Source organism: Methylobacterium sp. E-016, from assembly GCF_022829745.1.
GTDB lineage: Bacteria > Pseudomonadota > Alphaproteobacteria > Rhizobiales > Beijerinckiaceae > Methylobacterium.
Map to the genome: position 1 here is coordinate 56,109 of NZ_JAKSYF010000156.1, position 109,021 is coordinate 165,129.

The following is a 109,021-nucleotide window of genomic DNA, read 5'->3' on the forward strand; positions in this document are numbered from 1 at the left end:
TTCACGCTAAGCTGGAGACGTCTCGGACATGGCACGCAGCAAGATCGCGCTCATCGGCGCCGGCCAGATCGGCGGAACGCTGGCGCACCTCGCCGGTCTGAAGGAACTCGGCGACGTCGTGCTGTTCGACATCGTCGACGGCGTGCCGCAGGGCAAGGCGCTCGACATCGCCGAATCGGCCCCGGTCGACGGCTTCGACGCGAAGTATTCGGGTGCGAGCGACTATTCGGCGATCAAGGGCGCCGACGTGGTGATCGTCACCGCCGGCGTGCCGCGCAAGCCCGGCATGAGCCGCGACGACCTGATCGGGATCAACCTGAAGGTCATGGAGGCCGTCGGCACCGGCATCAAGGAGAACGCGCCGGACGCGTTCGTGATCTGCATCACCAACCCGCTCGACGCCATGGTCTGGGCGCTGCAGAAGTTCTCGGGCCTGCCGACGAACAAGGTCGTCGGCATGGCCGGCGTGCTCGACTCGGCCCGCTTCCGCCACTTCCTGGCCGAGGAGTTCAAGGTTTCGGTCGAGGACGTCACCGCCTTCGTGCTCGGCGGCCACGGCGACGACATGGTGCCGCTCACCCGCTACTCGACGGTCGCCGGCGTGCCGCTGACCGACCTGGTCAAGCTCGGCTGGACCACCCAGGAGAAGCTCGACGCCATGGTCGAGCGGACCCGCAAGGGCGGCGGCGAGATCGTCAACCTGCTCAAGACCGGCTCGGCCTTCTACGCGCCGGCGGCCTCCGCCATCGCGATGGCCGAGAGCTACCTCAAGGACAAGAAGCGGGTCCTGCCCTGCGCCGCCTACCTCGACGGCCAGTACGGCATCTCCGGCATGTATGTCGGCGTGCCCGTGGTGATCGGCGAGAACGGCGTCGAGCGCGTGCTCGAGGTGACCTTCGACGCGGCCGAGAAGGCGATGTTCGAGAAGTCGGTCGGCGCGGTGAACACGCTGATCGAGGCCTGCAAGGGTGTGAACCCGGCGCTCGCCTAAAAACATTGGGCGAATAGCGAATAGGGGCTAGCGAAGACAGAGCCACGTGCTCTCTGCTGCCCCGGCTCGCTATTCGCCATTCGCCACTCCCTATTCGCCTGCGGAGCGCACATGAACATCCATGAATACCAAGCCAAGGCGGTGCTGAAGGAGTTCGGCCTGCCCGTCTCCAAGGGCGTCGCGATCTTCAGGCCCGAGGAGGCGGAAGCCGCCGCGCGCAAGCTCGGCGGCCCGGTCTGGGTGGTGAAGTCGCAGATCCACGCGGGCGGGCGCGGCAAGGGCACCTTCAAGGGCGCGCCGGCCGGGGCCAAGGGCGGCGTGCGCGTCACCAAGTCGATCGACGAGGTGAAGCAGTTCGCCGGCGAGATGCTCGGCCAGACGCTGGTCACGATCCAGACCGGCGAGGCCGGCAAGCAGGTCAACCGGCTCTACATCGAGGAAGGCGCGCAGATCGCCGCCGAGTTCTACCTGTCGATGCTGGTCGACCGCGAGACCGGGCAGGTCGCCTTCGTCGTCTCGACCGAGGGCGGCATGGACATCGAGACGGTGGCCCACGACACCCCCGAGAAGATCGTCACCTTCTCGGTCGACCCGGCCACCGGCATCATGCCTCATCATGGCCGCGCAGTCGCCAAGGCGCTGGGGCTCGCCGGCCCGCAGGCGAAGGAAGCGGGCGAGCTCACCGCCAAGCTCTATGCGGCCTTCACGGCCAAGGACATGAGCATGCTCGAGATCAACCCGCTGGTGCTGACCGGCGACGGCCATCTCAAGTGCCTCGACGCCAAGATCTCGTTCGACTCGAACGCGCTCTATCGCCACCCCGACATCGTCGCGCTCCGCGACGAGACCGAGGAGGACGCCAAGGAGATCGAGGCCTCGAAGTACGACCTCGCCTACATCGCGCTCGACGGCACGATCGGCTGCATGGTCAACGGCGCCGGCCTCGCCATGGCGACGCTCGACATCATCAAGCTCTACGGCGAGGAGCCGGCGAACTTCCTCGACGTCGGCGGCGGCGCGACCGAGGAGAAGGTCACCGCCGCCTTCAAGATCATCACCGCCGACCCGCAGGTGAAGGGCATCCTCGTCAACATCTTCGGCGGGATCATGAAGTGCGACGTCATCGCCCGCGGCGTGATCGCGGCGGTGAAGACGGTGGGCCTGGAGGTGCCGCTCGTCGTGCGGCTCGAGGGCACCAACGTCGAGGAAGGCAAGGCGATCATCAGCGGCTCGGGGCTCAACGTGATCCCGGCCGACGATCTCGACGACGCCGCGCAGAAGATCGTCGCCGCCGTGAAGAAGGGCTGAAGCGTTATGTCCATCCTCATCGACGCGAACATCAAGGTCATCTGCCAGGGCTTCACCGGCAAGAACGGGACCTTCCATTCCGAGCAGGCGCTGGCCTACGGCACCAAGATGGTCGGCGGCACCTCGCCCGGCAAAGGCGGCTCCAAGCACCTCAACCTGCCGGTCTTCGACACGGTCGGCGAGGCCCGCGAGGCCACCGGCGCGACCGCGTCCGTGGTCTACGTGCCGCCGCCGGGCGCGGCCGACGCGATCTGCGAGGCGATCGCGGCCGAGATGCCGCTGATCGTCTGCATCACGGAAGGCATCCCGGTGCTCGACATGGTGCGGGTCAAGCGTGCGCTGATCGGCTCGAAGTCGCGCCTCATCGGGCCGAACTGCCCCGGCGTCGTCACCGCCGGCGAATCGAAGATCGGCATCATGCCGGCCAACATCTTCAAGCCGGGCTCGGTCGGCATCGTCTCGCGCTCCGGCACGCTGACCTACGAGGCGGTGTTCCAGACCTCGACCGCCGGCCTCGGCCAGACCACCGCGGTCGGCATCGGCGGCGACCCGGTAAAGGGCAGCGAGTTCATCGACATGCTCGAGATGTTCCTCGCCGACGAGAAGACGACGTCGATCGTGATGATCGGCGAGATCGGCGGCTCGGCCGAGGAGGAGGCGGCGCAGTTCCTGGCCGACGAGGCCAAGCGCGGCCGCAAGAAGCCGATGGTCGGCTTCATCGCCGGCCGCACCGCGCCTCCGGGCCGCCGCATGGGCCATGCCGGCGCGATCATCTCCGGCGGCAAGGGCGGCGCCGAGGACAAGATCGCGGCGATGGAGGCCGCGGGCATCCGCGTCTCGCCGTCGCCGGCGCGCCTCGGCTCGACGCTGGTCGAGGTCCTGAAGGGCTGAAACCGAGTGACAGCCGCGCGCGTATGACCCGCGCGCGGCTGTGTTGCAGCGCACGCAAGCCGGTGACGCCCATATGATGGGCGACGGAGCGCCCGCTTCGTGCGCCCACAGGAATCGCAGCGCGGCCCGCGCCTTCCGCTCGCGGAGGCGCCTCCCGCGCGATGACGCGGCTCATCCGCACCGGCGGAGGGCCCGAAGGACAGGATGACCCGCCGATGGCACGCCAGGACGTGAACGAAGCGCTGCTGGAAACCTCGTTCCTCTACGGCGGCAACGCCGCCTACATCGAGGAATTGCAGGCGGCCTACGCCCGCAACCCGGCTTCGGTCGACCCCGAGTGGCAGAGCTTCTTCAAGGGGCTCGGCGAGGACGAGACCCTGGTCGAGAAGAACGCGGCCGGCGCCTCGTGGACCAAGCCGAACTGGCCGGTGCCGGCCAACGGCGAGATCGTCTCGGCGCTCGACGGCAACTGGGCGACCCTGGAGAAGGCGGTCGGCGAGAGGATCCTCGCCAAGGGCGCGGAGAAGGGCGAGCAGAGGCCCGGCAAGCCCGCCGACGGCCTCGCCGTCACCGGCAAGACCGGCGTCTCGGTCGAGCAGGCGACCAAGGATTCGGTTCGCGCGATCATGCTGATCCGCTCGTACCGCATGCGCGGCCACCTGCACGCCAAGCTCGACCCGCTCGGGCTGGCCCCCCGCGGCGACCACGAGGAGCTGCATCCGCAGCATTACGGCTTCCTCGAATCCGACTGGGACCGGCCGATCTTCCTCGACAACGTGCTCGGGCTGGAATTCGCCACGATCCGCGAGATCGTCGCGATCCTGGAGCGGACCTACTGCCAGACCCTCGGCGTCGAGTTCATGCACATCTCCGATCCCGAGGAGAAGGCGTGGCTGCAGGAGCGCATCGAGGGCAAGGACAAGGAGATCTCGTTCACCCCCGAAGGGCGCCGCGCGATCCTCAACAAGCTGATCGAGGCCGAGGGCTTCGAGAAGTTCCTCGACCTCAAGTACACCGGCACCAAGCGCTTCGGCCTCGACGGCTCGGAGGCGATGATCCCGGCGCTCGAGCAGATCATCAAGCGCGGCGGCGCGCTCGGCGTGCGCGAGATCGTGCTCGGCATGGCCCACCGTGGGCGCCTCAACGTGCTCACCAACGTGATGGCAAAGCCGTTCCGTGCGGTGTTCAACGAGTTCAAGGGCGGCTCGGCCTCGCCGGCCGAGGTCGAGGGCTCGGGCGACGTGAAGTACCATCTCGGTGCCTCGTCCGACCGCGCCTTCGACGGCAACAACGTCCACCTGTCGCTCACCGCCAACCCGTCGCACCTCGAGATCGTCGATCCCGTGGTGCTCGGAAAGGTCCGCGCCAAGCAGGACCAGCGCGCCAAGCCGAACGTCGTGCGCGCCAGCGTGATGCCGCTCCTGATCCACGGCGACGCGGCCTTCGCCGGCCAGGGCGTGGTCGCCGAGTGCCTCGGGCTGTCGGGCCTGAAGGGCCACCGCACCGGCGGCTCGATCCACTTCATCATCAACAACCAGATCGGCTTCACCACCGATCCGCGCTTCTCGCGCTCCTCGCCGTACCCGTCCGACGTGGCGAAGATGGTCGAGGCGCCGATCTTCCACTGCAACGGCGACGACCCGGAGGCGGTGACCTTCGCCACCAAGGTCGCGGTCGAGTACCGCCAGAAGTTCGGCAAGCCGGTCGTGATCGACATGCTGTGCTACCGCCGCTTCGGCCACAACGAGGGCGACGAGCCGGCCTTCACCCAGCCGAAGATGTACCAGCGCATCCGCAAGCACACCTCGGTGCTGGAGAGCTACGCGCGCAAGCTGATCGAGAACGGCACCCTGAGCCAGGAGGCCTACGACGCCCGAAAGGCCGAGTTCCGGGCGATGCTCGACGCCGAGCTCGAGGTCGCCGGCACCTACAAGGCCAACAAGGCCGACTGGCTCGACGGGCGCTGGTCCGGCTTCAAGGCCGTGCACGAGGACGTGGACGACCCGCGCCGCGGCCGCACCGGCGTGCCGGTCGAGACCCTGCGCGAGATCGCGCAGAAGATCACCCAGGCGCCCCCCGGCTTCCACCTGCACCGCACGATCCAGCGCTTCATGGACAACCGCGCCAAGGCGGTGGAGACCGGCGTCGGCATCGACTGGGCGACCGCCGAGGCCCTGGCCTTCGGCGCGACCATGCTCGACGGCAACCGCGTCCGGCTCTCGGGCCAGGACGTCGAGCGCGGCACCTTCTCGCAGCGCCACGCCGTGGTGATCGACCAGGAGAACGAGCAGCGCTTCACGCCCCTCAACGCCATCCGCGAGGGCCAGGCGCCGCTGGAGGTGATCAACTCGATGCTGTCCGAGGAGGCGGTGCTCGGCTTCGAGTACGGCTACTCGGCGGCCGAGCCGAACGCGCTCGTGCTGTGGGAGGCGCAGTTCGGCGACTTCGCCAACGGCGCGCAGGTGGTGATCGACCAGTTCATCGCGTCCGGCGAGCGCAAGTGGCTGCGCATGTCCGGCCTCGTGATGCTGCTGCCCCACGGCTACGAGGGGCAGGGGCCGGAGCACTCCTCCGCCCGCCTGGAGCGCTACCTCCAGAGCTGCGCCGAGGACAACATGCAGGTCGCCAACTGCTCGACGCCGGCGAACTACTTCCACATCCTGCGCCGGCAGCTGAAGCGCGACTTCCGCAAGCCGCTGATCCTGATGACGCCGAAGTCGCTGCTGCGCCACAAGCGGGCGGTGTCGACGATCGAGATGATCGCCGAGGGTTCGAGCTTCCACCGCATCCTGTGGGACGACGCCGAGCACGACGAGAGCGGGGTCAAGCTCGTCCGCGACGACAAGGTCCGCCGCGTCGTGCTGTGCTCGGGCAAGGTCTATTACGACCTGTTCGAGGAGCGCGAGAAGCGCGGCGTCAACGACGTCTACCTGCTGCGCGTCGAGCAGCTCTACCCGTTCCCGCTCAAGGCGCTGGCCAACGAGATGGGCCGCTTCCGCAATGCCGAGGTGGTGTGGTGCCAGGAGGAGCCCAAGAACATGGGCGCCTGGGCCTTCGTCGAGCCCTACCTCGAATGGGTGCTCGGCCAGGCCGGCTCCGCGGTGAAGCGCGCCCGCTACGTCGGCCGCCCGGCCTCGGCCTCGACCGCCGTGGGGCAGATGTCGAAGCACCAGGCCCAGCTGCAGGCCTTCCTCAACGAGGCCCTCGCGGTCTGAATGTCCTCACCTATGGCGGCGGCTCTCCGGGGCCGCCGCTCACCCTTCCCGGCCGTCCGGTACGGCCCAACCGATCCGGCATGAGCTGACACAATGGCAACCGACATCCTCGTCCCGACGCTCGGCGAATCCGTCAGCGAGGCCACCATCGGCCGCTGGTTCAAGAAGCCGGGCGACACGGTCGCGGCCGACGAGCCCCTGGTCGAGCTCGAGACCGACAAGGTGACCCTCGAGGTCAACGCCCCCGCCGCCGGCGAGCTCGGCGAGATCCTGGTCAAGGACGGCGAGACGGTGGAGCCGGGCGCGCTGCTCGGCTCGATCGTCGAGGCGAGCGGCGGCGGCGCCAAGCCCGCGCCCAAGGAGGCCGCGCCGAAGAAGGAGGCCGAGGCCAAGTCCGAGAGCCGCAGCGAGGCGCCGAAGGCGTCCGCCCCCGACGCCAAGGCGGTCGAGGAGGCCCCGGCCAAGGAATCGGCCGCCGGCTACGGCAACCACGGCGACGCGGCGCCCCCGGCCGCCCGCCCCTCCGACGACAACGGCCCGGCGGTCGGCAAACTGTCGCGGGAATCGGGCATCGACCCGTCGAGCGTCAACGGCAGCGGCAAGGACGGCCGCGTGACCAAGGGCGACATGCTCGGCGCGATCGCGAAGGGGCCCGCGCAGGCGGCTCCCGCCCCGGCCAAGGAGGCGCGCCCGACGCCGCCGCGCCCGGCCTCGAAGCCGGACGACGCCGCCCGCGAGGAGCGGGTGCGGATGACCAAGCTGCGCCAGACCATCGCCCGCCGCCTCAAGGACGCGCAGGACACCGCCGCGATGCTCACCACGTTCAACGACGTGGACATGGGCGCGGTGATGGCGCTGCGCGCGCAGTACAAGGACATCTTCGAGAAGAAGCACGGCACGAAGCTCGGCTTCATGGGCTTCTTCACCAAAGCGGTGATCGGGGCGCTCAAGGACGTGCCGGCGGTCAACGCCGAGATCGACGGGCAGGATCTCGTCTACAAGAACTACTATCACATCGGCATCGCCGTCGGGACCGACAAGGGTCTCGTCGTGCCGGTGGTGCGCAACGCCGACGACCTCTCGATCGCCGGCATCGAGAAGACGATCTCGGGCTTCGGCCGCAAGGCCCGGGACGGCAAGCTCTCGATCGACGAGATGCAGGGCGGCACCTTCACCATCACCAACGGCGGCATCTACGGCTCGCTGATGTCGACCCCGATCCTCAACGCGCCGCAATCGGGCATCCTCGGGATGCACCGCATCGAGGAGCGCCCGGTGGTCCGCAACGGCAAGATCGAGGCGCGGCCGATGATGTATCTCGCCCTCTCCTACGATCATCGCATCGTCGACGGGAAGGAGGCCGTGACCTTCCTGGTGCGGGTGAAGGAGGCGCTGGAGGATCCGGCGCGGCTCGTCCTGGATCTGTAAGGCCGGCGCGATGCTCACCCCCGATGCCGTTGCGGTCGTCACCGGCGGCGGCCGCGGCATCGGCCGTGCGGTATCCCTGCTCGCGGCGCGGCGCGGCTATCGCGTCTGCCTGAGCTACGTCTCCGACGCGGCCGCGGCCACGACGGTGGTCGCGGCGATCGAAGCCGAGGGCGGCCAGGCCGTCGCGGTGCGCTGCGACGTGGCGGAGGAGGCCGACGTGATCGCCCTGTTCGCGGCGGCCGACCGTCTCGGCACCGTCACGGCGCTGGTCAACAATGCCGGGGTGGTCGATCTCTCCGCGCCCGTGTCCGAGATGAGCGCCGCCCGGCTCCACCGGATGATGGCGACTAACGTCGTCGGCAGCTTCCTCTGCGCCCGCGAGGCGGTGCGGCGGATGTCGACGAAGCAGGGCGGCCGGGGCGGGGCCGTCGTCAACGTCTCGTCGATCGCGGCGCGCCTCGGCGGGGCCGGGCAGTTCGTCGACTACGCCGCCTCGAAGGGAGCGATCGACAGCTTCACGATCGGCCTCGCCCGCGAGGTGGCCGATGCCGGCATCCGGGTGAACGCCGTGGCGCCCGGCATCATCGACACCGAGATCCATGCCAGCGGCGGCACGCCCGACAAGGTGGCGGCGATGGGACCGGGCGTGCCGATGAGGCGCGCCGGCACCGCCGACGAAGTCGCCGCCCCGGTGCTCTGGCTGCTCTCCGACGAGGCGGCCTACACCACCGGCGCCATCCTCGACGTCTCGGGCGGTCGGTGATCCCCGGCAACGAATGAATCCGGCGGCGACCCGCCACGGCGGTCGCCGCACGCGCATGCAGGAACGAACAGAACCATGAGCACCTACGATCTCGTCGTCATCGGCACCGGCCCCGGCGGCTATGTCTGCGCCATCCGCGCCGCGCAGCTGGGCCTGCGCACCGCCGTCGTCGAGAAGCGCGCGACCCATGGCGGCACCTGCCTGAACGTCGGCTGCATCCCGTCGAAGGCGCTGCTGCACGCCTCCGAGGCGTTCGAGGAGGCGACCAAGCACTTCCCCGATCTCGGCATCGAGGTCGGCACGCCGAAGCTCGACCTCGCCAAGATGCAGGGGTTCAAGCAGAGCGGCGTCGACGGCAACACCAAGGGCGTCGAGTTCCTGCTGAAGAAGAACAAGGTCGACACCATCCGCGGCACCGGCAGGATCGCCGGCGCCGGCCGCGTCGAGGTCACGTCGGAGGACGGCGGAAACCAGATGCTGGAGACCAAGAACATCGTCATCGCCACCGGCTCGGACGTGACGCGCCTGCCCGGCGTCGAGATCGACGAGAAGACCGTGGTCTCCTCTACCGGCGCGCTCGAGCTCGCGGCGGTGCCGAAGAAGCTCCTGGTGATCGGCGCGGGCGTGATCGGCCTCGAGCTCGGCTCGGTCTGGCGCCGGCTCGGGGCCGAGGTCACCGTGGTCGAGTATCTCGACCGGGTGCTGCCGGGGATGGACGGCGAGGTCGGCAAGCAGTTCCAGCGGATCATGTCCAAGCAGGGCATCGCCCTCAAGCTCTCGACCAAGGTCACCGGCGTGGCGACCGGCGCGGGCGGCGCGACCGTCACCGTCGAGCCGGCGGCGGGCGGCGAATCCGAGACGCTTCAGGCCGACGTGGTGCTCGTAGCGATCGGGCGGGTGCCCTACACCGAGGGGCTCGGCCTCGAGGGCGTCGGCGTCGGGCTCGACAACAAGGGCCGGATCCAGACCGACAGCCACTACGCCACCAACGTCACCGGCATCTACGCGATCGGCGACGTGATCGCCGGGCCGATGCTCGCGCACAAGGCCGAGGACGAGGGCGTCGCGGTGGCCGAGATCCTGGCCGGCCAGTCCGGCCACGTGAACTACGCGGTGATCCCGAACGTGGTCTACACCTATCCAGAGGTCGCCTCGGTGGGGAAGACCGAGGAGGAGCTGAAGAAGGACGGCATCGCCTACAACGCGGGCAAGTTCCCCTTCACCGCCAACGGCCGGGCCAAGGCCAACGGCACCACCGAGGGCTTCGTGAAGGTGCTGGCCGACGCCGCGAGCGACCGGGTGCTCGGCGTCCACATCGTCGGCGCCGATGCCGGCAACCTCATCGCCGAGGTGGCGGTGGCGATGGAGTTCGGGGCGTCGGCCGAGGACATCGCCCGCACCTGCCACGCCCACCCGACCCTGACGGAAGCGGTGAAGGAAGCCGCGCTCGCGGTCGGGAAGCGCGCGATCCACGTCTGAGGACGCGGCCGCGCCCGTCGCTCAGGCCGAGCGGCGGGCCGGGGCGAGGGCGGCGATGCGCAGGAGGGCGGTCGGGGCCGGCGGCGCGGTGATCGCGTTCAGCAGGTACGGCCGCCGCAGACCGAGCGCGTGGTGGAGCGTGAGGTCGATGTCGCGGGCGTGGAACGGCATCTTCAGGACGAAGGTGGCGCCGAAGTAGCGGGCGGCCTGGGCGATCGGCTCGGGATCGCCGCTGGTCAGCATCGTGAGGCGCGTCGTCAGGTTCAGGGTCTGAACCTGGCAGGCGAGCTCGAGGCCGTCGGTCCCGTTGAGCTTCACGTCGACGAAGGCGAGCGGGTAGGCGTCGGTCTTCAGAAGCTTCAGGGCGTGCCGGCCGCAATCCGTCTCGTCGATCTCGAGGGCGAAGCCGCTGCGCGCCAGCACCCGCCCGATCGCCGCGCGCGCCGCGTCCGACGAGGAGGCGAGCAGGATGCGCGTCGGCTGCCGGCGCCGGGTGTCGGCGTGCAGCAGGCTCTCGATGTGGGCGGTGTCGAGGGGCACCTTCAGCACCTCGTAGGCGCCGAGCGAGACCGCGAGTTCCTGCCACTGGGCGAAGACGCGGGCGGCGATCAGCACGAGGCAGGGCAGGGTGGCGCCGCGCTTGCGCGCCACCGCCACCGCCTCCGGGCCGCTCACGCCTTCGAGCTGGAGGCCGACGAAGGCCAGGGCCGGCTTGTGCGCGAGGGCGAGATCGATCAGCGCCTCGCCCGAGGCCGTTTGCACGATCACGGCCCTGGGATCGAAGTGCGATACCACCGTGGCGAGTTCGGCCCGGCGTCCCGCGTCGCGATCGGCGATGAGGACGGTGCCGGCTTGCGGGGGCCGGACCGCGCTTCCGATATCGGCGTGTTCGCCCGCCATGGTTCCTGTCCAGTCCGATCCTACGACAAGAGAAATAGCGCTCAAATCTCTCGGCAAGCTTAATGGCTGGCCGAACCGGCTATTTGCTCTGTCTAGTGTGTCAACGTGTCATCTCAATGCACGTCGCGTGTCACGCCCCCGTCGGCACGGCACGGCCGGCGCGCGGATGGGTGGCGTCGAAGGCGCTCATCAGGCGGGCCGCGTCGACCTTGGTGTAGAGCTGCGTCGTCGAGAGCGAGGCGTGGCCGAGCAGCTCCTGGATCGCGCGCAGCTCGCCCTGCCGCGCCAGGAGATGCGTCGCGAAGGAGTGCCGCAGGGCGTGCGGCGTGGCGCTGTCGGGCAGCCCGAGGGCGCCGCGGGCGCGGGCGACGACGTACTGGATGATCCGCGGCGAGAGCGGGCCGCCGCGGGCGCCGACGAAGAGCGGGCCCTCCGGCGGCAGCGGGTGCGGGCAGGCGGCGAGGTAGGCGGCGACCGCCTCGGCCACCACCGGCAGCACCGGGACCATCCGCTGCTTCGCGCCCTTGCCCAGCACCGTCACCGCGTCGATGCCGGGCACCGGGGCATCGCGCCGCGCCAGCCCCAGCGCCTCCGAGATGCGCAGGCCCGCGCCGTACAGCAGCGCGAGCACCGCCGCGTCGCGCAGCAGGATCCAAGGGTCGCGGTCCTCGTCGGCGCGCAGCGACACGTCGGTGAGGGCGCGGGCGGCCGCCACCGGCAGCGGACGCGGCAGGCGCCGCTCCATTTTGGGCGAGCGCACGGCGCCGAGCGCCGCCACGGTGCCGTGACCCTCGCGCTCGAGGTGCTTGGCGAAGGAGCGCAGGCCGGCCAGGGCCCGCATCAGCGAGCGGCCGCCGACCTCGTCGGCCCGCCGCGCGGCCATGAAGGCGCGGACGTCGCGCGGCTTCAACGCGACGATCGCGGGGATCGTCGGCGTGCCGGTGCGGGCGTCGAGATGGGCGAGGAACTGGCGCAGGTCGCGCTCGTAGGCCTCCACCGTGTTGGCGGACATCCGCCGCTCGGCCGCGAGGCTGAGGCCCCAGGCGCGGGCGGCGGCAAGGAGGGCGGCATCGCCCGGCATCGCAGGAAGGACGGAGCCCGGCGCGGGAGCGGAAGTCGGCATCGGGTCTTCCTCGCGGAGCACGCCCGCGTCGAGCGCGCGAGCCGGTCACTGGACGCCCGCGCGGTTGCCCGGCGGTTAACGGGTCTTCTCGATCCCCATCGCCTTGATGCGCGAGGCCAACGTCGTCGGGCGCAGCCCCATGAGCTCGGCGGCGCCGCCGGGGCCGAACACCTTGCCGCCGGTGAGCGAAAGGGCGGCGGCGATCTCGGCGCGGTCGCGGGCGCGGCGGTCGGCCTCCGTCGGCGGCCGGTCGGCGGGAAGCGCCGGCGGCGTCGCGTCGACGGGGCCCGCGGGATCGGGCCGTTCGGCTTCGAACCGTTCGGATTCGGGCAGGTCGAAGCGCAGGCGGCCGCGGACGGCGAGGATGGCGGCGCGCTCGATCACGTTCTCCAGCTCGCGCACGTTGCCGGGCCAGGCGTAGCGGGCGAGCCGGCGCACGTCGCCCTCGGTCAGCCGCGGCTCGGGGATGTTCAGGCGGCGTGCGGCCCCTGTCAGGACGTGCTGGGCGATCGGCGCGATGTCCTCGGGGCGCTCGCGGAGCGGGCTCGCGGCCAGCGGGAAGACGTTGAGGCGGAAGTACAGGTCCTCGCGGAACCGGCCGCGGCGCACCTCCTCCCGCAGGTCGCGATTGGTGGCGGCGACGAGGCGGATGTCGACGGCGCGCGTGCGCTCCTCGCCGACGCGCTCGAACGAGCGTTCCTGCAGCACCCGCAGCAGCTTGCCCTGGAGATCGAGCGGGATCTCGCCGACCTCGTCGAGGAACAGCGTGCCGCCGTCGGCGAGCTCGAAGCGCCCGACGCGATCGCGCAGCGCACCGGTGAACGCGCCGCGGGCATGGCCGAAGAACTCGCTCTCGAACAGCTCGCGCGGCACCGCGGCGCAGTTCACGCGGATCATCGGCCGGTCGCGCCGCCGGCTGGCCTCGTGGATCGCGCGGGCGATCAGCTCCTTGCCGGTGCCGGACTCGCCGGTGATCAGCACGGTGGCGTCGGTGCCGGCCACGAGGTCGATCTGGCGCAACGTCGCTGCGATGGCGGGGGAACGGCCGATGATGCCCTGGTGGTGGCGCTCCAGCCGGATTTCCTCCTTCAGGTAGGCGTTCTCCAGCTCCAGCCGCTCGCGCAGGGAATCGACCTCGGCGAGCGCGCTGCGCAGCCGTTCCTCGGCCTCGCGCCGCTGGCTGATGTCGCGGAACACGATGACGGCGCCGAGCAGACGCCCGCGATCCCGGATCGGCGTCGAGGTGTACGCGACCGGGAACGCGGTGCCGTCGCGCCGCCAGAACACCTCGTCGTCGACCTGGCGCACCGCGCCGTCGCGGAAGGCCGCGTAGATCGGGCAGTCGCGGTGCGGGTAATGCGCGCCGTCGGAGCGGGTGTGGTGCACGGTGGCGTGCATGTCCTTGCCGACGAGGTCGGCGGCCCGCCAGCCGAGCATGCGCTCGGCGGCCGGGTTGACGAAGGTGGTCGCCCCATCGGCGTTGACGCCGTAGATGCCCTCGCCGGCGGCCCGCAGGATCAGCTGGTTCCCGCGCTCGATGTCGCGGAAGATGCGCTCCATCCGCTGCCACTCGGCGATGCCGGCGCGCATGTGGTCGTCGGCCTGCCCGTCGACCGCCCGCCGACGGCGCGCCTCGAGATCGGAGAGCGTCAGGAGAAGCCGCGGCGGGTCGCCCGCGAGCGGGCTCGCGGCGTATTCGAGGCGCAGCCCGCGGCCGTCCGCGTGGCGCGGCTCCAGCGTCCGCGACCACCATTGCCCCTTGGCGAAGGCGCCCTGCGTGAACACCACCAGCGCGGGCCGCTGGCCCGGATGCAGCGCGCTCGCCGTGATCCTGCGGAGCGCCGCGCGGTCGTAGCCGAGCAGGCGCGCCGCGGCCGGGTTGGCGTCGACGATCCGGTCGGCCTCGGGCTCCAGCACCAGCATCGCCTCCCGGTGCTGCTCGAAGACCGGCCCGAAATCCTCGATCATGTCGGCCCCGACGCACCCGTCTCGCTACGAGACTTCGTGGTCATACCACGAGATCTCGTCGGGCACGAGATCTCGTAGCTGATGATCCTCAGGCCAAGTCGCTGTTCCCGCGGCGGTTCTTCGCAACGACCCAGCTGGCACATCGCTTGCGCAGGCCTCGCTCGAGCGCGCCCCGCCGGCAGACCACGCGGCGGGGCGCGACCGATCTCACAACCTGCCGGAGTGCCGACCATGAAGCGCGAAGACCTCACCGAGAAGCTCCTCGACATCAAGCGCGACAAGGGCTGGACCTGGAAGTACATCCAGGACGAGATCGGCGGGCTCTCGCCGATCCTGATCACCGCCGCCTGCATGGGCCAGATGAAGCTGCCGAAGGCGCAGGCCGCCAAGGCCGCCGCGCTGTTCGGGCTCACCGAATCCGAGGAGCGGATGCTCAACGAGGCGCCCTATCGCGGCTCGATCCCGTCGATGCCGCCGACCGATCCGCTGATCTACCGCTTCTACGAGCTGGTGATGGTCTACGGCACCACCTTCAAGGAACTGATCCAAGAGGAGTTCGGCGACGGCATCATGTCGGCGATCGACTTCAACATGACCATGGAGCGCGAGGCCAACAACAAGGGCGACCGCGTGAAGCTCGGCATGTCCGGCAAGTTCCTGCCGTACAAGTATTACGGCAGCGAGGACGGCGTGCCGGAATACGGCTTCAAGGAGGGCTGAGCCGGGCCGGGCGAGGCGGCGACCGCCGCCCCTTGCCGCTTCGGCCGGTTTCCACCGAAGCTGCGGCGGCTCGGGCGACGGCGGACGGCTCGCTCATGGGGGGCGGAACGGGGCAGCGAGGGGGGACGACGTGGCGACGGACGAGGGGACGGCGCACCCGCGCAACCCGGTGCTCGACGAGCTGGCGGCGGCGCTCGGCATTCCGACGGCGGCGTTCTTCGCCACGCTCGACGAAGGGGATCGGATCGCCGAGAGCCTCACCCTGCTGCGCCTGTGGGCCACCCTCGATCAGCCCGGGCAGCGTCGGGAGCTTCTGGACCACCTCCGCCGGATGATCGACGGGCCGCCGCCCGGCTGAGCCGGGCGGGCGCGCCTTTGCGCTCCGGGAGGATCAGTCGGTGTGATGCTCGGCGATGTAGCGCCCGAGCGCCCCGGCCGCGTTGAGCATGTGTGCCCGCATGCGCCGTGCCGCCGCCTCGCCGTCGCCCTCGGCGATCGCGGCCAGGATCGCGCCGTGCTCGGCGTGGGAGCGGCGGATGCGGTCGCCCTGGCGCAGCTGCGTGCGGCGGAAGGCCGAGAGCCGGGTGCGGATCGCCAGCGCCTGCTCGGCCAGGAACCCGTTGTGGGTGGCCGCGTAGAGCCCCTCGTGGAACTGGCGGTTCAGGCCGTCGTAGGCGTCGAGGTCGCCGCCCTCGACCGCCGCGCCCGAGCGCCGGTGCAGCTCCATCAGGGCGCTGAGCTCGAGCGGGCGCATGCGGTGGGTGGCGAGCCGCACGCACAAAGCCTCGATCTCGGCGGTGGCCTCGAACATGTCCATGATCCGCTCGGGCGTCATCCGGGCGACGACCATGCCGCGGCGCGGGCGCTGCTCCACGAGGCCGCCGAAGGCGAGCTGGCGCAGGGCCTCCCGCACGGGGGTGCGCGAGGCGCCGAAGCGGTCGGCCAGCGTCTGCTCGTCCAGGGTCGTGCCGGCGGCGAGCTCGCCCGCCGCGATCGCATCCGTGAGCGCGTCGCGGATGCGATCGGAGATCAGCGCCCGCTCCTCGGTCTCGTGGCCCGCGTCCATGGCTCTCCCGCCCCGCGAAGCCGGGCTCAGCCGACGATCGCCCGCACCGTCAGGAACAGCACCGACGGGCCGACGAGGCAGCCGATGCCGGTGTGGAAGGTCGCGGTCAGCGCGCCGTAGGGCACGAGCTTGGGATCGGTGGCGGCCAGGCCGCCGGCCACCCCGCTGACCGTGCCCATCAGCCCGCCATAGGCCATGGCCGAGCGCGGGTTGTCGAGGCCGATCAGCTTGGCGACGAGGGGCGTGCCGACCATCACGCCCACCGCCTTGGTCACGCCGGTGGCGATTGAGAGCGCCATCACCGTCGAGTCGGCGCCGAGCGCCGCGCCGGTGACCGGGCCGACGATGTAGGTGATCGCGCCCGCGCCGATCGTCGTGATCGAGACCGCGTCGTGGTAGCCGAAGGCGACCGCGGTCAGCGTGCCGACGAGGAAGGGCAGCAGCGTGCCGAGCGCCAGCGCCAGCACGCCGACGAGGCCGGCCCGGCGCGCCTCGATCACGTCGACCTCGAATGCGGTGGCGACGATGGCGAAATCGCGCAGCATGGCCCCGCCCATCAGCCCGATCCCGGCCAGCGCCGGGATGTCGGCCAGGCCCTTCTTGCCGCCGGTGAGCACGCCGCCGAAATAGGCGAGCACCAGGCCGAGCACGATGGCGATGGCCGAGCCGTGCACCCGCCCGTTGGTGAGCCGCCGCGCGGCGACGTTCGAGACCAGGATCAGCGCCCCGACGACGGCGAAGGCCGCAACCAGGCTCTGCTCGACGAAGACGTGCTCAAGGCCGTGCCACAGGCCGCTCATCGCGTCCGCCCCGCCGGGATCGCCGCGGCGTCGGCCCGCGCTGCCTCGGGTTCGCCGCCGATGACGGCGCCGCCGTGCTCGACCTCCGGACCGCCCGGGTCGCGGCCGCCGATGCGGCTGAGCAGCGCCACCGCGGCGAAGCAGATCGCCAGGGAGCCGAAGGCGGCGATGATCACGATCGGGCCGCCGCTCACCGCGGCGACGACGTTCTGCTGGGCGGCCATCGCGACGACGATGGGAATGTACATGCCGCCCCAGAACTCGACGCCGAACTTGACGTTCTTGCTCAGGCGGCCGTGGCGCATCAGCCAGACGCGGGCGGCGATCAGCAGGATCATGGCGATGCCGACCCCGCCGACATTGGCCTTCACGCCGAGCGCGATCCCGAGGAGATCGCCAAGATACACGCCGATCAGCGTGCAGGCGGCGAGCAGCGCGACGCCGGTGATGATCATGGCCGCAGCCTCCCGTGCGGGGCACTCCCGATCGGGCCGGGCGATGGTCGAGGAGGCGCGATGGCACGGGGCATACGGCGTATCCGTCCCGATTTCATGATTCGTCTTCGTTGCCACTGAGTATGCAAAATATTGACAGATCGGCAAGCTGGTATACGATCATGTGATCGAACAGCTCATTCGCATACGAATTGCTGTGTCTGACCCGCGATCGCATGCCGACAGCGTGCGGGCGGATCGACGGTTTGGGGATCGGGATGACGGACTGGCGCAGGCAGAGGACGGCGCGGGATGCGCGGATCGCGGCCGGCCGCGCCCACGCCGACGGCAAGGTCGTCGCGGCCGCCGACGTGGTCGACCTGCTCGAGGCCGTCCTGCGCCCGGGCGACCGGGTCTGCCTCGAAGGCGACAACCAGAAGCAGGCCGACTGCCTGGCGCGCGGGCTGAGCGCCTGCGACCCGGACAAGGTGCACGGCCTGCACATGGTCCAGTCCGGCATCGTGCTGCCGGAGCATCTTGACGTGTTCGAGACCGGCATCGCCAAGCGCCTCGACTACTCGTATTCCGGCCCGCAGGGCGCCCGCATCGCCAAGATGCTCTACGGCGGGCAGATCGAGCTCGGGGCGGTGCACACCTACCTCGAGCTGTTCGCGCGCTACTTCATCGACCTCACGCCGAACGTCGCGCTGATCGCCGGCGTCTCGGCCGACCGGGCCGGCAACCTCTATACCGGCCCCAACACCGAGGACACGCCGACGGTGGTCGAGGCCACCGCGTTCAAGAACGGCGTGGTGATCGCGCAGGTGAACCAGATCGTCGAGACGGTGCCGCGGGTCGACATCCCCGGCGACCGGATCGACTTCGTGGTCGAGGCCGACACGCCGTTCTACGTCGAGCCGCTGTTCACCCGCGACCCGGCCGCCGTCACCGAGACGCAGATCCTGATGGCGATGATGGCCATCAAGGGGATCTACGCCGAGTACGGCATCCGCCGGCTCAACCACGGCATCGGCTTCGGCACCGCGGCGATCGAGCTGCTGCTGCCGACCTATGGCGAGCGGCTCGGGCTGAAGGGCCGGATCGCCACCAACTGGGCCCTGAACCCGCACCCGACGCTGATCCCGGCGATCGAGGCGGGCTGGGTCGAGCAGGTGCACTGCTTCGGCTCGGAAGTCGGCATGGACCGCTACATCGCCGCGCGGCCGGACATCTTCTTCACCGGCGCCGACGGCTCGCTGCGCTCGAACCGCGCCTTCTGCCAGACGGCGGGGCTCTACGCCTGCGACCTTTTCATCGGCTCGACCCTGCAGATCGACCTCATGGGCCACTCCTCGACCGTGACGACGAACCGCGTCGCGGGCTTCGGCGGCGCGCCGAACATGGGCTCGGACCCGCACGGCCGCCGCCACCCGTCCGACACCTGGATGAAGGCCGGGCGCGAGGCGCAGCAGACCGGCGACCCGGCGCTGATGCGCGGGCGCAAGCTCGTGGTGCAGCTCGTCGAGACCTTCGGCGACGGGCTCGTGCCCGCCTTCGTCGAGCACCTCGACGCCCTCGAGCTCGCCCGGACGATCGGCCTCGAGCTCGCGCCGGTGATGGTCTACGCCGACGACGTCACCCACATCGTCACCGAGGAGGGCATTGCCAACCTCCTGCTCTGCCGCAACGCGGACGAGCGCGAGCAGGCGATCCGCGGCGTGGCCGGCTACACCGAGGTCGGGCGCGGCCGCGACAAGGCCAAGGTCGAGCACCTGCGCGCCCGGGGCATCGTCCGCCGCCCGGAGGATCTCGGGATCGAGCCGCTCGACGCCGACCGCAGCCTGCTCGCGGCGAAGTCGATCAAGGACCTCGTGCACTGGTCGGGCGGCCTGTACGAGCCGCCGGCCCGGTTCCGGAACTGGTGAGATGATCGGGCTGACGGAGCAGGCGCGGGACGCGGTACGCGGCCCCCTCTCGCGTTCGGGAGAGGGGACCCGCGATCCCGCCGGATGGCATTGGGCGCAGGAGGACGATGTCACATGGAAACGATGACCTTCCGCCACACCACGAAAGGACCGCTCGCCGGCACCAAGCCGCAGGCGATCACCGGCGTCGTCGCGTCCGGCAACCTCGAGGTGCTGCTGGAGCGCGTGCTGCCGCCGGACCAATGCACCATCGAGATCGCGACGCCGGTCGTCGGCTACGGCGACGTCTGGGAGGCGGTGGCGGCCGACTTCGTGGCGCGGGCCCAGCCCGGCGGCCTGCGCATCGCGATCAACGACGGGGGCGCCCGGCCCGACACCGTGTCGCTGCGCCTGCTCCAGGGCGCGCGCCTGATGGAGACCGGCCGATGAGCTTGAGCTGGTACGAGGCCAGCGCCCGGCAGCGCGTCGCCGCGCTCGTCGACGCCGAGAGCTTCGAAGAGTTCGTCGGCCCGGAGCAGCGGGCGATGAGCCCCCACCTGCCGCTGTTCGACCTGCCCCGCGCCTTCGACGACGGCATCGTCGTCGGCCGGGGCAGGCTCGACGGCCGCACGGTCTACCTCGCCGCCCAGGAGGGCCGCTTCATGGGCGGCGCCTTCGGCGAGGTGCACGGCGCCAAGCTCGTCGGGCTTTTACGCGCCGCGGTCACCGAGACGCCGGAGGCCGTGCTGATCCTGTTCGACACCGGCGGCGTCCGCCTGCAGGAGGCCAATGCGGGCGAGACCGCCATCGCCGAGACCATGCGCGCCATCGCCGATCTGCGCCGCGCCGGCATCCCGGTGGTCGGGCTCGTCGGCGGCCGCGCCGGCTGCTTCGGCGGCGGCGGCCTGATCGCCGGAACCTGCTCGCGCCTCGCGGTCTCGGAGGGCGGGCGCATCTCGGTCTCCGGCCCGGAGGTGATCGAGACCAACAAGGGCGCCGAGGAATTCGACTCGAAGGACCGCGCCCTGGTCTGGCGCACCATGGGCGGCAAGCACCGGCGCCTCGCCGGCGGCGCCGACCGGTTCTGCGACGACACCGTGGAGGCGTTTCGCGCCGCCGCCCTCGACCTAATCGGCCGGGCGCCGGCCTTCGACCTCGCGACGCTCGAAGCGGAGCAGGCGCGGCTCGAAGACCGCATCGCGCGCTTCGGCGATTGCCGCGACGCCACCGAGATCTGGGCGCGCCTCGGCGTCAACGACCCGGCCGGCGTGCCGGCCCTGTCGGCGGCCGACTTCGACGGCCTCGTCGCCGGGCTCGAGGGGACGACACATGACGCTCGCTGAGATCCTGGCCTCGCTCTTCCCCGACGGCCACGCGGTCGCCGTCGCCGACGGTCTGATCACCGGCCGCGGGCCGCTGGACGGCCGCGACCTCGCGGTGGTCGGCGTCGACGGCGACACGCCGCTTGGGATCGAGGGCGCGCTGGCCCTTTCGGCCGCCGTGCTGGCGACGGTGCGGGCCGGCGGCGCCACGCCGATCCTCGTGCTGGTCGATTCCGACAGCCAGCGCATGAGCCGGCGCGACGAGCTTCTGGGGCTGAACGAGTGCCTGGCCCACCTCGCCAAGGCGCTGCTGCTGGCGGATGCGCAGGGCCACCCGACGATCGGCCTGATCTACGGCCACTCGGCCGCCGGCGCCTTCATCGCCACCGCCCTCGCGACGCGGGTGCTGGTCGCGCTGCCCGGGGCCAACCCGAGCGTGATGGACCTGCCCTCCGTCGCCCGCGTCACCAAGCTGCCGCTGGAGAAGCTCGAGGCGATGGCGAAATCCACCCCCGTCTTCGCGCCCGGCCTCGACAACATGGTCCAGGCCGGCGCGGTGGAGGCGGTGCTCGATCCCGCCAAGCCCCTCGGGCCGCAGATCGCGGCCCTGATCGGCGAGCCGCCCTCGCACGACGCTCGCGACGCCCTCGGCAAGGAACGCGGCGGTCGTCCCGTCGCCCACGACATCGCCGCGCGGGTGGTCGACGCGGCGCGCGCGTGACGACGCTTCGCCGCCACGACCTGTTCGTGGTGGCGCCCGAGGCCTGGGACCGGCTGCTCGCCGGGCGCTCCGACCTCGACGGCGTGCCGCATGTCGCGGCCTGGGCCGCCAACGGCTGGCCGGTGATCGTGCGGCGCCGTCATCCGGACGAGGGCGACCATCTGCCCGCCGGGCTGCCCCTGCCGCCGGCCGCCGGCAAGCGCCGCATCGGCCTCGCGGTGCCGTGGGCCGACGCCACGCCGTCCCCTCCGGTGACCCTCGCCGCCGCGCGCCCATCCGCGCCGCCGGCCTGGCACCTCGCCATCGACGCGGTGCTGGCGCTGGCCGCCGAATACGGCGTCGTCCCGCAGGTGTTCGGCGGCCTGCTGTGGGAAAGCCTGACCGGCCTCGCCTACCTCTCCACGACCTCGGACCTCGACCTGCTCTGGCCGGCCACCGTGACGCACAGCCTCCTCGACGGCCTCGCCGCGATCGAGGCGGGCGCCCCGATGCGCCTCGACGGCGAAGTCGTCCTGCCGGACGGCGCCGGGGTGAACTGGCGCGAACTCCGCGACGCCCCGCCCGGCGGATCGGTGCTGGCCAAGGGGCTCGATCGGGTGGCGCTGGTTCCTGCGAGCTTGGACCGGTGAGGCCGAAGGATCGAGCCTTCAGCCGATCCCGTCCACCATCCTCATCCTGAGGTGCCACAGCGAAGCGGAGGCCTCGAAGGAGGCTTCCAGCTTGCGCGCGATTCCCGAAGGGCTTTGTCGAGGCCCGCTGGCGCGGGCGCCTCAGGATGAGGGAGTGGGATGGAGGAGCCCCGCATGCCCTATGGCATCGAGCCTCAGCCGGCCAGCTCGCCCGCCCGCCGTTTGGCCGCCGCGACGGCCTCCCGCATCAGGGGGCCAAGCGCGTCGTCGCGCATCAGCACGTCGAGAGCGGCGGCGGTGGTGCCGCCCGGCGAGGTGACGTTGCGACGCAATTCCGATGCGGGCAGGTCGCTCGCGTCGAGGAGGGCGCCGGCGCCGGAGATCGTGGCCCGGGCAAGCCGCGCGGCGACCTGCGGATCGAGCCCGGCGGCGATCCCGGCCTCGGTCATCGCCTCGACCATCAGGAAGACGTAGGCCGGACCCGAGCCCGACAGGGCGGTGACCGCATCGATCTCGGTTTCCGAGCCGACCCATTCGACGAGCCCGTTGGCGCCGAGCAGAGCCGCGACGGCGGCACGCTGGCCCGCGGTCACCGCCGCGTTCGCGACGGCGCCGGTGGCCCCGCGGCCGATGCTGGCGGGCAGGTTCGGCATTGCGCGCACGATCGCCCGGGCGCTCGGCAGGCGGCCTTCGATGTCGGCCAGGGTCTTGCCGGCCAGGATCGACAGGACGACGGTGCCCGGGCCGATCATCCGGTCGAGGCCGGGCGCGGCGTCAGCGAACCCTTGCGGCTTGATCGCGAGGACGAGGACGGCGGCGGGCGCGACCGTGGCCGGGTTGAGGGCGAGCCCGCGGGCGCTGCAGAGCGCGCGCAGCGCATCGGACGGATCGGCCTCGACGATCGTCGTGCGCTTCGGGTCGAGGCCGGCCGCGAGCCAGCCTTCGAGCATCGCCCCGCCCATCTTGCCCGCCCCGACGAGGGTGAGGGAGGCGGGCAGGGCGCCCGCCGCGGGAGGAGCGGCCATGGCGGGCCTCAGGCCTCGCCCTCGGTCTCGAACAGGACCGCGTCCAGCGCCTCGCGGGCGGACTTGCCGGCCCAGAGCACGAACTGGAAGGCCTGGTAGTAGCGCTCGCACGCCTCCACCGCCGACTTCAGCAGCATCGCGCATTGCGGATGCGTCGGCACCGAGCCGCCGGCGAGCAGGAGCGAATGGCGGAACATCACCACGTCGTCGCTCGACCACAGGTCGAAATGCCCGATCCAGAGCTGCTCGTTGATCAGCGCGATCAGGCGCTGCACCTCGGTGCGGCGGCGATCCGGCACTTTGAGGTCGAAGGCGCAGGCGACGTGCAGGGCCTCGACGTCCTCGATCCAGGTGAACGCGACCTGGTATTCGGTCCAGCGCCCGGCCACCACGACGGACATCTCGTCCGTCTCGGCGCGATCGAAGATCCAGTCGCGGAGCGCGGCAAGACGCTCCACGACATCGAGCGGGTGCTCGATCCGATCGTAGCCTTCGATGTCGACGTGAAGCTGTGGCATGACGATCCGAGATGACGCCGCCGTATTCCGGCGCCGCGGCATGGTGAACGATAAATAACCAAAGTTCGGAACCATGTCACGACACGAAATCACTTGTCCCGATGGGACGGAATATCGCGCGATGACGACTTGGCGGCTCCCGGTCTTCGGCGGGCTAAGGCGAATCAGTACGTCACCGACTATAAACCGGCGCGGACTCGCGACACAAAGCGCTTCGCCCGGCCGGTGAACAGGAAATGGATCGTTCGCGCGCGCTTCCTGTGTACAAGCCCGCCGCCCCGCCGAGACCGATTCGCGCCGGTCGCCCGCGCGTCGGATCAGATCGCCTCGCTCGCTCCGGCGGTGGACGCAGCGGCCGCGGCCGGCGCCGCATCGGCCTCGAGCGCCGCGACCCGCGCGGTCAGCGCCTCGTTTTGCGCGCGCAGGGTGGCGACCATGTCGCGCAGCACGTCGAGCTCTTCGCGGGAGGCGATATCCATGTCGCGGATCAGCCGCTCGGCCTGGGCGCGGATCACGGTCTCGGCCTCGCGGCGCACCCCCTGCGCGGCGCCCGCGGCATCCGTCATCAGGCGGGCGAAGTCGTCGAACAGGCGGTTGGAGGGGGGCATGTGGTCTCCGAAAGCTCGCAGCCGCAACCCGGCCTGCGCCTCGACATAGGAATCCGCGGAGTCCGGGGCAATCCGCCGGCGCGCAGCGGCGCGGGCGGCCACAAAAGAAAACGGGGCCCCGAAGGACCCCGTCGCCGACCGATCAGGGTCGGTCAGATCACATGCGGCGCATCATGTGGCGGCGCATCATGCGGTGCTCCATGTGACGGCGCATCATGCGACGCTCCATCCGGCGATGCATCATGCGACGCTCCATGCGGTGCATCTGGACATGCTCGATCGCGTCGGGGGCGGTCACGCCCATCGGGGCGCCCGGGGCGGCGGAGGCGGGGGCGGTGATGGCGGCGGCGCCGAGCGAGGCTAGAACGGCAACGGCGAAGGTCAGTTTCCTCACGGAGATAATCCTGTTTCTTGTCGTCGGGCCGCGGCACCCATGTCATCTCCCGGGTCCGGGAGATGAGAGAAGGACGTCGCGCCGGTGAAGCGCGGCGGGTCTCCGCTTCGACCCGCCGCTGGTAACTCGCAACTTACAGATTCGTTTCCTCGAAAGCCTTCACCCACTCCGCGCAAATTCCGGAGCGGACGATGTCGTCGCGGGTGAACTCGACCACGGGGATCGGCATCATCCGGCTCTTGATCAGGTGGATGACGGTGCGCAGCCCCGAGGTCTCGCGCAGGTCGGTCTGCGAGACGTCGCCGTTGATGATCACCTGGCAGGCGTCGCCGATGCGGGTGAGGAACATCTTGATCTCGGCGGTGGTCGTGTTCTGCGCCTCGTCGAGGATCACGAGGCAGTCCTTGAAGGTGCGCCCGCGCATCACCTCGAACGGCACGATCTCGATGTCGCCGGCCTTCAGGGCGATCTCGAAGGCGGCGGCGCCCATCCGTTCCTTCATCGCCTCGGTGAGGGGAGCGACCCAGGGCGCGATCTTCTCCTCCAGCGTGCCGGGAAAGAAGCCGAGCGAACGGCCGCCGGGAACGTTCGGGCGGGTGATGATCACCTTGGCGATCCGGCGCTGGCGCAGCAGGTCGGCGGCGCGTGTGCCGGCGATGTAGGTCTTGCCGGTGCCGGCCGGGCCGAGCACGATGACCTGCGGGTTCAGGGCGAGCGCGTCGAGGTATTCCGCCTGCCGGTCGGTCAGCGGCTGGATCGGGCCTAGGTTTCGTTCCTCGTCGAAGCGGGTCCTGTGCAGCCGGACCGTGCGGTCTTCCACCAGCTCGAGTCGTGCGCGCCGTCTTTTCATCGATCAACACTCCGCGTGGGATTTGCCAACCAAAAGGACTTGCTAACCAGAAACCGCTCTTCGCTCTAACCTTCGTATCGTGGGCTTATCTCTCCTCTCGGAAGCAATGACGCTGCCTCGAGCCGGTTCCGGCCCTCGACACGAAGCTTGTGGACAAGATGAGCCGCTGCGCGGCCCGCCTGGTCGTTGCCGGAGCATGCAACGCGCGCACCATAGAGTCGGGCGATGCGACGGCCGCATGACGGGGCCCGGCAGGTGTTGCTGAAATGGCTCGGACGACGGCGGATGGTGCGCCGGGACGGTCGGGGGATGGGGCCGTGTCCGGTCCGCCCAAGGTCGTGTCCTGCGCCCGACGTCACGTCCTTCCGCGAGCGGCCTCAGGCCGGCTGCAGGAAGCTGTCGAGCACCATCTTGCGACCGGCCTTGTCGAAGTCAACGGTGAGCTTGTTGCCGTCGACGGCGGCCACGTCGCCGGGGCCGAACTTGGTGTGCAGAACCCGCATCCCGGCCTCGAAGGCCGAGGGCGTGCCGGTGGATTTGGCGATCAGCTCGCCCTCGATCTGGCGCGGGCCGCCGCGCCCGCCGCCGGGCGAGGCGCCGAAGCCGCGGGCGGTGGTGTGCGCCGCGCCCTTGCCGAAGTTGTTCTGCTGCCCGGTATTGGCCTGCGCCCGCTGCCAGCCCGGCGTGCCGTAGCTCGAGCCGAAGGGCTGCGGGTTGCGGTCGAAGCGCGAGGCGCCGGCGGAGAAGTGGGCCGGCGCCTCGATCACGTCGACCGCCGATTCCGGCAGCTCGTCGATGAAGCGCGACGGGATGGTCGAGGACCACAGGCCGTGGATGCGGCGGTTGACGGCAAAGGACAGCTTCGCGCGCTTGCGGGCCCGCGTCAGCCCGACATGGGCGAGGCGACGCTCCTCCTCGAGGCCCGCGCGGCCGCTCTCGTCGAGGGCGCGCTGGTTCGGGAAGAGGCCGTCCTCCCAGCCGGGCAGGAACACCGTGTCGAATTCCAGGCCCTTGGCCGCGTGCAGGGTCATCAGCGAGACGCGCTCGGCGCCCTCGGCCTCCGAGGCCTCCATCACCAGCGAGACGTGCTCGAGGAAGGCGCCCATGTCGGGGAACTCCTCCATCGAGCGGACGAACTCCTTGAGGTTCTCCAGCCGCCCGGCGGCGTCGGCCGACTTCTCCTTCTGCCACATCTCGGTGTAGCCGGATTCCTCGAGGATGGTCTGCGCCACCTCGGAATGCGGGTTGCTCTCGACGAGCCTGGCCCACCGCGAGAAGCCCTCGGTGAGCGCGCGCAGCGTCGAGCGCACGCGGGGCTTGAGCTCGTCGGTCTCGCAGAGCTTTCGCGCGGCATGGAGCAGCGGGACCTGCTCGGCGCGGGCGTAGAGGTGGAGCTGCTGCAGCGTCGCGTCGCCCAGGCCGCGCTTGGGGGTGTTCACGATCCGCTCGAAGGCGAGGTCGTCGGACGGGTTGTTGGTCGCGCGCAGGTAGGCCAGCGCGTCGCGGATCTCGGCGCGCTCGTAGAAGCGCGGGCCGCCGATCACCCGGTAGGGCAGGCCGAGCTGGACGAAGCGGTCCTCGATCTCGCGCATCTGCGCCGAGATCCGCACCAGCACCGCGATCTCGGAGAGCGGGTGCTGCTTGGCCTGGAGCGCCTCGATCGATTCCGCCAGGAGCCGCGCCTCTTCTTCCGAATCCCACGCGCCCGACACGGTGACGGGCTCGCCGAGCTCGTCCTCCGTGCGCAGAGTCTTGCCGAGCCGGCCCTGGTTCTTGGCGATCAGGCCCGAGGCGGCGGCCAGGATGTGGCCCGTCGAGCGGTAGTTGCGCTCCAGGCGGACCACCACGGCACCGGGAAAATCGTGCTCGAAGCGCAGGATGTTGTCGACCTCGGCCCCGCGCCAGCCGTAGATCGACTGGTCGTCGTCGCCGACGCAGGCGATGTTCTTGCGCACCTGCCCGAGCAGCCTGAGCCAGAGGTACTGGGCGACGTTGGTGTCCTGGTACTCGTCGACGAGGATGTAGCGGAACCGGTCCTGGTAGTTGGCCAGCACGTCCGGATTCTCGCGCCACAGCTTGAGGCAGAGCAGCAGCAGGTCGCCGAAATCGACCGCGTTGAGCGTGACGAGCCGGGCCTGGTAGGCGGTGTAGAGGTCGCCGCCCTTGCCGAAGGCGAAGGCCTGCGCCTCGCCGGCCGGGATCTGGTCCGGGCCGAGGCCGCGGTTCTTCCAGCCGTCGATGACGTGACCGAGCGCGCGTGCCGGCCAGCGCTTCTCGTCGATGTTCTGGTCCTTCAGCACCTGCTTCATCAGGCGCAGCTGGTCGTCGGTGCCGAGGATCGTGAAGTCGGATTTCAAGCCCACCAACTCGGCGTGGCGGCGCAGGATCTTGGTGCCGATGGCGTGGAAGGTGCCGAGCCAGGGCATGCCCTCGCCGGCCGGCCCGATCAGCGTGCCGATGCGGTGCTTCATCTCCCGCGCGGCCTTGTTGGTGAAGGTCACCGACAGGATGTCGAACGGCCGCGCCCGGCCGGTCGTGATCAGGTGGGCGATGCGGGTCGTCAGCACCCGCGTCTTGCCGGTGCCGGCGCCGGCCAGCACGAGGACGGGGCCCTCCGTCGCCTCGACGGCGCGGCGCTGCTCGTCGTTCAGGCCGTCGAGATAGGAGGACGCGCTCGGGCGCAAGGCCCCCATGGCGCGGGCGGCGATGGAGCTGGAGCCACGCTCCGCGTCGGAAGGCGGCGTCGCATGCGAAGAGTTCGGCATGGGCAATCCCTGGACCAAAACGCGAACGGCGTCGAGACCCGGACGCCGAGGCCTCGACGCTGAGGCGCGATCGCCGAGGCCCGGAGCCCGAGGCCCGGACGCAATGTCGCCGCCCCGCGCGGCCGCCGGGCGGGAACTTGAAGCAGGCCGGCCGCTTGCTCACATCATCGACAGACATCCCCCACACAGGAGCGCCCGATGCGCATCGTGCCGATCGCCATCATCGCCGCCCTCGCCGCCACGCCCGCCCTCGCGCAGGTCCGGCAGGGCAACCCCGACGCCGCCAACGAGTCCTTCGCCCGCCAGGGCGAGTCCCGGGCGCTGCAGCAGAACCTCACCTCGCAGAACAACACCACGCGCATGGAGATCCAGCGCAGCCAGCAGATGCAGGCACCCCAACCCACCCCGGGCGTGATCGTCGCCCCCCGGCGCTGAGCCGAGCCCGCGGGCGTTGAACCGAGGCCGCGGGCGCCCTGGCGCCTGCGGTCCCGCGCCGTGCTATGCCCGCCGTGAACCCGCCGGGTGGCGCGGGGTGCATGCGGAACGATCACGGTGCGTGACCTCCTGACCGCGCTCGCGGGCGCCGTCATCCTGATCCTCGTCGCGGCGCTCGCGGTGCCGCCCTTCATCGACTGGCCGACCCATCGCGCCTTCGTCGACGCGACCGTGAGCCGGTCCCTCGGCCTGCCGGTGCGCAGCGAGGGCCGCATCGACGTGCGGCTTCTGCCCTCGCCGCGCCTGCGCCTCGACCGCCTTCATCTCGGCGACGAGCCGGGACGGGCCGCCCTCGATCTGCGCTTCGTCAAGGCCGAGCTCGGCCTGAGCCCGCTGCTGGCGAGCGCGTTCCGCTTCACCGAGACCCGGATCGGCCGCGCCGAGGTCAAGCTGCCGGTGACCGAGGGCGACGCCCTCGTGGTGCCGGCCGGCCTCGGCGAGGCCCTGCGCGGCCGCGACCTCGCGATCGAAGACCTCCACGTCCAGCAGCTGCTGCTGACCACGGTGGTGCCCGCGACCGGGCGCACCGACCAGTTCTACGCGGAAGCCGTGCAGATCCAGGCGCCGGCCCTCGTCGGCCCCTGGCGGGTCGCGGGCATCAGCGGCGGCCTGCCGTTCACCCTGGTCAGCGGCGAGCCGGCGGCGGACGGCGCCGTCGCCCTGAAGCTCTCGGGCGGCGGCGACGCCCATCCGCGCTTCGAGGCCGATGCCCGCGTCGCCTTCGTGCCGGCGGATCCGCGCGGCGGCGCCCGCAGCACCGAGCCGCGCCCGCTCGTCGCCGAGGCCGAGGGCAGCGCCCGCCTCGTCGTCGGCCCGCCGGCCCAGGCCGCCGGCGCCTACCTGCCGTTCGCGCTGGGCGGCAAGTTCAAGGCCCGCGGCGCCCTCGTCCGGTTCGAGGGCGTCAACGCCGAGATCGATCCGGGCGGGCAAGCCTTGCGGCTTTCCGGCAGCGGCCAGATCGACCTGCGCCGCTGGCGCGCGGGGCTGACCCTGGAGGCGCGCCGCCTCGACCTCGACGCCTTCCTGCTCTCGCCGGGCGGGCAGGCCTTCGTGGCGCGCGGGCTGCCCAAGGTGGGCGCGAAATCGGGTGGCGGCCTGCCGGTGATGCTCGACCTCGACCTCTCGGTCGAGGCGGCCGTGCTCGGCTTCGAGGAATGGTCCAACCTCAAGGCCACGGGCACCCTCGACCGCACCGGCGGCCTGCTGCTGCGACGCTTCTCGGCCGTGGCGCCGGGTGCGGCGACCGTCACGGCCAGCGGCGAGATCGACACCGATCCGAGCCCGCGCTTCACCGGCCCGGTCGCGCTCGCGGCCCCGGCCTCCGACGGGCTCGGGCGCTACCTGCGCCGGCTCGGCCTCGACGGGCCGCCGACGGCGCTGCTCGACGGGCGGCCGGTCGAGGTCTCGGCCGAGGTCTCGGCGGCCGGCACCGCGTTCTCCCTGCGCAACCTCCGGCTCGCGCTGGGCGAGGCGCAGGTCACCGGAAATGCCCGCTACACCCCGGCCGAGGGCCGGACCCGCGGCCGGTTCGACGCGCAGATCCGCGCCCGCGGCCTCGACGTCGCCGGCCTGCCGCCCCTCGGCAACGCGCTCGCGGGGCTGCACGGCCACGACCTCGGCCTGACCATCGAGGCGCGCGACCTGCGCTACGGCGCGACCGGCACCGGGAACGGCACGCTCTCGGCCAGCATCCAGTCGGACGGCGCCGCCCTCGTCGTCGACAGCCTCGACGTGACGGACCTGGCCGGCGCCAACGCCAAGCTGTCCGGGCGGATCGGCGCCGACGGCACGGGGCGCGTCGCCGGCCGGCTCTCGGCCCCGGTGGCGGCGCCGCTGCTCGCCCTGGTCGACCGGGTCTGGATCGCGGAGACGCGCCTGATCCCGGCCTTCCTGCGCGCCGGCGCGCTCGACCTCGCCGTCACGCTGGAGCGCGACGCGGGCGACGCCGACGCGCTGCGGCTCGCCGCCACGGGCCAGGCCGCGGGCGGCAGCCTCGACCTGTCGCTGGTCAGCCGCGCCGGCGCGGTCGAGGGGGCGAGGATCCGCCTCGCGACGCCGCGGGCCGGCACCTGGCTCGGCCGCACCGACATCGCCGGCCTGCAGCAGCCGGCCGACCTGAGCCTGGTGGCGGCCCGCGCGGCCGACGGCGACCTGACGCTCCAGGCGACCGGCACGATCGCCGGCGCCACGCTGTCGACCGCGACGCCGCTGCGGCTTCCCACCGAGGGCGGCCCGCCCCGATCCGGCGCGCTGCGGATCGAGACCGCCGACCTCGCGCCGTTCCTGACGCTGGCGGGCGCCGCCGCCCTCGCGCCGGGGCCGTGGCCGGCCGACCTTTCCGTCGCGCTGACCCGGCAGGGAGACGACGCGCGTGCCGCGCTCGCCGGCCGGATCGCGGGGGCGGCCCTCGATGCGACCCTCGTCCGCGCGCCGGACGGGGCGCTGTCGGGAACGGCGCGCCTCGCCCGCCTGTCCCTGCCGCACCTCGCGGCCGCCCTGGCGAAGCCGGCGGGCGCCGCCGGCCGGTTCGGCCCGGTGCCACCGCCGGGACCGCCGGTCTCCCTCGACCTCAGGGTCGACCAGCTCGAGCTCGGGCGCGGGCTCACCGCCTCGGGCGCCGCCATGGCGTTGGGGTTCGAGGAGGGGACCCTGACGCTGCGCGACCTCTCGGCCAGGCTCGCCGAGGGCCGGATCGCCGGCTCGGCGACCCTGTCGCGTCGCGGCGGCCTCGCCTCGATCGCGGGCGAGGGTACCGTCGCCGAGCTGTCGATCCCGGCGCTCGCGGGGGGCGGCCCGCTCGGCGGGCGCCTGTCGGCGGCGCTGCGCTTCGGCACCTCCGGCGAGACGCCCGCCGCGCTGGCGGCCAACCTCTCGGGCACCGGCAGCCTGACGCTCGCCGCCCTCAACCTGCCCGAGACCGATCCCGCCGCCGTCGGGCGCGCCCTCGTCCGCGCCCTGCAGATCGAGGACCCCTTGCGCGACGGCCGGCTCCAGGCCCTCGTCGCCGAGGAGCTGTCGAAGGCCGCCGCCGGCACGACGCAGCCGGCCTCGGCGCCGGTCACCATCATCGGAGGGGTCGTGCGCGCCGGGCCGCTCGACCTCGATTTCGGCGCGGCGCGCTGGAACGGGACGCTCGGCTACGATCTTCGAACGAGCCGGCTCGACGCCCGCGGCACGCTCGGCGGCGGTGCGGCGCCGAAGGGCTGGAGCGGCGGGCCGCCCGCGATCCAGCTCGGCTTCGCCGGCCCGCTCGCCGCGCCCGAGCGCAGCCTCGACGTCGGCCCGCTCACCACCGGGCTCGCCGCCCTGGTGCTGCAGCGCGAGCTCGAGACCATCGAGCTGATCGAGGCCGACCAGATCGAGCGCCAGCGCCGCCGCGCCCGGATCGAGATGGACAAGGCCCGCGCCGCCGCCCTCAAGGCCGCCACCGAGAAGGCCGCTGCGGAAAAGGCGGCTGCGGAGAAGGCGGCCGCCGACAGGGCCGCGGCCGAGGAGGCCGCCCGCCAGGCCCGGCTCAAGGCGCAGGCCGCCGAGGAGGCTGCCCGCCGCGCCCGCGCGGAGACCGCCGAACCGCCGCCGGCCGAGCGCCCGCTCGACATCCGCCCGCCGCCCGCCCAGCCGTGATGCGCGTCCTCCCTCCCCCGCAGTGGGGGGAGGGCGGGTTCCTATCTCGGCGGCGCCACCCCGCGTCCCCTCAAGCCTTCCCCACCGCCGCCAGCGCGAAGCCGTAGATCAGCGCCACCTCTTCGAGCCGGTCGAACCGGCCGGCGGCGCCGCCGTGGCCGGCCTCCATGTTGGTGCGCAGCAGGACCGGGCCGCCGCCGGTCATGGTCGCGCGCAGGCGCGCCACCCATTTCGCCGGCTCCCAGTAGGTCACGCGCGGATCGGTGAGGCCGCCGAGCGCCAGGATCGCCGGATAGGCCTTGGCCGCGACGTTGTCGTAGGGCGAGTACGACAGGATCGTCCGGAACGCCGCCTCGCTCTCGGCGGGGTTTCCCCATTCCGGCCATTCCGGAGGGGTCAGCGGCAGCTCGGCGTCGAGCATGGTGTTGAGCACGTCGACGAAGGGCACGTCGGCGACGATGCCGGCGAACAGCTCGGGGGCGAGGTTGGCCACCGCCCCCATCAGCATGCCGCCGGCGCTGCCGCCATGCGCGACGATCCGCTTCTCCGACGTGTAGTTCGCGGCGATCAGCGCCCGGGCGCAGGCGACGAAGTCTGAGAAGGTGTTGGGCTTCTTCTCGCGCTTGCCGTCGAGGTACCAGCGCCAGCCCTTCTCGGTGCCGCCGCGGATGTGGGCGATGGCGTAGACGAAGCCGCGGTCGACCAGGCTCAGCAGGTTGGTGCGGAACGCCGCCGGCATCAGCGTGCCGTAGGCGCCGTAGCCGTAGAGCAGCAGCGGCGCCGACCCGTCGAGGACGAGGTCGCGCCGGTGCAGCAGCGAGATCGGGACCTGCTCGCCGTCGGCGGCGGTCGCGAACAGGCGCCGGGTGACGTAATCCTCCGGCGCGTGCCCGCTCGGGATGGTCTGGCGCTTGCGCAGGAGCCGGGCGCGGGTGGCGCAATCGTAGTCCCAGGTCTCCGTCGGCGTCGTCATGGACGAGTAGGCGAACCGGATCGTCGCCGTCTCGAACGCGTAGCCGGGCTGGAGGCCGAGCGAGTAGGCCTCCTCGGCGAACGCCACCGCATGCTCCTCGCGGGTCGCGAGGTCGCGCACGATGATCCGCGGGCGGGCGTTCTCCACCTCGAGGCGGACCAGATGCGCCGCGAGCACGTGCAGGTGGCGGATCATGGTGCCGGCGCGGTGCGGCACGAGGTCGGTCCAGTGCGCCCGGCCCGGGTCGGCCACCGGGGCGGTGACGATCTTGAAGTCCTCGGCGCCGTCGGCGTTGGTAAGGATGTAGAGATCCGTCCCGCGATGCTCGACCGAGTAGATCAGCAGCGGCTCGCGCGGCTGCACCACGCGCAGGCACCCGTCCGGCGCGGCGCGGTCCAGGAGGTGGACCTCCGAGGTCTCGTGGTCGCTCGCGGTGATGGTGAGGTAGCCGCCCGACTGCGTCGCCCCGATATGGACGAAGAACCCGGAATCGCGCTCGGTGTAGACCGGGAGGTCGTCGGCCTGGTCCGCGCCGAGGCGGTGGTACATCACCCGTGCCGGCCGGTGGTTGGCGTCGACCGCCACGTACCAGAAGCCCATGCCGTCGGCCGACCACACCGCCTCGCCGGAGGTCGCCTCGACCCGGTCCGGCGCGTCGGTCCCGGTGGCGAGGTCGCGTACGCGGATGGTGTGGAGCTCCGAGCCCTTGGTGTCTGCGCCCCAGGCCAGGCGGGCGTGGTCGTCGGAATGGGCGGCCCCGGCGATCTCGAAGAACGCCTGGCCCGCGCCCTCCTCGTCGCCGTCGATCAGAATCTCTTCGGCCCCCGCGTCGTCGACGGAACCGGTCGGCCGGCGACAGATCAGCGGGTGCTGGCCGCCGTCGCGGTGGCGGTTGTAATAGGCGAACGGCCCATCCGGGGTCGGCACGCCGCTGTCGTCCTCGCGGATGCGGCCGCGCATCTCGGCGACCAGGGTCCTGCGCAGCGGCGCCGCGTCGGCGAGCGCAACCTGCGCGTAGTCGTTCTCGGACTTCAAGTAGCCCGCGATGTCCGCGGGCAGGGCTGCCGGGTCCTTGAGGACATCCTGCCAGTTCTCGGCCTTCAACCAGGCGTAGTCATCGGTGATGGTGCGGCCATGGACGACGTAGCTGTGCGGCCGGCGCGGCGCCTTCGGTGCGTCGGATGCGGGCGGGACGTGAGCCGTTTCGAACGCCATCTGAAATTTCCCGTGGAGAATCTTCGAGCCTGCGCATGTGCCGTGCGGCCCGTTCCCGGACAAGACCCGGCGTCGAAACGCTCGCGATCGGATGGTGTTGGCCGGGCGGGGCATCGCGCGGACGGGGTGCCCGGGCCGAGCGCGGCCGCGCCAGGGTTTGACCAGGACGAGGGCTTGGCGAGGACGAGGGCTTGGTGCGGACGAGGACTTGGCTTGACAGCTTTCGCCGCGAGGCTCTCGGTGGCGGGCGGCGGCGTGGCGTCCGCCGAGGGAGGCGCAATCAGAGGTAGCGAAACTCGCCGCCAGCACTTCGCCCTTGAGTAGGCATCTGTTTCAGCGATGTCGGCAAGCTGAAATATTCTTCCGGATAGTTGACGTTGCGTATCCAAGCTGCCGTCGAGCAACTTGCGGCCGATCTGCAAATATCCTATTGAGATGTCGTGGCGAAAGGGGTCGCCGCATTTCACTCAGCACTTGCGGGCAGGACGACCATTGTTGCGGGAATGCCCGCATCGCACCACGAGACGTCGGGGCCGATGGTCCGCGCCGCTCGGGACGCGTCGACTGCCTCAGCGTCCAGGGGACATCGCCGAACATGAACGACACAGACACCACGGTCGATTACGTGGAACTCGCCGCCGACATCGTGTCGGCTTACGTCAGCAACAATCCGGTCCCCCCGGGCGAGCTGGCGCAGCTGATCGGCCGCGTCCACGCTTCGCTGGTGCAGGTCGCGGGCGGGCAGGTCGAGGCGGCCGCCCCCGCCGGTCCGCTGACGCCGGCCGTGCCGGTGAAGAAGTCCGTCACCGCGGACCACATCATCTGCCTGGAGGACGGCCGGACCTTCAAGTCGCTCAAGCGCCACCTGCGCGCCAAGTACGACATGAGCCCCGAGCAGTACCGCGCCAAGTGGGGCCTGCCGCCGGATTACCCGATGGTCGCACCGAACTACGCCAAGGCCCGCTCCGACCTCGCCAAGGCGATCGGCCTCGGCCAGACCCGCAACGGCAACTACGACGAAGCCGCCTGAGGCGGGCGGAGGCGAAGCCGGGGCGCACCCGGCTTCGCTCGCGCTGCCAGAGGAACGAACCTTGCACTGCCTCAGTCCTGTCCCGTGAGCGGTCTGTTCCGATGAGCGATCCCAAGATCCCCACCGACGACCTCGACAAGGCGAACGACGTCCTGGCGGAGTGGGCCGCCCGGTCCGCGGCCGACAGCGACGGGCTGGTCGAGCGGCTCGCCGCGATGGGCTACGACGTTCGCGGCAAGTCCGAGGACGAGATCGCCGAGGTGCTGAAGCATCCGCCGACCCAACCCACGGCGTGAGCTGCGTGACGCTCCACAGCGCGCGGGCCGTCAAGTCTTGATCTAGGACGATTTTCAAGACTCTCCTGCTTCCTTCGCCGTGACGAAGATCGTTCGCGTTGGGAACAAAACATGAACAAAACTCTTCAGGCCCGGACCGCCCGCCCCGTGGCCGTGCCGCGCGCGGAGGCCGCGCTCGGGCGCGCCGGCGAGCGGCTGCTCGCGGCGCTCGCGCCCGAGGGCGCCTACGCCTTCCCGGACCCGGTCGAGGATGCGATGCTGATCGTGCGGTGCGGCGGCGGCGTCTCGCTCGGCGGCGGGCGCTTTCCCGCGGCGTCGGGCGAGCGCCTGCTGGCCGCGGACCTCGCCCACCGCGAGCCGGGTCCGCGCGGCCGCATCCTGCTGGCGCCGGCCGGCCGTGCCCGCCTCAGGCGCGGCGACGCCCCGGCCGGCGAAGCGTTCCGCGGCCAGCATCTCGACCTCGTGGTGGAGGGCGAGGGGGCGGAGCGACGCCTGCGCGACGCCGCCGAGAGCCCGATCGCCTGGATGGTGCGGCGGCGCGGCCGGGACGGGGCGCCTCTCCTCGACCGGGCCTCGTTCGAGGCCGGCGAGCGTCTGCGCCGCGACATCACCACGGGCCTGATGATGCCACGAATGGGCATCGACTGGAGCGCGATCCGCGTCGACGGTTCCGGCCCGCGCGACGCCGCCGGCGCCTCGGATGCGATGATGGCGGCCCGTGCCCGGGTGGAGCGGGCGATGGCCGCGGTCGGCCACGACTTGTCGGGCCTGCTGATCGACCTGTGCGGCCACGTGAAGGGGCTCGAGCGGATCGAGGAGGAGCGCCGCTGGCCGGCGCGCTCCGCCAAGGTGGTGGCGAAGATCGCCCTCGGGCGCCTCGCCGAGCATTACGGCCTGCAGCGCGAGGCGGTCGGGCCCGACCACGCCCGGATGCGGCTGTGGCGGGACCGGGCGTAAGCCCCGCGCGCTCAGGCGGCGAGGCGGACCGCGTCGCGATGGATGCGGTCCGCCATGGCGCGGACCCCGTTCGAGCGCTGCGGCGTCAGGTGCTCGCCGAGGCCGAGCTTGGTGTAGAGCGCGAAGGCGTCGGTGTCGGCCGCCTCGCGCGGGGTCTTGCCGTTGAACAGCGCCACCATCAGCGCGACGAGGCCGCGCACGATGTGGGCGTCGCTGTCGCCGCGCAGGTGCAGGCGCGGCACGTCGCCCGAGGCGTCGACGTTCAGGTCGATCCAGACCTGGCTGGCGCAGCCGAGCACCTTGTTCGACTCGGCATGCAGGGCCGGGTCGGCCGGCGGCAGGGTGCGGCCGAGCTCGATCAGGTAGCGGTAGCGTTCTTCCCAGTCGTCGATGAATTCGAAGTTCTCGACGATGGTCTCGATCGGAGGCAGCATGCTCGGCCGGTTTCGTGTCGGGGGGCGCGGGATATCCTAGATATAGGTCGCCGCCCCGGCCGATGCGAATCGCGACGCCCGCTCAGGCCGGGTCCTCGACCCGCGCCTCCGGCAGCTGCAGCCGCAGCGGATCCTCGGCGGTCGCGACGCCGGTGACCGCGATCTCGGCCTGGGCGGCGTAGGCCGCGATCAGCCGCGGCCCGAGCTTCGGGATGTTCGGCCGACCCGACTCCGCCTGGTCGCCGGCGCCGGAGACGATCGAGAGACGCACCGGCGCACCGGGGGCCGCGTCGATGTCGATGTCGATCGTGCAGGCGACGCTCTCGGCGGTGGCGTCGAGGCATTCGGCGACGATCTCGGCGACGATCATGCCGAGGGCGTTGGCGGTGCGCGGCTCGACCAGGCTGGTGCCGGCGCCGCCGAGATGGACGCCGATGCGGCCGGCCCGGCGCAGCTGGCCGAGGCCGGAGGCGAGCCGGTGCAGGTAGTCGCGCAGGTCGATCGAGGCGATGTGCGGCGCCTCGTGCAGGTGCTGCTGCACCAGCGCGATCGCCCGCACCCGCTGGCCCAGCGCCTCGAAGCTGCCGCGGCAGGGCTCGGGCGCCGCGCGGCCGTAGAGCCCGATCAGGCTGACCATCACCTGGAGGTTGTTGCGGACCCGGTGGTAGACCTCGGCGAGCAGGGTCTCCTTCTCCTGCAGCGCCTCCTCGATATGCACCTCGGCATGCTTGCGGTCGGTGATGTCGAAGCACGAGCCGAGATAGCCGCGGAACTCGCCGTCCTCGGTCAGCGGCCGGGCGGTGTCGAGCAGCCAGCGATAGGCCCCGTCGTGGCGCCGCAGGCGGAACTCCACGGTGAACGGCTCCCGCGCCGTGAACGCGGCCGAGACGATGCGCGCGTGGCGCTCGAAGTCGTCCGGGTGGAGCCCCGTGCGCCAGCCGGCGCCGAGCTCCTCCTCCAGCGGCCGCCCGGTGAACTGGAGCCAGCACTCGTTGTGATGGATCGCGTGGCCGAGATGGTCCGAGCGCCACATCATCAGCGGAACGTCGTCGGCGAAGCGCCGGAACTCCGCGCTGACCATGGGCGCTCCCGGCTCGCTGTCCTGACCGCCCGCACCGGCCGGCTTCGACTCACCGTTCATGATCTTCCCGATCCGCCCCTGTTCCGACCTGATGTGCGCTAGGCAAGCGCCGGTCAACGTGTCGGGCGATGGGCCGTTCCGATAGGGACGACGTCCTGTCACCCGCGCGGCCCCGCCCGGCGTCCCGGGCCGGCGGAACCGCGCGGTGGGCCGCGTCTCAGCGCGGGTCCGGCGGACCCTCGCCCTTGCCGACGAAGGGGATGCCGTCGATCGGGCATTCCTCGGTGCCGACGCCCTGCCGGGTGATGGCGCGCACCGCGTCGCGGGTGGCGTCGGGGTCCTCGATCCAGCGGCGGTAGAAGTCGTAGGGGCATTCCGACAGCCCGTGCCGGTTCTCCTTCGAGTTGATCATCCCGGTGTAGCCGCGGTGCAGCAGCTTGAAGAGGTGGTTCTCCGACTGCCCGTGCGCACGGAAGTCGCGGATCAGGAACTTCGACAGCGCCGCGTACTGGATGCCCATCTCCTCCTCGCCGCACTCGCCGAGGGTGCGCCCGTCGAAGCCGACGATCGCGGAGTGGCCGAAGTAGCTGTAGACCCCGTCGAAGCCGGCCGCGTTGGCCACCGCCACGTAGGTGTTGTTGGCGAAGGCCATCGCCTTCGACATCAGGATCTGCTGCTCCTTGGCCGGGTACATGTAGCCCTGGCAGCGGATGATGAGCTCGGCCCCGCGCATCGCGCAGTCGCGCCAGATCTCGGGATAGTTGCCGTCGTCGCAGATGATCAGGCTAATCATCAGGCCCTTCGGCCCCTCCGAGACGTAGGTGCGGTCGCCCGGGTACCAGCCCTCGATCGGCGTCCAGGGCATGATCTTGCGGTACTTCTGCACGATCTCGCCCTGGTCGTTCATCAGGATGAGCGTGTTGTAGGGCGCCTTGTTCGGGTGCTCCTCGTGGCGCTCGCCGGTGAGCGAGAACACGCCCCAGACCTTGGCCTTCCGGCAGGCGGCGGCGAAGATCTCGGTCTCCGCCCCCGGCACGGTAGAGGCGGTCTCGTACATCTCGCCCGCGTCGTACATGATCCCGTGGGTCGAGTATTCGGGGAAGATCACCAGGTCGAGGCCCGGCAGGCCGGCCTTCATCCCGACGATCATGTCGCCGATCTTGCTCGCGTTCTCCAAGACCTCGGCCTTGGTGTGGAGGCGGGGCATCTTGTAGTTCACCACCGCGACGCCGACGCTGTCGGCGCTGGACGAGATGTCTCCGTGCATCATGGCGTGGGTTCCTCCTGGCTTGGGTTCTTGCCTCCCCCGCGAGAGGGGGAGGGTGAGCTGCAGCCTAGTGGCTGATCATCCACGGCCGCGCGTTCGGAAAGCTCTTGGCGGCCGTGGGGTTGGACTTCGCCTTGGTCCCGCTGCAGCAGCCGCAGCCGGCCCCGTGCGCGGACGACTTGCGGGGCGCGTGCGCGCTGCGCTCGTTGGTGGCGAAGGCCTTGCGCCGGCCCGCATCCATGGAGGCGAGGTTCGGCGCGGTGAGGAAGGCGCGCCCGCACGCCGCCCCGCAATCGGGACAGTCGTGCGGGTCCTTGAACTGCGCCATCGGGCGCAGCACCGTGAACGGCCCGCAGGCCTCGCAAGCGTAATCGTAGACGGGCATTCGAGCGCTTTCAGGCAGGGTGCACGCGGTCTGCCGCCCGGAAGGCGCGGCAGACCCGAAGACTACAGATCCGGCGAGAGCGGCATCTGGATCGAGCCGTCGAGGAACTTCGTCGGCCCGGCAGCAGTGGGATTGATGTCGAACTCGAAGATCTTGGTCGGAATCCACAAGGTCGCGCAGGCGTTCGGGATGTCGACGACGCCGGAGATGTGGCCCTGGACCGGCGCGGTGCCGAGGATCGAGTAGGCCTGCGCGCCCGAGTAGCCGAACTTCTTGAGGTACTCGATCGCGTTGAGGCAGGCCTGGCGGTAGGCCACCGTCACGTCGAGGTAGTGCTGCTTGCCGTGCTCGTCGACCGAGACGCCCTCGAAGATCAGGTGGTCGTCGAACTTCGGGGTGATCGGCGACGGCTTGAAGATCGGGTTCTTGATCCCGTACTTGGCCATGCCGTCCTTGATCAGGCTGACCTTGAGGTGGACCCAGCCCGCCATCTCGATCGCGCCGCAGAAGGTGATCTCGCCGTCGCCCTGGCTGAAGTGCAGGTCGCCCATCGAGAGGCCGGCGCCGGGCACGTAGACCGGGAAGTAGATCTTCGAGCCGCGCGACAGGTCCTTGATGTCGCAATTGCCGCCGTGCTCGCGCCCCGGCACCGTGCGGGCGCCGGCGGCCGCCGCCTTGTCCTTCGCCTCGCCCTTGAGCCGGCCCATGTGGGCGGTCGGCGCGAAGGGCAGGGTGGCCAGCGCCGGCACGCGGTTCGGGTCGGTGTCGAACAGCGCCTTCTCGCGGGTGTTCCAAGTCTCCAGCATCTTCGGGTCGGGCAGGCAGCCGATCAGCCCCGGGTGGATCAGGCCGGGGAAGCGCACGCCGGGGATGTGACGCGACTTGGTGAACATGCCCTCGAAGTCCCAGATCGACTTCTGCGCCTGGGGGAAGTGCTCGTCGAGGAAGCCGCCGCCGTTGTTCTTCGAGAAGAAGCCGTTGAAGCCCCACTGGCTCTCGGGCTTGGCGCCGATGTCGAGGAGGTCGACCACGAGCAGGTCGCCGGGCTCGGCGCCCTCGACGCCGATCGGGCCGGAGAGGAAGTGGACGATCGACAGGTCGATGTCGCGCACGTCGTCGGCGGAATCGTTGTTCTTGATGAAGCCGCCGGTCCAGTCGTAGGTCTCGACGATGAAGTCGTCGCCGGGCTTCACCGTCGCGACCATCGGGATGTCCGGGTGCCAGCGGTTGTGCACCATGTCGTTGTCGTAGGCCGATTGCGTCAGGTCGACCTTGATCAGCGTCTCGGGCATGTCTCGACTGTGCTCCCTGTTGTTCGAAAATTCGGGGCTTGGCGCATCCCCGCCCGGCCGGCGCACCGGCCGAAACCGTTCATCTCGCGAGCAGCTCTTTGAGCGCGTCGTCGAGGGTCTTGATGTCGTCGGGGCTGGTGCCGGGGCCGCCGGCGAAGTGGCCCCACCAGGTGTCGATGACGCGCAGCTCCGCGTTCGGCATCGACTCCGCCTCGATGCGGTTGTCCTCGGGCGGGAAGTACAGGTCGGTCGAGGCCGGCATCAGGATCGCCTTGGCGGTGATCGCGCGAAGCGCCGCCTTGGTGTCCCCGTGGAAGGTGTCGTTGGCGCCGATGTCGCCGTTCTGCCAGGTCCACAGCATCGCGAGCAGGTCGTTGGCGTCGCGCGTGTAGAACAGCCCCTCCCAGAACCCGACGAGGAAGTCCTCAAGGGAGGCGTAGCCCATGTGGGTCTTGTCGGCCTCGATCCGGTAGAAGGTCTGCGACAGGCCCCAGCCGGCATAGACCCGGCCGAAGGCGCGCAGCCCCTTGTTCGGCGGGCTCGCGTACCAGCCCTCGGCGAAGGCGGCGTCGGCCTGGAGCGCGGCCTTGGCACCTTCGAGGAAGACGAAGTTGTGCCGCGAGCACTTGGCCGAGCCCTGAAACGGCAGGATGCGCGGGACCATGTCGGGATAGAGCGCGCCCCAATGGTAGGTCTGGAGCGCTCCCATCGACCACCCGGTCACCAGCACCAGCTTATCGATGCCGAAATGCTCGGTGACGAGCCGGTGCTGCGCGCGGACGTTGTCGTAGGCGGTGACGTTCGGGAAGCGCGGCCCGTTCCAGGGGGCCGGCGTGTTGCTCGGCGAGGACGAGAGCCCGTTGCCGAACATGTTCGGGATGATGATGAAGTACTTCTCGGGGTCGAGCGCCTTGCCCGGCCCGATCAGCCACTCGTTCTCGGTGTGCTGGCCGGAATACCAGGTCGGGTAGACGATGGCGTTGTCGCGCGCCGCGTTCAGCGTGCCGAAGGTCTTGAACGCGAGCTTGGCGTTGCGCAGCGTCTTGCCGCATTGGAGAACGTGGTTGCCGAGCTCGAAGATCTCGTAATCGGCCATGATGTCCTCGTTCAGACCGAGAGGAAGCGGGCGACCTGGGCCTCGTCGATGTCGGCGCGCAGCGATTCGTGGACGATCTCGCCGTTCTCCATGACGAGCACCCGGTCGGCGACGTCGAGGGCGAAGCTCAGGACCTGCTCGGAGACGACGATCGACAGGCCGCGCGCGTCGCGGATCTTCTTCAGGGTCCGGCCCATCTCGCGGATGATCGACGGCTGGATGCCCTCGGTCGGCTCGTCGAGGAGCAGCACCTTCGGCTTGCTCGCGAGCGCGCGGGCGATGGCGAGCTGCTGCTGCTGGCCGCCCGACAGATTGCCGCCGCGCCGTCCCTTCATCTCGAGCAGCACCGGGAACATCTCGTAGAGGTCCTGCGGCACCTTGCGGGCGCCGGTGACGGTGAGCCCGGTCTCGATGTTCTCCTGAACCGTCATGGTCGAGAAGATCATCCGGCCCTGCGGCACGTAGGCGAGGCCCTTGGCGACCCGGGCGTGGCTCTTGAGGGCGCCGATCTCGGTGCCGTCGACGCGGATCGAGCCGGCCTTCACCGGCACGATCCCCATCAGGGTCTTCATCAGCGTGGTCTTGCCCATGCCGTTGCGGCCCATCACCGCGACGATCTCGCCGGGCGCGACCTGGAAGTTCAGCCCGTGCAGCACCTCGCTCTGGCCGTAGGCGGCGTGCAGGTCCTCGACGCTTAAGATCGGCGCGGCCGAGGGGAGCGTGGTGAGCGGAGGGGCCTTGGCCAGGGGGGGATGCGCGGTCTGCAGCATGATGCTCAGTGTCCCAGATACACTTCGATGACCTTCGGATCGTTCTTGACCCGCTCCATCGAGCCCTCCGACAGGACCTTGCCCTGGTGCAGCACGGTGACCCGGTGGGCGATGTCCTCGACGAACTTCATGTCGTGCTCGATCACCAGCACCGAGCGGCCAACGATGATCTGGTTCAGCAGCTCGGCGGTCTTGATGCGCTCGCCGACGCTCATCCCGGCCACCGGCTCGTCGAGCATCAGCAGCTCCGGGTCCTGGATCAGCAGCATGCCGATCTCGAGCCACTGCTTCTGGCCGTGGCTGAGGAACTCGGCACGCTCCAGCAGCTGGTCCTTCAGGAAGATCGTCTCGGCGATCTCGTGGATGCGCTCGCGGACCTGCGCGTCGCGCTTGAAGGTCAGGGCCCCGAACACCGAGCGCCCGCGCGGGAACGAGATCTCCAGGTTCTCGAACACGGTCAGGTCGTCGTAGATCGACGGGGTCTGGAACTTGCGCCCGACGCCGGCCTGGACGATCGCGCTCTCGGTGAGCTTGGTCAGCTCCTGGCCCTTGTACTTGATCGACCCGGCGCTGGCGCGCGTGCGCCCGCAGATCAGGTCGAGCACCGTGGTCTTGCCGGCGCCGTTCGGGCCGATGATCACCCGGATCTCGTTGGGGTCGACGTAGAACGAGACGTCGTTGACCGCCTTGAACCCGTCGAAGGAGACGGTGAGCGCGTCGACCGCCAGCAGGTATTCGGGGGCGTTCGGGTTGGCGCCGATGACGGAGCCCGGGAGGATCGCGGCGTTCATGCTGTTCTCACTCGGCCGGTGCGCCGTGGGGGACGATCGCGGGGGGCGGGGCGCGCAGACCCTTCACCCGGCGCGTCAGGCGCGGCTCGACGTGCTCGCGCCAGATGCCGGCGAGACCGTTCGGGAAGGCGAGCACCACGGCGATGAACAGCGCGCCGAGGCCGAACAGCCACAGGTCGGGGAAGGATTCCGAGAAGCTGGTCTTGGCCCAGTTGACGAGCAGCGTGCCCCAGACCGCGCCGAACAGCGACATCCGCCCGCCGACGGCGGCGTAGATCACCATCTCGATCGAGGGCACGATGCCGACGAAGGACGGCGACATGAACCCGACCTGGAGGGTGAACATCGCGCCGCCGATCGCCGCGAAGGCGGCGGCGAGGCAGAAGGCGAAGACCTTGAACCCGGCGACCGAGTAGCCGGAGAACCGCACCCGGTCCTCCTTGTCCCGCATCGCGACCAGGATGCGCCCGAGCTTCGACTTCTTCACGAACTGCGCGATCAGGATGCAGCCGATCAGCAGGCCGCCGTTGACGAAGTAGAGGATGGTGTGGGCGCCGTCGGTGCGGATGTCCCAGCCGTGCAGCGTGCGCAGGTCGGTGATGCCGTTGATGCCGCCGGTGTAGCCCTGCTGCCCGACGATCAGGATCGTCAGGATCGCGGCGATCGCCTGGGTGATGATGGCGAAGTAGGTGCCCCCGACCCGGCGCTTGAACATCGCCGCCGAGATCACGAAGGCGAACAGCACCGGCACCGCGACGACGAGGATCAAGGTCAGCGGCAGGCTCTGGAACGGCTTCCAGAACCACGGCAGCGCCGTGATCTGGTTCCAGTCCATGAAGTCGGGGATGCCCGGCGTCGACTGGATCTTCGTGTTCTCGACGCTGGACGCCTCGAGCTTCAGGTACATCGCCATGCAGTAGCCGCCGAGGCCGAAGAAGCAGCCCTGGCCGAGCGACAGAATGCCGGCATAGCCCCAGCAGATGACGAGGCCGAGGGCGACGAAGGCGTAGGTGAGGTACTTGCCAACCAGGTTGAGCCGGAAGGCGTCGAGCAGGCTCGGCAGCACGACGAGCAGCACCAAAGCCAGCACAGCGAGGCTCAGCCACTCGATCGGCTTCATGAACGGGTTGTCGTTCACGGTGACGGACTTGGTCAGGGTCTGGACGGGGTTCTTCATCGTCGAAATCCTCAGCGCCGGACCTTGAGGGTGAACAGGCCCTGCGGCCGCAGCATCAGGATGCCGACCACCGCGAGCAGGGTGAGCACCTTGGCCATCGACCCGGAGAGGAAGAATTCCAGCGTCGACTGGGTCTGGGAGATCGAGAACGCCGAGGCGATGGTGCCGAGCAGGGAGGCCGCCCCGCCGAAGACCACGATCAGGAAGGTGTCGACGATGTAGAGCTGGCCCGAGGTCGGCCCGGTCGAGCCGATCATCGTGAAGGCCGAGCCGGCCACGCCCGCGATGCCGCAGCCGAGGCCGAACGTGTAGCGGTCGACCTTCTCGGTATCGATGCCGACGGCGCCCGCCATCGGGCGGTTGGCCATCACCGCGCGGACCTGCTGGCCGAAGCGCGAGCGGTAGATCAGCAGCGCGACGCCGACCGTGATCAGCGTGGTGACCGCCATCACGAACAGGCCGTTGATCGGGATCTCGATCGAATCGGTGACCTGCACCGAGCCGATCAGCCAGCTCGGCAGCTCGACGCCGACCTCGCGCGCGCCGAAGATCGAGCGGTAGGCCTGCTGCAGGATCAGCGACAGGCCCCAGGTGGCGAGCAGCGTGTCGAGCGGGCGCTTGTAGAGGTGGCGGATCAGCGCCCACTCCACCAGCATTCCCAGCGCCCCGGAGGCGCAGAAGGCGAGGATCATCGCCAGGAAGAAGTATGCCGGGAACAGCGCCGGCAGGTAGGTCTGGAAGAAGGTCGAGCACAGGTAGGTCATGTACGCGCCGAGGATCATGAACTCCCCGTGCGCCATGTTGATCACGCCCATCTGCCCGAAGATGATCGCCAGCCCGAGCGCCATCAGCACGTAGACCGAGAACAGGATCAGGCCGGCGAAGCCCTGCATCGCGAAGATCGCGCCGAGATCGCCGAGGGAATAGTCACCGAACATCCGTGCGCTCCGAGCCGTCGGGAATGCCGGAGGGCCGTGGCCCGCCGCTTTGCGCGATCGCCGTCTCCCACCCGCCCACCTCATCCTGAGGTGCCGGAGCGAAGCGGAGGCCTCGAGGGAGCCCTCCGGCGCGCTCGGCGATCCCTGGAGCCCTCCTTCGAGGCCCGCCGTCGCGGGCGCCTCAGGATGAGGCCGGGGGATGGGGGATCGTCGAAAGGCCGTCTGCAAATCGCGCGCCGCATCGGCGGCGCGCGCATGCGGCCTACTGGTAGCCCTTCGGGAACGGGTCGGGCTTGATCAGCTCGGGGCTGGTGTAGACGATCTCGAACTGGCCGTCGGTCTTGGCCTTGCCGACCCGGGTCTTCGACCACAGGTGGTGGTTCGGGTCGATCCGGACGTAGCCCTCGGGGGCGCCCTTGAACTCGAGATCGGGCGAAGCGGCGACGACCTTGTCGACGTCGAACGAGCCGGCCTTCTCGCAGGCCATCTTCCACAGATAGGGCCCGAGATAGGCGGCCTGGGTGACGTCGCCGATGACGGTCTTCTCGCCCCACATCTTCTTGAAGTCGGCGACGAACTTCTTGTTGTTGTCGTTCTCGATCGACTGGAAGTACTTCATGCACGAGTACGCGCCGGCGATGTTGTCGCCGCCGATGCCGTCGATCTCGTCCTCGGTGACCGAGATCGTCAGAAGCACCTGCTTCGAGAGGTCGATGCCGGACGCCTTGAGCTGCTTGTAGAACGCCACGTTCGAGCCGCCGACCACGTCGGTGAAGATCACCTTCGGCTTCGTGAGCTTGATCTTGTTGATCACCGAGTTGAACTGCGTGTGACCGAGCGGGAAGTATTCCTCGCCGACGACCTTGCCCTTGAGCACGTTCTCGACGTGCTTGCGGGCGATCTTGTTCGAGGTGCGCGGCCAGATGTAGTCCGAGCCGACGAAGAAGAACGTGTCGCCGCCCTTCTCCTTGTGCACCCAGTCGAGGCCGGCGAGGATCTGCTGCGTCGCCTCCTGGCCGGTGTAGAACACGTTCTTGGACTGCTCCAGGCCCTCGTAGAAGGTCGGGTAGTACAGGAGGCCGTTGTACTGCTCGAAGACCGGCAGCACCGCCTTGCGCGAGGCCGAGGTCCAGCAGCCCATCACCGCCGCGCACTTGTCGTTGACGAGGAGCTTCTTGGCCTTCTCGGCGAAGGTCGGCCAGTCGGAGGCGCCGTCCTCCTGGATGATCTTGATCTTGCGGCCGAGGATGCCGCCGGCCTCGTTGATCTGCGCGATGGCGAGCTTCTCGGCCTGCTGGGCGCCGGTCTCCGAGATCGCCATGGTGCCGGTGATCGAGTGGAGGATGCCGCAGGTCACCTCGGTGTCGGTGACGGCGAGGCCGGTGGTGCTGACCGCCGAGGTGGCAGGCCCCGCCGCGAACGCGGTGCGCGGCAGGAGCGAAAGGGCGGGCGCGGCCGCCAGCCCCATCAGCAGCTTGCGCCGCAGGGGCGAGCGCAAGCCGCGGTCCATGCCCCGATCCAGATCGTGATCCCCGTCAGCCATCGTGCCTCACGCCTCGCATCTCGCGTCCGGCGGCTCATGGAACGGCCGCGGATCGTGGAGCGCAGGCTAGGGGCTCGGTTGCATTGCAGCATATACGCTGTTTTGCGTATGGCCGCCGGCGCCCGGGCGGCGCAGTCTGCTCCACCCTCGACGCCCGGGAACCGGCACGGCCGGATCAGTACAGCGGCTGCAGCCGCACGTTCGGGATCGCGATCGGCCCGAACATCATCCGGCCGTCGGCGAGGCGCAGCGGCGGCAGCGGCTTGAGCGGCACGTCGCCCCCCGCCTCGCCCTCGGGCTGGCGCCTAAGCCCGAGCAGGCCGCCGACGAGGTTGCCGATGAGTGCGCCGCGATCGGCGCCGAAGCGCTGCCCGACGACCGACGCGACCAGCGCCTCGACCCCGGCGGCCCGCAGGTCCAGCTGGCCCTCGACGCGATGATCCTGGTCGATCCCGAGATTGCCCTTGGCTTGCAGGCGGCGCGCACCCTTGGCCAGCGACAGCCCGGCGACGTCGAGGCTGCCGTCGGCCTGGCGCCAGCGTTCGAGCTCGCGCGCCACCGTGCCGGTGCCGAGCATCGCCGCCCGGTTGACCGTGGCGTCGAGGGTGAGGTCGGCGGGATCGGCGTTGCCGATCAGCGCATCCGCCATCGGCGCCAGGGCCTGCGACAGGCGCAGGCTGAGGTCGACCGCGCCGTCCGAATCGAATCGTCCCGGCGTCGGCCGCGCATGCAGCTCGAGGTGGCGGGCGGAGACGGCGATCGGATCGGGCGCCGCGCCGGCGACCGTCACCGAAGGCCCGTCGACCACCAGCGAGGCGCGCACGAACCCGTCCGACGCGCCGTGGAAGCTGCCTTCCAGCATCGTCCAGGTCGCGTCGCCGACGAGGTCGCCCTGTTCCACGTGAAACGGGCCCTCGGCGAGCATCAGCACGTGCCGGGGTTGGTAGACCTGCGTCACCGCGGTCAGCGGACCCAGCCGGAAGCGGCCGTCGGCACGCGCGAGGCTGACCGAGGCGCAGCGCAGCTCGATCCGGAACGGATAGCCGGTGATCGACCGGTCGGCGCAGGTCCAGGTCCGTCCGGCCGCGGCCTCGCGGGCGACCCAGCCGTCCATCTCGGTGGCGGCGCGGCCGCGGAGGTAGACCCAGCCCGCCGACCACAGCAGCACCAGCGTCAGCAGCAGGATGTAGGGGAGGAACAGGCCGCGCCGGGAACGCGGCGCCTTGGGCGGGATCGCGGCGGGCTCGGCCGGGGCTTGCCCCGAAGGATCTTGCCGTACCGGATCCTGCATCGTTCGCTCCGCGCTCTCGCCCCGTCGCGGGTTCGTCCGCGATCGTCCATGCCGCACAAGGCATGAGGGGAGGCTCGGGGCGAAACTGGGGCGTGGGCGGCGTGATCCAAATCCGCATCACCTCGCCGGACCGGCGGATTCGGCCTTCGATCGCGCGCGGGCCTGCCGGATATGCCGACCGCCCTGATCGAGCGGAGGGATATCAGGCGTGCGCCGGATCCGCGCTCTCCATCGAGAGATCGTCGACGATGGCCTTGCGCTCGGCCTCGTCCTCGGCGAGCCGATGCACGTGCATCTCGGTCGCGCCGCCCTTCCGGGCGCGGGCGAGCCAGGTGCGGTGCAGGCGCTCGCGGGGGCTCTCGCCGGAGGCCGACACCGCGACCAGCTCGGCGATGCCGGCGGGATCGCGGCGGACCGCGATCACCACCGCCTCGCCCATCTCGTCGAGCTCGGGCGCGCTGAGGTCGTGGACGCCGACGACGTAGCGCCGGCCGGAACGTCCGCGCCAGGCGCTGAGCGCCAGGGCGGGGGTGCCGCGAAGGCCGGCGGTGGTCCTCAAGCGCTCTTCCCGCACGTCCTGTCTCCGTGTCCGCTCGTCCTTCAGGTCGCGCAGGGCGGCCGACCAGGACAAGGCTCTCTTGTTCGCCATTTGTTCCAACCTAGATCGGGCATCGCGCGCCCGTCAAGCGATTCGTCTCGTTCAACGGAAATGGGAATTCGCAGGCCGATTCGCAACGTCCCGACGGTTCTCCGCGCGCACCAATCGGGCGCGCGGGTCAGGCCGGACGCGAGGTTTCGCGGCGCGGCTCCGGGACCGTGCGGGCGGCCTGCCCGAGGTCGGCGAGGCCGGCCGCGAGCAGGGCCTTCGAGGCGGTCTCGATGCGGTCCTCGACGAGGTCGAGGAAGGCGGCGCGTGCCAGCCCCGGCGGGATCGGCGGCAGGAACTCGATCACCGTGGTGCCCGGGCGGCGGACGAAGCTGCGGCGCGGCCAGTACAGCCCGGTGTTCAGCGCCACCGGCAGGCACGGCACGGAGAGCGCGGCGTAGAGGTGGGACAGGCCCTGCTTGTAGGCCGGGGCCGCGCCGGGCGCCGTCCGGGTGCCCTCGGGGAAGACGATGAGCTGGCGCCCCTGCGCGATCGCGTCGGCGGCGGCCGCGTTCATCAGGCTCATGGCGCGCGCGCCCTTCGACCGGTCGATCGCCACCATGCCGCTGCGCGACAGGAACCAGCCGATCAGCGGGATGAACAGCAGCTCGCGCTTCAGCACGTAGGCGAATTCGGGAAACACCGTGCACAGGGCCAGGGTCTCGAGCGCCGACTGGTGCTTGGCCCCGACCAGCATCGCGCCGGACGGGATGTTCTCCAGCCCGCGGAACTCCACCCGCGTGCCGGCGACCACGCGCAGCAGCCACAGCGTCACCCGCCCCCAGAACCGCGCCAGCCGCATCACCGCCCGCCCCGAGACCAGCGTCGGCAACCCGCCGAACGCGATCAGCGTCGTGGCGGCGTAGAAGCAGAGATTGAACGCGAGGGAGCGGACGGCGAGCATCGGGACCTTCTGTGACGCTCGTCCTTTAGCGCGGGGGTGCGGCCAGGGCCAAGGGCGCATCGGGCGTGACGCTTGAGGTTGTCCCCGGCCCCACCTCAATACCCTTCGGCGAGCGTGTCGCGCTGGCGCGGATCGGCGGCGCCCGAGAGCAGGCCGCCGCTGCGCAGGATCGAGTTGGCCGAGCCCGAGCTCGACCCGACCCTGACGTCGTGCCCCCGCGCCCGCAGGAGGGCGAGGGTGTCGGGCGACAGGCCCTGCTCGACCCGCAGCACGTCGGGCTTCCACTGGTGGTGGATGCGCGGCGCGTCGACGGCCTCGGCGAGGTTCATGCGGAAGTCGATCAGGTTGACGATCACGTCGAGCACGGTGGTGATGATGCGGCTGCCGCCGGGGCTGCCGGTGACGAGGTAGAGCTGCCCGTCCCGGAACAGGAAGGTCGGCGTCATCGAAGAGAGCGGCCGGGCGCCCGGCGCCACCGCGTTGGCGTCGCCGCCGACGAGCCCGTAGGCGTTCGGGGTGCCGGCCTTGGCGGAGAAGTCGTCCATCTCGTTGTTGAGCAGCACGCCGGTGCCCTCGGCCACCAGGCCGATCCCGTAGGAGAAGTTCAGGGTGTAGGTGTTGGCCACCGCGTTGCCCGCGGCATCGACCACCGAGAAGTGCGTGGTCTGGTCGGGCTCGGGCGGCAACGGGTCGCCGGCCGCGATGCTGTCGGCGGGCCGTGCCCGCTCCGGGTCGATCGCCCGCCGCAGCCGCGCCGCGTAGGATTTGGCGGTGAGGCCCTGCACCGGCACGCGGACCCGGTCCGGGTCGCCGAGCCAGGTCGCCCGGTCGGCGTAGGCCGGCTTCATCGCCTCGGCCAGGGTGTGGATCGCGGCGGCGCTGCCCGCACCCATCGCGGCGAGGTCGAAGCCCTCGAGGATGTTCAGGATCTCGATCAGGTGGACGCCGCCGGACGAGGGTGGCGGCATCGAGACCACCTCGTAGCCGCGATAGGTCCCGCGCACGGGCTGGCGGACCACCGGCCGGTAGGCGGCGAGATCGGCCTCCGTCATCGGGCCGCCGGCCGCGCGCACCGCCGCCGCGATCCGCCCGGCGATCGGGCCGGCATAGAACGCGTCCGGGCCGCCCTCGGCGACGGCGCGCAGCGTGTCGGCGAGGTCCGCCTGCACGAGGCTGTCGCCGCGGGGCAGGGGGACGTCGCCGCGGAAGAAGATCCGGCGGGTCGAGGGCCAGCGCCCGAGGAGGCCGGCCGACCGCGGCAGGGAATCGGCGAGGCCGCCGGTGACCGGGATGCCGGCGCGGGCCAGGGCCTCGGCCGGCGCGATCAGCTCGGCGAGGGACAGCTTTCCCGATCCGTAGAGGCGGTGCGCCTCCGCCAGGCCCCGCACCGTGCCCGGCACGCCGACGGCCTTGCCGCTGCGCCGCGAGGCGGCGCGGTCCGGCTCGCCGCCGGGCGCCAGGAACATGTCGGCGGTGGCGGCCTGCGGCGCGGTCTCGCGGTAGTCGATCGCCACGGTCTCGTGCCGGTCCGCCAGGTGCACCAGCATGAAGCCGCCGCCGCCGAGGTTGCCCGCCTGCGGCAGGGTCACCGCCAGCGCGAAGCCGACGGCGACCGCGGCGTCGACCGCGTTGCCGCCGCGCTTGAGGATGTCGACGCCGATCCGCGTCGCCCGCGCCTCCTGGCTCGCGACCATGCCGTGCGCGGCCTGCACCGGCAGCATCCGTGCGTCGTCGGAGGGGATCGGCGGCCCCGAGCCCTGCGGGAGGGCGGGGCCGCCCAGCATGAGGAGAACGGCGAGGGCGGCGCGGATCGATCTCATTCGCTTCCCGATAGCACGGCCGCGACCGTCCGGCAGGCGCCGGTCATTCGCCCTGGCGCCGCGTCACCAGCGTGCGGTTCGGCTCCACCTCGCCCTTGTCCTGGTAGAGCGGCACGATCGCGCGCAGCCAGCCGCGGGTCTCCCGGCCGCCGTAGTTGCGCTCGACCACGTCGCGCGTGAGGTAGGCCTGCAGGTTCACCGGGCCGAAATTGTAGCCGACGAGGCCGCCCACCGCGATCTGCCCCTGGGGCCGGTCGCTGCCGACCCCGGTCGGCAGGTCGGTCGAGCCGAAGGCCACGGCGCCGACCTGCCACTGGCCGAGCTTCCTCGTCGCGGTGAGGTCGAGGTTGAGGTAGTCCGGGTAGAGCGTGCCCGTGGGCGAGCGGTCGTCGATGAAGATCCCGTGCAGCAGGTTGGCGGTCAGGTTCCAGCCGTTGCCGGTGTAGCTGACCGCGAAGCGCTGGGTGATCGAGGCCGACTGCGTCAGGAAGCGGGTCTCGATCGGCAGGTAGCCGCCGAACAGGTAGCTGAACCCGAGGTCGTTTCCGAGGTCCCAGGCGAGCTGCGCCGCGAGCAGCGGCTGCCCGACGCCGCTCTGGTAGGGCGCGCCGCGCCCGCTCGAGGCGACCACCGGCTGCGTGACGAAGAACTGCAGCCGCGCGTCGGCGATCGTCCACGGCGTCGCCCAGGCGAAGGTCGGCAGGTTGACGTTCGATTCCGAGTCCAGGGGCCGCGTGTCGCGGACGCCGAAGCTCGACAGGTTCACGAAATAGAACCCGACCGGCAGTTGCGCCCCCACCGGCAGGCCGACGGTCTGGCCCGGCTGCGCCGCCGAGCCGGCCCAGGCGGGGCCGCCGGGCAGGAGGGCCGCGAGCAGGGCGAGGGCGGTCCGGGTCGTCCACGGGCGGCGTGCGATCATCGTTCGTCCCTCGTCGCCGCCAGGGGGATCCTGGGCGGGCCGACCGGGGTTCGACGGTTCGACGCATCCGAAGCATCCCGCCGGGCCGCCCCGAAGCGCGCCCGTGTCGCAGAAACGTCACGCCCGCGTCGGGGGCCGCCCGGCGCTTCGCCCGGCGATCAGCCAGTACACGAGCCCGGCACCGGCGCCGGCGAGGAACAGGATCGCGGTGACCCGCGCCTCCGCCGCGAGCGCCGTGCCGCCGGGGTGCACGGCCCCGCGCGCGAGCCAGGGCAGGGCGGCGGTGATCAGGCCGCACCCGGCGCCGTACCAGAGCAGGCCGCGCCAGCGCAGGGTCTCGCCGACCAGCGCCACCAGGGCCGGCGGCACCGCGAGCAGCACGAAGGACGCCTTCGCCAGCCCCGCGAGGACCCACGCGAAGCTCTCCGGCGGCAGGCCGGCGGCGAGGTCCGACAGGCCGGCATCGAGCCCGGCGAGCGCGCCTTTCGTCAGCCAGACGCTCGCCACCGGATCGAGCACGAGCGCCATGAGCAGGATCGCGCCGCCGCTCGGGATCGCGAGGAGCAGGGCGAGGGAGCCGAGGAGAAGGCGGCCGAGGATGCGCATCGGCGCGGTATAGCTCGGCTGATCGGCTCGGGCCGCATCGCCCGGCGGGACGCCGCGCCGGCCCCTCCGCCGAGCCTCGCCGCGCCGGCCCGCAGCTTCGACCTGCCCGGCGCCGAATTCCGATGGGCGGTCGGCGCCGGGCGGGTGTAGGCTCGCGCCCATGCCCCTGCGTGCGCCCTTTCCGAAGACCGTCTTCGTCCTCACCGGAGCCGGCGTCTCGGCCGAGAGCGGGCTCGGCACGTTCCGCGACCGCGGCGGGATGTGGGCGCGGTTCGATCCGATGCGGCTCGCGACGCCCGAGGCCTTCGCGGCCGACCCCGGCACCGTCCTGGACTTCTACAACCTGCGCCGGCGCGGGGCGGTCGCGGCCGCGCCGAACCCGGCCCACGTCGCGCTCGCGCAGGCCGAGGCGGCGCTGACGGAGCGCGGCGGGCGGCTGTTCCTGTGCACCCAGAACGTCGACGACCTGCACGAGCGGGCGGGCTCGCGTGCCGTCGTCCACATGCATGGCGAGCTGCTGAAGGGCCGCTGCACCGCCTGCGCCGGCACTTTTCCCTGTCCCGGCGACCTCGACCTCGCCGATGCCTGCCCGCTGTGCTCGACGGTCGGCACGTCGCGGCCCAACGTGGTGTGGTTCGGCGAGATGCCCCACCACCTCGACGCGATCCAGGCGGCGCTGTCGGCGGCGGACCTGTTCGTCGCGATCGGTACCTCGGGGGCGGTCTACCCGGCGGCCGGCTACGTGCGGCTGGCGCAGGCGCGGAACATCCCGACCTGCGAGCTGAACGCCGAGCCCTCCGACAACGCGGACGCGTTCGACGAGGCCCGCTACGGCCCGGCCAGCGAGACGGTGCCGGCCTTCCTCGCTACTCTCACATCGTGATCCGATGCAATGGCGCAGGAACACCTGCAGAATAACGCAGGCTGCGACCGCACAGGTTTGAAAAACCACGGGAATTGCGTTCGGAAACTCAATATCCGCTTGCGCGCAATCGGACTTTCTCGGCCGAATCACGCAGGATCGCCGTGTCAAGACATGGACGCTCACGGCGCTGTGCGTACAATGGACAAGCTTGGTGCGGTTGCCGCGGCACGTACCGGCGTTCGATGAAGCCACACGGGAGCCAAAAGCCCATGCAGAACTTCACGGTCACGGCCCGCGAGCGCGACACCGTCCTGGCGGCCCTGCGCTATTACCAGTTCTACCGGATGCAGGGTCATCCGTTCGACCCCCGCCAGGATCACCTCATCGACGCCATCGCCGCCGAGACCGGCGAGGCCCTCGACGTCGCCGAGATCGACGACCTCTGCGCCGGGCTCAACGGCAACGCGCACGCCCTCGGCGCCGCCTCCGCCCGCTTAGCCTTCGACGCGATGGCCTGACGAAGCCTCCGCGGGGCGAGGACACGGTCTCCGCCCCCGACCCACGATCGTTTCGCCGCGACCGACCGTTTCGCAAACCGTTTCGCCGTCGCCGGCGTCGTCGCCGCAAACGGTTTTTTTCAGCCCGCCGCACGTCCGCGCCCGACCGGCTCCGCCCCACATGGGTCCTTCCGATCCGGCGCGCGAACCCAACCGAGCCTCCACCGGCCCCCGCATCCGACGGACGACGGCGGAGGCTCGCGCATCCGGCGGAGGCTCGTGCTTACGGCGCCGCCTTGAGCTGCGCCTCGGCGCGGGTCAACGCCGCCTCGCAGGCCTTGGCGTCGCCCTTGCCGTCGGCGGTGCGGGCCTCGTCGAGCGCCACCTTGGCCTGCTGGGCGGCGTCGCCGCCCTTTCCGGCCTCGGCCGACTTCTCCGGCGGGGCCTGCGGCGACTGGCCGGGCGCGTTGCCTTCCGTGCCGGTCACGCCCTCGCCGCCGCGCTTGGCCGCGGCGCCCTGGCCGCTGGTCGAGGCCGAGATCGCCTCGGTCGACTCCGCCTTCACCCGCTTCTCCAGCCCGGCGATCCGATCCGAGCAGGGCGAGGCCGAAGCCGGCCCGATCAGGCCGGGCGCCGCGAGCGCGGACACGGCGAGCAGGGTGGCGAGGTACGCAGGACGCGTCATCGAATGAGATCTCCGGTGGTTGGGAGCCGAGAGGGGACCGACAGGACGATCCCGGTGGCTTCGTGACGGAAACGCGGCATCCACCGGCAAGGCTCCGCCGAAACGCGACGTCGCGGAAAACAGAAGCCTCGGACACGGAGCTTTTCGCAAAATGCCGAGGGGCCCGCTCTTCCGGTGGAAGAGGGGCCCCTCGGTCGTCCGGTCCGTCGCCGCGCCGGCGGGAGGCGCGGCTTCCTTGGCTTAGGCGCTGAGCTGGTCGCGGATCGGCAGCTGCCGCACGCGGCGGCCGGTGGCCGCGAACACCGCGTTGGCGATCGCCGGCGCCACCGGCGGAACGCCGGGCTCGCCGACGCCGCCGAGCGGCCCGTCCCAGGTGCCCGAGTTGACGAGGTGCACGCGGATCACCTTCGGCGCGGCGTCGATCCGGATGATCTCGTAGCCGTCGAAGTTGTTCTGCTGCGCCCGGCCGTTCTTGAAGGTGATCTCGGAGGTGAGCGCGAGTCCCATCCCCATCACCACGGCGCCTTCCATCTGCGAGCGGATGCGCTCCGGGTTCACCTGCGGCCCGCAATCGATCGCGATGTCGACCGCGACGACCTTCACGCCGCCCTTCGGGTCGACTTCGACCTCCGCCGCGACCGCGGTGTGGGTGACGAAGCTGTAATGCCCCGCGATCCCGAGGCCCCGGCCCTTCTCGAGCTTGCGGCCCCAGCCGGCGCCACCGGCCGCCGTCTCGATCACCCGGCGCAGGCGCCCGGTGTCGATCGGGTACAGCTTGGGATCCTCGCCGTGGTTCCAGACATCGCCGATCGAGGTGGGATCGATCTTGCGCGCCGGGCCGATCAGGTCGAGCAGGTAGTCCTTCGCGTCGCGCCCCGCCGCGTGCGCCAGCTCGGCGACGAACGATTGGATCGCGAAGGCGTGCGGGATGTTCGAGACCGAGCGGAACCAGCCGATCCGCACGTGGGCGGCCGCCTCCGGGTTCTCCAGCCGGATGTTCGGCACCGCGAACGGCGTGTTGACCAGGCCCATGCCGAGCTCGAACGGCAGCTCGTGCTTCGGATCGGGCGCGAAGATCGAGCCGATCGTCGGCGCCGCCGAGCGGTGGAGCCAGGCCACCGGCATGCCCTTGTCGTCCAGGCCCGCTTCGAGGTGCTCGGCCGAGATGGTGTGATAGTAGCCGTGGTGGATGTCGTCCTCACGGGTCCAGGTGAGCTTCACCGGCGCGCCGCCGACCTCGCGCGAGCAGAGCGCGGCCTCGACCACGTAGTCGGGCTTCGACTTGCGGCCGAAGCCGCCGCCGAGCAGCGTCACGTTCACCCGAACCTTGTCGGCGGGAAGCCCCAGCGCCTTGACCAGCCGGTCGTGCGCCGCCTGCGGCCCTTGCGTGCAGGCCCAGGCCTCGCACGCGCCGTCCTTCACCTGCGCCACAGCCGCCGGCGGCTCCATCGGAGCCTGGACGAGGTGGGGCACGAAGTAGTCGGCCGTCAGCTTGGTCTTGGCCTTGGCCATCGCCCCGTCGACGTCGCCCTGGTTGCGCACGACCTTGCCGGGCGCGCGCGCCGCCTTCTCGAGCTCGGTGCGGAACGCGTCGGTGTCGTAGCCGGCGTTCGGGCCGTCGTCCCAGACGATCTTCAGCGCCTCGCGGCCCTTCATCGCCGCCCAGGTGTTCTTGGCCACCACCGCGACGCCGCCGAGCGGCATGAACTCCGAGGGGATCTCGCCGCCGTCGATCTTGAACACCTTCACGACGCCGGGGACCTTCCGGGTCTCGGTATCGTCGAAGCTCACGACCTTGCCGCCGTAGACCGCCGGGCGCGCGACCAGCGCGTACAGCATGCCCTCGCGCTTCGTGTCGAGGCCGTAGACCGCCTTGCCGGTGGTGATGTCGCGGTTGTCGATGATGCCGATCTGGCCCTTACCGATGTAGCGGAAGGCCTTGGGGTCCTTCAGCGCCACGCTCTCGCGGGCCGGCACGGGCAGCTCCGCCGCGATCGCCGCGACGTCGCCGTAGCCGAGCGTGCGCTTCGACTTGGCATGCGTCAGCACGTGGTTCTCGGCCGTCACCTCGGAGGCCGGCACGTTCCACTGCTTGGCCGCCGCCTGGATCAGCATCAGCTTGGCCGCCGCGCCCGCGTGGCGGAAGTGCTGGAAGAAGTGGCGCAAGCTGCGCGAGCCGTCGGTGTCCTGGTTGCCGAAGCGCTCCTCGTCGCCCCAAGCCTGCACCACGCCGACCTTCGACCAGTCGGCCTCCAGCTCGTCGGCGACGACGAAGGCGACCGAGGTGCGCACGCCCTGGCCCATGTCGGAGCGGTGGTTGGTCACGGTCACGCGGCCGTCGGCGGCGATCGCCACGAAGATCTTCGGGTCGTCGCGCCAGCCGTGCGGCATGCCGTCGGCGCCGAACTTCGCCGGCTCCTGGGCCTTGGTCTCGGCCTTGGCGGTGTCGCGTAGGTTCACCGCGAGCACGAAGGCGCCGAGCCCGCCGAGGATGGCGCGGCGGCTGACGTTGGCGATCAGGGTCGGCCGGGTCGGCGCCTCGGCGGCGAGGTCGGCTATCATCTTTGCGTCATGGATCACAGGCGCTCTCCCTTGCTGGCGGGCGCCTGACCGGCGGCCTGGTGGATCGCGGCGCGGATGCGCGGGTAGGTGCCGCAGCGGCAGATGTTGCCGCTCATCTGCTCGTCGATCTGCGCGTCGGTCGGCTTCGGCGTATCCTTCAGGAGCGAGGCCGCCTGCATGATCTGGCCGCACTGACAGTAGCCGCACTGCGCCACGTTGAGGTCGCGCCAGGCCACCTGCACCGGATGGTTGCCGTCGGGGGAAAGCCCCTCGATGGTCGTCACCTCCTGGTCGGCCGCGGCCGAGATCGGGGTGGTGCAGGAGCGGGTCGCGGTGCCGCCGAGGTGGATCGTGCAGGCGCCGCACAGCGACTGGCCGCAGCCGAACTTGGTGCCGACCAGGCCGAGCTCGTCGCGCAGGTACCACAGCAGCGGCATGTCGGGGTCGCCGTCGAAGCTGCGTGGCGCTCCGTTCACCGTCAGTTTGATCATTCGCAAACGTCCTGTGTGAATGCGGATCGCACCGGGACGGCGCGACGGCCCGGGCGACGCGAAGGCCACCCGTGCCGCGACGCCCCCCGGGTCCGCATGTCGTTCTCAGAATGAATTCAATCTACGGCATGCCTGCTGCGCGGTGCAACGCGGGCAAACGACCGCACGCGGCCCGAGCCCGGCGCCTGGGGCATGCCGTGTGCGTTGGCGCACGCACGCATAGGAGGGAACGGGCGGATAGCCGAATCCTGATCCGCCACCTACGATGACCAGCTCGATGGGCATTGAGGGCGATGGAAACGGTGAGCTTGGCAGAGGCAACGGCGCGACTCAGCGCGCTCGTCGACCGAGTGGTCGCCGGCGAAGCCGCTGTCGTCACGCGTCGCGGGCGCGAGGTGGCACGACACAGTGCCATGCCGGGACCGAAGCGGCCGATCGATATGACGACCCTCAGGGCCGTCACCGCCGCGATGCCGCTGCAGCCGGAGGGTGCCGCGACGTTTGTGCGCGCGATGCGGGACGACGAACGGTACTGATGCCGTATCTCGATACGTCGGTCTCGGTCGCGGCGTAGACCGAGGAGCGGGAAACCGCCCGGATGCAGGCTTGGCCCACCGCCTGGGCAGGCGGGGACCTCGCCATCAGTGCCTGGGTCGCCACCGAGTTCTCGGCACCGCTCTCGATCAAGTTCCGCACGGGCACGATCGATTCGCAGCATCGTTCGGTGGCCCCGTCGGCGTTCACGCGCCTGACGGCTACGTCGCTCGTGATGCTGCCGATCGACGAGAGGACGTTTCGGACGGCGGCACGCTTCGCGGACCAGACCCATCCCGGCTTTCGCGCTGGAGATGCGCTTCATCGGGCGATCGCCGCCGATGCCGGCCTGACGCTCGCGACCCTCGACACGCGCCGCGCAGAGGCGGGTGCGGCCGTGGGCGTGCCCGTCGAACGCCTGTGACATCGAGCGACGATGCGCGCCGCCATCCCGGCTGGCCTGGAAGTGGGGCGCCTCAGACCGTGACCTGCGTCCCCACCTCCACGACCCGGCCCGTGGGGATCTGGAAGAAGTCCGTCGCGTCGTTGGCGTTCTTGGCGAGCGTGATGAAGATCCGGTCCTGCCACAGCGGCATCCCGGAATGGGCGGCCGGGCGGATCGAGCGGCGCGACAGGAAGAACGACGTCGCCATGATGTCGAACTTGAAGCCCTCCTTGCGCAGCAGCACAAGGGTTTTTGGGATGTTCGGCGTCTCCATGTAGCCGAACTTCATCACGACCTTGTAGAAGCCCGGCCCGATCGGCTCCAGCCGCACCCGGTCCGGCCCGTTGGCGCGGGGGGTGTCGACGGTCTCGACCGTGAGGATGACGTTCTTCTCGTGCAGCACCTTGTTGTGCTTGAGGTTGTGCAGGAGGGCCGCCGGCGCGATCTCGGGATCGCTCGTCAGGAACACCGCGGTGCCGCGCACGTGGTGCGGCGGGCTCTTCTCCAGCATGCCGACGAGCTCGAGGATCGGCACGTCGGTCTTGCGGGTCTTGTTGAACAGGATCGTGACGCCCCGCACCCAGGTCCACATCAGCACGATCAGGCCGGCGGCGAGCAGCAGGGGCACGTAGCCGCCCTCGAACACCTTGAGCAGATTCGAGAGCAGGAACAGGAACTCGATCACGATGAACGGCAGCATCAGGGCGGCCGCCGCCACGGGCGACCAGTGCCACAGCCGCCAGACCACGAGGAAGGTCATGCTCGCGGTGAGCAGCATCGTGCCGGTGACCGCGATGCCGTAGGCCGAGGCCAGGGCCGAGGACGAGCGGAACACCACCGCCAGCACCACGACGCCGATCATCAGCAGGCCGTTGATCTGCGGCAGGAAGATCTGCCCCGAATGCGATTCGGAGGTGTGGCGGATCTCGAGCCGCGGCAGCAGGCCGAGCTGGATCGCCTGCCGGGACAGGGAGAACGCCCCGGTGATGACCGCCTGGCTCGCGGTGACGGTGGCGAGCGTCGCCAGGATCACCATCGGCAGCAGCGCCCATTCGGGAAACAGCTGGAAGAACGGATCGGTGGTCTCGGGCTTTTCCAGCACCAGGGCCGCCTGGCCGAGATAGTTCAGGGCCAGCGACGGGAAGACGAGGCCGAGCCACGCGATCTGGATCGGCCGCCGGCCGAAATGGCCGAGGTCGGCGAACAGCGCCTCCGCGCCGGTGACGGCGAGGAAGACCGCGCCGAGGGCGACGAGGGCGCCGGTGCCGTGGCCGAGCAGGTAATGCACGGCGTACCACGGGTTCAGCGCCTTGAAGACCGTGAGGTTTCCGACGATGTGCGGCACGGCGGCGAGCGCCAGCGCCAGGAACCACAGCACCATCACCGGCCCGAAGAAGGCCGCGACCTTGCTGGTGCCGCGGCTCTGCACCAGGAACAGCGCGAGGATGATCGCCACGGTGATCGGCAGCACCGAGCCCTCGAAGGCCGGGGTGACGAGCTTCAGCCCCTCCACCGCCGACAGCACCGAGATCGCCGGGGTGATCACCGCATCGCCGTAGAACAGCGCCGCGCCGAGCAGGCCCAGCGCGAACACGATCCGCGATCCGCCGAGCGCCTTCCGCGCCAGCGCCATCAGCGAGAGGATGCCGCCCTCGCCGTTGTTGTCCATGCGCAGCAGGATCGCGACGTACTTCACCGTCACGATCAGGAACAGCGCCCACAGGATCAGCGAGGCGGTGCCGAGCACCTCCTCCGCCAGCAGGATGTTGTCGTAGCGGGCCGGCACCAGCGCCTCGCGGAAGGCGTAGAGCGGGCTGGTGCCGATGTCGCCGTAGACCACGCCGACCGAGCCGACGGCCAGCGTCCAGAGGCCCGGTGCGGCGTGCGCCCGGCCCTCCGCCGGGTCGACGGCGCCGGCGGGGTGCACGACGGTGCCGGGCGCGGCCAGGGCCGGGCCGTCCGCGGCGGGCTGGACGCCCGCGGCGTCGGGCTGAGCGGCGGTGCCGCCCGGTGTCACGGGTTGGGTCATCGGGTGCGATCGAGGCTCATCAAGCCTGCACGGCGTTTCGCGGTGTGGCGCATCGAGGGTCCCACCGGAGGATGCGACCGGGAACGCGAATGCCGGGCCACGGCGGCCGCTGGGCCTGCCGCTCACGGAATCTCGGCGCCCTGCTATCACGCCCCCGTGCGGGCGGGAACAGGGAGGTTTCGGGGAACGGGCGTCCCTCCGCCCGACCGGTCTCGGGCTCGCCCGGGACCCGCACCTTACATGTGCCCAAGCCGGGGTGTGCCCGACTGGGGTGCGGGGGAGGGGGAGGCGCGGCGGTGCTACTCCGCGGCGTTGCGGGCGCCCTGGCCGAAGCGGCGCTCGATGTAGTCGATCACCACCGTCTCGAAGTCCTTGGCCAGCGTCGCGCCGCGCAAGGTCATCGCCTTCTTGCCGTCGATGAAGACCGGCGCGGTCGGGGTCTCGCCGGTGCCGGGGAGCGAGATGCCGATGTCGGCATGCTTCGATTCGCCGGGGCCGTTGACGATGCAGCCCATCACCGCGACGTTCAGGCCTTCGACGCCCGGATAGGTCTTCTTCCACTCCGGCATCGAGGTGACGATCCAGTTCTGGATGTCGCGGGCGAGCTCCTGGAACGTGGTCGAGGTGGTGCGGCCGCAGCCGGGGCAGGCCGCCACCATCGGCACGAAGGTGCGGAAGCCCATGGTCTGCAGCAGTTCCTGGCTGGCCTTCACCTCGACGGTGCGGTCGCCGCCGGGCTCCGGCGTCAGCGAGTAGCGGATCGTGTCGCCGATGCCTTCCTGCAGCAGCACGCCGATGGCGGCAGACGCCGCGACCAGGCCCTTCGAGCCCATGCCGGCCTCGGTCAGCCCGAGGTGGATCGCGTAGTCCGAGCGGCGCGCGACCTCTCGGTAGACCGCGATCAGGTCCTGCACCGCCGAGACCTTGGCGGAGAGGATGATGCGGTCCTTCGGCAGGCCGAGCTCCACGGCGCGCTCGGCCGAGGACAGCGCCGACTGCACCATCGCCTCGCGCATCACCGCGCGGGCGTCGATCGGCCGGGGCAGCCGGGCGTTCTCGTCCATCAGGTGGGTGAGCAGCGCCTCGTCGAGCGAGCCCCAGTTCGCGCCGATGCGCACCGTCTTGCCGTAGCGGATCGCCTGCTCGATGATCGTCGAGAACTGGACGTCCTTCTTCTCCTTGAAGCCGACGTTGCCCGGGTTGATCCGGTACTTCGCCAGCGCCTCGGCGCAGGCCGGGTGATCGGAGAGCAGCTTGTGGCCGATGTAGTGGAAGTCGCCGACCAGCGGCACGTGGCAGCCGATGCGGTCCAGGCGCTCGCGCACCTTCGGGACGGCGGCGGCGGCCTCGTCGCGGTCGACGGTGATGCGCACCAGCTCCGAGCCGGCCCGCGCCAGCTGCGCGACCTGCGCCACCGTGGCGTCGATGTCGGCGGTGTCGGTGTTGGTCATCGACTGGACGACGACCGGTGCGCCGCCGCCGACGGTCACCGCGCCCTCGCCCTGGCCGACGCGCACCCCGACGGTGCGGTGGCGCGGGGCCGGCCCGGCGATCTCCGGTCCGGTCAGGCCCGCGGCCTGCGCGGCGAGCGGGTTCTGGTCGAGGCTGGCGGCTTGCATGGCTTCCATCGTGGACCTTCGTTCAAGGCCTTGTGTTTCGCGACGTCGCGATCGGCCGGCGGCTGCGCGCAGCACGCCATCAGCTTGCACGGTCGATCGTTTAGCTGCGATTGACGCGGGACCGCGTCAATCCTGCGGCGATGCATGTCTGCACCGCGCGTGTCATGTCGCATCCGCCCCGCGATGTCGAGTTCGCGCAGGCCACGGCCCGGTGCGATCGTGCCGACCCCGCCTCGGATAAGCGTTGTCCGCCAACGGGATCGTGCTCGCCCGCCCCGGACCTCGCGCGCGCTCCGGTCGCGTCGCGCTTGCCGGGCCGCCGCCGTCCACCGCGCCGATTCGCGGAACCGCGACGTACCGGGCGCGCTTGCGCCGCCGCCGCGTCCGTAGAAAAATGCTGCGATGCGGCCTTTGATACCGCAGCGCAACAATCCATGTTGAGGCGATGATGACGCCGACTTCGCAACCCTGCACCGATCGTCCCGAGCCCGGCAACCCGGTCACCGCCGTGCCCGGGCCGGTCTCCGACGGCATCGCCGACCGTCCCTCCGCCCACCCCTCGCATCACGTGCTCGCGGGGCCGCGGGCGGAGAAGAACGTCGCCCTGGCGCTGCAGGGCGGCGGCGCGCACGGCGCCTTCACCTGGGGCGTCCTCGACGCGCTGATCGAGGACGGGCGCCTCGGCTTCGAGGCGGTCACCGGGGCGAGCGCCGGCGCGATGAACGCCGTGGTGATGATCGACGGCTGGCTGAAGGACGGCCCCGAGGGCGCCCGCGCCGGGCTCGAGCGGTTCTGGCGCGAGGTCAGCCTCGACGGCGACTTCTCGCCGGGCCAGCGCAGCCTGTTCCACGGGATGTTCGGCGCGCTGAAGGGCAACCCGGTGATCGAGTTCTGGTCGAAGGTGCTGACGCCGAGCCCCTACGTCTCGAACCCGCTCAACATCAACCCGCTGCGCAAGGCGCTCGCCGCCCAGGTCGATTTCGAGCGCCTGCGCGAGGCGAGCACGGCCGGCGTCTTCGTCTCGGCCACCAACGTCTGGACCGGTAAGCTCGCGGTGTTCGAGCGCGAGCGCCTCACCGTCGACCACCTGATGGCCTCGGCCTGCCTGCCGACCGTATTCCAGGCCGTCGAGATCGACGGCGTGCCCTACTGGGACGGCGGCTACCTCGGCAACCCGCCACTCTATCCCCTGCATCGCGGCGCCGTGACCCGCGACATCCTCCTGGTGCAGATCAACCCGGTCGAGCGCCGCGAGACCCCGCGGACCGAGCGGGAGATCCAGGACCGGCTGAACGAGATCACCTTCAACGCCAACCTGATGCGCGAGCTGCGCGCGATCGACTTCGTAGACGGGCTGATCGAGGAGGGCGTGCTCGGCCAGGGCCAGTACCAGCGGGTGCTGGTCCACCGCATCGACGGCACCGACGCGCTCGACGCCTACAATGCCGGCTCCAAGCTCGACGCGCGCTGGCGCGTGTTCCAGCGCCTGCGCGACAAGGGCCGCCACGCCGCGCAGGCCTGGCTCGCCGAGAACTACGAGAAGATCGGCCGCGACTGCTCGCTCGACCTGCAGCAGGCGTACCAGTAAGCCGAGCGCGGCGGGCCGCGTGCGCCGGCGCACCCGACCCTTCGGGCACGCCGGCGCGCGGACGGATTAAATCCGCGCGCCGCTCCGTTAGCGTTCCATGATCGCCGACAAGACCAAGCGCCCCGACATCGTCGACCTCCTGGTGCCGTTGCGGCGCTATGCGCGCTCGCTCACCCGCGACACCCTGCGGGCGGACGACCTTGTGCACGACACGCTCGTGCGGGCGCTGGAGGCGGAAGGCAGCCTCCGGCCGAACACCAACCTGCGCACCTGGATGATGACGGTGCTGCACAACGTCTTCATCGACGACCAGCGCCGCAAGCGCGTCGAGACGCGCCATGCCGATGTGCTGGTGCAGATGCACGAGGAGGTGGCGCTGCCGGCCCAGGAGGGGCAGGTGCGCCTCGCCCAGATCCGCCGCGCCTTCCTGACGCTCCCCGAGGAGCAGCGCGCCGCCCTCCATCTCGTCACCCTCGAAGGCATGGCCTATGCCGACGCCGCGGCGGTGCTCGGCATCCCGATCGGCACGCTGATGTCGCGCCTCGGCCGCGGCCGGGCGGCGTTGCGCGCCTTCGAGGAGGGCGAGGGCGCCGCGCGGGAGAACGCCGCGCGGAAGGGCGCCGACGAGCCTCGACCGCGTGCGCCCGAGCGGCCGGGCCTGCGCCTCGTGACCCGGGACGGCCGCACCGAGGGGCCGGGCGATGCGCCCTTTGCCCGCCGCGCCGTCGGCGACTTCTGACGGCGCGGAGCGAGACGACGGCGAACGAGACGACAGGACGAACCCGCGATGACCGACCCGATTGCAGACACCGACCTCATCGCCTTCGTCGACGGGCAGCTCGACGTGATGCGCCGCCTCGACGTGGAGGCGTACTTGGCGGGCAACCCCGACGTGGCGGCCCGCGTGATGGCCGAGATGCACGACCGCGACGCTCTACGCGAATCCTTCGCGCCGTCGCCCGGCCCCGGGCCGGACCGCCTGCGCATCGCCGCCCGCCGCCTCGACCGGTCGCTGCGCTGGAACCGCGTCGCGTCGCGCTTCAAGCGGGCGGCGGCGATCGCCGTGCTCGTCGGCGCGGGCTGGCTCGCGCACAGCGAGGTCGGCCAGTTCGGGGTGCCCGACACCTTCGCCTCGCCGGTCGACCCGGCGCTCGTCGCCGACGCGCAACAGGCCCGGCAGGTGGCGCAGCTCCGCGTCCGCATCGGCGCGCAGGGCGTGCCGGCCTACGACCGGGCGCGGCTCTCGGCGGCGACCGGCATCGCGCTGCCCGCCGTCCCCGAGGGCTGGACGGTGCGCGACGTGCAGGTGTTTCCCGCCCGCAGCGGCACCGGGATCGAGGTGGCGTTCGCGGCCGGCGAGCTCGGCGAGGTTTCCCTGTTCGCAACTCGGCGCCGCGCGACCGGGCTCGTGCACGCGGCCGGGCTCGCCACCGAGGTGGCCGATGCCGGCGACGGCGCGACGCTGGCCTGGACCACCGGCGACTCGGCCTACGCCGTCAGCGGCGGCCACGACGCGAAGGACCTGCGCCACGCCGCGCTCGCGCTCGCTTCGGCGCCCTGACGCCGGTCAGTCCAGCATCGACGGCGTCCGGTCGGCGGCGAGCATCGCCCGCGCCTCGGCCGAATCGATGTCCATGCGGGCGATCAGCGCCTCGGCGCTCGAGAATCGCTCCTCGCCGCGGATCAAGCCGACGAGCTCGACCGCGATCTCCTGCCCGTAGAGGTCGCCCGCGAACCCGAACAGGTTGACTTCGAGCAGCGGCGCGCCGTCGTCGAAGGTCGGGCGGCGGCCGTAGCTCGCCACCCCGTCCCGCATCGTGCCGTCGGGCAGGCGCACGCGCACCGCGTAGATGCCGTGGGCGAGGGCGCAGTCCGAGAGCGCGAGGTTGGCGGTCGGATAGCCCAGCGTGCGCCCGCGCTTGTCGCCGTGCCGCACGGCGGCGATCACGAACCAGCGGTAGCCGAGCAGCGCGTTGGCGCGGGCCACCTCGCCCTCGGCGAGCGCCCGCCGGATCGCGCTCGACGAGACCGGGTCGGCCTCGGTGCCGAGCGCCACCGGCGCGACGATGCGGCACGACAGGCCGACCTCGGCGCACAGGGCCGCCAGCATCGCCGGCGTGCCCTCGCGCCCGCGCCCGAAATGGAAGTCGTGCCCGACGACGACGCCCGACAGGCCGAGGTCGTCGCGCAGCAGCCGATCGACGAAGTCGCGCGCCCCGGTGCCGGCGAGGCCCGCGTCGAACCGGCGCACGATCACCCCGTCGAGCCCGAGCCGCCGGAAGACGATCTCGCGGGCGGCGACGCCGGTGAGGCGGAACATCGGCTTGTCGGGGGCGAAGTAGGCTCGGGGATGCGGCTCGAAGGTAAGGATCGCCGCCGGGACCCCGGTCTCGTCGGCGGCGGCGCGCACCGCCGCGACCAGCGCGCGATGCCCACGATGGACCCCGTCGAAATTGCCGATCCCGGCGACGGCGCCGCGAAGCGCTGCCGGCACCGGCTCGTCCTCGCGGCAGATCGTGAAGGGCCCGGGAGCCGCCTCGGGAGCCGTCTCGTCGCCTGACGCCATCGGGAGCTTTTGCGGATCGTCCAGTGCGGCGGCCCTCGCCGGAACCGCGGATTGCAGCGCCGCGGACCCTGTCGAAAACCGCCGGGGCGGTCAAGCGAGGGGGGCCTCCGCAGGACCGTCGAGGCCGCCCGACCCAACATCCGCCCAGCCCGCTTGGTCGCCCGGCCGGAACATGCGACCACCGGCAGCATCCGAGGCGGTGGCGCCTTGCCGATGAAGGGGCCGAGACGCCCGGTGCGCGAGATCCGCTTCGACCCAGGTTTCGACCGAGCCCGGCGATGGCGCGGCCGGTGATGCCGCGCTCGCTGCGGGCGCGGCTGCTCGCGCTCTGGCTGCTGCTGCTCGCCTCCGCCGCGGCCACCGGCTACCTGCTGTTCGCGTTCTACAGCCAGTCGGCCGACGTGCAGGTCGGCCAGGCCGAGGTCGCGGTCGCCCGCGCCTGCCGCGAGATCGTCGACCGCACCGCCTTCGTCGCCGGCGCGATGCCGTCCACGCGCGCGGTCGACGCCGCCCTGCGCGCCGACCTCGCCGATGCGGTGAGCGTGGCGCTCGCCCGCTCGCCCGGCGTCGAGGGCGGGATCTGGACCGCGTCCGAAGGCTCGGTCGCCTACGCCTTCCCGACCTACGAGGGCACCGGGCCGAAGACCGACCTGCCGGCGGCCGAGCGCGACAGCATCGCGCAGATCAATGCCGACGCGCTGCGCACCGAGCGGCCCGTGGCGCTCCGCCGCCCGAGCCGGACGCAGGCCCTGCTGCTCCAGGCCTGCCCCCTGCGCGGCCCGATCGTCGGCGCGACCGCCTGGACCATGGCGCGGATCCAGACCGATCACGGCCCGGCCTACCGCCAGCTGCTTGCCGGCTTCGCTTTCCTCGCGGCGACCGTGCTCGGCTCGGCGCTGTTCCTCGGGCGCTTCCTCTACGGCTTCTCCGGCCACATCGCCCGGCTCAAGGCGCAGCTTGCCGCGCCGCGCTCCGAGCGCGGCGACCTGCCCGACCTCGCGCCGACCGGCGAGCCGGAGCTCGACCGCCTCGTCGACGCGCTGAACGCGGCGAGCGCGCGCCTGCGCGAGGCGCAGGGACGGGCGGTGGCGGCCGAGAAGCTCGCCGCGGTCGGGCGGCTCTCGGCGAGCGTCGCCCACGAGATCCGCAACCCGCTCTCGGCGATGCGCCTCAAGGCCGAGAACGCCCTGGCGAGCGGCGATCCGGCCCGCGCCCGCGGCGCGATCGAGACCGTGCTGGAGCAGGTCGCCCGCATCGACGGGCTGCTCTCGGACCTCCTCGGCCTGACGCAGGCGCGGCCGCCCGTGCGCGCGCCCGCCGACGTCGCCGCCCTGCTCGAGGCCAGCGCCCGCCTGCACGAGGATCTGGCCCGCGAGCAGAGCGTGCGGCTCGCGGTCGAGACCGACGGGCTGCCGGCCGGCGCCCGGGTCTCGATCGATGCCGGCCAGATCGCCCGGGCGCTGGACAACCTCGTGCTCAATGCGCTCCAGCACGTGCCCGAGGGCGGCCTCGTCCGGCTCGCCGCCGCGCGCATCGGCGACGCTCGCGGTGCGCGCCTGCTCCTCACCGTCTCCGATACCGGGCCGGGCGTCCCCGACGCGATCCGGGCCGAGCCGTTCGAGCCCTTCGCCACCGGACGTCCCGACGGCACCGGCCTCGGCCTCGCGATCGTGCGCGAGATCGCCCGCGCGCATGACGGCGAGGTGCGGCTCGTCGAATCGACCGTGGGCGCCACCTTCGAGATCGACCTGCCCTGGCTCTGATGGCGATATGGCTCTGATCCTCATCGTCGACGACGACGCGGCCCTGGCCGAGAGCCTCGCCGAGACCATCGCCGATCTCGGCCACCGGCCCGTGGTGGCGGCCTCGGGCCGCGAGGCCCTGTCGCGGCTGGCGGCCGAGCCGGGGGTCGCCGCGATCCTGCTCGACCTGCGCATGCCGGGCGACCTCGACGGCATGGCGGTGCTCGCCCGCATCCGCGCGCAGGACAGCCCGCCGCCGGTGACCGTGCTGACGGCCTACGCCAATGCCGGCAACACCATCGAGGCGATGCGGCTGGGCGCGCACGACCACCTGACGAAGCCCGTCGGCCGCGCCGACCTCGCGGCGGTGCTGTCCGCGATGCTCGACCGGCCGGCGATCCCCTCGGCCGCGGCCGGCGAGCCGGGCGCCGGCGACGGCCTCATCGGGTCGAGCGCCGGGATGCGGCGGGTGCAGAAGACCATCGGGCTCGCCGCCGACAGCGATGCGACGATCCTGATCCAGGGCGAGACCGGCACCGGCAAGGAGCTGGTGGCGCGCGCGCTCCACACCTACGCGAAGCGCCGCTCCGGCGCCTTCGTCCCGGTCAACTGCGCCGCGATCCCCCGCGACCTCCTCGAGAGCGAGCTGTTCGGCCATGTCCGCGGGGCGTTCAGCGGCGCGGTGACGGACCGAACCGGCGCGTTCCGCGAGGCGAACGGGGGAACCCTGTTCCTCGACGAGATCGGCGACATGCCGCGCGAGATGCAGGCCAAGATCCTGCGGGTGATCCAGGACAAGGTCGTGGCGCCGGTCGGCGGCCGCCCGGTCGCCGTCGCGGTGCGGGTGGTCGCCGCGACCCACCGCGACCTGCCGGGGATGGTCGCCGCCGGCACGTTCCGCGAGGACCTGTACTACCGCCTCAACGTCGTCCCGATCGCGCTGCCGCCCCTGCGCGAGCGCCTCGCCGACATCCTGCCGCTGGCCGAGCATTTCCTGGCCGGCGCCGGGCTCGGGGGTAAGCGGCTGACGGCGGCGGCCGCCGCGCGGCTGCTCGGACATGCCTGGCCGGGCAACGTCCGCGAGCTGCGCAACGTGATCGAGCGCGCCGGCGTGCTGGTGCGGGGCGACGCGATCGACGCGCCCGACCTCGACCTGCCCGCCGCCGCCCGTAAGGCCGAGCCGCTCGACTGGCTCGCCGGCGACCTGCCCGGCGCCGTGGCGCGGCTCGAGGCGGCGATGATCGCGGCGGCCCTGGAGGCGTCCGGCGGCAACCGCACCGCGGCCGCCCGGCGCCTCGGCATCCAGCGCCAGCTGCTCTACGCCAAGATCGAGCGCTACGGCCTCGGCGCGCCGGCCGACGGCGCGCGCCTGTCCGATCTCACGACGGTCGCTGTCGCGAATCCGGACGATCAAGCTTGACCGTTGCCGAGGCAACCATCTGATCCGTAAGCGTTTTGTCGATGGCACGGACGGTGCCATGGCCTTCCCGTGATCCGATCGGGACAGGGAGGCGTCGTGCGGCATCGGAAGACGGCTCTCCTCCCGGCCATCGCGGCGCTCGCCCTCTCGGCAGCGAGCGCAGCGGCGCAGACGGCGTTCGATCCCGCCGGCCTGCCCGAGACACGCGGAACGGTGCGGCAGTACACGCTGACGCCACGCGGCGACATCGACGGCCTGATCCTCACCGACGGCACCGAGGTGAAGGCGCCGCCCCATCTCAGCGTGCAGCTGGCCTTCGCGGTGCGCCCCGGGGATGCCGTCACCATCCACGGACTGAAGGCCCGCGCGCTGCCGCTGGTCGACGGCACGATGATCCGCAACGACGCGACCGGGGCGACGGTGATCGACCTCGGGCCGCCCGGGCGCGACCGCAGCGAGACGACGGTGACCGGGCGCGTGGCCATGCCGCTGCACGGCAAGCGCGGCGAGATCAACGGGGTGCTGCTCGCGGACGGCACGCAGGTGCGGATGCCGCCGCGCGAGGCCGAACGCTGGAACGCCGAGCTCCGGGCCGGGCGCGCCCTGACCGTCCGCGGGGTTCTCGCCCGCAGCGCGCTGGGCACCGTGATCGAGGCGCACGCCATCGCCGCCGCCACCGGCGCGATGACCGAGATCGATCCGGGGCGGCCTCCGCCGCCACCGGACGCCGCGCCGCCGCGCTGACCGACCCACCACCCCTCAGAGAGACGATCATGACGACGACGAACGCCACCGGAACCGTCTGGGCCATCTTCGGGCACCGCTTCGCCATCGAAGGCGCCGACGGGCGACACCTCGCCGACGTCGGGCCGAAGGGGGCCGAGGGCATCGCGCTCCGCGTCGGCGATGCCGTGACGGTGGAGGGCGAGCGCAAGCCGTCGGAGATCAAGGTCGCGCGCCTCACCGCCGCCGACGGCACGGTGCACGCGGTGACGTGGCCGGCGAAGGCTGCGGGTTCGGACGCGGATCCGGCCGCCGCGATCGCCGCCGCGGAGGCCGCCGGCTACCGCGTGACCGGCGAGCCGGAGCGGCGGCCGAAGCACTTCGACGTGCCGGCCGAGAAGGACGGGCAGGCCGTCCGGCTGCACGTCGACCACGACGGCACCGTCCGCAAGCCGAAGCCGGCGACGGCCGAGGCGGCCTGATCGCAGCGGGGCGGCGGAACACAGGCGCGATCAACGACTTGAGCACCCGGCCGAGCGGAGGCGATCCGCCCGGCCACCCGACCAGCGAGGGCGACGACGTGAGCACGACACAGGCGGGGGCGAGGGACGGCACGGCCGGTTCGATGCCGTCGGCGAAGACCCTGCGCGGGCTCGACGCCCTCAACTTCTTCCTCGCCGACGTGCGCGACGGCCTCGGGCCCTATCTCGCGATTTACCTGATCGCCGTGCGCGGGCCCGACCAGGGCTGGAACGAGGCGACGACGGGCCTGATCATGACGATCGCGGGCATCGCCGGGCTGATCGCGCAGACGCCGGCCGGGATGCTGATCGACGGCACCAACGCCAAGCGCGCCGTGGTGATCGCCGCCGCCCTGGCGGTGACGGCGAGCTGCCTCGCGCTGCCGTTCATCGGCAACTTCTACTTCGTCGCCGCGACGCAGTCGGTCGCCGGCGTCGCCGGGGCGATCTTCCCGCCGGCGCTCGCCGCCATCACCCTCGGGATCGTCGGCCCCAAAATGTTCTCGCGGCGGATCGGCCGCAACGAGGGCTTCAACCACGCCGGCAACGCCGTCTCCGCCGCGCTCGCCGGCGGGCTCGCCTACTTCTTCGGGCCCGTCGTGGTGTTCTGGCTGATGGGGGCGCTCGCCGTCTGCTCCATCGGCGCGATGCTCTTGGTGCCGGCGCGAGCCATCGACGACGACCTCGCCCGCGGCATGACCAAGGAACAGGACGTCGTCGAGGAGGACGCGCCGTCGGGCTTCGCCACCCTGCTGAAGAACAAGCCGCTGGTGCTGTTCGCCGGCCTGTGCGCGCTGTTCCACCTCTCGAACGCGGCGATGCTGACCTCGGTCGGGCAGCTGCTGACGCACCTGTCGGGCAAGGACCACGCGACCTCGCTGATCGCGGTCTGCATCGTCGCCGCGCAATGCGTGATGGTGCCGGTGGCGATGTTCGTCGGCGCCAAGGCCGACGCAATCGGGCGCAAGCCGATCTTCCTCGCGGCCTTCGGCGTTCTGGCCCTGCGCGGCGTGCTCTACACGCTGTCGGACAACCCGTTCTGGCTCGTCGGCGTCCAGCTGCTCGACGGCGTCGGTGCCGGCGTCTACGGCGCGCTGTTCCCGGTGGTGGTGGCCGACCTCACCCGCGGCGGCGGCCGCTTCAACGCCGCGCAGGGGGCGGTGGCGACGGCGCAGGGGCTCGGTGCCGCGTTCAGCGCCACGTTCGCCGGGCTGATCATCGTCTCGGCGGGCTACTCGGCCGCGTTCCTGGCGCTCGCGGCGACCGCCGGGCTCGGCTTCGTCCTCTACCTCGCGCTGATGCCCGAGACCCGCGACGCGACCGCGATCGGAGGCCGCCCGGACGGCGGCCTGCCGGCCGCGATGCCCGCGACCGCTTGATCGGACGGACCCACCCGCAATGTCCGACGCCTCCATGCCGACCGCCGCCGAGCGCGGGACGCCGACCGCCGAACCGCTGGTGTTCCTGCACGTCGGCGACCTGCACCTGACGAAGCCCGACACGCGCAACGCCGCCGACTTCCGCGCGATCCTCGACCAGATCGCAATGATCGCGCCGCAGCACCTGCTCGACTTCGTCTACCTGCCCGGCGACCTCGCCGAGAACGGCTGGGCCTGCGAGTACGCGATCCTCGCCGACGCCCTCGCCCGGCATCCGCACCTGCCGGTGCGCCTGATTCCCGGCGATCACGACCGGCAGCAGGGGGCGATGGCCGACTTCCAGGCGTTCCACGCCGGCCTGGTCGCGTCGCGGGGCCTGCCGGCTCCGACGGTGTGGACGCTGGACCAGCCGCCGGTGGGGTCGCCCGAGGAGACCTGGCCGCCGGCCGAGATCCCGCATTACTGCGCGTGCGAGAATTTTCAGGGCGTCCGCTGCCTGTTCGTCGACATCGTCAGCCCGGGCTACGGCCGGAAGGGCATCGGCCTCGATTTCCGCCTGGGGCCCGACCAGACGCAGTGGCTGAGCGCGGCGCTGACCCAAGCGGCCGAGGACGGCGTTCCCGTCGCGGTGTTCATGCACGCCTACCCCGACGACCTGCGCGAGCCCGACGACCGCCTCGACGTCGCCGGCCTGTTCCGGGCCACGGGCGTGCGCCTCGTGGAGATGGGCCACACCCACTACAACGAGCTCGCCCATGACGGGCGCACCCTCTACGCCGCGGCGCGCTCGGTCGGGCAGAACGAGGACGGCTCGGTCGGCTACGCGGTCGCGGCGATCGACGGCCCGGTCACGAGCTGGCGCTTCAAGGCGCTCGACCGCCCGTGGCCGTTCGTGCTGATCACCAGCCCGGCCGACCGGCGCGTCGCCGCGCGGCCGGCGACGCCCGAGACCTCCGGCATGGTCGCCGACGCGCGCGGGCGGATCGCGGTCCGCGCCGTGGTGCTCTCCGACGCGCCGCCGCGCTACGTGCATGCCCGCGTCGGGACAGGGCCATGGGTCCGCATGGCGCACGCGGGCGGGCGCACCTACGCGGCGTGGCTGGCCTGGCCGCGGGACGCGCGCAGCATCCAGGTCGAGGCGGTGCACGAGGACTGGTCCGGCCACGGGCCCGACTTCGTCGACACCGACGTGATCGAGCCGGTCGTCGCCTTCGACGAGCCCGGCTTCGTGCCCGCGATCCCGGGCAAGCCCGGCAGCGACGTGCCGAATGTCGGCCGCTGGCTCCAGAAGGGCGTACGCGGCGACCAGCTCGGCCCCAACCGGGCCGGGCGCAAGTGGTGAGCGCCTGACCCAGGATTTCAGGACGAGACGCGCCCCGCGGGGCGCCGGGGGATGCAAGACGTGATCGCTGGACTGGCCATGACACCCAACCTCGCGACCTGGGGGATCGCGGGCGCCGCGACGCTCGGCGTGATCCTGCGGCCGTTCGGATGGCCGGAGGCGATCTGGGCGGCGCTCGGGGCCGTCCTCCTCGTCGTCCTCGGGCTGCTGCCGTGGCACGACGCGCTCGACGGCGTCGCCAAGGGGACCGACGTCTACCTGTTCCTCATCGGCATGATGCTGCTCGCCGAGATCGCGCGGAAGGAGGGCCTGTTCGACTGGCTCGCGACGATCGCGGTGCGGATGGCCAAGGGCTCGGCCACGCGGCTGTTCCTGCTGGTCTACGTCGTCGGCACGGTGGTGACGGTGTTCCTCTCGAACGACGCCTGCGCCGTGGTGCTGACGCCGGCCGTCTACGCCGCGACCAAGGCGGCGAAGGTCGAGAACCCGCTGCCCTACCTGTTCATCTGCGCCTTCATCGCCAACGCGGCGAGCTTCGTGCTGCCGATCTCGAACCCGGCCAACCTCGTCGTGTTCGCCGACCACATGCCGCCGCTGGGGGAATGGCTCGCGACCTTCGGCCTGCCCTCGGTGCTGGCCATCGTCGCCACCTACCTCGTCCTGCGCGTCACGCAGAACGGCACGCTGAAGCGCCAGGCGATCGCGACCGACGTCGAGGCCGCGTCGCTCGGGCTCGGCGGCAAGGTCGCGGGCGCCGGCATCGTCGCCACCGCGGCCGCGCTGATCGGGTCGTCGGCGGCCGGGATCGAGCTCGGCCTGCCGACCTTCATCGCGGGGCTGGCCACCACCCTCGTCGTCCTCGCGATCAAGCGCAGCGGCCTCGTCGCGGTGGTGAAGGACGTGTCATGGAGCGTGCTGCCGCTGGTCGCCGGCCTGTTCGTCCTGGTCGAGGCGCTGGAGAAGTCCGGCGTGCTCAAGATGATCGCCGACCAGCTCAAGGCCTACGCCCAGGCCGACCCGGCCGGCACCGCCTGGGGCTCGGGCGTCGTCGTCGCCGTCGGCTCCAACCTCGTCAACAACCTGCCGGCGGGCCTCCTCGCCGGCGCCGCGGTCCATGCCGCGGCCGTCTCGAAGACCATCGCCGCCGCGATCCTGATCGGCGTCGACCTCGGGCCGAACCTCTCGGTCACCGGCTCGCTCGCCACGATCCTCTGGCTCACCGCGATCCGGCGCGAGGGCGAGGATGTCGGCTTCTGGCGCTTCCTCAAGCTCGGCCTGCTGGTGATGCCGCCGGCGCTGGCGCTGGCGCTCGCCGGCCTGCTCCTCGTCTGACGCCTCGGCCAAGCCCTCAGCCCTTCGGATCGGAGATCCCGCTCGTGAACGCCGCCCTGCTCTATCCCTTCATCCTCATCGCCGGCGCCCTGCAGGCGCTCGGCAACTCCATGAACGCCCAGCTGCGGGGGCGGCTGGTGAACCCGTGGCTGGCGGCGACGGTGTCGTTCGCCCCGATCGTGTTCGTGTTCGCGACGTTGTTCTTCATCATGCCGGTGCCGCTCCCGACCCTGGAGACGCTGGGCAAGATGCCCTGGTACGCCCCGCTCGGCGGCGTCGCGGGCGCGGTCGCGGTGTTCGGCGGCCTCGCCTTCATCGACAAGGTCGGCGCCGGACCGTTCAACGGCCTGACGCTGACGGCCAACATCCTGGCCTCGCTGGCGATGGATGCGTTCGGCCTGTTCGGGCTGCAGGGCGGCGGCTTCAAGCCGATGCCGTGGCTCGGCGGCCTGCTGATGGCCGTCGGCGTCTTCTTCATCGCCCGCACCACCGCCGACACGGGCGGGGAGAAGGACGAGGGCCACGGCCTCAACCCGAAGCTGCTCTACCCGTTCATCGTCGTCGCGGGCATCCTGCAGGCGGTGGGCGTGGTGTGGAACTCCCAGCTGCGCGGCGCCCTGGTGAACCCCTGGCTCGCGGCGACCGTCTCGTTCCTGCCCGTCGTCTTCGTGTTCGCGCTGGTGTTCCTGGTGCGGCCGACGCCGCTCCCGACCCGCGAGGACGTGAATGGCGTGCGCTGGTGGATGCCGCTCGCCGGCATCACCGGCGCGGTGGCGGTGTTCGGCGGCCTGCTGTTCGTCGACACGGTCGGCGCCGGCGCCTTCAACGGCCTCTTGATCACCGCCAACCTGCTGACCTCGGTGGCGCTCGACCATTTCGGCTGGGTCGGCATGAAGCAGGTCAAGGCCGGCCCGGCGCGGCTCGGCGGCGCCGCGCTGATGGTGGCCGGCATCCTGCTGATCTCGATCTTCTGACGATGCGGCCCCCGGCGGACGGCGCGTCAAACGTCGTCCGGGCCCTCGCTGCCCGTGTCGGGACCCGTGCCTTTGCCCTTGCCTTGCGCGACCGCGCCGGCGCGGATCGCGTCGAGGGTCTGGGTCGGCGTCAGCGCCTGCGGGTCGACGAGGCAGTGCAGCATCGCCGGCAGCCCGGAGGCGAGCGCCCGCTCGAAGGCCGGCGCGAAGTCCTCCGTCCGCTCCACTCGCTCGCCGTGGCCGCCATAGGCGCGGGCCAGCGCCGCGAAATCCGGGTTGCGCAGCCGCGTGCCGGAGACGCGGCCGGGATATTCGCGCTCCTGATGCATGCGGATGGTGCCGTACATGCCGTTGTCGAGCACCACGACGACGACCGGGATCGCGTATTGCACGGCGGTCGCGAATTCCTGGCCGGTCATCAGCAGGTCGCCGTCGCCCGCGAGCGCGACCACGATGCGCTCGGGGTGCGTGCGCTTGGCCATGATCGCGGCGGGCACGCCGTAGCCCATCGAGCCCGAGGTCGGCGCGAGCTGGGTGCGGAAATCCCGGAACCGGTAGTAGCGGTGGATCCAGGTGGCGAAGTTGCCCGCCCCGTTGCAGAGGATCGCGTCGGCCAGCAGCCGCCCGCGCAGGAAGGTCACCGCCTCGCCGTACTGGAAGGCGCCGGGCGTCGCCGCCGGTCGCTCCGACCAGTCGCGGTAGCTCGCATGCGCCGCGACCGCGCGTCCACGCCGCGCTGCGACGGCCGGCGGCAATGCCCGGAGCGCCGCGAGCAGCGGGCCGGGCGCGGCCTGGATCGCCAGGGCCGGCTGGTAGACCCGGCCGAGCTCGTTCGCGTCCGGGTGGGCGTGGACCAGCGGCAGGCCGGGATCGGGGATGCCGAGCAGGCGATAGGACTGCGCCGGCATCTCCGAGAGCCGGCCGCCGATCATCACCAGCAGGTCGGCCGCGCGGATGCGGGCGACGAGGGCCGGGTTCGGGCCGATGCCGAGCTCGCCGGCGTAGTGCGGATGGTCGGCCGGAAAGAGGTGGACGCGCCGGAACGAGGTCGCCACCGGCAGGTCCTCGGCCTCGGCGACGGCGACGAGGTCGTCGCGCGCGGCCTCGTTCCAGCGCGATCCGCCGACGAGGACGATCGGGCTTTGCGCGCCGTCGAGCCTCCGGCGCAGGTCGGACACGTCCTCCGGGCGGGGTGCGGGCTCCGCCGGCTCGACGGGCCCCGCATCGGCGACCGCGACCGCGTCGTCGAGCATGTCCTCCGGCAGCGCCACCACCACCGGGCCGGGGCGCCCCTGCATCGCCGTCCGGAAGGCGCGGGCCACGAGCTCGGGGATGCGCGCGGCGTCGTCGATCTCGACCACCCACTTGGCCACGGTGCCGAACATCGCGCGGTAGTCGATCTCCTGGAACGCGTCGCGGTCCCGCATCGCGCGGGCGACCTGGCCGACGAACAGGATCATCGGCGTCGAGTCCTGCTGCGCCACGTGCAGGCCGGACGCGGCGTTGGTGGCGCCGGGGCCGCGGGTGACGAAGCAGATGCCCGGCCGGCCGGTGAGCTTGCCCGCCGCCTCGGCCATCATCGCGGCCCCGCCCTCCTGCCGGCAGACCAGCACGTCGACGTCCGTGTCGTAGAGCGCGTCGAGCACGGCGAGGTAGCTCTCGCCGGGGACGCAGGTCAGGCGCCCGACGCCCTGCGCCAGGAGCTGGTCGACGAGCACGCGCGCGCCGGTTCGGGTTCGGGCCATCGGCGGTTTCCTCGTGCGGACCGGAGCGGTCGCCCTCGCGCGGGGAAGTCTGGTTCGCCGGGCGTCGAAGGCAAGGCCGCAGCCTGCGCGCGGCGGCGGGAGACGAGGCCGTCCCGAACATGCTCGGCCTCCGTTCGAGGCCCTGCCGCGCGGGGCGGCCCTGTCAGTCGGTCGCGTCGTCGGCGCCGGACACCGCATCGCGGAAGCGAAGCAGGCGGGCGCGTGCCGAGCGCGAATCCGCCTCGGGTGCGTCGCCGTCCGGACGAAGGGCGGCGGCCTCGTCGAGACCGGTGGCGTGCTGCGCCCGCACGAGCGGTGCGCCGATCGCGGCCATCAGGATCCGCAGCCCGTCGATCCAGTCCTCGACCTCGGCCAGCGAGGCGAAGCCCTCGCGCCGATACGTCTTGTCGGGTGCGAGCGTGGCGACGGCGTCGAACAGGCCGTCGTCCCGGTCGTGAATGCGATAGGAAACCAAGCGAGGCATGACGAATAGATACCTCAACCTTCCCCGTGCGAGAAGGTTGCCCGTGAGGAAATCGGACGCGATGGTATCGGTTCCGACCTTCAGGCAGCGCATTCGGGTCGCACGGTCCCGTGATCCGCGAAGCTCAGCATCCGGGCGCGATTGCCTGAGCCCGTGATGCGCGGCACGGTGATTCCGAAGGATGGGGCGTTGCTTGCCGAGGCAACGATTTCTGAAGTCGCTCGCGATCGCGCCCCGTTCATCACCGGCTCAGAATTTAATATGCAATTACCTTAGACTGGCTCAAAAGAGCTTGACCGTAAGAACCTTGGGACGCTCCATCGGCATGACGCACGCCATCTCCAACGGTCGGGACGAAACCTTCGAGACCGAGCTGAACGAGGTCGACGTCGCGGCCGCGGTCCGCAACCATCTCGGCGGCGAGCTGCGCGCCTACTTTGCCCTGCCGACCTGCGATGCCTTGCCGGAACCGCTCCTCGTGCTGGTGCGCCGCTTCGAGGCGGTGCTGGCGAGCCGCGGCGAGACGCCGACCACGGCGTTCCGCGACGACCTGATGGCGGTGCTTCCGGCTTTGCGCACCTTCGCGTTCTCGCTCGTCGGCGACATGAGCCAGACCGACGACCTGGTCCAGGAAACGCTGATGAAGGCGTGGATGAACCAGCACCGGTTCCAGCCGGGCTCGAACCTGGTCGCGTGGCTGTTCACGATCATGCGCAACCAGTTCTACACCGAGATCCGCAAGCGCAAGCGCGAGGTCGAGGATGCGGACGGGGTCCAGGCCGGCAAGCTCACCGCCGTGCCCGATCAGGAGGACGTCGTCACCCTGAAGCGGCTCTACGCGGTGATGGAGACGCTGCCGGCGACGCAGCGGGAGGCGCTGCTCCTCGTCGGGGCCGAGGGCCTGACCTACGAGGAGGCGGCGGTCCGGCTGCAATGCCAGGTCGGCACGGTGAAGAGCCGGGTCAGCCGGGCGCGGGGCCAGCTCGCCGGCCTGCTCGGGCTCGAGCGGGAGCCGCCGCCGCGTCACGCGCCCTGACGCGCGGCGGCGCCCGGCCGCCCGGAGAGCGGTCCAATGCCGCGTCGGGTGGCGGCGGCCGCACGCGGCGCCACTTCGGGTCTTGGCGACCGTCCAGCCGGGCTCGAGCGACCCAGGATCCATGGCGACCTACTTCACGGCCGACACGCATTTCGGCGATGCCGACCTCGTCCGGCGCCGGCGCAGCGCCTTCGGGTCGGTCGAGGACCACGACGAGGCGCTGGTCGCGCGCTGGAACGCGCGCGTCGGCGCCGACGACGAGGTCTGGCACCTCGGCGACTTCGCCGCCGAGGCGAGCCGCGCGCATTGCGCCGCGATCTTCCGGCGGCTGAACGGCGTGAAGCGGCTGGTGCGCGGCAACCACGACACCAACCGCGTGCTCGACCTGCCCTGGGCCGAGCCGCCGGTCGACAGCGCCCGCATCAGCGTGATGGATGCCGCCGGCCGCCCGCAGCGCCTGTTCCTGTCGCACTACCCGCATCGCTCGTGGCCGGGCTTCTGGCGCGAGACCCGGCACCTCTACGGCCACACCCACGCCTGCCTGCCCGACACCAGCCGATCCTGCGACGTCGGCGTCGACGCGCAGGATTACCGACCGGTCGACCTCGCCGAGGTGCTCGCCCGCCAGGACGCCGCCGAACAGGCGCCCGAGGAGATGGCGATCCGCGGCCTGCGCTGAGACGCGCCTGCGCCGGCCCGCCGGCGTCAATCGGCCGGGACGAAGCGCAGCGTGCCCGCGCGCCGGGTCGGCTGGCCGGTGTCGCTGGTGTGGTTGATCCCGTCCATCACCGGAACCTCCGCGAAATCGAACGGGCTGACCCCGTCGAGGCAGGCAACGTTGACCGCGTACAGGGTCCGGTCGGACCGGCGCTGGTGATGGGTGTAGACCCCGCAGCGCGCGCAGAAGAAGTGCTGCGCCGTGCCGGTGTGGAAGCGGTAGCGCGTCAGCGCCGCCTCGCCCTCCAGGATCTCGACCCCGCCCATCGCCGCCATCGCGACGACGGCGCCGCGCATCCGGCAATAGGAGCAGGTGCAGCGGCGGATCGACCGGAAGCCGTCGCCGAGCGTCGCCGAGAACCGGACCGCGCCGCAATGGCACCGGCCCGTCAGGGTCGTCGTGTCGTTCGCCATGTCGCCTCCGTCGTCCACTTCCGATCACGCGCGCGGCCGCGCCGCGGCCTCGGTGGTCCGCCCCGGCCGGATCACCACGCCAGGCACGCCGCGCCGAGGGCGACGGCGAGGCAGGACGCGATCCGGCGCGGGCTCAGTTCCTCGCCAAGAAAGAGCCGTCCGATGAGGGCGGCGTAGACCACGCTGGTCTCGCGCAGGGCCGAGACCGCCCCCATCGCGTCGGACTGCATCGCCCAGATCACGATGCCGTAGGCGAGCAGCGAGACCAGGCCGCCGGCGAGCGCCATCGCGGTCTGCGCGCCGGTATAGGCCGGCGGCGTCCCGCGCATCGCCCAGTAGAGCGGCGGCATGGTCAGGCTCCACAGCAGGAACATGCTCGCCGCGTAGGACAGGCTGTTCCCCGACAGCCGCACCCCGATGCCGTCGACGACGGTGTAGGCCCCGATCAGCGATCCGGTGGTGAGCGCGGCCGGGACGAAGTCCGCCCGCATCCGCCCCTGGAAGGCGAGGGATAGGATGCCGCCCGAGACCAGGACGATGCCGAGGACGGCGACCGCGCCGGGCGTCTCGTGCGCGAACACCGCGGCGCCGAGGGCGACGAGGACGGGCGAGGAGCCGCGCGAGATCGGGTAGGTCTGCCCGAGGTCGCCCGAGCGATAGGTCCGCACCAGGGAGAGGTTGTAGGCGGTGTGGATCAGCGCGGAGGCGATCACGTAGGGCCAGCTTGCCGCGTCCGGCCACGGCAGGAGCGCGACCGCGACCGCCGAGACGGCGGCGACGGCGATCATCATCAGGGTCATCGACCACAGCCGGTCGCTGCCGCCGCGCAGCACCGCGTTCCAGCCGGCATGGAGGATCGCGGCGCCGACGACGCAGGCGAGGACGAGCGGGGTCATGCGCGGTCGCCGGGCATGGGCGTCACGACCGCCGCGCCGGCGCTAGCCGGGGCGACAGCGCGAGCATCAGCGGGATCACGGCGAACGCCGTCGCCGCGGCCGCCATCGCCGCCCAGCCGGGCCCGACCGCATCGCCGAGCGGCCCGTAGAGCAGGGGCGTCGCCAGCGCGCTGCCGCCGAGGGTGCAGGTGTAGAACACGGCGAAGGCGCGCTCGACGCGCCCGCCCGGCGCGAGCTCCGGCACCGTGCCGTAGAGGACGGAGGAGGTGCCGTTCAGCAGCAGGCCGAGCAGCGGCAGCACGGCGATGGCAGGCGCGAGCGGCAGGGCGACGACGGCGAGGATCGCCGCCGCCGTCCCGGCCTCGGTGACGATCACGCTCGGCGTCACGCCGAAGCGGGCGCCGAGACGGCCGAACGCCGCCTTGCCCAGCGCGCCGCCCACCGCGACGAGGGCGAACGCGATCCCGACGGTCGCGAGCGCCGCCCCCTTCGCCTGGAGCAGGAACGGCAGGTAGATCAGGAAGGCCGGCCGCGCCGCGTTGTCGAGCATGCCGATCGCCACTAGCAGCCCGAACCCGGCCCGGCCCTCCCGCGCGCCGCCGGCCGGGGTCGCCTGCGGCTCGCCCGGCTCGGCTTCGCGCGACGCCGGCTCACGCGGCAGCAGGACGGCGACGGCGATCGCGACCGCGGCACCGAGGCCGGCGACGATCCAGAGCACCGCGCGCCATTCGGTGCGGATGAGGAGGAAGCCGACGAGGGGCGGCAGCGCCGCCTTCCCGAGGTCGCCGGTGAAGTTGTAGGTGCCGAGCGGCCCGCGCGCGGCCTTTCCATACGCCCGGGCGATGACCGCCGAGGCGAGCGGATGCTGCGTGCTGCTGCCGGCGCCCGAGAGGGCGAGGGCGAGGCACAAGGTGACGAGGCCGCCCGACGCGCCGGCGAGAGCGTAGCCGGCCGCGCCGAGCAGCGTCCCGAGCACCAGCACGGTGCGCAGGCCGAGCCGGCGGGCGACGGCGGTGGCCGGCATCTGCAGCCCGGCCAGCGCGCCGACGTAGAGCGAGCGCAGCACGGCCAGCGCGACGTAGCCGAGGCCGAACTCCGCCTGCCACACCGGTAGCAGCACGTAGATCAGGTCGGTGTAGCCGTCGTGGAGCGCGTGGTTCAGGCCGACCACCGCGAGCGAGCGCCCCGCCTCCGCGACCTGGGCCGGCTCGGATGGGGCGGCGAGGTTCGGTGGGCGCGCGGAGCGGCTGTCCGTGTTGCTGGCCGTGTTCATAGCCGGCGAGGATGCCGTCCTCGCCGCCGGCTGACAAACGCCTTATGTTGACGTGCGTGTGAGGAAAGCTGACGCGCATGCATCGCCGACTGCCGCCGCTCAACGCGCTCAAGGCCTTCGAGGCCGCCGGCCGGCACCAGAGCTTCACGCTGGCCGCGGCGGAACTCGGCGTGACGCACGGTGCCGTGAGCCGGCACGTCCAGGCGCTCGAGGCCTGGCTCGGGACGCCGCTGTTCGAGCGCCACAACCGTCGCGTCGTCCTGACGGAAGCCGGGCGGGGCTACCTCGCCGAGATCGGGGCCGCCCTCGACCGCGTCGCGCTCGCGACCGCGCGGCAGATGGAGCGGGGGCAGGCGCGCGTGCTGCACGTGAACGCGCTCGCGACCTTCACGCTGCGCTGGCTAATCCCGCGCCTCTCGGCCTTCCAGCGCGGCCACCCGGCGATCGAGGTCCGACTGACCACCTCGAACGTGCCGCTCGCCCACATCGTCGAGCCGTTCGACGTCGCGATCCGCGGCGGGCCGGACACGTGCCCCGGCTATGTCCGGCAGCGTTTCCTGACCGAGCGGCGCATCCCCGTCTGCAGCCCGGCGCTGCTGCAGCGCCTGCCGCTCCGCACGCCGGCGGACCTGGAGCGCCACACGCTGCTGCACGCGGCGACGCTGCCCGAGGTGTGGCCGCACTGGCTGCAGGCCGCCGGCGTGCCGGACCTCGGCCCGGCGCGCTCGGTGACGCTGGAGCACTTCTACCTCACGCTGCAAGCCGCCCTCGACGGGCTGGGCGTGGCGATGGGCCCGGAGCGGTTGATCGCCGACGACGTGGCGGCCGGCCGGCTGACGCTGCCCTTCGACGGCCCGGCGCTGCCGGCGCGCAGCTACCACGCCTACGTCCCGGAGGCCCGCGCCGAGGACCCGGCCGTGCGCGCCTTCTGCGACTGGCTTCCGAAGGCCGCCTGAGCCTCGCCGACGGAAGCCCGCCGCATGCAACCGGACTGACGCTGGATACCGACGACGCGCATTAGCGGTTGCCATCCGGACGCGGCCTCGGGCATGGCGGGGCGACGACGATGAGCCGGCCTCCGGGGGCGGAGCCGGGCGGCGGGGTGGCGATGGCGATCAATCAGGAAGCAGTCGAGCGGCTCGCGGAAGCCTCCGCCCTGCGGGTGCTCGTCCAGACGGTCGCGGTGCTGGTGTTCGAGCAGAGCGGCCTGCCGCCGGACCGGGTGCGCGCGCTCGGGCGCAGCCTCAGCGCCGAGATGTCGGACATCGAGATCCCCGGCGCCGGCGGCCCCGACCTTGACGCCATCCGCCAGGCGAATGCGCAGGCGGTGGTGGCCGCCTTCGAGAGCGTCGCCGAGGCGATGCGGGACGGCGGCGCGGCGACCTCCGGCGCCTGACCGGTTCCGGACCGGCCGCGGCGCCTCCGGATCGGCGTCGGCGAGGATGCAGACGGCCACGTTGCGTGCGGTCCCGATCACGGCCGACGCCGCCGACGAAGCGGCTTCCCGCCGGCGTATCGCGACCCGGCACAGCCGGCACGATCGCCGCAGCGCGCGGCGCCGCCGGCCCTCGGGCCCCGGCCGGGTCCATCGCGTGGCGAACGAGCGCCCCCATTCAGCAGCAGCGCGCCGACGGAACATCGCGTCTCGCCGATGACGTTCCCCCGACCTGCGGAAGTGCGCGTCACGGACGATCTCAGCAGAGACAATCGCCTTGTAACACTTTATCTGTACTATCTATATTTGATAAATTGAAATTCTGTCTCAGAATATACTGCTATTCTGAGTGCCGCATCACGAAACTATTCGGACGATCGTCGGCGATATTCGCCGGGTCCGACGATCGCGGAAAAGTGATGCCTGCCATCGTCGCGGGATTCGGGCAAAACAGATAGCTCCTTTTGCATAGATAAAAGTCGATCGTTGCAGCGGTAGAAAAGTCGGAAGCTACAACCAACTTACGATTGTTTCATGAGATGTGGCACGATTCAGTAACGTCCGGCATCCCCTCGTGCGGATACGCCGAGGGTCGCGGATCGAAACGTCGGGGATCTTGGATCAGCTCGATCCGTGTCCTCGAAGCGCCTCGCGACGGGGGCCGCCGCAGGTCTTTCGACGGGCGTTGCATGCAGCCGAAGAGATCGCGGCTCGGAGATCCCGATCCTCACGTCCTTCGCGGAATGATCGTCGGTGCGGTCGGGAGATAGGCAGGGCAAGAACAGGGCACGATGAAGGGCAAGGCGAATTCGAGGTCGGGGATCTGGCGACCCAGGGGACGCATAGCCGAGTCGATCGGCTCCGCGACGAACGTCCGGGATTTCAACGATCGGGACATGGTCCCGGTGCAGTTCGAGATCGGGCGGTCGTCCGAGATCAAGATCGAGCTCGTCGGCAGCCAGAGCGATCTGCTCAGTTTCTGGGACGTGAGGTCCGTCGGCCCCTACAGCAGAAGGCCGAAATCCGATTACGACATCGTGACGATCAACTTCACGTTGGGCGGGCATACGAACTACGTCTTCCAGGACGGTCGTGCCATGGGGGCGCCGACGACCGCGATCCTCGCCGATCATCAGGATCTGAGCGATGCGCAATCGTCGGACGGGTTCCACCTGTTCGGCTGCTCGATCTCGAAACAGGCGTTGACGACCATCAACGCGGCTCTGACCGGCGGCGAAGCGACCGGTTTCCCGCCCTTCGCCCGGGGCGCCGACATGGGGGCGCCCGGCATCAGAGCCTTGTACTGCGCGATGCGGCAGATCTATCGCCGATGCCTCGAGGTCGAGCCTTCGGGCGATCACACCCTGGCGCTGATGCAGGAGATCCTGGGGTATCAACTGCTTTCGGCCTGGCCGAGGCGGGCGGAGGCGATCGCCGACGTCCGGCGGCAGGCCCGGCCGTCGCGCCTGAGCCTCGCGAAGGACTATATTCAGACGTATCTCGCCACGCCCCTGGCGTTGAGCGACATCGCCGCGGCCGCCGGGCTGAGCGTCCGGGGGTTGCAGGACAACTTCCGCCGGTCGGTCGACCAGACGCCGTTCCAATACATCATCCAGCAGCGCCTGATGCGCGTCCACGAAGATCTCGTCGCGACTTCGAACATGAATCTCTCCGTCGGAGACATCGCAAGACGGTGGGGCTTCGTCCACATGAGCGATTTCGGGCAGCGCTATCGCCGCATGTACGGGTGTGCACCGACCCAGACCCGTCGCGAGGCATCCGGTCGCCCCTGACCACCGACATCCCATCGCGGGCGAGGCGGTGATGCCGCGGTGGAACCCAGGATCACCCAATGTTCAACCAGAGGTATGGAAAGTCGCGGAAAGTATCAATTTTGCGATGCGTAGTATCATAAACGTGATCTCGTCGGCGGATCGTCATGTCGACGTCAATTCTGACAGGAGTATAAGCCGGTCTTAACTATTTATAGTCTAGGTTGTGCCTGGAATTCATCACCTGCCTGTACGAATTCTCGCCTCGAAGGACGAACACGCTGGGAAGCCGATGATTGGACGGGGGGACGGCATGTTGACATTTCGAAATCATCGCGCTTCGATCGCGGCGGATCTGCTGGACAAATCGCAGGCCGTGATCGAGTTCGACCCTGGCGGCAAGATCCTCACCGCCAACGCCAACTTCCTCGCGGTGATGGGATACGGCCTCGACGAGATCCAGGGGCGGCATCACAGCCTGTTCGTCCCGCCGTCATACGCGACCAGCGAGGCGTATCGGCAGTTCTGGGCGGATCTGGCGCAGGGCAAGTCGCAACAGGCCGCCTTCAGGCGCATCGCCAAGGGAGGCCGCGAGGTCTGGGTCCAGGCCTCCTACAACCCCGTGCTCGACCGCGCCGGCAAGACCGTCAGGATCGTGAAGTTCGCGACCGACGTCACCGCCCACAAGCAGGAAGCGCTGGAGCTCGAGGGTCAGATCGCCGCCCTGCACCGGTCGCAGGCCGTGATCGCCTTCGAGCCCGACGGCACGATCCTCACCGCCAACGCGAACTTCCTCGATGCCGTCGGCTACCGGCTCGCCGAGGTGAAGGGCCAGCACCACAGCATGTTCGTCACCGAGGCGGATCGCGCCACGGCCGCCTACCAGGAGTTCTGGAAGGCGCTCGCCCGCGGGGAATACCAGTCCGCCGAGTACCTTCGGATCGGCAAGGGCGGACGCGAGGTCTGGATCCAGGCGACCTACAACCCCGTCACCGATGCGGAGGGGCGCACGGTCAAGGTCGTCAAGTTCGCGACCGACATAACCGAGCAGGTGCGCGAGCGGCAGCGCCGCGTCGAAGCGCAGCGGGCGATCGGCACGGATCTCGATGCGATCGGCGCGGCGACCGAGGACGTCATGCGCCAGACCTCGGAGGCGGCGACCACGGTGGCGCGCGTTTCCGGCGACATCCAGAGCGTGGCCTCGGGCGCGGAGGAGCTCTCGGCCTCGGTCGGCGAGATCAGCCAGCAGGTCAGCCACGCCGCCCAGATCGCCGGCCAGGCCGTCCATCAGACCGAGCGCACGGGCAACATCGTCGCCGGCCTGAGCAGCCAGGCCGCCCAGATCGGCGACGTCGTCGCCCTGATCCAGGGCATCGCCGCCCAGACCAACCTGCTCGCGCTGAACGCCACGATCGAGGCGGCGCGCGCCGGGGCGGCGGGCAAGGGCTTCGCCGTGGTGGCGGCCGAAGTGAAGGCGCTGGCCGAGCAGACCGGCAAGGCCACGGATCAGATCCGGGGCCAGATCGTCGCGACGCAGAACGCCACCCGCGATGCCGTCGACGCGATCGCCTCGATCCAGACCACGATCCAGACGCTCAACGACGTGTCGAACGCGATCGCGGCGGCGGTCGAGGAGCAGTCCGCGGTGACGCAGGAGATCTCGGGCAGCATGCAGACCGCCTCGCGCGGCGTGTCGGTGATCGCGTCGGGCATGGACATGATCGCCCAGGCCAGCGAGCGGGTGGATCACGCGACGCGGCAGGTCCGCGAAGCGTCGCGGGCGCTGGGATGATCTCGAGCATGGATCTGCCGCTCCCGGCGCCAGACCTCGAGATGATGGGGGAGGTCTATCTGTAATCTGTCCAAGCTGAGCGCGACAACGAAAATCCAACATGGACCGCCGTCATGGCCGAGCTTCTTCTGATCAGCGACGACCCGGCCCGCACGGCACGGCTGGCACGCGACCTGCGAAACTTCGAGGGCTCGACCATCTACGACCTCTACGACGACGAGCCGTATCCGGGGCCGCCGCGACTGATCGTCAGCGACGTGAAGGCGCTGACCTCCGAGGCACTTCAGCGCCTGCGCCAGGTGCTCAAGCGGGTTCGCGGCCAGCACGTGCCCTACGTCTGCCTGCTGCACGACGACGGCGGCCGCACGCGCGCGTACGCCGACCTCCTGGGCGCCTCCAGCCTGCTGAGCGCCGCCGCCGGCGCGGGTGCCCTGGTCGATACCCTGACGGGCCTGCTGGAGCGGGCGGCGCCGATACCGGCGGCGATGCAACGCTACGGCGAGATGGCCGAGCAGTTCCTGCGCAAGACCTTCGTGCCCGGCCGCTCGGTCACGCCGGCCGAGATCGAGGCCGGAACGAAGCTCGTGGCGAGCGCGGTGCAGGAGGTCGACATCCGCTCCTGGGTGCGCGCCGTCCGGCGCTTCGACGACGCCACTCACCGGCACTGCATGCTCGTGGCCGGGCTGTCGGCGGCCTTCGGCGGCATCCTCGGCCTGAAAGCGGCCGACCGCCATCACCTCGTCAAGGCGGCCCTGCTGCACGACGTCGGCAAGATGGAGATCGACCCCGCCATCCTGAACAAGCCGGGCAGGCTCGACGACGGGGAGATGGCCGTGATGCGCACCCACGCCGCGCTGGGATACGACATGCTGGTGGGGCGCGGGTTCGACGACACCCTGCTCGCGGTCGTGCGCTCGCATCACGAGATGCTCGACGGCTCGGGCTATCCCAACGGGCTCGCCGGCCGCGCGATCCCGGATCTCGTCCGCCTCGTCACGATCTGCGACATCTTCGGCGCGCTGATCGAGCGCCGCCCCTATCGCGCGCCGATGCCGAACGCGAAGGCCTACGACATCCTGGTCGGGATGGGCGGACGGCTCGACACCGACCTCGTCCGCGCCTTCAGGCCGGTCGCGAACGCGTTCTGACGCCGACGCCGCGCGCCCGGTCGCGCGCGTGCGCTCAATGTGCGGCGGGCGCGTCGTGGACGAGGTCGGCGAGCGGGACGCCGACCTTCGCCAGGGACAGGGGCGGCGTCCGGCCGCTCGGGAACGTCGTCTCCCACCCGCCGCCGAGCGCCCGCGACAGGGAGACGAAGTCGGTCGAGATCGCGGCGGTGGCCTGAGCCAGGTTGACCTCCGCCTGGAGCACGGTCTGCGACGCCTGCAGGACCGTGGTGAAGGTGTCGACGCCCTGCTCGTAGCGCGACCGCGACAGCGACAGCGCCTGGCGCGCATCGCCGACCTGCCTGGACAGGCGCGCCCGCCGGCCCTCGTCGGCGCGCAACGCGGCGAGCGCGTTGACGATGTCGTGCCAGCCCTGGAGCACGGCCTTCTGGTAGGCGATCGCCGCCTCCTGCTGCCGGGCGCGCTGGAGCACGAGGTTCGCCTTGAGCCGGCCGCCATCGAAGAGCGGAATCGAGATCGACGGGCCGACGTTCATGTACTGCAGCGACGAGACCCGGAAGATCTTGCCGGGATCGACCGCGTTGCCGGTCGGGCTGGCGCTCAAGGTCACGGTCGGGAAGAACTGCGCCTCGGCGACCCCGATCTCGGCCACGGCGGCGTGCAGGTTGGCTTCCGCGGCGCGGATGTCGGGACGGCGCAGGACGAGGGTCGACGGGATGCCGACCGGCACCCGCGGCGGCACCGGCGGGATCGCCCGGGCGGTGACCAGCTCCTGCGACAGGGCGAGCGGCGCCTCGCCGAGCAGGAGCGAGATCGCGTTGATCTGCTGGATCTCCTGCTGCTGCAGCCCGGGCAGCTGCGCCTTGATCGCCTCGACCTGCTGCGCCGCGCTGGCGATGTCGAGGCCGGTGACGAGGCCCTTCTGCTGGCGTACCCGCACCACGTCGAGGATCTGCTCGTTGACGCGGATGTTGGCGAGGTTGATCCGCATCTGCTCCTGGGTGCCCCGCAGCTGCACGTAGTTGCGGGCGAGGTCGGACTGGCTCGAGACCAGGATGTCGCGGCGCTGATCCGCGGACGCGTCGGCCTGGGCCTCCGCGGCCTCGACCGAGCGGCGGACCCGGCCCCAGAGATCGAGCTCCCACGATGCGTCGAGCCCGAGGGTGTAGCTCTCGAACCCGTTGGTCAGCGGTGCGGTCGGGTTGGCGCCCCCCGCCCCGCCGCCGGTCAGGCCGCCGAGGGAGCCGGACAGGAGGCCGATCGTCCCGTTCTGGCTGTACTGCATGCGGTAGGCGTTGCCGGTGCCGCCGATCGTCGGCAGCGTCGCGGCGTTCGCGGTGGTGAGCTGGGCCCGGCTCTCGAACAGGCGCGCGGTCGCGGTCTTCACGTCGAGGTTCTGCGCGGCCACGCGCTCCTCGAGCCGGGTCAGGATCGGATCGCGGAAGGCCTGCCACCAGGCGATGTCCGGCTCGGCCTGGCTGGTGCGCGCCGTCAGGCGCCGTGCCGCCCGGGCCGGGACGCCGGTGTCGAGGTAGTCGCTCGCGTCGGCGAGCGGCGTCGGCGGAACGGAGAAGTCGGGGCCGACCGTGCAGCCGGCCACGCCGAGCATCGCGGCGAGCGCGAGGAGGGAGGCCCGGCCCGACAGCGCAGCCGAGGCCTTCGCGCGGGACCGGCCTTCGAACATTCGGCGGGATGTCATGTCAGTGTCCTCCGCCCTCGGCCTTGGCGGTCCAGGCCGATATCAGGAAGCAGAGCGGCACGACGAGGAACGCCAGCAGCGCCACGTATTGGTACACGTTGCTGTAGGCCAGGATCTGAGCCTGCTTCGTGTATGTCTGGTAGGTCTGCGCGACGGCCTGCTGGTGCACCACCGAGGCGGCACGTCCGAGCGAGCGCAGCGTCTGCTCGGTCTCCTGGATCAGCGTGGCGTAGCCCTGTCGCAGCGGCGTCATGAACGTCGAGAGGTGGGCCTGGTCGGCCTGCGTCCGCTCCGTGACCGCGGCGGTCGAGAGCGAGATCCCGACCGAGCCGAACACGTTGCGGAACATCGAGAACAGCGCCGACGCGTCGCTGCGGTACTTCTGGGGCAGCGTCAGGTAGGCGACGGTGGAGATCGGCACGAACAAGAAGGCGAGCGCCGCCGTCTGGAGCGTGCGCATCCAGACCAGGGTCCGGAAGTCGATGTCGGGCGCGATCCGGCTCGAATAGAACATCGCCGCGCCCATGAAGGCGAACCCGAACATGATCAGGTAGCGGGTCTGCACGACCTTCATCATCAGGCCGACGAGCGGGATCAGCACGATCACCGCCACGCCGCCCGGCGACAGGATGAAGCCGGAATCGAGCGCAGTGTAGCCCAGCACCTGCTGCGCGAATTGCGGGATCAGGACCGAGCCCGCGTAGAGCAGGGCGCCGACCGCGCCGATGAGCAGGCAGCCGACGGCGAAGTTCCGGTCCCGGAACACCATCAGGTCGACCACCGGCGCCTTGGCCGTCAGCAGCCAGCAGATGGCGCCGAAGATCCCGAGGAAGGCGACGACGGCCATGATCCGGATGAAGGACGAGCTGAACCAGGCGTTGACCTCGCCGCGGTCGATCATGATCTGCATGCAGCCGATGCCGACGACGATCAGGGCCAGGCCGACGTAGTCGAGCCCGCGCGCGCGCTTCTCGGCCGCGGCCGGCGGGTCCTGGACCAGGTAGGCGTTGACGAACAGCGTGACGATGCCGACCGGCACGTTGATGAAGAAGATCCAGCGCCAGGTCGCGTGCTCGACGAGGTAGCCGCCGAGCGTCGGCCCGAGGACGGGCGCGACCACCGTCGCCACCGCCGTGACCCCGAAGGCCGCCCCGCGCTTGGCCGGCGGGAAGGTGTCCAGGATGATCGCCTGCTGGCTCGGCTGCAGGCCGCCGCCGAAGAAGCCCTGCATCAGGCGGAACAGGATGATCTGCCCGAGGCTCTGCGACAGCCCGCACAGGAACGAGGCCACCGTGAACATGCCGATGCAGATCAGGAAGTAGCGCTTCCGGCCGATCGTGTCGGAGAGCCAGCCGGCGATCGTGAGGACGATGCCGTTGGCGACGAGGTAGGCGGTGAGCGTGTAGGTCGCCTCGTCGTTCGAGGCGGCGAGCGAGCCCGCGATGTAGGGCAGGGCCACGTTGACGATGGTGGTGTCGAGCACTTCCATGAACGCCGCCAGCGTCACCGCGATGGCGATGAGCCAGGGGTTGTGGGCGGGTTTCCAGCCGTCCGAGGCCCCGCTCACTTCAGCATCACCGTCGGCACGACGCTGATGCCGAGCGGCAGCGGCTCCTCCTTCCTCAGGCCGGAATCGATCACGATCTTCACCGGCACGCGCTGGACGATCTTGATGAAGTTGCCGGTGGCGTTCTCGGCCGGGAAGGCGGAGAATTTCGAGCCCGACCCGCGCTGGATCGACTCGACGTGCCCCTGCAGGTCGAGGTCGGGATAGGCGTCGATCGCGATCCGCACCCGTTGCCCGGTCCGCATGCCGTCGAGCTCGGTCTCCTTGTAGTTGGCCGTCACCCAGACGTCGGTGGTGACCAGCGACATGACCTGCTGGCCGGCGGTGAGGTAGTCGCCGGCGTTGACGTTGCGCTTCGTCACCCAGCCGTCCTGCGGCGCCCGCACCACGCTCCATTCGATGTTCAGGTTGGCCTGCTCGACCTGCGCCCTGGCCTGCTCGGCCTGGCCCTTGATCTGGTCGACCTGCTGCTCGGACTGGCCGATGTTCTGCTGGACCGGCATCGCCTGGACGAGGCGTGCCTGGGCCTGCTCGACCTGCGCCTTGGCCTGCTGGTAGTTGGACGCGTTGGTCTCGACCTCCTGCTGCGTCGTGGCCAGCTTGGGCAGGCTCCTCTGCCGGTCGTAGTTGGCCTGCTGCAGGACGAGGTTGGCCTTGGCCGAGTCGAGGTTCGCCTGCGCGAGCTGGAGGGCCGCGGGGAAGTTCTTCTTGGCGATCTCGACGCCGAGCCGCTGGCTGGCCATCTGCGCGTTGCTCGCGGCGAACTGGCCCTGGGCCTGCTCGCGGCTGTAGACGAACTGGCGCTGGTCGATGCGGAACAGCGTGTCGCCCTTGTGCACGAACTGGTTGTCCGTCACCTCGAGCGCGATCACCTGCCCGGCCACCTGCGGCGCGATCGTGACGATGTTGCCGTCGGTGTAGGCGTCGTCGGTGCTGATCGTCCCGCGGGTCGCGAGCCAGTAGGTCACGCCGCCCCCGGCGAGCAGCAGCAGGACCACCACGGCGATCCCGATGACCCAAGGCCGCCGCTTCCTGCGCGCGCGCTCGTCCGCTCCCTTGTCGTCTCCGTCCGATTTCTTGCCGCCGCGGTCGTCCCGGTCCTTCGCGTCGCCGCCCTTCCGATCATCGTCGTCCTGCCGATGGTCGTCTCGCCCATCGTGGTCTTGCCGATCGTCGTCGCCGTGCCGATCGTCGTCGCCTTGCCGCTCGCGGGCCTGCCAGCCCTCGGAGCGGTGGTCGCGCGCGTCGCGGCTGCGACGGGGATATCCGTGATCCCGCTCGTCCGCGTACGGCTCCTCGTCCCTGCCGTCGCGGGGCCGATCCCGGACGACGCGCAACGCATCGCGGGCGGGGCGACGCCGATCGTCGGCATCGCGCGGCTCGGCATCGCGGGCCGGCCCGCCCTGCCGGGGCGGCGAGCCGACGTCGAGCAGGTCGCGTCGACTCCGCGACGGCCTGGACAGGCTGGACGAGGTGCTTGCATCGACGTCACGCATGGAATGAATGCAAACCTTTCGTCCCACCGCACGTTCAGCGAGACGGCGTGGGCGATCGTCCGTACGGTGCGGCGGGTTATCCGAACCGAACGTTTCGTTTCTACCCGCAATCTGGATGGTGATGTCAAGCGAAACGAACGGTTCGGCTGATGGCTCTCGGATTCGTGTGCCGCGCGGATCGCGCCGTCGCGAGGAGATCGCCGCTGTGGCGGAGCGCGTGTTCCTTCAGCACGGGTTCTCGGACACCACGATGAAGATGGTGGCGAACGAGGCCGGGGCCTCGACCGAGACGCTCTATCGCCATTTCGGCTCGAAGGACGACCTGTTCATCGAGGTCGTGAGCAACCGGACGCGCGATCTCAGGCAGCGGATCGAGACCGATCTCGGGAGCAAGGGCCCGCTCCCGGCGGTGCTCCGGGCCTTCGGCACGAACCTCTACGGCGCGATGATCATGCCCGAGATGACGGCGCTCGCCCGCATCATCGTCGCCGAGGTCCAGCGCAACCCGGCCCTCGGCGAGGCGTTCTACGCGATGGCGCCGGGCCGCACGCAGCGGCACCTGACCGACTACCTCGAGGCGGCCCGGCGCGACGGCACGTTCATCGGCGACGACCCGTCGCTCGCCGCGACCATGTTCATCGGATTGATCATCGGGAAGGTGGTTCCGGTGTGCCTGTTCATCCCCCACAAGGACGACGGCAGCCGCGCCGACATGGAACGGCACGTGGACGAGGCCGTCCGCATCTTCCTCGCCGTGTATCAGGCGGCGCGCCCCGCAGCGTGACGTGGCCCGGCTTCGTAGGCCCCGCGCTCAGCGCAGGAACCGACGGCGCGCCGGGGCGGCGACGAGAATCGCCGCCGGGCCGAGGGCGGCCGCGAGCATCACCACGAAGCCCAGCGTGATCATCGCAAGACCGTCGCCGGACGAGCGCGGGTGCCGGAGAAGCGCGCCGGCGTCACGGGCGCGGCCGGACGTGGAGGAAGCTGCGCTCCCCCGTCGCCGCCTCGGTCACGTGCTGGATCGCGTCGAGGAGGTCCGCCATCCGCTTCGGCGCCGAGGCGGGCATCAGGCGGCCGGCATCCACGCGGCGGGTGTCGGTCCGGCCGGCGGCGATCTGCGCCTGGCTCAGGGCATCGAAGTCGCGGCTGGGGCGTCGCTTCATGGCGGTGTCTCTCCTCGGGACACCGTGGCCGGCGCGTGGTTGATGAAGCGTTAACGCGGCGCCGAGGCCCGGCCCCGCAGCCTCACGCCGGTCTCGCCGTGTCCTCGGGGGCGACGGCGAGCCGGAGGAAGCTGACGACGCTCGCGACGGCGGCGAAGGCGCCGCCGAGCCCCAGGGCGAGCGCCGGCCCGTGCGCATCCGCGATCGCGAAGCAGGCGGCGACGAGCGCGGCGCCCATGGTCTGGCCGAGGAGACGGGAGGTGGCGACGATGCCGCTTGCCCCGCCCGATCGCGCCGGCGGCGCGCTCGTCATGATGGCGCGCAGGTTCGGCGCCTGGAAGAAGCCGAAGCCCGCGCCGCAGATCGCCATGCGCCAGCCGATGTCGAGGACGGTCGGGCTCGCCGGCAGGGCGGCGAGCAGCCCCATGCCGACGGCGAGTCCGGCGAGCCCGATCCCGCCGAGCAGGCCGGGCGGGTAGCGGTCCGAGAGGCGCCCGGCCAGGGGAGCCATCAGCGCGACCACGACGGGCCACGGCGTCATCAGGAAGCCGGTCTCGACCTGCGTGCGCCCGAGCGTGTGCTGGAACAGGAAGGGCAGCGAGACGAAGGCGAGCCCCTGCGCCGCGAACGAGCACACCGAGGTCGTGGCGGAGAGGGCGAACAGCGGGCGCCGGAGGAGGTCGGCGGCCAGCATCGGCGCGGGATGCCCTGCCTGCCGCCGCAGCAGCAGCAGGAAGCAGGCGACCGAGCCGGCGGCCTCCGCCAGGATGCGCCAGAGCGGCCCCTCGTGCGCGGCCTCGCCGAGGCCGAGCACGAGCAGGGCGAAGGCGGACGCGTTGAGCAGCGAGCCGACCCCGTCGAAGCGGTGGCCGGAGCGGCCGGTCTCCGGCAGCGCGGTCCAGGCCAGCAGCAGGGCGGCGAGCCCGATCGGCACGTTGACGGCGAAGAGCCACGGCCACGGCGCCGCGACGAGGATCAGCGAGGCGACGGTCGGGCCGACCGCGAAGCCGACGCCGACGACGAAGGCGTTGAGGCCGACGCCGCGCCCGAGCTGGTGGGCCGGATAGATGAAGCGGATGAGGGCGATGTTGACCGCCATCAGGGCGCTCGCGCCGACGCCCTGGAGCACGCGGGCCGCGACGAGCGTCGGCAGCGACCAGGCCAGCGCGCAGACGAGCGAGGCGCCGGTGAACAGGATCAGCCCGCCGACGTAGATCCGCTGCTGGCCGACGATCTCGCCCAGCGCCGCGATCGGCAGCAGCGTCGCCACCACCGCGAGCTGGTACGCGTTGACGATCCACACCGAGGCGCCGGGATCGACCCCGAGATCGGCGGCGATGGTCGGCAGCGCGGTGTTGGCGATGGCGGTGTCGAGCGTCGCCAGCGCGACGCCGGTGAGCACCGCCACCATCGCCCGCCCGCGCTGGGCCGGAGGCAGGCCGTGATGGGTCGGCGTGCTCGACGGTGCGGGCGGAGGGGACATCGTGGGCTGGGGCTCGCGGCGGCAACGCGTGCTGCATGCGGCCATGGCGGGGATGCTGGCAAATGCGCCGGCAGGCGCAACCACACGGTGTTGCTACGCTCCGGGTGCATATCTCAATCGGGCCGATCGAGCCGTCGGTGAACCGGCGGCCGCCATCGACCCTACGCGGCTCTCCGGCCGGGCTTGGCGAGATCGCCTCCGCCCGGCCGTCGAGCCGGCCGACCGCGTCGTCGGAGGCTCAGCAGCTCAACCGCCGGCCTTCGCGCCGGCCGAACACCCGGTAATGCGCCGCGCCCGAATCCACCTGCCCGCGGCTCACCGCGCGGCGAACGTCGGGGTTGCAGCGAAGGTACTCGGCCTCGTCGAACCCGAAGCGGCCGCCGCCGCGGCCGCGGTCGTCGTAGCCCCGGTCGCGATCGCGGTAGCGGTCGTCGCGGCCGCCATACCCGGATTCGCGCTCGCCGTAGCCGTAGTCCCGGCCGCCGTAGGGCTGGGACAAGGCCGGCGCGACCGATCCGGCGATCGTCAGGCCCACCACCATCACCGTGCAAAGCGTCTTCATCGATCCACTCCCGTCGCTGGCACTTGCAACGGCGTGCGAAGGCTTTGGTTCACATCGGCTCGGAGCGCGCTGCGCCCGGGACTTCGCGACCCGCGGCATGTTGCATCGCCTGCCGAACGTCGAGGACCGACCGGTCCGATGTCGCGTTGCCCTCGCATCACCCCTTCGGATCGCGAGGAAGATCGACATGGCACAACCCACCTTTCCCGACAGGCCGGGCCACGGCGCCAACAGCGTCGAGCATCGCATCGGCCAGGACGTGGACGGCGTCGACCAGCTCAGCAGCGTCGTCCTGATGGGCCTCGCGATCGGCGGCGCGGCGCTGGCGCTGATCCTGGTGCACTTCCTGATCGGCTGAGGCGGGTCGGCTGGCACCTTCTCAACCGGAAGGCGAGGAACGATCGGATCGTGGCCGTGGTTTCACGCCGTGGCACCGACCCGGTGCGGCAGCAAGGACGCGGCACCGATGACCAAGACCCGTTTCACAGCCTCTGCGATCGCGGCCGCGGCCTTCGGCGCCATCCTGATGTCGGCCGGCGCCGTCTCCGCCGCGACGCCGGCGCCCGCGCCGAGCCTCGTCCAGCCCGAGGCCCCGACCGTGCAGGTGCGGATGACGCGCCGCTCGATGATGCGCCACCACACCATGCGGCGCCACATGATGCGCCGTGGCGGCGGACGGACGATCAGCACGAAGCTCGGTGCCAGGACGCGCTGAAGGCGCCTTTGAAGACGCGCCGATCGAAGCCCGACGATCGAGGGGCCCGGCCGGAGAGATCCAGGCCGGCTTTCTCGTGTGGAACGGAGACGGCGCAAGCTGGTTCTTCAGCAGAGTTTGGTAATCCACCGGAGGAAACACATTGTCTTTCAAGTCGATCACGCTCGCGTCCGCGTTCGTCCTGACCATGGGCACCGCCGCCTTCGCCCAGGGCGGAGCCTCCAACGGCGGCCCCGGCAGCCCGGGCGCCGGGCCGTCGGCCGGCGGCACGATCAGTGAGGGGTCGGCCGCGGGCCGGTCGTCCACCACCACCGGTACCGTCCCGAACGCAGGCACCACCGCGCCGAGCGCCACCACGGCGCCCGTCGCGCCCGGTGCCGCCGGCAACGGCGCGGGCCCGAGCGCGGGCGGCACCGTCAACAGCGGCAGCGCCCCGACCGCGAAGTAGCCTTCGCGACGACGGCACGTCGTTCAGCCCGCCCGGTTCGCCGCGGCGGGCTTCTTCGTGCGCTCGCCCGCCCTGCCGGCATCGCGCCCGACGGCGGGGCGATGCGATCCCGCGTCGTCGCCGTGTCTCGCGCGCGACGACGCCGTATGACGAGACCTGCGCCGACCGGACCGGTGGACGCGCTGGAGATCCCCGTGCCGCACAGACAGCCGCTTCACCTCTGGATCGTGCGCCACGGCGAGAGCGCCGGCAACGTCGCCCGCGATGCGGCGCAGGCCTCGGGCGCGGCGCGGATCGACATCCCCGAACGCGACGTGGACGTGCCGCTGAGCCCGCTCGGCCACCGGCAGGCCGAGGCGCTCGGCCGCTGGTTCGCCAGCCTGCCCGAGGACCAGCGTCCGAACCTCGTCCTGGCCTCGCCCTACCGCCGCGCGGTCGAGACCGCCGAGGGGATCCGCGCCGCCGGTGCGCTGGCCGCGGACACCCCGCCGCTCCTCGTCGACGAGCGCCTGCGCGAGAAGGAGTTCGGGATCCTCGACCGGCTCACGCGCGCCGGAATCGAGCAGCTGCACCCGGAGCAGGCGGCGCTGCGCAGCGATCTCGGCAAGTTCTACCACCGGCCGCCCGGCGGCGAGAGCTGGTGCGACGTCATCCTGCGCCTGCGCGGCGCGCTTGACACGATGGCCCTGCACTACGAAGGCCAGCGCATCCTCCTCGTCGCCCACCAGGTGGTCGTCCTGTGCCTGCGCTACCTCCTGGAGAACATGACCGAGGGGGAGATCCTGGCGATCGACGCCGAGGGCGACATCGCCAATTGCGGGGTCACCGAGTACGTCCCCTCGGCGCGCGCCACACCCGGTGGTGCCCTCGACCTGATCCGCTACAACTTCGTCGCACCCCTTGAGGCACAGGGCGCCACCGTTACCTCCGAACCCGACACCAAGAGCTGAGCGACCGTCAGACCCTTGGGGCAAGGACCGGAGGGAAGCCATGAGCGCCGTCACACCGCTGACCGAGCACGTGCTCCGCGGCATGGCCCCTCCCGATCCGGACGGCGACAGCAAGGATGGGCGCGGCTGCGTCCTGATCGTCGCGGGCTGCACGGCGCTGCCGGGCGCCGTCCTGCTCGGCGCCAACGCGGCGATGCGCGTCGGGGCGGGAAAGCTGCAGATCGGCGTCTGCCGCGACCTCGCGATCCCGATCGGGATCGCCGTGCCGGAAGCCCTGGTGATCGGCCTGGCACAGACCGAGGCCGGCGGCATCGGGCGCGCCTGCGCCGACGATCTCGCGCAGCGGGCCGGCGCGAGCGACGCGATCCTGTGCGGGCCGGGGATGAGCGAGGACGCGGACACGGAAGCCGTGGTCGCCGCGCTCGTCCGTGGGGCGGACACGGCAGCCATCGTCCTGGATGCCGGGGCGCTCGCCGCGTTGCGCGCCGATCCGGACCTGACGCGCCGCCTGCCCAAGCCGGCGATCATCACCCCGCACGCCGGCGAGATGGCCAAGCTGCTGGACATCGACCGGGAGGCCGTCGAGGCCGACCCGCTGGCGGCGGCCCGCCGGGCCACCGAGCGCTTCGGGACGATCACGGTGATGAAGGGCGGCCGGACGCAGGTCGTCTCCCCCGACGGCCGCGCCTGGTGCTACGAGATGGGGCATGTCGGGCTGGCGATCTCGGGATCGGGCGACACGCTGGCGGGCCTCATCGTCGGCCTGCTCGCGCGCGGAACCCAGCCCGAAGCCGCGGCGCTGTGGAGCGTCTACGCCCACGGCGAGGCGGGCCGCCGGCTGGCGCGCCGCTACGGCGGGATCGGCTTCCTCGCCCGCGAGCTTCCGGCGGAGGTGCCGTGCATCCTCGCCGAGGTGATGACTTAAGCCGCGGCACCGCCGCCGCCCCACGCATACGGGAGAACCATCGATGTCGGAGCCGCCGGACGACAACCTAGACCACTACGCGCTCGGCTTCTACGCGCCGGGCAAGAACCTCCGCCGCGAAGACTGCCCCTATGCCGAGGGCATGGCGGCCCACGACCAATGGCTGGCCGGGTACGACGCGGCGGTCCGCGGCGACAGGCTGGACGATCGTCCCGCGTGACGCGCCTGAACGGATCGCCGTAGTTTGGGCGGTGGTTTGCTTTTCGGGCCCGAAGCGTCTCGACGCAGGGCATCGATCCGAACGATCGCCTCCGACCGGGGCACGGCTCCGGCGGGAATCGTTCAAAGCCGGAGGGATGGCCTGTCCGGCGTTGCGATCGCGCCGCGACGCCGAAGACGGACCTCGATCCGGCGGCGTCGAGTTCGAGGGGCTACCAGGGCACGACCTCCCCGGTATGGTCGAGGAAGACGCAGCCGGATCCCCCGAGGCGACCTTCCAGGACGGCCACCATGCCCCGCGCGCTGGTCTCGACGTCGAGCGTCGCCCGCCGGCCGCCGAGATCCGTGCGGACCCAGCCCGGATGCATCAGCACGACGCCCCAATCGGCCTTGGCGTGCTGCCCGGCGAAGGAGCGGGCCAGGGTGTTGAGCGCCGCCTTGCTCGCGCGGTAGCTGCTCCAGCCGCCGCCGCGGTTCAGCGACACCGAGCCGAGCTTCGACGTCATCAGGACGACGAGACCGCCCGGTGCGACGCGCTTGTGGAAGGCCTCCGCGAAACGGATCGGGCTGAGGGCGTTCGTCTCGAACACCGCCGTCGCGACCGCGCGCGGCATCGCCGCGGCCGGCGTGCCGGCCTGCGTCGCGACGCCCGCGACCACGAAGACGAGATCGAAGGCCGGGGCCTCCGCCAGCCGCGTGCGCAGGGCGGTCACCGCCGCATCGTCGTCGATGTCCACGCCCGTCTCGATCCGCAGCGTGCCGGCGCTCGCGAGCTCGGACAGGGCGGCCGACGGCCGGCGCACGGTGGCCGTCACCGCCCAGCCGCGCTCGAGGAACCGGGCGACGAGACCGAGGCCGAGCCCGCGGGAGGCGCCGACGATCAGCGCACGGCGCGCACTCATCGCGCGCCTGCCCGGGCGCCCCGGAAGGACGTCGCCGGGCATGGCGAAGCGGGGCTTGGCCCGTCGCTTGCGCGGGCACTGGAACGGGCGGGGCGGGACAGGGGCATCGCCTCAAGATAGCCCCCGCGGACGGCCCGTCGAGAAACCGGTTTGTCGCGTGCGATCCGGAGCGGATGGCGCCGGCTCGCGTTGACCCCACGACCCCGCCCTTCAGGACAGCCACGATGCATGCGACACGACTCGCGGAGACCGAGGCGACTCTCGCCCAGACCGATCGGGTCTGGCGAACCGAGGTGAGCCGCCTCTACGGTCCCGAGGGCGTCCTCCGTTTCGGCTACGGCCCGGAAGGGCGCGGCGCCGACGGCTCGCCCGTCCGGCGTGCCTACGAGGCGCGGCGTGCCGCGGTGGCGTCCTGGCGCCACGAGCGGCGGCCGCCGGGCTAGGTCCGGCAGCCCGGCCATGTCGCCTGCGATGGCTTCGATCCTCGGCCTGTGGTCGGCCTACTGGGCGGCGATGTTCGCCCAGATCGCCCACCTGCGTTCCCTCGACGACGGCGTCGGCGCAATAACGTGCGGCCGGGTCGCGCGAAGCCTCCTCGTCGTCGGCGTCGCGTTCTTCCTGGTCGCGAAGGGCGGCTAGAACGTGCGCTGCTCCGGTCGAAAGGACGGCGTCAGGCGTCGTTGTCCGGGGCGAACACCTCGCCGACCTCCGCCAGGCGGACGTTGGCCGCGTCGGTCGGGAGATGCAGCAGCCCGCGGTACTCCGCGAGCAGGCGACGCATCTCCCGGTCGGCGGCAGGGGCGTCGGCCGGCACCGGCGAGGTCGTATCGCAGCGGTCGACGAGCTCCGCCGTCCTCCGGTCGACGGCAGCCCGATCGGATGGGCTCAGCCCGGCGAGCCCGTCGAACCCGAGATCGCGGGCGACGAGGGCCGCGATCTCCTCCCGCTTCGTGTCCAGGTCCGACATCGCCGCCTCCCCGAGCCTGCTTCCGGCTCTCCGTCGCCGCATTCCGCGTCCGGAGCGACAACCGTGCCGCCGGCCGTCGCCCGCGCGGCCCGCTAGGTGAAACGCTGCGCCGAGATCGGGTCGCTGGCGGGGAAGGTCTCCTCGAGCCCTTCGTCGAGCAGCCGCTCCCGGCGCTGCGCCGGGCCGTCCACCCCGTTGCGTCCGGCCGGGATCGAGGCCGTCGCCGGGTTCACGCCCCGGCTCGCGCCGCCGGTCGCGCCGCGGCGGCCACCGGCTCGACCGAGGAAGCCCGCCTGCCACAGAAGGTAGCCGAGGCCGACCGCCAGGGTGCAGACGATGACCCGGAGGTCGAACTCGCTCCGCGGTGCCGGTGCCGGACGGTCGCGGCCCTGCAGCATCCAGCGCTTGGCTTGAACGAACGTCTGGCCCGCATCGCGGACCTCGCCCGCGGACAGCAACGCCCGCGCTGCCGGGATCAACTCGTGCTTGTGGCGGTGAAGGTACTGGTCGACGAGGAAGGTCGCGTCCTCGAAGGCATCCAGCCACCCCTCGGAGCCCGTCCGACGCTGTCGCGCCAGGTCCGCGAGCTGGCTCATGAACGCCCGGTGCTGCTCGTCCAGCGCATCAACCAGCGTCCGCGTCTGCGCGCGCCGGCCGAGGGGGGCGTAGAGGCTGACGGAGACCGCCTCGGCATGTGCTTCGAGGCGATCGATGAGCTCGCCGAGAAGGCGCTCGCGGCTCCGCACGGCACCCGGCCCCTGCGATGCCTTCGGCGCATCGTGGATGAGTTGCTCGATGTTCGCGTGGTCGCGCCCGATGAGCTGCCAGACATCCATGATGGTACTCCTTACCGTTGTCCCTGCTAACCGCCCCGCCCACCGGCCGTTCCTCCATCCGCCCGTGCTCGGGGCGCAGCGTGCGCAACGAATCGCCGGGGCGGGCCGCGTGAATGAACCGCCGGTGCACTGCCGCATTGGGGGAGGCAGGAGCACCCCATGCCGATCGACGACACGCACGAGCCTCAGACCGTCAACCTCTCGACGCCGGACGCGGCCGCCTACTGGGCGCGCAAGCTCCAGGTGCCGGTGGAGACGCTCGGGGCGGCTGTGGAGGCCGTCGGCCACGACGCCGAGAAGGTCGCGGCGCATCTCGGCCTTCCCTGGCCGTACGAGGCCAGCGGCATCGTCTGACGCGACGCTTCGCCGGCCCATCAGGCCGGTGGGCGATCGAGCACCGTTCCGACCGTGCCTGTCGGGACACGCCGCGCGACGACGTGGGCCGGGCGGCGCAACCCGGACGCATCCCGCAACGTTCTGGCACCGGACCCGGGTCGAGCGGGTGCCTCAGGAGAAGACGATGTTGGTACGTTTTGGAGTCGGCTTTGCGCTCGCGACGTTTGCGGCGACCGCAGCGATCGCCGCTCCGGTGTCGCAGGAAGACAAGGCCGCGATGCAGTTGCTCTGTGCCGGCGACTTCGCGACCTTCTGCACCGGCCTGCCGCTCGAGGACGGCCCCGAGACGCGCGCTTGCTTCAACAGGAACATGTCGAAGCTCTCGCCCGGGTGCCGCAACGCGATCGAGGCCTACAAGAAGAAGGGCTGAGGCCCGCCCCACCGGCGCCCCGAGCCGCGTCGCGCGGGCGGCTCCCGCCCGGCGGTGGGCATGGAGCTCCGCGAGGCGGGATCCGGCTCTCGTCGCTCGGCCTTCCGGCGGCAAGCGTGCGCCGATCCGGACCGCACCCCGAGGCCGCGCTCACCCCAGGGTGATCGCGCCGTCGCTCCGGTCGATCGTTGCGACGCGCGGGCCGCGAATGTCCGGATCCCGCTGTTCCCAGGCCGACAGGGCGGCGTTGACGGCCTCGACGATCGCGCCCGGGGAGCCGCCGATCTGCGGGCGGATCGCCTCGACCAGCGGGGTGACGATCGTCTGCTCCTCCAAAGGGTGAGCCGGCATGGTCGCCTGGCGGCAGTACGCCGCGTAGACGTTCTCCGCGATGGCGCGGGCCGCGCGGTCGGGATCGGGCGTTTCGCTCATTCCAGAAAAGCCTTTCGCGTCGGGGTGCTCGGAAGACGCTGTTTCGCGCATCGCCCGCTTCGTTGGGTGCAGCTTCGGCAGGCCCGCGGTCAGGGGGACGGCTCCTGCAAGGGCTTGCCCTTGTCGACCACTTAGACCGACAGGACCTTGATCGTCCTGTCGCCGACCACCGTGTAGCCCGCGTGCGGCACGTCGCGCGGGTTGATCCCGCGCTCGCCGGCCGGCCATTGCTTCGGTTCCTTGCCGGACACCTGCACCGTGCCGCCCTCGATCACGTAGAACGACTCCTCGCCGTGGTGGACGTGGCGGGGCGAGGTCGCACCCGGCGGAAACTCCACCAGCTGCATGATGATCTCGCGCGTGTCGTCGCCGGAGACCGGCGCGCGGCCGAGCTCGGTCCGCCTGATCTCGTGCACCACCGTCTCCTGCGCCATCGCCGAGCCCCCGAAACCGACTCCACCGGCCGTGCAGGCCAGCGCGAGCCCGCCGCTTGCGTACCATCGCGTCATCGCCTCGCTCCGTTCCTACGGTGCCACCGCATCCCCATCGAAGCCGTGGGCGTCGAAGATCCGGCGCACGAGGCCCGACCGCTTCGCCTCCGCAAGCCACGCCGTCACCGAGGCGAGCGCCGCCGACCGGCCCTTCGGCACCGCGACGGCGACCTGCGTCCGCTGGAAGCCGCCGGTGACGATCCGCGAGCCGGGGACCTGCGCCACGATCGGCTGCAGCGTGTCTCGCGACAGGGCGAAGGCGTCGGCCGCTCCGGTTCGCATCCGATCGATCGCCTCGGCCACGGAAGAGACGGCCACCGGCCGGGTCCGCGTCAGCGTGCGGCCCGAGGCGCGGATCGTCGTGGTCCCGTCGATCGCCACCACCTTGAGATCCGGCCGGTCGACCTGCGCGACGTCGACGATGCCCGACGCGCCGGTCACTAGGTAGGTGCTCTCGAGGTCGTAGTAGCCCGGCCCGAAATCGAGCACCTGCCGACGCGCCGCATCGACGGGCATGAAGCTCACGTCGATCGTCTCGGCCTGGAGGGCCGCTGCCGCAGCGCCCGAGTTCGGGAAGAGGGTCACGGCCAGCGGCAGGCCCACCTGTCGCGCAAGGTCTGCGCCGAGATCCGCGGTGACGCCCTCGGGCGTCCCGTCCGGCGAGCGGGCGACGAAGACGAGGCCGGCGGACGGCGCCTCGACGAGGCCGACCCGGAGCGTGCCGGTCGGCGCCAGCGCGGCCTTCGCGGCGGTCTCCTGCGCAAGCCCGGGAAGCGTCATGGCGGCGAGGATGGCGAGCGCGGCCGGCAATCCCTGGGCGGGCGGCATGGGTGGCGTTCCCGGAGTGGTTTCTCGCCGTCCGCTGTACACCGTCGTCGAAGCGGGTCCCATGCGGGCGGAGCGGGAACCGCCGACGAACGTTGCGCCATGACACGCGGTCGGAGCGAGCCCATGGAAGTCAGCGATCTGAAGAACCCGCCCTTCGTGGTGCTCACCTACCGGGACGGGCACGTCGTCGTCGAGGAGGATGCCGCCACCGAGGTGGCTGCCCGCCTGCGCTTCGCATCGGCGGTCGACCTGTGCGAGACGCGGGACGATGCGCATGCCCACCGGGTCGAGCTGCGATCGGGCGAGGCCGTGATCGACACTTGGCCGAAGGCGGAGCGTCCCTAGGGCGACCGGCGCTCGCCGACGCAGGAACCCCGGATCGCGCGAGCGTCCCGGGGTTCCTGCGTCGTGCGCCGATCGAGAGGGCCGGTCGCTCAGCGGTGGTGACGCCGGTGATGGCGCCGCATCATCCGCATCCCGCCCATGCGGGGGCGCATCATCCCGCCGGTGCGCGCGCCGGCGTGCATTCCGCCCATGCGACCGTTGCCGGTCGCCGCCGCGTTGCGATCGAGGCCATCGCCCGGTGACGCCATGCCGGCGGTGTTGGCGCCGAGCAAGAGGCCGAGCGCCACCGTTGCGCCGAGGATGAGCTTGTTCATTCTGTAGAGCCTTACACGGCGCTGCGCCGTGACGTCAGAACAGGGATCGGCAGTCCTGGTTCCAGAGATAGGATCGTCGCACGTCGGGATCGCTCGGTTTCTGCAATATTACATTCGATACCCACGCGTTTCGTTCGAACGGCACTTGACGAGATAGGCGAGCCCGCAGAGCCATAGCTTTTCCGGAAAAGGAGTGCCGCCTTGGAAGATCAGCTCGAATATCAGCCCAATACCCCCGTCGGTCTCACGGCCGACATCGTCGCGGCCTATGTCTCGGGCAATCATGTCCAGGTGGCCGAGCTGCCGACGCTGATCGCCAACGTGCACGCGATGCTGTCCGAACTTCGCAACGGCAAGCCGGCCGAGCCCGCGGGCCCGGAGAAGCCGACGGCGGCTCAGATCCGCAAGTCGGTCACGCCGGACGCGCTGGTCTCCTTCCTCGACGGCAAGCCCTACAAGACGCTGAAGCGCCATCTGAACGGGAACGGCCTGTCGTTCGAGGAGTACAGGACCCGCTACGGCCTGCCGGCGGACTACCCGTCGACCTCGGCGAACTACTCCGCCACGCGCTCGGCGTTGGCGCGCTCGCTCGGCCTCGGTCAGCAGCGGCGGAAGCAGCCCGCGGCCGCCGCAGCGGTCGAGGCGACCGCCGAGGCTCCGAAGGCGCGCGGACGCAAGCCCAAAGCCGCCGAGTCGCCCAAGGCCGTAGAGGCGTCCCAGGCCGAAGGAGCGCCGACGCCGGCTCCGAAGACGCGTGGCCGCAAAGGCAACGCCAAGACGGCCGCCGAGCCGGCCTGACGCCGTTCGACGCCCCGTCCCGTGGGCGGATCGGGACGGGGCCGGATCGCCCGGCGAGAGCGTGCTACTCCGCCTTGCGGTGCCCGCGCCCGTGCTGCGCCTTGCCGGCGCCGGCCGCGGCTGCAGCCTCCTTCTCGGCCTTCCCGACCGTCGCCGAGCTGGTGGCGGCGTCGCTCGTCGCACCGGCCGGCGCGTTCGAGGCCGCGGATTTCGGCTGCCCCTTGCCCTCCGTCGGCGCCTCCGCCTTGCCGCCTTCGAGAACCTCGGGGTGGCCGGCCCCCGCCTCGGCGCTTCCGGCCCGCTGCACCTCGGCCGCCCGCTCGGCCTGCGCGCTCGTCGTCTCGTGCTGCTGACCGTCGCCGGACCGACCCTTGGCTGGGTTCGACATCATCACATCCTCTCTCGTGGTCACGCGGCAACCGCCCGCATAGATCACGGTTCGGGCGCCCCCGCCGCGTGCGACGAAACGCCGAGCCGCCGTTCGCTCGGCAAATCGACCGCCGGCCCAGGGGGGACGAGCGCGTGCAGGCTGCGACCGTCGCGAGGACGGGCGAGCGGATGGTCCGCACTGGGACCAAGTGGCTGCGGACGAGAGGGGGAGCCGATCGGATCAGCGTTGCGGCATGCGCCTGATCGAGCCGACGTTCTCGGGGGAGAGGTCCGCCTCGAAGGCGCCGTGATGGTGGACGGCGACCTGCCTCGGCTCGGCCGGGCGCATCTTCTCGGACGACGCGTCGCCCTCCGGACGATCCGGCGTGACCGATCCAAGCCGGAAGGAGGGCCGATCCTGCAGGTTCCAGGCCTTGGCCGGCTTCTGGTCTCCGCAGCCCTCGCACACGGAGACCAGCCACGATTGCCACAGGCCGTTGGTCTTCTCCTGCACCGATTCCGCTCGCTCGCGATGGGCCGAAGCGAGAGAGAAGGTATCGAGGTCGCCCTGCTTGCTGGGTTCGGGCAACTTGCGAAGCCGCTCGAGCTTCGTATTCCAGGTTTCGCCCCCGGTCCTGGGGGGAACGTTCGTCGTCACCGTGTCGAGCGTGCTGCGATCCGGCTCGCACCCGATACAGATGTTCCGGATCATGCCGTCCCCGACGTCGCCGGGTGATCCCGATCGGTCCGATACCGAGCCCGCAACACGGCTCGGCTTTTTGGTCTGCCCGACGGCGGTCGTCGTCACCGCCTTCTCGTTGACGGGCGGGATCGCACCGGTCCGGATCTCGCCGGTCTGAGCGGTCGCCGTCGCCGCGGGAAGGATACACAGCACAAGGGTGGATAGGATCATGCGCTTTGCTGTCATGGCTGCCTCCATGACAAGTCAATCTTCTGCGCTGTCGCTGGTTCGAGGCCATTCGGCAGCGAAAAACAGAAACTATTTCTTCCGTTCCGATCGGCTCTCGAGAATGTCCACGAACGGCTTCGAGATCACGTGCCGGCCCGCCGCATCGTAGATCTCGACCGTCCAGGCCGACCAATCGCGCCGCGCGCTGCCGAGCATTAGGTCGATCGCGACCCGCTCGGCGTGGAGGCGCATGAGCGCCCAGGTCGGCAGCCGCCTGCCCTGGAGATCGGCCACGAGGTCGAAGCCGTTCGTGCAGTGGAAACGGTAAAGCGGTGTCGGCATTGGCCTTCTACCCCGCCCTCCACAGCATCTCACCGTTCCGTGGCCCACCGTGCTCGCCATGGTTGAACCGTCGGCCCGCTTGCTATTTGTTCCTTGTATGTTCTTGGACAACTCGGA

At 71.3% G+C, this 109,021-nt stretch carries 112 protein-coding genes; 55 read left to right on the plus strand and 57 right to left on the minus strand.

Annotated elements, in window-relative coordinates; all coding sequences use genetic code 11:
* Positions 1 to 28 precede the first annotated feature (28 nt).
* The 7 genes from mdh to lpdA all read left to right on the plus strand — a co-directional run bounded on the left by mdh (position 29) and on the right by lpdA (position 10,075).
* Positions 29 to 991 carry a malate dehydrogenase gene (gene mdh / locus MKK68_RS23275; RefSeq protein ID WP_147727161.1) on the plus strand — a complete coding sequence of 321 codons (963 nt, stop codon included), beginning with the start codon at positions 29 to 31 and terminating at the stop codon, positions 989 to 991.
* Between the two features lie 111 nt (positions 992 to 1,102).
* Positions 1,103 to 2,299: an ADP-forming succinate--CoA ligase subunit beta gene (gene sucC / locus MKK68_RS23280; protein ID WP_244033055.1), complete on the plus strand. Its 1,197-nt coding sequence runs from the start codon at positions 1,103 to 1,105 to the stop codon at positions 2,297 to 2,299.
* 6 nt (positions 2,300 to 2,305) lie between these two features.
* On the plus strand, positions 2,306 to 3,190 hold the full coding sequence (sucD, locus tag MKK68_RS23285; RefSeq protein WP_244033056.1) for a succinate--CoA ligase subunit alpha: 885 nt from the start codon (positions 2,306 to 2,308) through the stop codon (positions 3,188 to 3,190).
* Positions 3,191 to 3,405: 215 nt separating this feature from the next.
* Positions 3,406 to 6,405 carry a 2-oxoglutarate dehydrogenase E1 component gene (locus tag MKK68_RS23290; RefSeq protein WP_147727158.1) on the plus strand — a complete coding sequence of 1,000 codons (3,000 nt, stop codon included), beginning with the start codon at positions 3,406 to 3,408 and terminating at the stop codon, positions 6,403 to 6,405.
* Positions 6,406 to 6,498: 93 nt separating this feature from the next.
* Entirely contained in the window at positions 6,499 to 7,833 is a 1,335-nt protein-coding gene (gene odhB / locus MKK68_RS23295; RefSeq protein ID WP_147842858.1) for a 2-oxoglutarate dehydrogenase complex dihydrolipoyllysine-residue succinyltransferase, read from the plus strand.
* A gap of 10 nt (positions 7,834 to 7,843) precedes the next feature.
* Positions 7,844 to 8,596, plus strand: a complete 753-nt coding sequence (locus MKK68_RS23300) for an SDR family oxidoreductase (RefSeq protein ID WP_244033057.1) — start codon at positions 7,844 to 7,846, stop codon at positions 8,594 to 8,596.
* 75 nt (positions 8,597 to 8,671) lie between these two features.
* Positions 8,672 to 10,075, plus strand: coding sequence for a dihydrolipoyl dehydrogenase (gene lpdA, locus MKK68_RS23305; protein ID WP_244033058.1), 1,404 nt, complete (start codon positions 8,672 to 8,674; stop codon positions 10,073 to 10,075).
* 21 nt (positions 10,076 to 10,096) lie between these two features.
* On the opposite strand, the gene MKK68_RS23310 is transcribed toward lpdA, so the two are convergent.
* From MKK68_RS23310 to MKK68_RS23320, 3 genes are all read right to left on the minus strand, one after another.
* The gene (locus MKK68_RS23310; protein ID WP_243933599.1) at positions 10,097 to 10,975 is read right to left on the minus strand and encodes a response regulator; all 879 of its coding nucleotides are present in this window, start codon (positions 10,973 to 10,975) and stop codon (positions 10,097 to 10,099) included.
* A 130-nt stretch (positions 10,976 to 11,105) separates the two neighbouring features.
* Positions 11,106 to 12,056, minus strand: a complete 951-nt coding sequence (locus MKK68_RS23315) for a tyrosine recombinase XerC (RefSeq protein WP_244033134.1) — start codon at positions 12,054 to 12,056, stop codon at positions 11,106 to 11,108.
* A gap of 117 nt (positions 12,057 to 12,173) precedes the next feature.
* Positions 12,174 to 14,066, minus strand: coding sequence for a sigma 54-interacting transcriptional regulator (locus MKK68_RS23320; RefSeq protein ID WP_243933598.1), 1,893 nt, complete (start codon positions 14,064 to 14,066; stop codon positions 12,174 to 12,176).
* 231 nt (positions 14,067 to 14,297) lie between these two features.
* On the opposite strand from MKK68_RS23320, the gene cynS reads away from it, so the two are divergent.
* Positions 14,298 to 14,786 carry a cyanase gene (gene cynS, locus MKK68_RS23325; RefSeq protein WP_147844587.1) on the plus strand — a complete coding sequence of 163 codons (489 nt, stop codon included), beginning with the start codon at positions 14,298 to 14,300 and terminating at the stop codon, positions 14,784 to 14,786.
* Between the two features lie 130 nt (positions 14,787 to 14,916).
* Positions 14,917 to 15,144 (plus strand): hypothetical protein, encoded by a 228-nt coding sequence (locus MKK68_RS23330; RefSeq protein ID WP_243933596.1) that lies wholly within the window; start codon positions 14,917 to 14,919, stop codon positions 15,142 to 15,144.
* 33 nt (positions 15,145 to 15,177) lie between these two features.
* On the opposite strand, the gene MKK68_RS23335 is transcribed toward MKK68_RS23330, so the two are convergent.
* From MKK68_RS23335 to madL, 3 genes are read right to left on the minus strand one after another with little or no spacing between them, the layout of a single operon-like run.
* Positions 15,178 to 15,852: a GntR family transcriptional regulator gene (locus MKK68_RS23335; protein WP_244033059.1), complete on the minus strand. Its 675-nt coding sequence runs from the start codon at positions 15,850 to 15,852 to the stop codon at positions 15,178 to 15,180.
* Positions 15,853 to 15,878: 26 nt separating this feature from the next.
* The gene (gene madM, locus MKK68_RS23340; protein ID WP_147726535.1) at positions 15,879 to 16,643 is read right to left on the minus strand and encodes a malonate transporter subunit MadM; all 765 of its coding nucleotides are present in this window, start codon (positions 16,641 to 16,643) and stop codon (positions 15,879 to 15,881) included.
* A gap of 5 nt (positions 16,644 to 16,648) precedes the next feature.
* A complete protein-coding gene (gene madL / locus MKK68_RS23345; RefSeq protein WP_244033060.1) occupies positions 16,649 to 17,107 on the minus strand; it encodes a malonate transporter subunit MadL in 459 nt (152 codons plus the stop codon).
* Between the two features lie 257 nt (positions 17,108 to 17,364).
* Here madL and mdcA point away from each other — a divergent pair, with 257 nt between their 5' ends.
* The 5 genes from mdcA to mdcG all read left to right on the plus strand — a co-directional run bounded on the left by mdcA (position 17,365) and on the right by mdcG (position 21,662).
* A complete protein-coding gene (mdcA, locus tag MKK68_RS23350; protein ID WP_243933594.1) occupies positions 17,365 to 19,011 on the plus strand; it encodes a malonate decarboxylase subunit alpha in 1,647 nt (548 codons plus the stop codon).
* 114 nt (positions 19,012 to 19,125) lie between these two features.
* Positions 19,126 to 19,440: a malonate decarboxylase acyl carrier protein gene (gene mdcC, locus MKK68_RS23355; RefSeq protein ID WP_147726513.1), complete on the plus strand. Its 315-nt coding sequence runs from the start codon at positions 19,126 to 19,128 to the stop codon at positions 19,438 to 19,440.
* Entirely contained in the window at positions 19,437 to 20,333 is an 897-nt protein-coding gene (locus MKK68_RS23360; protein WP_147726514.1) for a biotin-independent malonate decarboxylase subunit beta, read from the plus strand. Before mdcC ends, MKK68_RS23360 begins: the two co-directional genes overlap by 4 nt.
* Entirely contained in the window at positions 20,320 to 21,033 is a 714-nt protein-coding gene (gene mdcE, locus MKK68_RS23365; protein ID WP_244033061.1) for a biotin-independent malonate decarboxylase subunit gamma, read from the plus strand. Before MKK68_RS23360 ends, mdcE begins: the two co-directional genes overlap by 14 nt.
* Positions 21,030 to 21,662, plus strand: a complete 633-nt coding sequence (gene mdcG / locus MKK68_RS23370) for a malonate decarboxylase holo-[acyl-carrier-protein] synthase (RefSeq protein WP_244033062.1) — start codon at positions 21,030 to 21,032, stop codon at positions 21,660 to 21,662. Before mdcE ends, mdcG begins: the two co-directional genes overlap by 4 nt.
* Before the next feature lie 194 nt (positions 21,663 to 21,856).
* Here the strand turns inward: mdcG and proC are convergent, their stop codons facing one another.
* The 6 genes from proC to MKK68_RS23400 all read right to left on the minus strand — a co-directional run bounded on the left by proC (position 21,857) and on the right by MKK68_RS23400 (position 27,822).
* The gene (gene proC, locus MKK68_RS23375) at positions 21,857 to 22,687 is read right to left on the minus strand and encodes a pyrroline-5-carboxylate reductase (protein WP_244033063.1); all 831 of its coding nucleotides are present in this window, start codon (positions 22,685 to 22,687) and stop codon (positions 21,857 to 21,859) included.
* An 8-nt stretch (positions 22,688 to 22,695) separates the two neighbouring features.
* Positions 22,696 to 23,205, minus strand: coding sequence for a YbjN domain-containing protein (locus tag MKK68_RS23380; RefSeq protein ID WP_147726522.1), 510 nt, complete (start codon positions 23,203 to 23,205; stop codon positions 22,696 to 22,698).
* 317 nt (positions 23,206 to 23,522) lie between these two features.
* Positions 23,523 to 23,813: an accessory factor UbiK family protein gene (locus MKK68_RS23385; protein WP_147726524.1), complete on the minus strand. Its 291-nt coding sequence runs from the start codon at positions 23,811 to 23,813 to the stop codon at positions 23,523 to 23,525.
* A 157-nt stretch (positions 23,814 to 23,970) separates the two neighbouring features.
* Complete coding sequence (locus MKK68_RS23390) at positions 23,971 to 24,207, minus strand: hypothetical protein (RefSeq protein ID WP_147726526.1); 237 nt, start codon at positions 24,205 to 24,207, stop codon at positions 23,971 to 23,973.
* Between the two features lie 133 nt (positions 24,208 to 24,340).
* Positions 24,341 to 25,057 carry a PhoH family protein gene (locus MKK68_RS23395; protein WP_147726528.1) on the minus strand — a complete coding sequence of 239 codons (717 nt, stop codon included), beginning with the start codon at positions 25,055 to 25,057 and terminating at the stop codon, positions 24,341 to 24,343.
* Positions 25,058 to 25,434: 377 nt separating this feature from the next.
* Positions 25,435 to 27,822 (minus strand): ATP-dependent helicase, encoded by a 2,388-nt coding sequence (locus tag MKK68_RS23400; protein WP_244033064.1) that lies wholly within the window; start codon positions 27,820 to 27,822, stop codon positions 25,435 to 25,437.
* Between the two features lie 198 nt (positions 27,823 to 28,020).
* Between MKK68_RS23400 and MKK68_RS23405 the strand changes: the two genes are divergently transcribed.
* Positions 28,021 to 28,257 carry a hypothetical protein gene (locus MKK68_RS23405; RefSeq protein ID WP_147843467.1) on the plus strand — a complete coding sequence of 79 codons (237 nt, stop codon included), beginning with the start codon at positions 28,021 to 28,023 and terminating at the stop codon, positions 28,255 to 28,257.
* A 117-nt stretch (positions 28,258 to 28,374) separates the two neighbouring features.
* A complete protein-coding gene (locus MKK68_RS23410) occupies positions 28,375 to 31,941 on the plus strand; it encodes an AsmA family protein (RefSeq protein WP_244033065.1) in 3,567 nt (1,188 codons plus the stop codon).
* A gap of 70 nt (positions 31,942 to 32,011) precedes the next feature.
* Here MKK68_RS23410 and MKK68_RS23415 read toward each other — a convergent pair whose 3' ends face one another.
* The gene (locus MKK68_RS23415) at positions 32,012 to 34,129 is read right to left on the minus strand and encodes a S9 family peptidase (protein ID WP_244033066.1); all 2,118 of its coding nucleotides are present in this window, start codon (positions 34,127 to 34,129) and stop codon (positions 32,012 to 32,014) included.
* Between the two features lie 595 nt (positions 34,130 to 34,724).
* Here MKK68_RS23415 and MKK68_RS23420 point away from each other — a divergent pair.
* The 3 genes from MKK68_RS23420 (at position 34,725) to MKK68_RS23430 (ending at position 36,412) form a co-directional block, all read left to right on the plus strand.
* Positions 34,725 to 35,159 (plus strand): MucR family transcriptional regulator, encoded by a 435-nt coding sequence (locus MKK68_RS23420; RefSeq protein ID WP_147729091.1) that lies wholly within the window; start codon positions 34,725 to 34,727, stop codon positions 35,157 to 35,159.
* A gap of 101 nt (positions 35,160 to 35,260) precedes the next feature.
* Complete coding sequence (locus MKK68_RS23425) at positions 35,261 to 35,455, plus strand: hypothetical protein (RefSeq protein ID WP_147729092.1); 195 nt, start codon at positions 35,261 to 35,263, stop codon at positions 35,453 to 35,455.
* Between the two features lie 111 nt (positions 35,456 to 35,566).
* Positions 35,567 to 36,412, plus strand: coding sequence for a DUF6456 domain-containing protein (locus MKK68_RS23430; protein WP_244033067.1), 846 nt, complete (start codon positions 35,567 to 35,569; stop codon positions 36,410 to 36,412).
* An 11-nt stretch (positions 36,413 to 36,423) separates the two neighbouring features.
* On the opposite strand, the gene MKK68_RS23435 is transcribed toward MKK68_RS23430, so the two are convergent.
* From MKK68_RS23435 to MKK68_RS23515, 17 genes are all read right to left on the minus strand, one after another.
* Complete coding sequence (locus tag MKK68_RS23435) at positions 36,424 to 36,846, minus strand: SufE family protein (RefSeq protein ID WP_147726948.1); 423 nt, start codon at positions 36,844 to 36,846, stop codon at positions 36,424 to 36,426.
* An 82-nt stretch (positions 36,847 to 36,928) separates the two neighbouring features.
* Entirely contained in the window at positions 36,929 to 37,927 is a 999-nt protein-coding gene (locus tag MKK68_RS23440) for a sensor histidine kinase (RefSeq protein ID WP_244033135.1), read from the minus strand.
* A gap of 217 nt (positions 37,928 to 38,144) precedes the next feature.
* Positions 38,145 to 39,197, minus strand: coding sequence for an aliphatic amidase (locus tag MKK68_RS23445; protein WP_147842655.1), 1,053 nt, complete (start codon positions 39,195 to 39,197; stop codon positions 38,145 to 38,147).
* A 64-nt stretch (positions 39,198 to 39,261) separates the two neighbouring features.
* Complete coding sequence (locus tag MKK68_RS23450; RefSeq protein ID WP_244033068.1) at positions 39,262 to 39,579, minus strand: FmdB family zinc ribbon protein; 318 nt, start codon at positions 39,577 to 39,579, stop codon at positions 39,262 to 39,264.
* A gap of 62 nt (positions 39,580 to 39,641) precedes the next feature.
* Positions 39,642 to 40,871, minus strand: a complete 1,230-nt coding sequence (fmdA, locus tag MKK68_RS23455) for a formamidase (protein WP_147726952.1) — start codon at positions 40,869 to 40,871, stop codon at positions 39,642 to 39,644.
* A 79-nt stretch (positions 40,872 to 40,950) separates the two neighbouring features.
* Positions 40,951 to 41,967 (minus strand): alpha/beta fold hydrolase, encoded by a 1,017-nt coding sequence (locus MKK68_RS23460; protein WP_244033069.1) that lies wholly within the window; start codon positions 41,965 to 41,967, stop codon positions 40,951 to 40,953.
* Positions 41,968 to 41,978: 11 nt separating this feature from the next.
* Positions 41,979 to 42,668, minus strand: coding sequence for an urea ABC transporter ATP-binding subunit UrtE (urtE, locus tag MKK68_RS23465; RefSeq protein WP_147842657.1), 690 nt, complete (start codon positions 42,666 to 42,668; stop codon positions 41,979 to 41,981).
* Between the two features lie 74 nt (positions 42,669 to 42,742).
* On the minus strand, positions 42,743 to 43,528 hold the full coding sequence (gene urtD / locus MKK68_RS23470; RefSeq protein ID WP_147726955.1) for an urea ABC transporter ATP-binding protein UrtD: 786 nt from the start codon (positions 43,526 to 43,528) through the stop codon (positions 42,743 to 42,745).
* Positions 43,529 to 43,535: 7 nt separating this feature from the next.
* The gene (gene urtC, locus MKK68_RS23475) at positions 43,536 to 44,705 is read right to left on the minus strand and encodes an urea ABC transporter permease subunit UrtC (protein WP_147726956.1); all 1,170 of its coding nucleotides are present in this window, start codon (positions 44,703 to 44,705) and stop codon (positions 43,536 to 43,538) included.
* An 11-nt stretch (positions 44,706 to 44,716) separates the two neighbouring features.
* Entirely contained in the window at positions 44,717 to 45,643 is a 927-nt protein-coding gene (urtB, locus tag MKK68_RS23480; protein WP_147842653.1) for an urea ABC transporter permease subunit UrtB, read from the minus strand.
* A 262-nt stretch (positions 45,644 to 45,905) separates the two neighbouring features.
* Complete coding sequence (gene urtA, locus MKK68_RS23485) at positions 45,906 to 47,153, minus strand: urea ABC transporter substrate-binding protein (RefSeq protein ID WP_147842652.1); 1,248 nt, start codon at positions 47,151 to 47,153, stop codon at positions 45,906 to 45,908.
* A gap of 208 nt (positions 47,154 to 47,361) precedes the next feature.
* The gene (locus MKK68_RS23490) at positions 47,362 to 48,477 is read right to left on the minus strand and encodes a DUF2125 domain-containing protein (protein WP_244033070.1); all 1,116 of its coding nucleotides are present in this window, start codon (positions 48,475 to 48,477) and stop codon (positions 47,362 to 47,364) included.
* A 202-nt stretch (positions 48,478 to 48,679) separates the two neighbouring features.
* A complete protein-coding gene (locus MKK68_RS23495; protein ID WP_147729237.1) occupies positions 48,680 to 49,126 on the minus strand; it encodes a hypothetical protein in 447 nt (148 codons plus the stop codon).
* Between the two features lie 127 nt (positions 49,127 to 49,253).
* Entirely contained in the window at positions 49,254 to 50,027 is a 774-nt protein-coding gene (locus MKK68_RS23500; protein ID WP_147729236.1) for a lysophospholipid acyltransferase family protein, read from the minus strand.
* A 95-nt stretch (positions 50,028 to 50,122) separates the two neighbouring features.
* The gene (gene ggt / locus MKK68_RS23505) at positions 50,123 to 51,847 is read right to left on the minus strand and encodes a gamma-glutamyltransferase (protein ID WP_409567309.1); all 1,725 of its coding nucleotides are present in this window, start codon (positions 51,845 to 51,847) and stop codon (positions 50,123 to 50,125) included.
* Between the two features lie 43 nt (positions 51,848 to 51,890).
* Entirely contained in the window at positions 51,891 to 52,766 is an 876-nt protein-coding gene (locus tag MKK68_RS23510) for a transporter (RefSeq protein ID WP_244033071.1), read from the minus strand.
* 117 nt (positions 52,767 to 52,883) lie between these two features.
* A complete protein-coding gene (locus tag MKK68_RS23515) occupies positions 52,884 to 53,372 on the minus strand; it encodes a hypothetical protein (protein ID WP_243932696.1) in 489 nt (162 codons plus the stop codon).
* Positions 53,373 to 53,532: 160 nt separating this feature from the next.
* Between MKK68_RS23515 and MKK68_RS23520 the strand changes: the two genes are divergently transcribed.
* Both MKK68_RS23520 and MKK68_RS23525 read left to right on the plus strand, forming a co-directional pair.
* On the plus strand, positions 53,533 to 54,255 hold the full coding sequence (locus tag MKK68_RS23520; protein WP_244033072.1) for an SIR2 family NAD-dependent protein deacylase: 723 nt from the start codon (positions 53,533 to 53,535) through the stop codon (positions 54,253 to 54,255).
* A gap of 251 nt (positions 54,256 to 54,506) precedes the next feature.
* Complete coding sequence (locus tag MKK68_RS23525; protein WP_147843828.1) at positions 54,507 to 54,755, plus strand: hypothetical protein; 249 nt, start codon at positions 54,507 to 54,509, stop codon at positions 54,753 to 54,755.
* Between the two features lie 262 nt (positions 54,756 to 55,017).
* Here MKK68_RS23525 and MKK68_RS23530 read toward each other — a convergent pair whose 3' ends face one another.
* The 3 genes from MKK68_RS23530 to MKK68_RS23540 all read right to left on the minus strand — a co-directional run bounded on the left by MKK68_RS23530 (position 55,018) and on the right by MKK68_RS23540 (position 58,472).
* Positions 55,018 to 55,419, minus strand: a complete 402-nt coding sequence (locus MKK68_RS23530) for a hypothetical protein (protein WP_147859714.1) — start codon at positions 55,417 to 55,419, stop codon at positions 55,018 to 55,020.
* 240 nt (positions 55,420 to 55,659) lie between these two features.
* Positions 55,660 to 57,999, minus strand: coding sequence for a xanthine dehydrogenase family protein molybdopterin-binding subunit (locus MKK68_RS23535; RefSeq protein ID WP_244033073.1), 2,340 nt, complete (start codon positions 57,997 to 57,999; stop codon positions 55,660 to 55,662).
* Complete coding sequence (locus MKK68_RS23540; RefSeq protein WP_147728433.1) at positions 57,996 to 58,472, minus strand: (2Fe-2S)-binding protein; 477 nt, start codon at positions 58,470 to 58,472, stop codon at positions 57,996 to 57,998. The genes MKK68_RS23535 and MKK68_RS23540 overlap by 4 nt, the downstream gene beginning before the upstream one ends.
* 293 nt (positions 58,473 to 58,765) lie before the next feature.
* On the opposite strand from MKK68_RS23540, the gene MKK68_RS23545 reads away from it, so the two are divergent.
* Together MKK68_RS23545 and MKK68_RS23550 are read left to right on the plus strand one after the other, a co-directional pair.
* The gene (locus MKK68_RS23545; protein WP_244033074.1) at positions 58,766 to 59,008 is read left to right on the plus strand and encodes a type II toxin-antitoxin system Phd/YefM family antitoxin; all 243 of its coding nucleotides are present in this window, start codon (positions 58,766 to 58,768) and stop codon (positions 59,006 to 59,008) included.
* A 62-nt stretch (positions 59,009 to 59,070) separates the two neighbouring features.
* Positions 59,071 to 59,430 (plus strand): type II toxin-antitoxin system VapC family toxin, encoded by a 360-nt coding sequence (locus MKK68_RS23550; protein WP_244033075.1) that lies wholly within the window; start codon positions 59,071 to 59,073, stop codon positions 59,428 to 59,430.
* 52 nt (positions 59,431 to 59,482) lie between these two features.
* Here the strand turns inward: MKK68_RS23550 and MKK68_RS23555 are convergent, their stop codons facing one another.
* Both MKK68_RS23555 and ispG read right to left on the minus strand, forming a co-directional pair.
* A complete protein-coding gene (locus MKK68_RS23555) occupies positions 59,483 to 61,480 on the minus strand; it encodes a potassium transporter Kup (RefSeq protein ID WP_243932687.1) in 1,998 nt (665 codons plus the stop codon).
* A gap of 299 nt (positions 61,481 to 61,779) precedes the next feature.
* Positions 61,780 to 63,099, minus strand: coding sequence for a flavodoxin-dependent (E)-4-hydroxy-3-methylbut-2-enyl-diphosphate synthase (ispG, locus tag MKK68_RS23560; RefSeq protein WP_147729028.1), 1,320 nt, complete (start codon positions 63,097 to 63,099; stop codon positions 61,780 to 61,782).
* Between the two features lie 445 nt (positions 63,100 to 63,544).
* Here ispG and MKK68_RS23565 point away from each other — a divergent pair, with 445 nt between their 5' ends.
* From MKK68_RS23565 to MKK68_RS23575, 3 genes are all read left to right on the plus strand, one after another.
* Entirely contained in the window at positions 63,545 to 64,687 is a 1,143-nt protein-coding gene (locus tag MKK68_RS23565) for a patatin-like phospholipase family protein (RefSeq protein ID WP_147729027.1), read from the plus strand.
* Between the two features lie 97 nt (positions 64,688 to 64,784).
* Positions 64,785 to 65,426, plus strand: a complete 642-nt coding sequence (locus MKK68_RS23570) for a sigma-70 family RNA polymerase sigma factor (protein ID WP_147843667.1) — start codon at positions 64,785 to 64,787, stop codon at positions 65,424 to 65,426.
* 48 nt (positions 65,427 to 65,474) lie between these two features.
* Positions 65,475 to 66,248, plus strand: a complete 774-nt coding sequence (locus MKK68_RS23575) for an anti-sigma factor family protein (RefSeq protein ID WP_147843668.1) — start codon at positions 65,475 to 65,477, stop codon at positions 66,246 to 66,248.
* Between the two features lie 6 nt (positions 66,249 to 66,254).
* Here the strand turns inward: MKK68_RS23575 and MKK68_RS23580 are convergent, their stop codons facing one another.
* Positions 66,255 to 67,253 carry a bifunctional riboflavin kinase/FAD synthetase gene (locus tag MKK68_RS23580; protein WP_244033076.1) on the minus strand — a complete coding sequence of 333 codons (999 nt, stop codon included), beginning with the start codon at positions 67,251 to 67,253 and terminating at the stop codon, positions 66,255 to 66,257.
* A gap of 278 nt (positions 67,254 to 67,531) precedes the next feature.
* Here MKK68_RS23580 and MKK68_RS23585 point away from each other — a divergent pair, with 278 nt between their 5' ends.
* From MKK68_RS23585 to MKK68_RS23620, 8 genes are all read left to right on the plus strand, one after another.
* Entirely contained in the window at positions 67,532 to 69,016 is a 1,485-nt protein-coding gene (locus MKK68_RS23585; protein ID WP_243932683.1) for a sensor histidine kinase, read from the plus strand.
* Positions 69,017 to 69,023: 7 nt separating this feature from the next.
* Entirely contained in the window at positions 69,024 to 70,415 is a 1,392-nt protein-coding gene (locus tag MKK68_RS23590) for a sigma-54-dependent transcriptional regulator (RefSeq protein WP_244033077.1), read from the plus strand.
* A gap of 96 nt (positions 70,416 to 70,511) precedes the next feature.
* The gene (locus MKK68_RS23595; RefSeq protein WP_244033078.1) at positions 70,512 to 71,159 is read left to right on the plus strand and encodes a hypothetical protein; all 648 of its coding nucleotides are present in this window, start codon (positions 70,512 to 70,514) and stop codon (positions 71,157 to 71,159) included.
* 29 nt (positions 71,160 to 71,188) lie between these two features.
* Positions 71,189 to 71,620, plus strand: coding sequence for a hypothetical protein (locus MKK68_RS23600; RefSeq protein ID WP_244033079.1), 432 nt, complete (start codon positions 71,189 to 71,191; stop codon positions 71,618 to 71,620).
* A 143-nt stretch (positions 71,621 to 71,763) separates the two neighbouring features.
* The gene (locus MKK68_RS23605; RefSeq protein WP_244033137.1) at positions 71,764 to 73,038 is read left to right on the plus strand and encodes an MFS transporter; all 1,275 of its coding nucleotides are present in this window, start codon (positions 71,764 to 71,766) and stop codon (positions 73,036 to 73,038) included.
* A 19-nt stretch (positions 73,039 to 73,057) separates the two neighbouring features.
* Positions 73,058 to 74,380, plus strand: coding sequence for a metallophosphoesterase family protein (locus MKK68_RS23610; protein ID WP_244033080.1), 1,323 nt, complete (start codon positions 73,058 to 73,060; stop codon positions 74,378 to 74,380).
* A 78-nt stretch (positions 74,381 to 74,458) separates the two neighbouring features.
* Entirely contained in the window at positions 74,459 to 75,712 is a 1,254-nt protein-coding gene (locus MKK68_RS23615) for an arsenic transporter (protein ID WP_244033081.1), read from the plus strand.
* A gap of 44 nt (positions 75,713 to 75,756) precedes the next feature.
* On the plus strand, positions 75,757 to 76,686 hold the full coding sequence (locus MKK68_RS23620) for a DMT family transporter (protein WP_244033082.1): 930 nt from the start codon (positions 75,757 to 75,759) through the stop codon (positions 76,684 to 76,686).
* Between the two features lie 26 nt (positions 76,687 to 76,712).
* On the opposite strand, the gene MKK68_RS23625 is transcribed toward MKK68_RS23620, so the two are convergent.
* The gene (locus MKK68_RS23625) at positions 76,713 to 78,431 is read right to left on the minus strand and encodes a thiamine pyrophosphate-binding protein (RefSeq protein WP_244033083.1); all 1,719 of its coding nucleotides are present in this window, start codon (positions 78,429 to 78,431) and stop codon (positions 76,713 to 76,715) included.
* Between the two features lie 163 nt (positions 78,432 to 78,594).
* Entirely contained in the window at positions 78,595 to 78,915 is a 321-nt protein-coding gene (locus MKK68_RS23630; RefSeq protein WP_187274904.1) for a hypothetical protein, read from the minus strand.
* Positions 78,916 to 79,240: 325 nt separating this feature from the next.
* Between MKK68_RS23630 and MKK68_RS23635 the strand changes: the two genes are divergently transcribed.
* The gene (locus MKK68_RS23635; RefSeq protein ID WP_244033084.1) at positions 79,241 to 79,951 is read left to right on the plus strand and encodes a sigma-70 family RNA polymerase sigma factor; all 711 of its coding nucleotides are present in this window, start codon (positions 79,241 to 79,243) and stop codon (positions 79,949 to 79,951) included.
* Positions 79,952 to 80,072: 121 nt separating this feature from the next.
* The gene (locus tag MKK68_RS23640; RefSeq protein WP_147844576.1) at positions 80,073 to 80,630 is read left to right on the plus strand and encodes a metallophosphoesterase; all 558 of its coding nucleotides are present in this window, start codon (positions 80,073 to 80,075) and stop codon (positions 80,628 to 80,630) included.
* 26 nt (positions 80,631 to 80,656) lie between these two features.
* Here MKK68_RS23640 and MKK68_RS23645 read toward each other — a convergent pair whose 3' ends face one another.
* From MKK68_RS23645 to MKK68_RS23655, 3 genes are all read right to left on the minus strand, one after another.
* Positions 80,657 to 81,082 carry a GFA family protein gene (locus MKK68_RS23645; protein ID WP_147729667.1) on the minus strand — a complete coding sequence of 142 codons (426 nt, stop codon included), beginning with the start codon at positions 81,080 to 81,082 and terminating at the stop codon, positions 80,657 to 80,659.
* Between the two features lie 71 nt (positions 81,083 to 81,153).
* The gene (locus MKK68_RS23650; RefSeq protein WP_147844577.1) at positions 81,154 to 81,978 is read right to left on the minus strand and encodes an EamA family transporter; all 825 of its coding nucleotides are present in this window, start codon (positions 81,976 to 81,978) and stop codon (positions 81,154 to 81,156) included.
* Between the two features lie 22 nt (positions 81,979 to 82,000).
* Positions 82,001 to 83,251, minus strand: a complete 1,251-nt coding sequence (locus MKK68_RS23655; protein WP_244033085.1) for an MFS transporter — start codon at positions 83,249 to 83,251, stop codon at positions 82,001 to 82,003.
* 77 nt (positions 83,252 to 83,328) lie between these two features.
* Between MKK68_RS23655 and gcvA the strand changes: the two genes are divergently transcribed.
* From gcvA to MKK68_RS23680, 5 genes are all read left to right on the plus strand, one after another.
* The gene (gene gcvA, locus MKK68_RS23660; RefSeq protein WP_244033086.1) at positions 83,329 to 84,207 is read left to right on the plus strand and encodes a transcriptional regulator GcvA; all 879 of its coding nucleotides are present in this window, start codon (positions 83,329 to 83,331) and stop codon (positions 84,205 to 84,207) included.
* Between the two features lie 110 nt (positions 84,208 to 84,317).
* The gene (locus tag MKK68_RS23665) at positions 84,318 to 84,647 is read left to right on the plus strand and encodes a hypothetical protein (RefSeq protein ID WP_147729600.1); all 330 of its coding nucleotides are present in this window, start codon (positions 84,318 to 84,320) and stop codon (positions 84,645 to 84,647) included.
* Positions 84,648 to 85,477: 830 nt separating this feature from the next.
* Complete coding sequence (locus MKK68_RS23670; RefSeq protein WP_244033087.1) at positions 85,478 to 86,479, plus strand: AraC family transcriptional regulator; 1,002 nt, start codon at positions 85,478 to 85,480, stop codon at positions 86,477 to 86,479.
* Between the two features lie 292 nt (positions 86,480 to 86,771).
* Positions 86,772 to 88,250 (plus strand): PAS domain S-box protein, encoded by a 1,479-nt coding sequence (locus MKK68_RS23675; RefSeq protein ID WP_244033088.1) that lies wholly within the window; start codon positions 86,772 to 86,774, stop codon positions 88,248 to 88,250.
* Positions 88,251 to 88,363: 113 nt separating this feature from the next.
* Positions 88,364 to 89,398 (plus strand): HD-GYP domain-containing protein, encoded by a 1,035-nt coding sequence (locus MKK68_RS23680; RefSeq protein WP_244033089.1) that lies wholly within the window; start codon positions 88,364 to 88,366, stop codon positions 89,396 to 89,398.
* Positions 89,399 to 89,432: 34 nt separating this feature from the next.
* Here the strand turns inward: MKK68_RS23680 and MKK68_RS23685 are convergent, their stop codons facing one another.
* Genes MKK68_RS23685 through MKK68_RS23695 form a run of 3 tightly spaced genes read right to left on the minus strand, consistent with a single transcriptional unit; the run spans position 89,433 to position 93,641 of the window.
* On the minus strand, positions 89,433 to 91,076 hold the full coding sequence (locus MKK68_RS23685) for an efflux transporter outer membrane subunit (RefSeq protein ID WP_244033090.1): 1,644 nt from the start codon (positions 91,074 to 91,076) through the stop codon (positions 89,433 to 89,435).
* Position 91,077: 1 nt separating this feature from the next.
* Positions 91,078 to 92,643, minus strand: coding sequence for a DHA2 family efflux MFS transporter permease subunit (locus MKK68_RS23690; RefSeq protein ID WP_244033091.1), 1,566 nt, complete (start codon positions 92,641 to 92,643; stop codon positions 91,078 to 91,080).
* Positions 92,640 to 93,641: an HlyD family secretion protein gene (locus MKK68_RS23695; RefSeq protein ID WP_244033092.1), complete on the minus strand. Its 1,002-nt coding sequence runs from the start codon at positions 93,639 to 93,641 to the stop codon at positions 92,640 to 92,642. The genes MKK68_RS23690 and MKK68_RS23695 overlap by 4 nt, the downstream gene beginning before the upstream one ends.
* Before the next feature lie 141 nt (positions 93,642 to 93,782).
* Between MKK68_RS23695 and MKK68_RS23700 the strand changes: the two genes are divergently transcribed.
* Positions 93,783 to 94,289 carry a hypothetical protein gene (locus tag MKK68_RS23700; protein WP_244033093.1) on the plus strand — a complete coding sequence of 169 codons (507 nt, stop codon included), beginning with the start codon at positions 93,783 to 93,785 and terminating at the stop codon, positions 94,287 to 94,289.
* A complete protein-coding gene (locus tag MKK68_RS23705; RefSeq protein ID WP_279605476.1) occupies positions 94,261 to 94,923 on the plus strand; it encodes a TetR/AcrR family transcriptional regulator in 663 nt (220 codons plus the stop codon). Before MKK68_RS23700 ends, MKK68_RS23705 begins: the two co-directional genes overlap by 29 nt.
* A 172-nt stretch (positions 94,924 to 95,095) precedes the next feature.
* Here the strand turns inward: MKK68_RS23705 and MKK68_RS23710 are convergent, their stop codons facing one another.
* The 3 genes from MKK68_RS23710 to MKK68_RS23720 all read right to left on the minus strand — a co-directional run bounded on the left by MKK68_RS23710 (position 95,096) and on the right by MKK68_RS23720 (position 97,347).
* Positions 95,096 to 95,302, minus strand: coding sequence for a hypothetical protein (locus MKK68_RS23710; protein WP_147727098.1), 207 nt, complete (start codon positions 95,300 to 95,302; stop codon positions 95,096 to 95,098).
* Between the two features lie 82 nt (positions 95,303 to 95,384).
* Positions 95,385 to 96,785: an MFS transporter gene (locus MKK68_RS23715; RefSeq protein ID WP_147858971.1), complete on the minus strand. Its 1,401-nt coding sequence runs from the start codon at positions 96,783 to 96,785 to the stop codon at positions 95,385 to 95,387.
* Between the two features lie 238 nt (positions 96,786 to 97,023).
* Positions 97,024 to 97,347, minus strand: coding sequence for a hypothetical protein (locus tag MKK68_RS23720; protein WP_147729602.1), 324 nt, complete (start codon positions 97,345 to 97,347; stop codon positions 97,024 to 97,026).
* Positions 97,348 to 97,534: 187 nt separating this feature from the next.
* Here MKK68_RS23720 and MKK68_RS23725 point away from each other — a divergent pair, with 187 nt between their 5' ends.
* The 6 genes from MKK68_RS23725 (at position 97,535) to MKK68_RS23750 (ending at position 100,605) form a co-directional block, all read left to right on the plus strand.
* Positions 97,535 to 97,705: a hypothetical protein gene (locus MKK68_RS23725; RefSeq protein ID WP_187274771.1), complete on the plus strand. Its 171-nt coding sequence runs from the start codon at positions 97,535 to 97,537 to the stop codon at positions 97,703 to 97,705.
* A 108-nt stretch (positions 97,706 to 97,813) separates the two neighbouring features.
* Positions 97,814 to 98,062 (plus strand): hypothetical protein, encoded by a 249-nt coding sequence (locus MKK68_RS23730; protein ID WP_244033095.1) that lies wholly within the window; start codon positions 97,814 to 97,816, stop codon positions 98,060 to 98,062.
* Positions 98,063 to 98,204: 142 nt separating this feature from the next.
* On the plus strand, positions 98,205 to 98,510 hold the full coding sequence (locus MKK68_RS23735; protein WP_147841897.1) for a hypothetical protein: 306 nt from the start codon (positions 98,205 to 98,207) through the stop codon (positions 98,508 to 98,510).
* Positions 98,511 to 98,704: 194 nt separating this feature from the next.
* Complete coding sequence (locus MKK68_RS23740) at positions 98,705 to 99,460, plus strand: histidine phosphatase family protein (protein WP_243988892.1); 756 nt, start codon at positions 98,705 to 98,707, stop codon at positions 99,458 to 99,460.
* A 40-nt stretch (positions 99,461 to 99,500) separates the two neighbouring features.
* Positions 99,501 to 100,385 carry an NAD(P)H-hydrate dehydratase gene (locus tag MKK68_RS23745; protein ID WP_147729008.1) on the plus strand — a complete coding sequence of 295 codons (885 nt, stop codon included), beginning with the start codon at positions 99,501 to 99,503 and terminating at the stop codon, positions 100,383 to 100,385.
* 43 nt (positions 100,386 to 100,428) lie between these two features.
* Positions 100,429 to 100,605 (plus strand): ribosome modulation factor, encoded by a 177-nt coding sequence (locus MKK68_RS23750; RefSeq protein WP_147729007.1) that lies wholly within the window; start codon positions 100,429 to 100,431, stop codon positions 100,603 to 100,605.
* 211 nt (positions 100,606 to 100,816) lie between these two features.
* Here MKK68_RS23750 and MKK68_RS23755 read toward each other — a convergent pair whose 3' ends face one another.
* A complete protein-coding gene (locus tag MKK68_RS23755; protein ID WP_243932633.1) occupies positions 100,817 to 101,506 on the minus strand; it encodes an SDR family NAD(P)-dependent oxidoreductase in 690 nt (229 codons plus the stop codon).
* A gap of 224 nt (positions 101,507 to 101,730) precedes the next feature.
* On the opposite strand from MKK68_RS23755, the gene MKK68_RS23760 reads away from it, so the two are divergent.
* The gene (locus MKK68_RS23760; protein WP_147729005.1) at positions 101,731 to 101,949 is read left to right on the plus strand and encodes a hypothetical protein; all 219 of its coding nucleotides are present in this window, start codon (positions 101,731 to 101,733) and stop codon (positions 101,947 to 101,949) included.
* A 16-nt stretch (positions 101,950 to 101,965) separates the two neighbouring features.
* On the plus strand, positions 101,966 to 102,145 hold the full coding sequence (locus MKK68_RS23765; protein WP_147729004.1) for a hypothetical protein: 180 nt from the start codon (positions 101,966 to 101,968) through the stop codon (positions 102,143 to 102,145).
* Positions 102,146 to 102,176: 31 nt separating this feature from the next.
* On the opposite strand, the gene MKK68_RS23770 is transcribed toward MKK68_RS23765, so the two are convergent.
* The gene (locus tag MKK68_RS23770; protein WP_244033096.1) at positions 102,177 to 102,473 is read right to left on the minus strand and encodes a hypothetical protein; all 297 of its coding nucleotides are present in this window, start codon (positions 102,471 to 102,473) and stop codon (positions 102,177 to 102,179) included.
* 92 nt (positions 102,474 to 102,565) lie between these two features.
* Positions 102,566 to 103,309, minus strand: coding sequence for a hemerythrin domain-containing protein (locus tag MKK68_RS23775; RefSeq protein ID WP_244033097.1), 744 nt, complete (start codon positions 103,307 to 103,309; stop codon positions 102,566 to 102,568).
* A gap of 159 nt (positions 103,310 to 103,468) precedes the next feature.
* On the opposite strand from MKK68_RS23775, the gene MKK68_RS23780 reads away from it, so the two are divergent.
* Complete coding sequence (locus tag MKK68_RS23780) at positions 103,469 to 103,663, plus strand: DUF3606 domain-containing protein (protein ID WP_147728722.1); 195 nt, start codon at positions 103,469 to 103,471, stop codon at positions 103,661 to 103,663.
* 148 nt (positions 103,664 to 103,811) lie between these two features.
* Positions 103,812 to 104,075, plus strand: a complete 264-nt coding sequence (locus MKK68_RS23785) for a hypothetical protein (protein WP_243934143.1) — start codon at positions 103,812 to 103,814, stop codon at positions 104,073 to 104,075.
* A 150-nt stretch (positions 104,076 to 104,225) separates the two neighbouring features.
* Here MKK68_RS23785 and MKK68_RS23790 read toward each other — a convergent pair whose 3' ends face one another.
* From MKK68_RS23790 to MKK68_RS23800, 3 genes are all read right to left on the minus strand, one after another.
* Positions 104,226 to 104,507, minus strand: a complete 282-nt coding sequence (locus MKK68_RS23790; RefSeq protein WP_244033098.1) for a hypothetical protein — start codon at positions 104,505 to 104,507, stop codon at positions 104,226 to 104,228.
* 131 nt (positions 104,508 to 104,638) lie between these two features.
* The gene (locus MKK68_RS23795) at positions 104,639 to 105,016 is read right to left on the minus strand and encodes a cupin domain-containing protein (RefSeq protein ID WP_244033099.1); all 378 of its coding nucleotides are present in this window, start codon (positions 105,014 to 105,016) and stop codon (positions 104,639 to 104,641) included.
* Positions 105,017 to 105,031: 15 nt separating this feature from the next.
* A complete protein-coding gene (locus MKK68_RS23800) occupies positions 105,032 to 105,826 on the minus strand; it encodes a transporter substrate-binding domain-containing protein (protein WP_244033100.1) in 795 nt (264 codons plus the stop codon).
* Between the two features lie 123 nt (positions 105,827 to 105,949).
* Between MKK68_RS23800 and MKK68_RS23805 the strand changes: the two genes are divergently transcribed.
* Positions 105,950 to 106,171, plus strand: coding sequence for a hypothetical protein (locus MKK68_RS23805; RefSeq protein ID WP_147728718.1), 222 nt, complete (start codon positions 105,950 to 105,952; stop codon positions 106,169 to 106,171).
* A gap of 89 nt (positions 106,172 to 106,260) precedes the next feature.
* Here the strand turns inward: MKK68_RS23805 and MKK68_RS23810 are convergent, their stop codons facing one another.
* On the minus strand, positions 106,261 to 106,485 hold the full coding sequence (locus MKK68_RS23810) for a hypothetical protein (RefSeq protein ID WP_147728717.1): 225 nt from the start codon (positions 106,483 to 106,485) through the stop codon (positions 106,261 to 106,263).
* Between the two features lie 201 nt (positions 106,486 to 106,686).
* On the opposite strand from MKK68_RS23810, the gene MKK68_RS23815 reads away from it, so the two are divergent.
* A complete protein-coding gene (locus MKK68_RS23815) occupies positions 106,687 to 107,283 on the plus strand; it encodes a MucR family transcriptional regulator (RefSeq protein WP_244033101.1) in 597 nt (198 codons plus the stop codon).
* 64 nt (positions 107,284 to 107,347) lie between these two features.
* On the opposite strand, the gene MKK68_RS23820 is transcribed toward MKK68_RS23815, so the two are convergent.
* The 3 genes from MKK68_RS23820 to MKK68_RS23830 form a co-directional block, all read right to left on the minus strand.
* Complete coding sequence (locus MKK68_RS23820) at positions 107,348 to 107,674, minus strand: hypothetical protein (protein ID WP_243932627.1); 327 nt, start codon at positions 107,672 to 107,674, stop codon at positions 107,348 to 107,350.
* Positions 107,675 to 107,893: 219 nt separating this feature from the next.
* Positions 107,894 to 108,592 carry a hypothetical protein gene (locus tag MKK68_RS23825; RefSeq protein ID WP_244033102.1) on the minus strand — a complete coding sequence of 233 codons (699 nt, stop codon included), beginning with the start codon at positions 108,590 to 108,592 and terminating at the stop codon, positions 107,894 to 107,896.
* Positions 108,593 to 108,652: 60 nt separating this feature from the next.
* Positions 108,653 to 108,904: a DUF6894 family protein gene (locus MKK68_RS23830; protein WP_147729059.1), complete on the minus strand. Its 252-nt coding sequence runs from the start codon at positions 108,902 to 108,904 to the stop codon at positions 108,653 to 108,655.
* Between the last annotated feature and the right edge of the window lie 117 nt (positions 108,905 to 109,021).

Excerpts from the sequence above, each read along its gene's own strand:
- MKK68_RS23625 (WP_244033083.1), bottom strand. The coding sequence starts at position 78,431 with ATGGCCCGAACCCGAACCGGCGCGCGCGTGCTCGTCGACCAGCTCCTG.
- MKK68_RS23830 (WP_147729059.1), bottom strand. The coding sequence starts at position 108,904 with ATGCCGACACCGCTTTACCGTTTCCACTGCACGAACGGCTTCGACCTC.
- MKK68_RS23615 (WP_244033081.1), top strand. The coding sequence starts at position 74,459 with ATGACACCCAACCTCGCGACCTGGGGGATCGCGGGCGCCGCGACGCTC.
- MKK68_RS23315 (WP_244033134.1), bottom strand. The coding sequence starts at position 12,056 with ATGCCGGGCGATGCCGCCCTCCTTGCCGCCGCCCGCGCCTGGGGCCTC.
- sucC (WP_244033055.1), top strand. The coding sequence starts at position 1,103 with ATGAACATCCATGAATACCAAGCCAAGGCGGTGCTGAAGGAGTTCGGC.
- MKK68_RS23420 (WP_147729091.1), top strand. The coding sequence starts at position 34,725 with ATGAACGACACAGACACCACGGTCGATTACGTGGAACTCGCCGCCGAC.
- MKK68_RS23635 (WP_244033084.1), top strand. The coding sequence starts at position 79,241 with ATGACGCACGCCATCTCCAACGGTCGGGACGAAACCTTCGAGACCGAG.
- mdcE (WP_244033061.1), top strand. The coding sequence starts at position 20,320 with ATGACGCTCGCTGAGATCCTGGCCTCGCTCTTCCCCGACGGCCACGCG.
- MKK68_RS23580 (WP_244033076.1), bottom strand. The coding sequence starts at position 67,253 with ATGGCGTCAGGCGACGAGACGGCTCCCGAGGCGGCTCCCGGGCCCTTC.
- MKK68_RS23630 (WP_187274904.1), bottom strand. The coding sequence starts at position 78,915 with ATGCCTCGCTTGGTTTCCTATCGCATTCACGACCGGGACGACGGCCTG.
- MKK68_RS23790 (WP_244033098.1), bottom strand. The coding sequence starts at position 104,507 with ATGAGCGAAACGCCCGATCCCGACCGCGCGGCCCGCGCCATCGCGGAG.
- MKK68_RS23310 (WP_243933599.1), bottom strand. The coding sequence starts at position 10,975 with ATGGCGGGCGAACACGCCGATATCGGAAGCGCGGTCCGGCCCCCGCAA.
- MKK68_RS23590 (WP_244033077.1), top strand. The coding sequence starts at position 69,024 with ATGGCTCTGATCCTCATCGTCGACGACGACGCGGCCCTGGCCGAGAGC.
- MKK68_RS23645 (WP_147729667.1), bottom strand. The coding sequence starts at position 81,082 with ATGGCGAACGACACGACGACCCTGACGGGCCGGTGCCATTGCGGCGCG.
- MKK68_RS23575 (WP_147843668.1), top strand. The coding sequence starts at position 65,475 with ATGACCGACCCGATTGCAGACACCGACCTCATCGCCTTCGTCGACGGG.
- odhB (WP_147842858.1), top strand. The coding sequence starts at position 6,499 with ATGGCAACCGACATCCTCGTCCCGACGCTCGGCGAATCCGTCAGCGAG.
- MKK68_RS23445 (WP_147842655.1), bottom strand. The coding sequence starts at position 39,197 with ATGATGCACGGAGACATCTCGTCCAGCGCCGACAGCGTCGGCGTCGCG.
- MKK68_RS23775 (WP_244033097.1), bottom strand. The coding sequence starts at position 103,309 with ATGGATGTCTGGCAGCTCATCGGGCGCGACCACGCGAACATCGAGCAA.
- MKK68_RS23545 (WP_244033074.1), top strand. The coding sequence starts at position 58,766 with ATGGAAACGGTGAGCTTGGCAGAGGCAACGGCGCGACTCAGCGCGCTC.
- MKK68_RS23460 (WP_244033069.1), bottom strand. The coding sequence starts at position 41,967 with ATGGCCGATTACGAGATCTTCGAGCTCGGCAACCACGTTCTCCAATGC.
- MKK68_RS23610 (WP_244033080.1), top strand. The coding sequence starts at position 73,058 with ATGTCCGACGCCTCCATGCCGACCGCCGCCGAGCGCGGGACGCCGACC.
- urtA (WP_147842652.1), bottom strand. The coding sequence starts at position 47,153 with ATGGACCGCGGCTTGCGCTCGCCCCTGCGGCGCAAGCTGCTGATGGGG.
- MKK68_RS23670 (WP_244033087.1), top strand. The coding sequence starts at position 85,478 with ATGAAGGGCAAGGCGAATTCGAGGTCGGGGATCTGGCGACCCAGGGGA.
- MKK68_RS23800 (WP_244033100.1), bottom strand. The coding sequence starts at position 105,826 with ATGCCGCCCGCCCAGGGATTGCCGGCCGCGCTCGCCATCCTCGCCGCC.
- MKK68_RS23415 (WP_244033066.1), bottom strand. The coding sequence starts at position 34,129 with ATGGCGTTCGAAACGGCTCACGTCCCGCCCGCATCCGACGCACCGAAG.
- MKK68_RS23725 (WP_187274771.1), top strand. The coding sequence starts at position 97,535 with ATGGCACAACCCACCTTTCCCGACAGGCCGGGCCACGGCGCCAACAGC.
- MKK68_RS23570 (WP_147843667.1), top strand. The coding sequence starts at position 64,785 with ATGATCGCCGACAAGACCAAGCGCCCCGACATCGTCGACCTCCTGGTG.
- MKK68_RS23430 (WP_244033067.1), top strand. The coding sequence starts at position 35,567 with ATGAACAAAACTCTTCAGGCCCGGACCGCCCGCCCCGTGGCCGTGCCG.
- MKK68_RS23700 (WP_244033093.1), top strand. The coding sequence starts at position 93,783 with ATGGTCGTCTCGCCCATCGTGGTCTTGCCGATCGTCGTCGCCGTGCCG.
- MKK68_RS23685 (WP_244033090.1), bottom strand. The coding sequence starts at position 91,076 with ATGACATCCCGCCGAATGTTCGAAGGCCGGTCCCGCGCGAAGGCCTCG.
- MKK68_RS23650 (WP_147844577.1), bottom strand. The coding sequence starts at position 81,978 with ATGACCCCGCTCGTCCTCGCCTGCGTCGTCGGCGCCGCGATCCTCCAT.
- mdcC (WP_147726513.1), top strand. The coding sequence starts at position 19,126 with ATGGAAACGATGACCTTCCGCCACACCACGAAAGGACCGCTCGCCGGC.
- MKK68_RS23500 (WP_147729236.1), bottom strand. The coding sequence starts at position 50,027 with ATGCTCGCCGTCCGCTCCCTCGCGTTCAATCTCTGCTTCTACGCCGCC.
- MKK68_RS23730 (WP_244033095.1), top strand. The coding sequence starts at position 97,814 with ATGACCAAGACCCGTTTCACAGCCTCTGCGATCGCGGCCGCGGCCTTC.
- MKK68_RS23770 (WP_244033096.1), bottom strand. The coding sequence starts at position 102,473 with ATGTCGGACCTGGACACGAAGCGGGAGGAGATCGCGGCCCTCGTCGCC.
- MKK68_RS23380 (WP_147726522.1), bottom strand. The coding sequence starts at position 23,205 with ATGCCACAGCTTCACGTCGACATCGAAGGCTACGATCGGATCGAGCAC.
- MKK68_RS23715 (WP_147858971.1), bottom strand. The coding sequence starts at position 96,785 with ATGTCCCCTCCGCCCGCACCGTCGAGCACGCCGACCCATCACGGCCTG.
- MKK68_RS23385 (WP_147726524.1), bottom strand. The coding sequence starts at position 23,813 with ATGCCCCCCTCCAACCGCCTGTTCGACGACTTCGCCCGCCTGATGACG.
- MKK68_RS23655 (WP_244033085.1), bottom strand. The coding sequence starts at position 83,251 with ATGAACACGGCCAGCAACACGGACAGCCGCTCCGCGCGCCCACCGAAC.
- MKK68_RS23490 (WP_244033070.1), bottom strand. The coding sequence starts at position 48,477 with ATGCAGGATCCGGTACGGCAAGATCCTTCGGGGCAAGCCCCGGCCGAG.
- mdcA (WP_243933594.1), top strand. The coding sequence starts at position 17,365 with ATGACGGACTGGCGCAGGCAGAGGACGGCGCGGGATGCGCGGATCGCG.
- MKK68_RS23765 (WP_147729004.1), top strand. The coding sequence starts at position 101,966 with ATGTCGCCTGCGATGGCTTCGATCCTCGGCCTGTGGTCGGCCTACTGG.
- urtB (WP_147842653.1), bottom strand. The coding sequence starts at position 45,643 with ATGTTCGGTGACTATTCCCTCGGCGATCTCGGCGCGATCTTCGCGATG.
- MKK68_RS23665 (WP_147729600.1), top strand. The coding sequence starts at position 84,318 with ATGAGCCGGCCTCCGGGGGCGGAGCCGGGCGGCGGGGTGGCGATGGCG.
- MKK68_RS23300 (WP_244033057.1), top strand. The coding sequence starts at position 7,844 with ATGCTCACCCCCGATGCCGTTGCGGTCGTCACCGGCGGCGGCCGCGGC.
- MKK68_RS23720 (WP_147729602.1), bottom strand. The coding sequence starts at position 97,347 with ATGAAGACGCTTTGCACGGTGATGGTGGTGGGCCTGACGATCGCCGGA.
- sucD (WP_244033056.1), top strand. The coding sequence starts at position 2,306 with ATGTCCATCCTCATCGACGCGAACATCAAGGTCATCTGCCAGGGCTTC.
- proC (WP_244033063.1), bottom strand. The coding sequence starts at position 22,687 with ATGGCCGCTCCTCCCGCGGCGGGCGCCCTGCCCGCCTCCCTCACCCTC.
- MKK68_RS23710 (WP_147727098.1), bottom strand. The coding sequence starts at position 95,302 with ATGAAGCGACGCCCCAGCCGCGACTTCGATGCCCTGAGCCAGGCGCAG.
- urtC (WP_147726956.1), bottom strand. The coding sequence starts at position 44,705 with ATGAAGAACCCCGTCCAGACCCTGACCAAGTCCGTCACCGTGAACGAC.
- MKK68_RS23405 (WP_147843467.1), top strand. The coding sequence starts at position 28,021 with ATGCGCATCGTGCCGATCGCCATCATCGCCGCCCTCGCCGCCACGCCC.
- MKK68_RS23825 (WP_244033102.1), bottom strand. The coding sequence starts at position 108,592 with ATGGAGGCAGCCATGACAGCAAAGCGCATGATCCTATCCACCCTTGTG.
- MKK68_RS23565 (WP_147729027.1), top strand. The coding sequence starts at position 63,545 with ATGATGACGCCGACTTCGCAACCCTGCACCGATCGTCCCGAGCCCGGC.
- MKK68_RS23745 (WP_147729008.1), top strand. The coding sequence starts at position 99,501 with ATGAGCGCCGTCACACCGCTGACCGAGCACGTGCTCCGCGGCATGGCC.
- madL (WP_244033060.1), bottom strand. The coding sequence starts at position 17,107 with ATGATCATCACCGGCGTCGCGCTGCTCGCCGCCTGCACGCTGATCGGC.
- MKK68_RS23395 (WP_147726528.1), bottom strand. The coding sequence starts at position 25,057 with ATGAAAAGACGGCGCGCACGACTCGAGCTGGTGGAAGACCGCACGGTC.
- MKK68_RS23515 (WP_243932696.1), bottom strand. The coding sequence starts at position 53,372 with ATGCGCATCCTCGGCCGCCTTCTCCTCGGCTCCCTCGCCCTGCTCCTC.
- MKK68_RS23335 (WP_244033059.1), bottom strand. The coding sequence starts at position 15,852 with ATGGACGCGGGCCACGAGACCGAGGAGCGGGCGCTGATCTCCGATCGC.
- MKK68_RS23750 (WP_147729007.1), top strand. The coding sequence starts at position 100,429 with ATGTCGGAGCCGCCGGACGACAACCTAGACCACTACGCGCTCGGCTTC.
- ispG (WP_147729028.1), bottom strand. The coding sequence starts at position 63,099 with ATGCAAGCCGCCAGCCTCGACCAGAACCCGCTCGCCGCGCAGGCCGCG.
- MKK68_RS23680 (WP_244033089.1), top strand. The coding sequence starts at position 88,364 with ATGGCCGAGCTTCTTCTGATCAGCGACGACCCGGCCCGCACGGCACGG.
- lpdA (WP_244033058.1), top strand. The coding sequence starts at position 8,672 with ATGAGCACCTACGATCTCGTCGTCATCGGCACCGGCCCCGGCGGCTAT.
- MKK68_RS23605 (WP_244033137.1), top strand. The coding sequence starts at position 71,764 with ATGCCGTCGGCGAAGACCCTGCGCGGGCTCGACGCCCTCAACTTCTTC.
- MKK68_RS23440 (WP_244033135.1), bottom strand. The coding sequence starts at position 37,927 with ATGGTCAGCGCGGAGTTCCGGCGCTTCGCCGACGACGTTCCGCTGATG.
- MKK68_RS23495 (WP_147729237.1), bottom strand. The coding sequence starts at position 49,126 with ATGGCGAACAAGAGAGCCTTGTCCTGGTCGGCCGCCCTGCGCGACCTG.
- MKK68_RS23450 (WP_244033068.1), bottom strand. The coding sequence starts at position 39,579 with ATGCCCGTCTACGATTACGCTTGCGAGGCCTGCGGGCCGTTCACGGTG.
- MKK68_RS23510 (WP_244033071.1), bottom strand. The coding sequence starts at position 52,766 with ATGATCGCACGCCGCCCGTGGACGACCCGGACCGCCCTCGCCCTGCTC.
- MKK68_RS23755 (WP_243932633.1), bottom strand. The coding sequence starts at position 101,506 with ATGAGTGCGCGCCGTGCGCTGATCGTCGGCGCCTCCCGCGGGCTCGGC.
- MKK68_RS23795 (WP_244033099.1), bottom strand. The coding sequence starts at position 105,016 with ATGACGCGATGGTACGCAAGCGGCGGGCTCGCGCTGGCCTGCACGGCC.
- MKK68_RS23435 (WP_147726948.1), bottom strand. The coding sequence starts at position 36,846 with ATGCTGCCTCCGATCGAGACCATCGTCGAGAACTTCGAATTCATCGAC.
- cynS (WP_147844587.1), top strand. The coding sequence starts at position 14,298 with ATGAAGCGCGAAGACCTCACCGAGAAGCTCCTCGACATCAAGCGCGAC.
- MKK68_RS23525 (WP_147843828.1), top strand. The coding sequence starts at position 54,507 with ATGCAGAACTTCACGGTCACGGCCCGCGAGCGCGACACCGTCCTGGCG.
- MKK68_RS23760 (WP_147729005.1), top strand. The coding sequence starts at position 101,731 with ATGCATGCGACACGACTCGCGGAGACCGAGGCGACTCTCGCCCAGACC.
- mdh (WP_147727161.1), top strand. The coding sequence starts at position 29 with ATGGCACGCAGCAAGATCGCGCTCATCGGCGCCGGCCAGATCGGCGGA.
- MKK68_RS23520 (WP_244033072.1), top strand. The coding sequence starts at position 53,533 with ATGCCCCTGCGTGCGCCCTTTCCGAAGACCGTCTTCGTCCTCACCGGA.
- MKK68_RS23805 (WP_147728718.1), top strand. The coding sequence starts at position 105,950 with ATGGAAGTCAGCGATCTGAAGAACCCGCCCTTCGTGGTGCTCACCTAC.
- MKK68_RS23400 (WP_244033064.1), bottom strand. The coding sequence starts at position 27,822 with ATGCCGAACTCTTCGCATGCGACGCCGCCTTCCGACGCGGAGCGTGGC.
- MKK68_RS23600 (WP_244033079.1), top strand. The coding sequence starts at position 71,189 with ATGACGACGACGAACGCCACCGGAACCGTCTGGGCCATCTTCGGGCAC.
- MKK68_RS23550 (WP_244033075.1), top strand. The coding sequence starts at position 59,071 with ATGCAGGCTTGGCCCACCGCCTGGGCAGGCGGGGACCTCGCCATCAGT.
- MKK68_RS23555 (WP_243932687.1), bottom strand. The coding sequence starts at position 61,480 with ATGACCCAACCCGTGACACCGGGCGGCACCGCCGCTCAGCCCGACGCC.
- MKK68_RS23320 (WP_243933598.1), bottom strand. The coding sequence starts at position 14,066 with ATGATCGAGGATTTCGGGCCGGTCTTCGAGCAGCACCGGGAGGCGATG.
- urtD (WP_147726955.1), bottom strand. The coding sequence starts at position 43,528 with ATGAACGCCGCGATCCTCCCGGGCTCCGTCATCGGCGCCAACCCGAAC.
- MKK68_RS23425 (WP_147729092.1), top strand. The coding sequence starts at position 35,261 with ATGAGCGATCCCAAGATCCCCACCGACGACCTCGACAAGGCGAACGAC.
- MKK68_RS23540 (WP_147728433.1), bottom strand. The coding sequence starts at position 58,472 with ATGATCAAACTGACGGTGAACGGAGCGCCACGCAGCTTCGACGGCGAC.
- gcvA (WP_244033086.1), top strand. The coding sequence starts at position 83,329 with ATGCATCGCCGACTGCCGCCGCTCAACGCGCTCAAGGCCTTCGAGGCC.
- ggt (WP_409567309.1), bottom strand. The coding sequence starts at position 51,847 with ATGAGATCGATCCGCGCCGCCCTCGCCGTTCTCCTCATGCTGGGCGGC.
- MKK68_RS23585 (WP_243932683.1), top strand. The coding sequence starts at position 67,532 with ATGGCGCGGCCGGTGATGCCGCGCTCGCTGCGGGCGCGGCTGCTCGCG.
- MKK68_RS23360 (WP_147726514.1), top strand. The coding sequence starts at position 19,437 with ATGAGCTTGAGCTGGTACGAGGCCAGCGCCCGGCAGCGCGTCGCCGCG.
- MKK68_RS23290 (WP_147727158.1), top strand. The coding sequence starts at position 3,406 with ATGGCACGCCAGGACGTGAACGAAGCGCTGCTGGAAACCTCGTTCCTC.
- MKK68_RS23705 (WP_279605476.1), top strand. The coding sequence starts at position 94,261 with ATGTCAAGCGAAACGAACGGTTCGGCTGATGGCTCTCGGATTCGTGTG.
- MKK68_RS23810 (WP_147728717.1), bottom strand. The coding sequence starts at position 106,485 with ATGAACAAGCTCATCCTCGGCGCAACGGTGGCGCTCGGCCTCTTGCTC.
- MKK68_RS23675 (WP_244033088.1), top strand. The coding sequence starts at position 86,772 with ATGTTGACATTTCGAAATCATCGCGCTTCGATCGCGGCGGATCTGCTG.
- MKK68_RS23780 (WP_147728722.1), top strand. The coding sequence starts at position 103,469 with ATGCCGATCGACGACACGCACGAGCCTCAGACCGTCAACCTCTCGACG.
- fmdA (WP_147726952.1), bottom strand. The coding sequence starts at position 40,871 with ATGCCCGAGACGCTGATCAAGGTCGACCTGACGCAATCGGCCTACGAC.
- MKK68_RS23530 (WP_147859714.1), bottom strand. The coding sequence starts at position 55,419 with ATGACGCGTCCTGCGTACCTCGCCACCCTGCTCGCCGTGTCCGCGCTC.
- MKK68_RS23640 (WP_147844576.1), top strand. The coding sequence starts at position 80,073 with ATGGCGACCTACTTCACGGCCGACACGCATTTCGGCGATGCCGACCTC.
- MKK68_RS23820 (WP_243932627.1), bottom strand. The coding sequence starts at position 107,674 with ATGATGTCGAACCCAGCCAAGGGTCGGTCCGGCGACGGTCAGCAGCAC.